The 113,077-nt window shown below is 67.6% G+C and carries 106 protein-coding genes and 1 pseudogene (1 of these 107 cut by a window edge); 46 read left to right on the top strand and 61 right to left on the bottom strand.

What is annotated here, in order from left to right:
- Nucleotides 1–297 precede the first annotated feature (297 nt).
- On the bottom strand, nt 298–678 hold the full coding sequence (locus tag KHO18_RS04550; RefSeq protein WP_144203584.1) for a hypothetical protein: 381 nt from the start codon (nt 676–678) through the stop codon (nt 298–300).
- Nucleotides 679–876: 198 nt separating this feature from the next.
- On the opposite strand from KHO18_RS04550, the gene KHO18_RS04555 reads away from it, so the two are divergent.
- Nucleotides 877–1,899 (top strand): class I fructose-bisphosphate aldolase, encoded by a 1,023-nt coding sequence (locus KHO18_RS04555; RefSeq protein ID WP_144203582.1) that lies wholly within the window; start codon nt 877–879, stop codon nt 1,897–1,899.
- A gap of 60 nt (nt 1,900–1,959) precedes the next feature.
- Here KHO18_RS04555 and KHO18_RS04560 read toward each other — a convergent pair whose 3' ends face one another.
- Entirely contained in the window at nt 1,960–3,369 is a 1,410-nt protein-coding gene (locus KHO18_RS04560) for an amidase (protein WP_211942841.1), read from the bottom strand.
- 124 nt (nt 3,370–3,493) lie between these two features.
- Here KHO18_RS04560 and KHO18_RS04565 point away from each other — a divergent pair, with 124 nt between their 5' ends.
- From KHO18_RS04565 to KHO18_RS04580, 4 genes are all read left to right on the top strand, one after another.
- Complete coding sequence (locus KHO18_RS04565) at nt 3,494–4,069, top strand: TetR/AcrR family transcriptional regulator (protein ID WP_211942842.1); 576 nt, start codon at nt 3,494–3,496, stop codon at nt 4,067–4,069.
- A 238-nt stretch (nt 4,070–4,307) separates the two neighbouring features.
- Nucleotides 4,308–4,970, top strand: a complete 663-nt coding sequence (locus KHO18_RS04570; RefSeq protein WP_211942843.1) for a response regulator transcription factor — start codon at nt 4,308–4,310, stop codon at nt 4,968–4,970.
- An 18-nt stretch (nt 4,971–4,988) separates the two neighbouring features.
- A complete protein-coding gene (locus KHO18_RS04575) occupies nt 4,989–6,797 on the top strand; it encodes an ATP-binding response regulator (protein ID WP_144203573.1) in 1,809 nt (602 codons plus the stop codon).
- A gap of 167 nt (nt 6,798–6,964) precedes the next feature.
- Nucleotides 6,965–8,419: an aldehyde dehydrogenase family protein gene (locus KHO18_RS04580; protein WP_144203571.1), complete on the top strand. Its 1,455-nt coding sequence runs from the start codon at nt 6,965–6,967 to the stop codon at nt 8,417–8,419.
- A gap of 37 nt (nt 8,420–8,456) precedes the next feature.
- Here the strand turns inward: KHO18_RS04580 and KHO18_RS04585 are convergent, their stop codons facing one another.
- The 6 genes from KHO18_RS04585 to KHO18_RS04610 form a co-directional block, all read right to left on the bottom strand.
- Nucleotides 8,457–8,624, bottom strand: coding sequence for a hypothetical protein (locus tag KHO18_RS04585; RefSeq protein ID WP_177219923.1), 168 nt, complete (start codon nt 8,622–8,624; stop codon nt 8,457–8,459).
- A gap of 181 nt (nt 8,625–8,805) precedes the next feature.
- Entirely contained in the window at nt 8,806–11,400 is a 2,595-nt protein-coding gene (locus KHO18_RS04590; protein WP_186296999.1) for a hypothetical protein, read from the bottom strand.
- Between the two features lie 161 nt (nt 11,401–11,561).
- Nucleotides 11,562–12,677: an NADH:flavin oxidoreductase/NADH oxidase gene (locus KHO18_RS04595; RefSeq protein WP_211942844.1), complete on the bottom strand. Its 1,116-nt coding sequence runs from the start codon at nt 12,675–12,677 to the stop codon at nt 11,562–11,564.
- Nucleotides 12,678–12,786: 109 nt separating this feature from the next.
- A complete protein-coding gene (locus tag KHO18_RS04600) occupies nt 12,787–14,049 on the bottom strand; it encodes a YbfB/YjiJ family MFS transporter (protein ID WP_144203567.1) in 1,263 nt (420 codons plus the stop codon).
- Nucleotides 14,050–14,159: 110 nt separating this feature from the next.
- Complete coding sequence (locus KHO18_RS04605) at nt 14,160–14,768, bottom strand: TetR/AcrR family transcriptional regulator (protein ID WP_144203565.1); 609 nt, start codon at nt 14,766–14,768, stop codon at nt 14,160–14,162.
- A 149-nt stretch (nt 14,769–14,917) separates the two neighbouring features.
- Nucleotides 14,918–17,359 carry an acylase gene (locus tag KHO18_RS04610; RefSeq protein ID WP_211942845.1) on the bottom strand — a complete coding sequence of 814 codons (2,442 nt, stop codon included), beginning with the start codon at nt 17,357–17,359 and terminating at the stop codon, nt 14,918–14,920.
- Nucleotides 17,360–17,501: 142 nt separating this feature from the next.
- Here KHO18_RS04610 and KHO18_RS04615 point away from each other — a divergent pair, with 142 nt between their 5' ends.
- The gene (locus tag KHO18_RS04615; protein WP_144203561.1) at nt 17,502–18,524 is read left to right on the top strand and encodes a helix-turn-helix domain-containing protein; all 1,023 of its coding nucleotides are present in this window, start codon (nt 17,502–17,504) and stop codon (nt 18,522–18,524) included.
- Nucleotides 18,525–18,578: 54 nt separating this feature from the next.
- Here KHO18_RS04615 and KHO18_RS04620 read toward each other — a convergent pair whose 3' ends face one another.
- The 9 genes from KHO18_RS04620 to KHO18_RS04660 all read right to left on the bottom strand — a co-directional run bounded on the left by KHO18_RS04620 (nt 18,579) and on the right by KHO18_RS04660 (nt 29,338).
- Complete coding sequence (locus tag KHO18_RS04620; RefSeq protein WP_144203559.1) at nt 18,579–19,850, bottom strand: serine hydrolase domain-containing protein; 1,272 nt, start codon at nt 19,848–19,850, stop codon at nt 18,579–18,581.
- A 148-nt stretch (nt 19,851–19,998) separates the two neighbouring features.
- Nucleotides 19,999–20,631 (bottom strand): CDP-alcohol phosphatidyltransferase family protein, encoded by a 633-nt coding sequence (locus KHO18_RS04625; RefSeq protein WP_144196615.1) that lies wholly within the window; start codon nt 20,629–20,631, stop codon nt 19,999–20,001.
- Nucleotides 20,632–20,645: 14 nt separating this feature from the next.
- A complete protein-coding gene (locus KHO18_RS04630; protein WP_144196614.1) occupies nt 20,646–20,936 on the bottom strand; it encodes an antibiotic biosynthesis monooxygenase family protein in 291 nt (96 codons plus the stop codon).
- Between the two features lie 100 nt (nt 20,937–21,036).
- Complete coding sequence (locus tag KHO18_RS04635) at nt 21,037–21,507, bottom strand: DUF2127 domain-containing protein (protein WP_144196613.1); 471 nt, start codon at nt 21,505–21,507, stop codon at nt 21,037–21,039.
- Between the two features lie 69 nt (nt 21,508–21,576).
- Nucleotides 21,577–21,984, bottom strand: coding sequence for a hypothetical protein (locus tag KHO18_RS04640; protein ID WP_244844542.1), 408 nt, complete (start codon nt 21,982–21,984; stop codon nt 21,577–21,579).
- Nucleotides 21,985–22,116: 132 nt separating this feature from the next.
- Nucleotides 22,117–23,646, bottom strand: coding sequence for an efflux transporter outer membrane subunit (locus tag KHO18_RS04645; protein WP_144196612.1), 1,530 nt, complete (start codon nt 23,644–23,646; stop codon nt 22,117–22,119).
- Nucleotides 23,647–23,683: 37 nt separating this feature from the next.
- Nucleotides 23,684–26,872, bottom strand: a complete 3,189-nt coding sequence (locus KHO18_RS04650; protein WP_144196611.1) for an efflux RND transporter permease subunit — start codon at nt 26,870–26,872, stop codon at nt 23,684–23,686.
- A 104-nt stretch (nt 26,873–26,976) separates the two neighbouring features.
- Nucleotides 26,977–28,239 (bottom strand): efflux RND transporter periplasmic adaptor subunit, encoded by a 1,263-nt coding sequence (locus tag KHO18_RS04655; protein ID WP_211942846.1) that lies wholly within the window; start codon nt 28,237–28,239, stop codon nt 26,977–26,979.
- A 181-nt stretch (nt 28,240–28,420) separates the two neighbouring features.
- Nucleotides 28,421–29,338, bottom strand: a complete 918-nt coding sequence (locus KHO18_RS04660; protein WP_144196609.1) for an alpha/beta hydrolase — start codon at nt 29,336–29,338, stop codon at nt 28,421–28,423.
- Between the two features lie 385 nt (nt 29,339–29,723).
- Here KHO18_RS04660 and KHO18_RS04665 point away from each other — a divergent pair, with 385 nt between their 5' ends.
- Both KHO18_RS04665 and KHO18_RS04670 read left to right on the top strand, forming a co-directional pair.
- Complete coding sequence (locus tag KHO18_RS04665; RefSeq protein WP_144196608.1) at nt 29,724–30,650, top strand: LysR family transcriptional regulator; 927 nt, start codon at nt 29,724–29,726, stop codon at nt 30,648–30,650.
- A gap of 169 nt (nt 30,651–30,819) precedes the next feature.
- On the top strand, nt 30,820–32,712 hold the full coding sequence (locus KHO18_RS04670; protein ID WP_144196607.1) for a lactonase family protein: 1,893 nt from the start codon (nt 30,820–30,822) through the stop codon (nt 32,710–32,712).
- Between the two features lie 93 nt (nt 32,713–32,805).
- Here the strand turns inward: KHO18_RS04670 and KHO18_RS28620 are convergent, their stop codons facing one another.
- Complete coding sequence (locus KHO18_RS28620; protein ID WP_144196606.1) at nt 32,806–33,216, bottom strand: rubredoxin; 411 nt, start codon at nt 33,214–33,216, stop codon at nt 32,806–32,808.
- Nucleotides 33,217–33,297: 81 nt separating this feature from the next.
- A complete protein-coding gene (locus KHO18_RS04680; RefSeq protein WP_144196605.1) occupies nt 33,298–34,404 on the bottom strand; it encodes an NADH:flavin oxidoreductase/NADH oxidase in 1,107 nt (368 codons plus the stop codon).
- 111 nt (nt 34,405–34,515) lie between these two features.
- Between KHO18_RS04680 and KHO18_RS04685 the strand changes: the two genes are divergently transcribed.
- The 4 genes from KHO18_RS04685 (at nt 34,516) to paoC (ending at nt 39,456) form a co-directional block, all read left to right on the top strand.
- The gene (locus KHO18_RS04685) at nt 34,516–35,427 is read left to right on the top strand and encodes a LysR family transcriptional regulator (RefSeq protein WP_144196604.1); all 912 of its coding nucleotides are present in this window, start codon (nt 34,516–34,518) and stop codon (nt 35,425–35,427) included.
- Nucleotides 35,428–35,562: 135 nt separating this feature from the next.
- On the top strand, nt 35,563–36,225 hold the full coding sequence (gene paoA / locus KHO18_RS04690; protein ID WP_144196603.1) for an aldehyde dehydrogenase iron-sulfur subunit PaoA: 663 nt from the start codon (nt 35,563–35,565) through the stop codon (nt 36,223–36,225).
- A complete protein-coding gene (locus tag KHO18_RS04695; RefSeq protein ID WP_144196602.1) occupies nt 36,222–37,172 on the top strand; it encodes an FAD binding domain-containing protein in 951 nt (316 codons plus the stop codon). Before paoA ends, KHO18_RS04695 begins: the two co-directional genes overlap by 4 nt.
- A 46-nt stretch (nt 37,173–37,218) precedes the next feature.
- On the top strand, nt 37,219–39,456 hold the full coding sequence (paoC, locus tag KHO18_RS04700; RefSeq protein WP_211942847.1) for an aldehyde oxidoreductase molybdenum-binding subunit PaoC: 2,238 nt from the start codon (nt 37,219–37,221) through the stop codon (nt 39,454–39,456).
- A gap of 12 nt (nt 39,457–39,468) precedes the next feature.
- On the opposite strand, the gene KHO18_RS04705 is transcribed toward paoC, so the two are convergent.
- Together KHO18_RS04705 and KHO18_RS04710 are read right to left on the bottom strand one after the other, a co-directional pair.
- On the bottom strand, nt 39,469–39,744 hold the full coding sequence (locus KHO18_RS04705) for a YcgL domain-containing protein (protein WP_144196600.1): 276 nt from the start codon (nt 39,742–39,744) through the stop codon (nt 39,469–39,471).
- Nucleotides 39,745–39,829: 85 nt separating this feature from the next.
- Nucleotides 39,830–41,038: an NAD(P)/FAD-dependent oxidoreductase gene (locus tag KHO18_RS04710; RefSeq protein WP_186296779.1), complete on the bottom strand. Its 1,209-nt coding sequence runs from the start codon at nt 41,036–41,038 to the stop codon at nt 39,830–39,832.
- 276 nt (nt 41,039–41,314) lie between these two features.
- On the opposite strand from KHO18_RS04710, the gene KHO18_RS04715 reads away from it, so the two are divergent.
- From KHO18_RS04715 to KHO18_RS04740, 6 genes are all read left to right on the top strand, one after another.
- On the top strand, nt 41,315–42,352 hold the full coding sequence (locus KHO18_RS04715; protein ID WP_144196598.1) for an ABC transporter substrate-binding protein: 1,038 nt from the start codon (nt 41,315–41,317) through the stop codon (nt 42,350–42,352).
- Nucleotides 42,353–42,541: 189 nt separating this feature from the next.
- Nucleotides 42,542–43,297 (top strand): GntR family transcriptional regulator, encoded by a 756-nt coding sequence (locus KHO18_RS04720; protein WP_280527752.1) that lies wholly within the window; start codon nt 42,542–42,544, stop codon nt 43,295–43,297.
- 3 nt (nt 43,298–43,300) lie between these two features.
- Nucleotides 43,301–44,125 carry a transporter substrate-binding domain-containing protein gene (locus tag KHO18_RS04725; RefSeq protein WP_144196596.1) on the top strand — a complete coding sequence of 275 codons (825 nt, stop codon included), beginning with the start codon at nt 43,301–43,303 and terminating at the stop codon, nt 44,123–44,125.
- 46 nt (nt 44,126–44,171) lie between these two features.
- Entirely contained in the window at nt 44,172–44,840 is a 669-nt protein-coding gene (locus KHO18_RS04730; RefSeq protein WP_144196595.1) for an amino acid ABC transporter permease, read from the top strand.
- Nucleotides 44,837–45,493 (top strand): amino acid ABC transporter permease, encoded by a 657-nt coding sequence (locus KHO18_RS04735; RefSeq protein WP_149137984.1) that lies wholly within the window; start codon nt 44,837–44,839, stop codon nt 45,491–45,493. Before KHO18_RS04730 ends, KHO18_RS04735 begins: the two co-directional genes overlap by 4 nt.
- On the top strand, nt 45,474–46,205 hold the full coding sequence (locus KHO18_RS04740) for an amino acid ABC transporter ATP-binding protein (protein ID WP_144196593.1): 732 nt from the start codon (nt 45,474–45,476) through the stop codon (nt 46,203–46,205). The genes KHO18_RS04735 and KHO18_RS04740 overlap by 20 nt, the downstream gene beginning before the upstream one ends.
- Here the strand turns inward: KHO18_RS04740 and KHO18_RS04745 are convergent.
- Nucleotides 46,202–47,125 (bottom strand): sterol desaturase family protein, encoded by a 924-nt coding sequence (locus tag KHO18_RS04745; protein WP_144196592.1) that lies wholly within the window; start codon nt 47,123–47,125, stop codon nt 46,202–46,204. The two genes, KHO18_RS04740 and KHO18_RS04745, sit on opposite strands and share 4 nt — an antisense overlap.
- A gap of 263 nt (nt 47,126–47,388) precedes the next feature.
- Between KHO18_RS04745 and KHO18_RS04750 the strand changes: the two genes are divergently transcribed.
- From KHO18_RS04750 to KHO18_RS04765, 4 genes are all read left to right on the top strand, one after another.
- Nucleotides 47,389–47,697, top strand: coding sequence for a hypothetical protein (locus tag KHO18_RS04750; protein ID WP_280527753.1), 309 nt, complete (start codon nt 47,389–47,391; stop codon nt 47,695–47,697).
- Between the two features lie 45 nt (nt 47,698–47,742).
- Complete coding sequence (locus KHO18_RS04755) at nt 47,743–48,456, top strand: response regulator (protein WP_211942848.1); 714 nt, start codon at nt 47,743–47,745, stop codon at nt 48,454–48,456.
- Nucleotides 48,456–49,787, top strand: a complete 1,332-nt coding sequence (locus tag KHO18_RS04760) for an ATP-binding protein (RefSeq protein ID WP_211942849.1) — start codon at nt 48,456–48,458, stop codon at nt 49,785–49,787. Before KHO18_RS04755 ends, KHO18_RS04760 begins: the two co-directional genes overlap by 1 nt.
- A 105-nt stretch (nt 49,788–49,892) precedes the next feature.
- A complete protein-coding gene (locus tag KHO18_RS04765) occupies nt 49,893–50,636 on the top strand; it encodes a DUF4410 domain-containing protein (protein ID WP_211942850.1) in 744 nt (247 codons plus the stop codon).
- Here the strand turns inward: KHO18_RS04765 and KHO18_RS04770 are convergent.
- The 6 genes from KHO18_RS04770 to KHO18_RS04795 form a co-directional block, all read right to left on the bottom strand.
- Nucleotides 50,618–51,889 carry a M20/M25/M40 family metallo-hydrolase gene (locus tag KHO18_RS04770; RefSeq protein ID WP_211942851.1) on the bottom strand — a complete coding sequence of 424 codons (1,272 nt, stop codon included), beginning with the start codon at nt 51,887–51,889 and terminating at the stop codon, nt 50,618–50,620. The two genes, KHO18_RS04765 and KHO18_RS04770, sit on opposite strands and share 19 nt — an antisense overlap.
- A 125-nt stretch (nt 51,890–52,014) precedes the next feature.
- A complete protein-coding gene (locus KHO18_RS04775) occupies nt 52,015–52,749 on the bottom strand; it encodes a BON domain-containing protein (RefSeq protein WP_211942852.1) in 735 nt (244 codons plus the stop codon).
- 171 nt (nt 52,750–52,920) lie between these two features.
- Entirely contained in the window at nt 52,921–54,615 is a 1,695-nt protein-coding gene (locus KHO18_RS04780; protein WP_244844544.1) for an FAD-dependent oxidoreductase, read from the bottom strand.
- Between the two features lie 55 nt (nt 54,616–54,670).
- Nucleotides 54,671–56,902, bottom strand: coding sequence for a xanthine dehydrogenase family protein molybdopterin-binding subunit (locus KHO18_RS04785; RefSeq protein ID WP_211942853.1), 2,232 nt, complete (start codon nt 56,900–56,902; stop codon nt 54,671–54,673).
- 60 nt (nt 56,903–56,962) lie between these two features.
- On the bottom strand, nt 56,963–57,946 hold the full coding sequence (locus KHO18_RS04790; protein ID WP_211942854.1) for an FAD binding domain-containing protein: 984 nt from the start codon (nt 57,944–57,946) through the stop codon (nt 56,963–56,965).
- A gap of 2 nt (nt 57,947–57,948) precedes the next feature.
- On the bottom strand, nt 57,949–58,620 hold the full coding sequence (locus KHO18_RS04795; protein ID WP_377731681.1) for a (2Fe-2S)-binding protein: 672 nt from the start codon (nt 58,618–58,620) through the stop codon (nt 57,949–57,951).
- 257 nt (nt 58,621–58,877) lie between these two features.
- Here KHO18_RS04795 and gcvA point away from each other — a divergent pair, with 257 nt between their 5' ends.
- Nucleotides 58,878–59,771 carry a transcriptional regulator GcvA gene (gene gcvA, locus KHO18_RS04800; RefSeq protein WP_144196583.1) on the top strand — a complete coding sequence of 298 codons (894 nt, stop codon included), beginning with the start codon at nt 58,878–58,880 and terminating at the stop codon, nt 59,769–59,771.
- Here gcvA and KHO18_RS04805 read toward each other — a convergent pair.
- The 7 genes from KHO18_RS04805 to KHO18_RS04835 are packed head-to-tail and all read right to left on the bottom strand — an operon-like array spanning nt 59,768 to nt 65,515.
- Nucleotides 59,768–60,964, bottom strand: a complete 1,197-nt coding sequence (locus KHO18_RS04805) for a CaiB/BaiF CoA transferase family protein (protein ID WP_144196582.1) — start codon at nt 60,962–60,964, stop codon at nt 59,768–59,770. The genes gcvA and KHO18_RS04805 overlap by 4 nt on opposite strands.
- A 2-nt stretch (nt 60,965–60,966) precedes the next feature.
- Nucleotides 60,967–61,377 carry a PaaI family thioesterase gene (locus KHO18_RS04810; RefSeq protein WP_144196581.1) on the bottom strand — a complete coding sequence of 137 codons (411 nt, stop codon included), beginning with the start codon at nt 61,375–61,377 and terminating at the stop codon, nt 60,967–60,969.
- Nucleotides 61,374–62,366 (bottom strand): Bug family tripartite tricarboxylate transporter substrate binding protein, encoded by a 993-nt coding sequence (locus tag KHO18_RS04815; protein ID WP_144196580.1) that lies wholly within the window; start codon nt 62,364–62,366, stop codon nt 61,374–61,376. Before KHO18_RS04815 ends, KHO18_RS04810 begins: the two co-directional genes overlap by 4 nt.
- Before the next feature lie 41 nt (nt 62,367–62,407).
- Nucleotides 62,408–63,211 (bottom strand): enoyl-CoA hydratase/isomerase family protein, encoded by an 804-nt coding sequence (locus KHO18_RS04820; RefSeq protein WP_144196579.1) that lies wholly within the window; start codon nt 63,209–63,211, stop codon nt 62,408–62,410.
- A gap of 11 nt (nt 63,212–63,222) precedes the next feature.
- A complete protein-coding gene (locus tag KHO18_RS04825; RefSeq protein WP_144196578.1) occupies nt 63,223–63,987 on the bottom strand; it encodes an SDR family NAD(P)-dependent oxidoreductase in 765 nt (254 codons plus the stop codon).
- 1 nt (nt 63,988) lies between these two features.
- Nucleotides 63,989–65,140 (bottom strand): thiolase family protein, encoded by a 1,152-nt coding sequence (locus tag KHO18_RS04830; protein ID WP_144196577.1) that lies wholly within the window; start codon nt 65,138–65,140, stop codon nt 63,989–63,991.
- A gap of 12 nt (nt 65,141–65,152) precedes the next feature.
- On the bottom strand, nt 65,153–65,515 hold the full coding sequence (locus tag KHO18_RS04835) for a Zn-ribbon domain-containing OB-fold protein (protein ID WP_144196576.1): 363 nt from the start codon (nt 65,513–65,515) through the stop codon (nt 65,153–65,155).
- A gap of 234 nt (nt 65,516–65,749) precedes the next feature.
- On the opposite strand from KHO18_RS04835, the gene KHO18_RS04840 reads away from it, so the two are divergent.
- Nucleotides 65,750–66,271, top strand: a complete 522-nt coding sequence (locus tag KHO18_RS04840; RefSeq protein WP_144196575.1) for an RrF2 family transcriptional regulator — start codon at nt 65,750–65,752, stop codon at nt 66,269–66,271.
- 47 nt (nt 66,272–66,318) lie between these two features.
- Here KHO18_RS04840 and KHO18_RS04845 read toward each other — a convergent pair whose 3' ends face one another.
- Nucleotides 66,319–67,530 (bottom strand): NAD(P)/FAD-dependent oxidoreductase, encoded by a 1,212-nt coding sequence (locus tag KHO18_RS04845; RefSeq protein ID WP_144196574.1) that lies wholly within the window; start codon nt 67,528–67,530, stop codon nt 66,319–66,321.
- A gap of 452 nt (nt 67,531–67,982) precedes the next feature.
- Between KHO18_RS04845 and KHO18_RS04850 the strand changes: the two genes are divergently transcribed.
- The gene (locus KHO18_RS04850; protein ID WP_144196572.1) at nt 67,983–68,423 is read left to right on the top strand and encodes a cupin domain-containing protein; all 441 of its coding nucleotides are present in this window, start codon (nt 67,983–67,985) and stop codon (nt 68,421–68,423) included.
- A complete protein-coding gene (locus tag KHO18_RS04855; RefSeq protein WP_211942882.1) occupies nt 68,420–68,869 on the top strand; it encodes a carboxymuconolactone decarboxylase family protein in 450 nt (149 codons plus the stop codon). Before KHO18_RS04850 ends, KHO18_RS04855 begins: the two co-directional genes overlap by 4 nt.
- A 31-nt stretch (nt 68,870–68,900) precedes the next feature.
- On the opposite strand, the gene KHO18_RS04860 is transcribed toward KHO18_RS04855, so the two are convergent.
- Nucleotides 68,901–69,320 (bottom strand): organic hydroperoxide resistance protein, encoded by a 420-nt coding sequence (locus KHO18_RS04860; RefSeq protein ID WP_144196570.1) that lies wholly within the window; start codon nt 69,318–69,320, stop codon nt 68,901–68,903.
- Between the two features lie 80 nt (nt 69,321–69,400).
- Nucleotides 69,401–70,381 carry an alpha/beta fold hydrolase gene (locus KHO18_RS04865; RefSeq protein ID WP_211942855.1) on the bottom strand — a complete coding sequence of 327 codons (981 nt, stop codon included), beginning with the start codon at nt 70,379–70,381 and terminating at the stop codon, nt 69,401–69,403.
- A gap of 219 nt (nt 70,382–70,600) precedes the next feature.
- Here KHO18_RS04865 and KHO18_RS04870 point away from each other — a divergent pair, with 219 nt between their 5' ends.
- From KHO18_RS04870 to KHO18_RS04890, 5 genes are all read left to right on the top strand, one after another.
- On the top strand, nt 70,601–71,077 hold the full coding sequence (locus tag KHO18_RS04870; protein ID WP_211942856.1) for a DUF6130 family protein: 477 nt from the start codon (nt 70,601–70,603) through the stop codon (nt 71,075–71,077).
- A 103-nt stretch (nt 71,078–71,180) separates the two neighbouring features.
- Nucleotides 71,181–71,582, top strand: a complete 402-nt coding sequence (locus tag KHO18_RS04875; protein WP_211942857.1) for a MarR family winged helix-turn-helix transcriptional regulator — start codon at nt 71,181–71,183, stop codon at nt 71,580–71,582.
- Nucleotides 71,583–71,637: 55 nt separating this feature from the next.
- The gene (locus KHO18_RS04880; protein WP_144196566.1) at nt 71,638–72,348 is read left to right on the top strand and encodes an SOS response-associated peptidase family protein; all 711 of its coding nucleotides are present in this window, start codon (nt 71,638–71,640) and stop codon (nt 72,346–72,348) included.
- Nucleotides 72,349–72,484: 136 nt separating this feature from the next.
- Complete coding sequence (locus KHO18_RS04885) at nt 72,485–72,646, top strand: hypothetical protein (RefSeq protein WP_186296778.1); 162 nt, start codon at nt 72,485–72,487, stop codon at nt 72,644–72,646.
- Nucleotides 72,647–72,763: 117 nt separating this feature from the next.
- The gene (locus KHO18_RS04890; protein WP_211942858.1) at nt 72,764–73,843 is read left to right on the top strand and encodes a calcium:cation antiporter; all 1,080 of its coding nucleotides are present in this window, start codon (nt 72,764–72,766) and stop codon (nt 73,841–73,843) included.
- 19 nt (nt 73,844–73,862) lie between these two features.
- Here the strand turns inward: KHO18_RS04890 and KHO18_RS04895 are convergent, their stop codons facing one another.
- Together KHO18_RS04895 and KHO18_RS04900 are read right to left on the bottom strand one after the other, a co-directional pair.
- A complete protein-coding gene (locus tag KHO18_RS04895) occupies nt 73,863–74,837 on the bottom strand; it encodes a tripartite tricarboxylate transporter substrate binding protein (RefSeq protein WP_144196564.1) in 975 nt (324 codons plus the stop codon).
- 43 nt (nt 74,838–74,880) lie between these two features.
- Nucleotides 74,881–76,002 (bottom strand): muconate/chloromuconate family cycloisomerase, encoded by a 1,122-nt coding sequence (locus KHO18_RS04900; protein WP_211942859.1) that lies wholly within the window; start codon nt 76,000–76,002, stop codon nt 74,881–74,883.
- Between the two features lie 122 nt (nt 76,003–76,124).
- Here KHO18_RS04900 and KHO18_RS04905 point away from each other — a divergent pair, with 122 nt between their 5' ends.
- Entirely contained in the window at nt 76,125–77,006 is an 882-nt protein-coding gene (locus KHO18_RS04905) for a LysR family transcriptional regulator (RefSeq protein ID WP_144196562.1), read from the top strand.
- Nucleotides 77,007–77,040: 34 nt separating this feature from the next.
- Here KHO18_RS04905 and KHO18_RS04910 read toward each other — a convergent pair whose 3' ends face one another.
- Nucleotides 77,041–77,607, bottom strand: coding sequence for a TetR/AcrR family transcriptional regulator (locus KHO18_RS04910; protein WP_144196561.1), 567 nt, complete (start codon nt 77,605–77,607; stop codon nt 77,041–77,043).
- 101 nt (nt 77,608–77,708) lie between these two features.
- Nucleotides 77,709–79,139: an SLC13 family permease gene (locus KHO18_RS04915; protein ID WP_144196560.1), complete on the bottom strand. Its 1,431-nt coding sequence runs from the start codon at nt 79,137–79,139 to the stop codon at nt 77,709–77,711.
- 388 nt (nt 79,140–79,527) lie between these two features.
- Between KHO18_RS04915 and KHO18_RS04920 the strand changes: the two genes are divergently transcribed.
- The gene (locus KHO18_RS04920; protein ID WP_144196559.1) at nt 79,528–79,779 is read left to right on the top strand and encodes a DUF2789 domain-containing protein; all 252 of its coding nucleotides are present in this window, start codon (nt 79,528–79,530) and stop codon (nt 79,777–79,779) included.
- Between the two features lie 71 nt (nt 79,780–79,850).
- On the top strand, nt 79,851–80,360 hold the full coding sequence (locus tag KHO18_RS04925) for a GAF domain-containing protein (protein WP_211942860.1): 510 nt from the start codon (nt 79,851–79,853) through the stop codon (nt 80,358–80,360).
- A gap of 44 nt (nt 80,361–80,404) precedes the next feature.
- Here the strand turns inward: KHO18_RS04925 and KHO18_RS04930 are convergent, their stop codons facing one another.
- Nucleotides 80,405–81,082: a type 1 glutamine amidotransferase domain-containing protein gene (locus KHO18_RS04930; RefSeq protein WP_144196800.1), complete on the bottom strand. Its 678-nt coding sequence runs from the start codon at nt 81,080–81,082 to the stop codon at nt 80,405–80,407.
- Nucleotides 81,083–81,112: 30 nt separating this feature from the next.
- On the bottom strand, nt 81,113–81,949 hold the full coding sequence (locus KHO18_RS04935) for an enoyl-CoA hydratase/isomerase family protein (protein WP_144196557.1): 837 nt from the start codon (nt 81,947–81,949) through the stop codon (nt 81,113–81,115).
- A gap of 370 nt (nt 81,950–82,319) precedes the next feature.
- Between KHO18_RS04935 and KHO18_RS04940 the strand changes: the two genes are divergently transcribed.
- Nucleotides 82,320–87,854, top strand: a complete 5,535-nt coding sequence (locus KHO18_RS04940) for a trifunctional serine/threonine-protein kinase/ATP-binding protein/sensor histidine kinase (protein ID WP_211942861.1) — start codon at nt 82,320–82,322, stop codon at nt 87,852–87,854.
- 23 nt (nt 87,855–87,877) lie between these two features.
- Here the strand turns inward: KHO18_RS04940 and KHO18_RS04945 are convergent, their stop codons facing one another.
- The gene (locus tag KHO18_RS04945) at nt 87,878–88,690 is read right to left on the bottom strand and encodes a class I SAM-dependent methyltransferase (protein ID WP_211942862.1); all 813 of its coding nucleotides are present in this window, start codon (nt 88,688–88,690) and stop codon (nt 87,878–87,880) included.
- A 226-nt stretch (nt 88,691–88,916) separates the two neighbouring features.
- Here KHO18_RS04945 and KHO18_RS28625 point away from each other — a divergent pair.
- Nucleotides 88,917–89,222, top strand: a pseudogene (locus KHO18_RS28625) (DUF4148 domain-containing protein); the annotation flags it as partial.
- Nucleotides 89,223–89,399: 177 nt separating this feature from the next.
- Here KHO18_RS28625 and KHO18_RS04955 read toward each other — a convergent pair.
- The 4 genes from KHO18_RS04955 to KHO18_RS04970 all read right to left on the bottom strand — a co-directional run bounded on the left by KHO18_RS04955 (nt 89,400) and on the right by KHO18_RS04970 (nt 93,054).
- Complete coding sequence (locus tag KHO18_RS04955; RefSeq protein WP_244844546.1) at nt 89,400–89,939, bottom strand: IclR family transcriptional regulator domain-containing protein; 540 nt, start codon at nt 89,937–89,939, stop codon at nt 89,400–89,402.
- A 197-nt stretch (nt 89,940–90,136) separates the two neighbouring features.
- Entirely contained in the window at nt 90,137–90,967 is an 831-nt protein-coding gene (locus KHO18_RS04960) for a hypothetical protein (RefSeq protein ID WP_144196555.1), read from the bottom strand.
- A gap of 48 nt (nt 90,968–91,015) precedes the next feature.
- A complete protein-coding gene (locus tag KHO18_RS04965; RefSeq protein ID WP_144196554.1) occupies nt 91,016–91,615 on the bottom strand; it encodes a tetratricopeptide repeat protein in 600 nt (199 codons plus the stop codon).
- Nucleotides 91,616–91,860: 245 nt separating this feature from the next.
- Entirely contained in the window at nt 91,861–93,054 is a 1,194-nt protein-coding gene (locus KHO18_RS04970) for a BamA/TamA family outer membrane protein (RefSeq protein ID WP_244844548.1), read from the bottom strand.
- 111 nt (nt 93,055–93,165) lie between these two features.
- Between KHO18_RS04970 and KHO18_RS04975 the strand changes: the two genes are divergently transcribed.
- Nucleotides 93,166–93,996: a MipA/OmpV family protein gene (locus KHO18_RS04975; RefSeq protein ID WP_244844550.1), complete on the top strand. Its 831-nt coding sequence runs from the start codon at nt 93,166–93,168 to the stop codon at nt 93,994–93,996.
- 65 nt (nt 93,997–94,061) lie between these two features.
- Here KHO18_RS04975 and KHO18_RS04980 read toward each other — a convergent pair whose 3' ends face one another.
- The 6 genes from KHO18_RS04980 to KHO18_RS05005 all read right to left on the bottom strand — a co-directional run bounded on the left by KHO18_RS04980 (nt 94,062) and on the right by KHO18_RS05005 (nt 98,391).
- Nucleotides 94,062–94,589: a hypothetical protein gene (locus KHO18_RS04980; protein WP_092294883.1), complete on the bottom strand. Its 528-nt coding sequence runs from the start codon at nt 94,587–94,589 to the stop codon at nt 94,062–94,064.
- Nucleotides 94,590–94,601: 12 nt separating this feature from the next.
- Entirely contained in the window at nt 94,602–95,432 is an 831-nt protein-coding gene (locus KHO18_RS04985; protein ID WP_144196553.1) for a DUF2092 domain-containing protein, read from the bottom strand.
- A gap of 238 nt (nt 95,433–95,670) precedes the next feature.
- Complete coding sequence (locus tag KHO18_RS04990; protein WP_092294880.1) at nt 95,671–96,051, bottom strand: RidA family protein; 381 nt, start codon at nt 96,049–96,051, stop codon at nt 95,671–95,673.
- On the bottom strand, nt 96,048–96,839 hold the full coding sequence (locus tag KHO18_RS04995; RefSeq protein ID WP_092294878.1) for an enoyl-CoA hydratase/isomerase family protein: 792 nt from the start codon (nt 96,837–96,839) through the stop codon (nt 96,048–96,050). Before KHO18_RS04995 ends, KHO18_RS04990 begins: the two co-directional genes overlap by 4 nt.
- Nucleotides 96,840–96,841: 2 nt before the next feature.
- Entirely contained in the window at nt 96,842–97,255 is a 414-nt protein-coding gene (locus KHO18_RS05000; protein WP_211942863.1) for an acyl-CoA thioesterase, read from the bottom strand.
- A 119-nt stretch (nt 97,256–97,374) separates the two neighbouring features.
- On the bottom strand, nt 97,375–98,391 hold the full coding sequence (locus KHO18_RS05005) for a LacI family DNA-binding transcriptional regulator (RefSeq protein ID WP_092294874.1): 1,017 nt from the start codon (nt 98,389–98,391) through the stop codon (nt 97,375–97,377).
- A gap of 178 nt (nt 98,392–98,569) precedes the next feature.
- On the opposite strand from KHO18_RS05005, the gene KHO18_RS05010 reads away from it, so the two are divergent.
- The 4 genes from KHO18_RS05010 to KHO18_RS05025 are packed head-to-tail and all read left to right on the top strand — an operon-like array spanning nt 98,570 to nt 102,459.
- Complete coding sequence (locus KHO18_RS05010; RefSeq protein ID WP_211942864.1) at nt 98,570–99,718, top strand: acyl-CoA dehydrogenase family protein; 1,149 nt, start codon at nt 98,570–98,572, stop codon at nt 99,716–99,718.
- A gap of 11 nt (nt 99,719–99,729) precedes the next feature.
- Nucleotides 99,730–101,292, top strand: a complete 1,563-nt coding sequence (locus tag KHO18_RS05015) for an AMP-binding protein (protein WP_211942865.1) — start codon at nt 99,730–99,732, stop codon at nt 101,290–101,292.
- A complete protein-coding gene (locus KHO18_RS05020) occupies nt 101,289–102,083 on the top strand; it encodes a citryl-CoA lyase (RefSeq protein ID WP_144196550.1) in 795 nt (264 codons plus the stop codon). Before KHO18_RS05015 ends, KHO18_RS05020 begins: the two co-directional genes overlap by 4 nt.
- A gap of 16 nt (nt 102,084–102,099) precedes the next feature.
- Entirely contained in the window at nt 102,100–102,459 is a 360-nt protein-coding gene (locus tag KHO18_RS05025) for a hypothetical protein (protein WP_144196549.1), read from the top strand.
- An 89-nt stretch (nt 102,460–102,548) separates the two neighbouring features.
- Here the strand turns inward: KHO18_RS05025 and KHO18_RS05030 are convergent, their stop codons facing one another.
- The 3 genes from KHO18_RS05030 to KHO18_RS05040 all read right to left on the bottom strand — a co-directional run bounded on the left by KHO18_RS05030 (nt 102,549) and on the right by KHO18_RS05040 (nt 104,906).
- A complete protein-coding gene (locus KHO18_RS05030) occupies nt 102,549–103,163 on the bottom strand; it encodes a flavin reductase family protein (RefSeq protein WP_144196548.1) in 615 nt (204 codons plus the stop codon).
- 95 nt (nt 103,164–103,258) lie between these two features.
- Nucleotides 103,259–104,233, bottom strand: coding sequence for a Bug family tripartite tricarboxylate transporter substrate binding protein (locus KHO18_RS05035; RefSeq protein WP_186296777.1), 975 nt, complete (start codon nt 104,231–104,233; stop codon nt 103,259–103,261).
- A 202-nt stretch (nt 104,234–104,435) separates the two neighbouring features.
- Nucleotides 104,436–104,906, bottom strand: a complete 471-nt coding sequence (locus tag KHO18_RS05040) for a MarR family winged helix-turn-helix transcriptional regulator (RefSeq protein ID WP_211942866.1) — start codon at nt 104,904–104,906, stop codon at nt 104,436–104,438.
- A gap of 147 nt (nt 104,907–105,053) precedes the next feature.
- Between KHO18_RS05040 and KHO18_RS05045 the strand changes: the two genes are divergently transcribed.
- The 5 genes from KHO18_RS05045 to KHO18_RS05065 are packed head-to-tail and all read left to right on the top strand — an operon-like array spanning nt 105,054 to nt 109,125.
- Nucleotides 105,054–105,995: an ABC transporter substrate-binding protein gene (locus tag KHO18_RS05045; RefSeq protein ID WP_144196545.1), complete on the top strand. Its 942-nt coding sequence runs from the start codon at nt 105,054–105,056 to the stop codon at nt 105,993–105,995.
- Nucleotides 105,996–106,005: 10 nt separating this feature from the next.
- Nucleotides 106,006–106,779 (top strand): ABC transporter ATP-binding protein, encoded by a 774-nt coding sequence (locus tag KHO18_RS05050; RefSeq protein WP_244844552.1) that lies wholly within the window; start codon nt 106,006–106,008, stop codon nt 106,777–106,779.
- The gene (locus tag KHO18_RS05055) at nt 106,776–107,534 is read left to right on the top strand and encodes an ABC transporter permease (RefSeq protein ID WP_144196544.1); all 759 of its coding nucleotides are present in this window, start codon (nt 106,776–106,778) and stop codon (nt 107,532–107,534) included. Before KHO18_RS05050 ends, KHO18_RS05055 begins: the two co-directional genes overlap by 4 nt.
- Before the next feature lie 13 nt (nt 107,535–107,547).
- Nucleotides 107,548–108,303 carry an ABC transporter permease gene (locus KHO18_RS05060; protein WP_144196543.1) on the top strand — a complete coding sequence of 252 codons (756 nt, stop codon included), beginning with the start codon at nt 107,548–107,550 and terminating at the stop codon, nt 108,301–108,303.
- Between the two features lie 36 nt (nt 108,304–108,339).
- On the top strand, nt 108,340–109,125 hold the full coding sequence (locus tag KHO18_RS05065) for an enoyl-CoA hydratase/isomerase family protein (protein ID WP_144196542.1): 786 nt from the start codon (nt 108,340–108,342) through the stop codon (nt 109,123–109,125).
- 28 nt (nt 109,126–109,153) lie between these two features.
- Here the strand turns inward: KHO18_RS05065 and KHO18_RS05070 are convergent, their stop codons facing one another.
- The 3 genes in view from KHO18_RS05070 to KHO18_RS05080 are tightly spaced (at most 11 nt apart) and all read right to left on the bottom strand, a layout consistent with a single transcriptional unit that may run on beyond the window.
- Nucleotides 109,154–110,425: a c-type cytochrome gene (locus tag KHO18_RS05070; RefSeq protein ID WP_144196541.1), complete on the bottom strand. Its 1,272-nt coding sequence runs from the start codon at nt 110,423–110,425 to the stop codon at nt 109,154–109,156.
- An 11-nt stretch (nt 110,426–110,436) separates the two neighbouring features.
- Nucleotides 110,437–112,653 carry a xanthine dehydrogenase family protein molybdopterin-binding subunit gene (locus KHO18_RS05075; RefSeq protein WP_144196540.1) on the bottom strand — a complete coding sequence of 739 codons (2,217 nt, stop codon included), beginning with the start codon at nt 112,651–112,653 and terminating at the stop codon, nt 110,437–110,439.
- A gap of 1 nt (nt 112,654) precedes the next feature.
- Nucleotides 112,655–113,077 carry the 3' portion of a (2Fe-2S)-binding protein gene (locus KHO18_RS05080; RefSeq protein ID WP_092294846.1) on the bottom strand. Its footprint extends 33 nt past the window's final position, so 423 of the gene's 456 nt are visible here — the last part of the coding sequence; its start codon lies beyond the right edge, outside the window — the gene reads right to left on this strand; it ends in the stop codon at nt 112,655–112,657.

Raw genomic sequence — 113,077 nt, forward strand, 5'->3', positions numbered from 1 at the left:
TTCTTGAGCGCGGCGACAAGGAAGATGGTTCCCCACACCTCACAAACGACTCTTCAACGAGGCAGTCTGATTGTCCGATTCGGAGAAACCCGGCAGGCCGCTATGGGTCGGTAGCGGCCCGTTACTACGGACTGGTTTCGCCGTGGGGCCGCGCTTTTCAACCGCCCCGCTGCCGAATCAATCGACCAGCCCCCGCACAAAAACTGCCGTGCCGACCTTTGAATCTTGGCTGGCAGGAGGTGTGCGCCGCAGTACGCATTCTGGCGACGCACTCTTGTGCCCCTGCCCGGTATTTCCCTACGGCAGGGTCCCGGGCGGCAGCACGCTCCATCCTGAAACACTACTGGATGTCGTCCTCCCGTGACTCCGGAGGACGCCGTTTTGGTCGAATTCGAAAAGGACCATCACCGACCGAATCTCGCCGCCTGAGAACAGAGGGCCAATGAACGGCAGAAAGCTCTCGGGATGTGGCCTGGAGCTGGCAAACGAATAGATCAGGACCGTCGAGCCGCTGCTTAGGGATGCCCGCCAGGTCGGATTTCCGAGCTGCCCGGTAATGTCGTCGAGCGTGGAGAAGCCGATCATGAAGTGCGACAACTGTTCCTGCTTCACATCGACGCCAGTAGACACGCAGGCAGCCAACCCCAAAGTCGCCAAAAGAATGTGAACACGCCTCATGGCGAACCGGGCTCGTCCATTGAAGACCAGTGTGAGGAAGGACATGGCGCTTCTGGCGACTGACCGTTGACGGCAACCACCGGCCAGATGGATTCCGTGAATCGTTCACAAACACGTGGCCGTCTCCTACATTTATAGGCGCCTGAAGAGCACAACCCCATGCCGTGGGGGCTCATGCCACGCGTCCCGGAGCACATCATGGATACAAAAAGCGAATTGCAACGCACCATGGATGCGCTGGTTCAGGCCGGCAAAGGCCTTCTGGCTGCCGACGAAAGCGGGCCAACGATCGCCAAGCGGTTCGAGCACATCGGTGTCCCATCGAGCGAGGAGACGCGCCGCGCGTGGCGCAGCCTGCTCTTGTCCACGCCGGGGCTCGGCGAGTTCATCAGTGGCGTGATCCTGTACGAGGAAACGCTGGGGCAGCGCGCCGACGATGGCACACCGTTACCGGAGATGGCGGCGCGCCAGGGCATCGTGCCCGGCATCAAGGTGGACAAGGGCAAGCTGGCGCTCGCCCACGCACCCGGGGACGAGATCACCGAGGGCCTCGATGGGCTGGCGAAGCGGCTCGCAGGCTATCGCCAGCAGGGCGCGCGCTTCGCTAAGTGGCGCGCGGTGTACAACGTCTCGGACACACTGCCCGGCCGGCTCGCCATCGCAGCGAACGCGGACGTGCTGGCGCGCTATGCCGCGATCTGCCAGGAAGCGGGCGTGGTGCCGATCGTCGAGCCCGAGGTGCTGATGGACGGCGCGCACACCATGGCGCGTTGCGCCGAGGTGTCCGAGGCCGTGCTGCACGAAGTCTTCCACGCCTTGCACCGGCACGCGGTGGTGCTCGAGCACATGCTGCTGAAACCGAGCATGGTGCTGCCCGGCAAGGCGTGCGGGCGTACTGCAGCGGCCGAAGTCGCCATGCATACCGTGCAGGTGCTCAGGCGCACGGTGCCGGCGGCGGTGCCGGGCGTTTTCTTCCTGTCCGGCGGCCAGACACCCTCCGAAGCCACCGCCAATCTCGATGCGATGAACCGACTCGCCCCGCTGCCCTGGCGGCTGTCGTTTTCGTACGGGCGCGCCTTGCAGGAACCGGCGCTGCTGGCGTGGAGAGGCGAGGCAGGCAACGCGGCACTCGCACAACGGGCCCTGTTGCAACGCTCCCGCCTGAACGGCATGGCCTGCCTGGGCCAATACCAGGCGGCGCTCGAGGATGCCACAGGCTGAGCCTGCAACACGCTCAGTGCGCCACGTGGGACGTCGGCATCCGAGCGGCGTCTCGTTCGTTCAGAGGGCTGGGCGAAGACCGTGGAATTGGCTCGCACTTTCCAGCAGGCCGGCGAGATGAAGAATCGTCGACTCGGCCTGCCAACTGGATACCAATTGAACGTTGATCGGCATGCCGTCGTGGCTTGATCCGAACCGAATTGACAATCCCGGAAGGCCGGTCAGGTTCAGGGGCACGGTTGCTCCCTGCAGATAGGTGGCGTCGACGGTTTGGCCATTGATGAGGAATGTCGAGACGCCATGCTTGTGCGCCGGAATCGGCAACACGGGCGTGAGCAACGCATCGAACCGCTGGAAATAGTCAGCGAAACCGTCGCGCAGCCGCTCCGCAGCCTGCTCGGCCTCGATGTAGTCCTTCATGGACGTGTCGGGTGTGGCGAGCATCGTCCGGGCCATCACGTAGAGTTCATCGTCGCGCCGGCCAGCGGTAGCCTCCAGGAATGCGGGCTTCATCTCCATGACGTGGAGGCGATTGAAGACGTCGAGGGCAAAGTCCCGCTCCAGCGCGGGAATGCGCACCGGCTCCACGATGCATCCGACGCCCGCAAGCGCCTCTGCGGCAGCTTGCACCGTTGCGGCCACCTCGGGATCGATTGGCCCGAAACCGGGCTCCACAAGCCAGCCCACTCGAACGGGTCGGGCGGGCGAGCGGCCCACGCCCGCATCAAACGACACGGTGCTCGAAGCGAAGGCATCCGCACCATCGGGCCCCGTCAAGAGCGAGTAAGCAAGCGCGATGTCGCGAACACTGCGCGCCATCGGCCCTACGTGCCAGAATCGACGCGGCGCTCGTGGCCAGATACCCGTCATCGGAATGCGCCCGTGGGTGGCCTTCAGCGACGTGATGCCCGTTTGTGCCGCCGGCCCGCGCACGGAGATCGCCAGATCGGTGCCCAGGCCTAGCGGAGACATGCCCGCGGCGATGGCAGCCGACTCGCCGCCGCTCGAGCCCCCTGGCGTGCGCTCAAGATTCCAAGGATTGTTCGACCGACCGGATAACAGGTTGTCGCTTTCGATCCAGTAGGAAAACTCGGGAAGATTCGTCTTCGCCAGCAGAATGCCACCGGCCGCTTTCAGGCGCGCAACGCTGGTCGCATCGACGTCTGGGGTGCGGCCCGCGAAGATGGGCGAGCCACGCTGCGTCGGAACACCCGCCGTGTCGAGCGAGTCTTTCGCCGTGAACGGCACGCCGTGGAGCGGGCCCAATTCCTTGCCCGCCATGACGGCGGCCTCGGCGGCCCGGGCGGCCTCCATTGCCCCGTCCGCGATGGTCACCACCGCATTGATCCTTGGATTGACGGCCTCGATACGGTCAAGGTGTGCTTGAACCACTTCGACAGGAGAAAATTCCCGCTGGCGGATCAGTTGGGCAAGCTTGACGGCGTCTTGATAGAAGATTTCAGAGTCCATGACGTGTGTCTCTATGTGAACAGATGAACAAGGTGGCCCCAGCCACCTACCTAACGTTTGTTAGGCTGAACTCTAGGAGTTATAATCGGCTCCGTCAACATCAAATTCTCGTCCAGGCAAACCAGTGAAGAACCCCGCAGGCACAAACTCGGCTGACAAGATCCTGGCTGCGGCCACGAGAATCGCGCAGGCACATGGCTATGGCGGGCTCAGCATCCGCGACCTGGCTGAAGACGTCGGCATCAAGGCCGCCAGCATCTATCACCACTTCCCAAGCAAGGCGGATCTCGCCGCGGCGGTGGCCAAGCGCTATTGGGAGGACTCGGCGGCGCTGCTGGAGGCCATGTGGAAGGAACTGAACGACCCGCTGGCGTGGCTGCGGCAATATCCCAATACATTCCGCAAGTCGCTGGAAAACGAGAACCGCATTTGTCTTTGCAGCTTCATGGGCGCCGAGTACGACGACCTGCCCCAGCCGGTGAAGGACGAGGTTCAGCGTTTCGCCGACGTCAATGTGGCCTGGCTCGGCAAAGCCCTGTCTGCCGCTTCCCTTGTGGATGCCGATGAGACCGAGCGCCGGGCCCGCGCCATCTTCGCCGCGATTGCCGGCGCCCAACTCATGGCGCGCAGCCGGTCGGATATCACGCTCTACGACGCGTTGCTTGAAAGCTATCGCGCGGCGGGACTGCTGCCGGCTTAAGCCCAGCCCCGCACACCGTCGACAAGCAAAAGCCCAAAAAAATACCCACTGCCGGGAGGGAGTGGGTATCCAAAGTGGTATGGACAAGTCGCGGAATTCGTCCACGTGGCGATCCTCGCACCCCAGCATGCGAGTGCCAATAATCTTTCCGGACTAGCCGGGCGTCTGCGCAACGCCCCGCATGGACAAGCTGGCCGGAATCGAGTCCAATCGTTTCCTCCCCCGCCCCCTGCCCTCCATGCCCCGTGCCCGCCTGCTGCTGATCGATGACCACACCCTGTTCCGCACCGGGCTCAAGCTGTTGCTCGCTGACAGCCCGAGCGTGGATACGATCATCGAGGCCGGTTCCGTGATGGAGGCCGTGGCGCAGCACGGTGAGAAGCCGGTGGACATCGTCCTGCTGGACATCCAGATGCCGGGGCTGAACGGGATCGAGGGCGTGAAGGTACTTAAACGTCACTTTACCGTGGCCAGGTTCCTGATCGTCTCGGGCACCTCCGGGCTGGACGCCATTCCGGCCGAGGCGCGCAAGGACATTGCCGGATTCCTGCCCAAGTCTGCCGATGCGCGCGAGATCGAGGACGCGATTGCCTGCTGCCTCGCCGGCGGCACGCACTTCGCCACGGAAGGCAACGGCGGCTGCCTCGATGGCCTGAACGGGCTGAATGGCGCCCCGCAGGCCGCGTCTTATGCGCCGAGCCAGCTCACGCCGCGCCAGCTGGAGGTGCTTGGGCAACTCAACCTGGGGCGCTCGAACAAGGTCATCGCCTATCACCTCGGGCTGTCCGAGAACACCGTGCGCGTGCATGTGGCGGCCATTCTCGACCACCTGGGCGTGGTCAGCCGCGTGGAAGCCATCCTCGAAGCCCAGCGCCGCGGGCTGGTGCAGGCGCAACGCTGACTGCCCGCCGGCATTCGCATGACATCGACTTCCTTCGGCCTGCTCCCGCGCTACGACGAGCCGCGCCTGCTGACGGCGCAGATGGAGCTGATCGACCAGAGTTTCGGCATCGCCATGCTGGGCTGCGCGCTGGCCGCGCTGATCCTGGCCAGCGGGCTGACCATCACCGGCGGGCACCCCGGCGCCCTGCCCTGGGCCACGGCCATGACCGTGGCCTGCGCGGCGGCCTATTTTGGCCGGCTGGCGGTGCCGAACCGGCTCACCGAGTCCGGCTCGGGCCGCTACGCGCGCGTCATGACCGCAATGCTGGTGCTGATCGGCAGCCTGTGGGGGCTGGTGGCCTGGCTCTACCTCGATATCCGCTCCCCGGCCGTGGTGATCTGCGTGCTGTCGCTGATTGCCGGGATGAGCGCGGCGGCGCTGGCGGTGTTCTCCGCCTGCCTGCCGGTGGCGGTGGGCTTCTTCATCCCGTCGATTGTGCCGGTCTGGATGGTCTTCCTGGCCACGGGCGATATCGCCTACCTGCCGATGTTCCTCGGCACGCCGCTCTATCTGGTGGTGCTGATGATCTTCGCGCGCAACTACGCGCGCGTGGCGCGCCATGCCATTACGCTGCGCTTCGAGAACGTCGAACTGATTTCGCAGTTGCGCGACCAGACCGCGCGCGCCGGCCACGCCCAGCGCGAGGCCGAGGAAGCCAACCGGGCGAAGTCGGTGTTCCTGGCCTCGGCCAGCCACGACCTGCGCCAGCCGCTGCACGCGCTGGGGCTGTTCCTGGTCTCGCTGGGCCGCACGCAGCTCGATGAGCACCAGCGCCAGCTGCTGGCCCATATCGAAGCCTCGTCCGGCGCGGCCCGGGAGATGCTGAACACGCTGCTCGATTTCTCCAAGCTGGAAGCGGGCGTGATCACGCCCCGGCCGCGCCCGTTCCGCCTGCAACCGCTGCTGTACAAGCTTGAGAACGAGTTCGCGCCGCAGGCCAATGCGCGCGGGCTGGTCTACCGCACGCGCGACACCACCGCCACGCTGTTCGGCGACCCCACGCTGGTGGAGCTGATCCTGCGCAACCTGATCGCCAACGCCATCCGCTACACGCGCACGGGCGGCGTGCTGGTGGCCTGCCGCACACGCCGCTTCCATGTGTCGGTGGAGGTCTGGGACACCGGCATCGGCATTCCGGCCGCGCAGCACCGGGACATCTTCCGCGAGTTCCACCAGCTCGGGAATCCTGAGCGCGACCAGCGCAAGGGGCTGGGGTTGGGGCTGGCCATCGTCGAAGGGCTGGCGCGCACGATGCAGACGCGCGTGACGCTGGCCTCCGCGCCCGGGCGCGGGTCGGTGTTCCGGCTGCGGCTACCGCTGGCCTGGACAGCGCCCGAGGAGGTGGCCCATCCGCGTGCCGCGATGCGGTTGAATGGGCTGCGCGTGCTGGTGATCGACGACGATCCGGCCATCCGTGAGGCCATGGCCGGGCTGCTGGCGGTCTGGCACTGCCACTGCCGCACCGCCGAGAGCGAGGAGGAGGCGCTGGCCACGCTGGACGCCTTCACCCCGGACCTGATCCTGGCCGATTACCGCCTGCGCGGCCATCGCACCGGGCAGGAAGCCATGGCGGCCATCCGCGAGCGCGTGGGCCGCGCGCTACCGGCCATCATCATCACCGGCGACACCGCCGCCGACCGCCTGCGGCATGCCCATGCCGGGGGCACGGCCCTGCTCCACAAACCCGTGGTGCCAGGCGAGCTCCACGCGGCCATCAGCGCGCTGCTGCGCGACACCCGCTGGGTGGAAATCGACCCGGGTGAATGGTCGCGGACGGAACAATAAGCGCCACCCCTATTCATGCATTAAAAGCATGAATGAATCAGTCCTATTAATTGGACTTAGATCAGCACCCCCACCACACTGCAAGGCAGAAGCGGGCCCGGCACCGCAGCTCGTCCGGCCAACGCGCACGTCATCCCCAACAATGACCCAGCAGCGAGGAGCCTTGCATGCCTTTGTCCCCATCCGGCGACCTGCCGACCCATGATCTGCTGATCGACGGCCAGCGTGTGCCGCCCGGAAGTGGCGAATACTCCACTGACATCAATCCCGCCACCGAGGCACCCATCGCCCGCGTGGCGCAGGGCAATGCCGCCGATGTGGACCGCGCCGTGCAGGCCGCACGCGCCGCACTGAAGGTCTGGAACGGCATGCGTGCCGCCGAGCGCGGGCGCATTCTCTACCGCTTCGCCGACCTGCTGGAGGCCCATGCCGAGGAACTGGTGCAACTGGAAAGCCAGGACGCCGGCAAGCCGCTGGCCGGTGTGCGGCGCCAGGACGTGCCGGCCGCCATCGACACCGTGCGCTACTACGCCGGCTGGTGCGACAAGATCAACGGCCAGGTGATTCCCGCCCGCAACGACGCGCTGACCTACACCGTGCGCGAGCCGGTGGGCGTGGTGGCGGCCATCGTGCCGTGGAATTTCCCGCTGATGATCGGCATGTGGAAGATTGCCCCGGCGCTGGCGTGCGGCTGCACGCTGGTGGTCAAGCCGGCCGAGATCACCCCGCTTTCCGCGCTGCGCGTGGCCGAACTGGCGCTCGAGGCCGGCGTGCCACCGGGCGTGTTCAATATCGTCACGGGCAAGGGCAGCGTGGTGGGCAACGCGCTGGTGGCGCATCCGGGCGTCGACAAGGTGACCTTCACGGGCTCGCCCGGCGTGGGGCGCGGCATCATGCAGGGCGCGGCGGCCAACTTCAAGCGCGTGACGCTGGAGCTGGGCGGCAAGTCCGCCAATGTGATTTTTGCCGATGCCGACCTGGACGCCGCCACGCGCGCGGCGGCTTCCGGCATCTTCTTCAACGCGGGGCAGGTCTGCTCGGCGGGCTCGCGCATCCTGGCGCAGCGGCAGGTCTACGACGAAGTCGTCGAACGGATGGCCGAGCGCGCCCGCGCGATCCGCGTGGGCGATCCGGCCGAACCCGGCACGACCATGGGCCCGGTAGTTTCGGCCGCGCAGATGAAGACCGTGCTGGACTACGTGGAGATCGGCAAGAAAGAAGGCGCGAGCGCGGTTACCGGCGGCGCACGCATCGGCGAACGCGGCTTCTACGTGGCGCCCACCGTGTTCGCCAACGTCGAGCACGAGATGCGGATCTCGCAGGAGGAAATCTTCGGCCCGGTGGCCAGCGTGATCCCGTTCGACGATGAGGCGGATGCGGTGCGCATCGCCAACGGCACCGCGTTCAGTCTGGCCGCCGGGGTGTGGAGCGCGGACATCGCGCGCGTGCACAAGGTGGCCGGCGAACTGCGCGCGGGCACCGTGTGGATCAACACCTATGGCTATACGGACGTGCGGCTGCCGTGGGGCGGGTCGGGCGACTCGGGCCTGGGGCGCGAGCACGGCGACGCCGCCATCGAGAACTTCACGGAGCCAAAGGCGATCTGGCTGTCGCTACGCTAGCGTCAGCCAGAACCGGAGGAAGAGGCGATGCGGAGGGTCAGCCGACCATCCGCATCGGCAGCAGCGCGTAAGCGATCGTCAGCACGCCGACGATGGCCGGAGAGCCGTACTTGAGCGCCAGGCTCTGCGACTGCACGCCCAGATACGTGTAGGCGCAGATCAGCATCATGGCGCAGGCAAAAACAAGGCCGTCATAGACTTGCATGGATGTCTCCCAGAGTTCGTTCTTCGACTACTTCTGTGATGGCGGGCTGGCTCGAATCGGGGCGCCCGCGGTACTGCCCAACGCAATCTATTGAGGCCCATGGTCGTCACTTCACCGGGTCGTGACAATCATGGAAATCCCTGCTCGTGCCGCGCCTGGCTCATCGCCTATGGCGCGTGCCTTATCTGCCGCACCGCACCAATCCGCGTCGCCGCCGCACCCGGCGCTGCGGACGGGGCGAGCCCAGCGACGCCGGGTCGTTGCCGAACGGGATCGGGTGGTCCATGTACGCGTTCAGCTTGTCGCGCACGAAGGACGTGTCATCGCCCACCGTCGAGATGATGCCCGTGGTGGCGCCGCCGCCCAGCAGCAGCGTGAAGATGCCGCGATACGGGAAGTCGCCATAGGCCGGGGCGCTGACGTCGAACGGCACCGAACGCTCGAACATGTCCTTGGCGCTCGTGCCCATCGCCCAGTGGAAGGCGTCCGGGAACTGCAGGGCGATGATCTTCGGGTTGATGTTGTGGTAATCGGTGCCGATGGCCGGATCGCCGAGGATGTAGGTGCCGCCCGTGCCCCAGTTCTGCGTGTCGAAGTCGTCGTTGACCGGGTCCGTCACCAGCGGCGCATGGCTGGCCGGCACCTGCCACGGCATGATCGGCACCTTGAGATCGCGGCTCAGCTCGGCGCAGAAGTCGAAGAAGCGCTTCCACTCGTGCACCCAGTAGCAATAGCCATTGGCATAGGCGCGGATCGTGAAATCGTCGGCCTCGTAGCGGTCCACGGCGAGGAAGTCCGGTGCGTACGCGCCCTCGTGGACCTTCAGCGCCCGCACATAGGCGGCGGTAACGCGCGCGTTGCGCTTCGGGGAGTCGTCGGACGAGTAGATCCATTCGGAGGCCCCCACCCCCCACAGGTTGACCTGCCAGCCGAAGGTGACCGCCGGCGCCACGGTGCGGATCAGCCAGTTCACGGCCGCCACGTAGCCCCGGATGTTCTCTTCGATGTTCTGCGGAATCGTGGCGACGACCTTCCAGTGGGCCAGGGCCTGCCGCAGCGGCTCGCGCACGGGCATGGCGTAGTCCGGCGCGAATCCGCCCTGCTGGCAGGCGCCGAGGAAGTCCGGGTTGACGACGAAGCCGCACGGCACCGGATGGTCGACATCCGTGTGTTCCTTCGCCAAATTCAGCGACAGGATGAGGTTGCCGAAGCTGTGGGCCAGGCCCTGCGTGTTGGCGAGTTGCGTGGGCGTGTCCCCGAGGGACAGGTTGCAGGTATAGGACACCATCACCGGCAGCACCTGGTGGCCGCCGCCAATCTGCTGCTCCACATCGCGCGCCAGCAGGATGGTGCGCGTGGTCTGCGCATCGTCGGTCAGGTACTGGCCGGGATCGCCGGCCCCGTCGAAGCCCGCGTACTTGAACACCGACGACGCGCGCGCCGCGACGAAGTCCACCGCATTGCCGGGCGTCAGGTCGGCGCAGCCGCCGAAGCTCAGGAAATCGGGGAAGCCGCGCACCTTGAGGTTGGCGCCCTGCGAGACGTCGATATGCAGCTGCGCCTTGCCCGTGGACAGCACGACGAGGTAGTCAGCCGTCTGCGTGTTGTACACCACACCGTCGTAGATGAAGTCCGACACCTCCACGGTGTACGCCTGCGGCTGCACGGGCACGGCGAGGTTGTAGCTATGCGTGCCCGCCACGAGGTGAAAGGTCTGGTGATAGCTCATGTTCGGCGCCACCAGGCGCACGTCCAGCGGCGCATTGACGGTCACGTCCGAGGTGATGACGACCGGCAGCGTGACGAAGCCGGTGGTGTTGACCACCGTGGACTGCATGTCGGCGGCCGTGAACGCGACGAACTCGAGCTTGGTATCGAGCGAACGGTGCTGGGACGGGAACGTGTGGCGAACATTGTTCACCGCGATGCTCGCCACGCTGATGTCGACCACGCCAACCAGCGGCAGCCCGCGCAGCTGCGTGAGATGCCCCGGCGGACTCGAGAATGCGGCGAGCGTGTCGATGGAGTTGCGGGCAATCACCGTGACGTCGAGCAGTTCGTCGGCCAGCACGGGAATATCGCCAATCGACACATCGAGCGCGGCGGTGTACTTCGCCGGGTCATAGACCACCATGATGACCGCATTGCTGCCGGGCGTGACCGTGACGGTCGACGGCTGCACGTGGGCCGTGGACACGACCGTGCCGGCGTGGTTCGACAGCGGGCTGGCGGTAATCGAATACGTGCCGGCCGGCAGCGCCAGCGGCGTGGTCGTGCCCGGCGCCACTGTCTCCACATGGACTTGGGTGCCCTGCGTGAAGTACAGGGTCTGGGCGGACGAATACAGGCGCTCATCGGGCGCCGAGTTGGCCTGCACGCTGACGATGCCGTTGGTATCCGGCAGGGTATCCGCGGCCAGCGCGAAAGACGACAGGTAGTCGGCCGCGCCGGGGCCGGTCAGGTCGCCATTGATGCCGATATTGATCTTGTCCTGGGCGGCAAAGGTGTGGCCCAGCTCGAAAATGAGCTTGGCGGTGACGTCCCAGGTCTGGCTGTCGATCTGGTCATTCGTGGTCTCCGCCGTGGTCGGCGTCCACATCCAGAACTGCGGATTGAAGTCGGTGGGCTGCACCGATGCCGGGGAATGGAACCCCATGCCGAGGAAGTCGTTGACCCGGACCGCGCTGCCATCGGCGTAGCGGATATTCGTGACCGAGATCACGCCATACCACTGCGACGCCCCGCTCTCCACCTTGATGTCGTAAAGCACTGCCATGATCCCTGCCTCCGCACGTTCGTCAGCGCGGCGCCCCGTGCGCCAGCGTCAGCGCAGGTTAGGCGGCAAGCGGGAATCGGAGAATGGATTGGCAATGCGCGCCGGATGCATCAGATGGATCAGGCGCGCCGGGAAAGACCGGACAAGGGGAAGTCAGGGACTCAGCGCTGGCCGAAATGCGCGTCGCGGAACAGCTTTTCAAGCCCGCGCGGCTGGGAGCGCCAGTACTGCTTCGGGGCGTCCACGCTGGCGCCGAGCTTGGCGGCGGCGTGCCACGGCCAGCGCGGATCGTAGAGCATGGCGCGCGCAATCGAGATGACATCGGCCTCGTTGTTGGCGACGATGGACTCGGCCTGCTCGGGCTCCGTGATCAGGCCCACGGCCAGCGTCGGCAGGCCCACCTCGGCCTTCACGCGCTGCGCGTAAGGCACCTGGTAGCCCGGCCCGAGCTTGATGGCCTGCTGCGGGGACACGCCGCCCGTGCTCACATGCACCGCCGCGCACCCGCGCGCCTTGAGCGCGTGGGACAGCGCCAGCGTGCCGTCGATGTCCCAGCCGTTCGGCACCCAGTCCGTGGCGGAGACGCGCATCCACACGGGCCGCTCGGCGGGAAACGCCTCGCGCACGGCATCGAACACTTCCAGCGGAAAGCGCATGCGGTTCTCCAGGCTGCCGCCGTATTCGTCGGTGCGATGATTGGCCAGCGGCGACAGGAACTGGTGCAGCAGGTAGCCGTGCGCGCCGTGCACCTCGATGCCGTCGATGCCGAGCCGCGCGGCGCGCTTGGCTGCGGCGACGAAATCGTCACGAATCTTGCGCATGCCGGCCTTGTCCAGCGCCAGGGGCGGCACTTCGTCCGCGCCATGCGGCACTGCCGACGGCGCCACGGTCTGCCAGCCGCGCGGCTGGTCCGGGCGGATCTGCGCACCGCCCTCCCAGGGCGCCTGGCTCGACGCCTTGCGGCCCGCGTGCGCAAGCTGCACGCTCACCGCAATGGGGGAATACTTGCGCACCGCGTCCAGCACGCGGCCCAGCGCGGCCTCGTTGGCATCGCTGTACAGGCCGAGGTCGTCCGGCGAGATGCGGCCCTCGGGCGACACCGCCGTGGCCTCGACGATCAGCAGCCCGGCACCCGAGAGCGCCATGTGGCCCAGGTGAATCATGTGCCAGTCGGTAGCCGAGCCCTCGTCGGCCGAGTACTGGCACATCGGCGCAATGGCGATGCGGTTGGCAAGTTCGAGATTACCGATCTTGTAGGGCGTGAAAAGTTGGGACATGAACAGGTTCCTTCGGAGGCCTTCAGGCGTAGGCGGGTGTCACGATGTTGGCGATTGTAGTGGCGAGCGGAAAACCTTGCTCGCAACGCCCGCACAACGCCGCCGACCCTTATCGCACCCGTCCCCGCAGCACCAGATCCGCCCCCAGCGCAATCATGAAGGCCACCGCGCCGCAGGCGAAGATCAGCGCGTAGTTCTCGTGGGTGTGCGCAAACAGGTACGAGTAGCCATAGCCGGCCAGCACCTGGAACAGCGCGAAGGCGCTGGTCACGCGGCTCCATGCCGCGCGTTGGGCGCTGGGGTCGTGCGGCAGCGTGTCGTGCACGCGGCCCAGCATCAGCGGCACCACGCCGGGCGTAAACGCGCCGAGCACGATGGTGGCCGCCACGATGACCACGGGGCCGTCCCACAGCGCCAGCGCCCCCACGGCCAGGGCCTGGAGCAGCAGCGCCAGCCGGTAGGCGTTGCGGAAGCCCATGCGGTCACCCAAAAAGCCGGAGACCAGCGGCCCGGCGATGGCGGCCACACCATAGAGCACCCAGTAGCCGGCGCCCACGTTGGGGCCCTGCCCCAGCCCGCGCGCCACGTAATCCACCAGCAGCACCATCGCCGGCACGAGCCCCAGCGCGTTGGCCGCGTATTGCAGGCTCAGCAGCCGCAGCGTGGGCCGCTCGGCGCGCAGCGCTGCACCAATTTCGGGATGCCCGGCGGGCGGGGTCGGCGTGCCAGCCGGCGCATCGGTGGCGGGCCAGCCGAACCAGCTCAACGCCGTCAGCACCAGCGCCAGCGCGCCAAGGCCGAGCCACGTCTCGCGCAGCCCCAGCGTCAGCAGTGCCGGCACCAGCGTGCCGGATGCCGCGATGCCCAGCCCCAGGCCGAGAAAGATCATGCCGCTGACGAAACCGCGCCGCGCCGGGGCGATATGGGGCAGGATGGCCGTCGCCACGAGCACCATGATGGCGCCGCCGGACAGCCCGGACAGGAAGCGCCAGACGAAGTACCAGCTCGTCGAGACCGGGAACGCGCAGGCGAAGAACGCCGCCGTGGCGGCCACCATCAGCCAGCGCAGCGCATGGCGGTTGGACAGCCGCGCCGCGATCGGCCGGCCAAACAGCGCGCCGGCGAAGTAGCCCGCGAAGTTGGCGGCGCTGAGCGTGACCGTATCGGCGGCCGTAAACCAGTGCGCGTCGATCAGCGGGGGAATCAGCGGCGTATAGGCAAAGCGTGCGAGGCCGATGGCGACCAGGCTCGCGCAGAGACCGGCCAGCGCGGCATAAAGGGCCCGGGCATCGAGCGCGCGGCCCGTGCCAGCGGCATTGCCCGGGGACCGGATCGCAGTGGGTGGTGGTGCCGTGGCGGCATCTTGGGACATGACGGAACTCCTTGGGGACGAACGCCGCCCCCGCGCTGCGCCGGCAGCCCGTTGGCGGATAAATCAGGGGGGGATTGCGAGGCGGGCCGGGGGCCCTCAGCGGATCAGCATCAACACGATGGCGGGGGCATGGATGGCAGGTTCAGCATGGACAACGCCTGCCGCACCATCGCCTCCAGCAGTGCGCGCTCGGGCATCACGCGCGACAGCACGCGCAAGCCCACCTGCACGGCCAGCAGGTTGGCGGCCACGTCCTCGGGGACAAAGCCGGCATCCAGCGTGCCGGCGGCCTGTGCGGCGCGCACGGAACGTTCGAAGAACGCCCGTAGATCGTCCAGTTCCTCGGCCACCACCTCGCGCAGCGCCGGGTCGTCGGACGAGGCATCCAGCGAAGCATTGATCAGCATGCAGCCGCGATGCTGGGGGTCAGCCAGCGCGCGCTCCACACTTTCGCCGAAGAACGCGGCAATGGCCTGCGCCGGCGGATGGTTTGCCTCCGCCCGCGCAATGCGGGCACGGAGCGACTTGTTCAGGTAGTCATCCAGCGCCAGCAGGAACAGCGAGCGCTTGTCGCCAAACGCGTTGTAGAGGCTGGGCTGGGTCAGGCCCATGGCCTGCGTCAGCTCACGCGTGGACGTGGCCTGGTAGCCCTTGTCCAGAAAGGTGTTCTGGGCGGCGGCCAGCGCGGCTGCCGCGTCGAATTGCCGGGGTCTTGCCATGACGGATTCCGTTTTGTATCGGTCGGTATGGAACGGATTATAGAGCGATCGATACAAAACGCAAGGTCGGATGCGGCACCGCCGCAAAAAAAGCCGCCCGGCGTGAACCGGGCGGGGTGTTGGCAGATACGGGTGATGCAGTGCCGACTTTATTGGCTCAGCTTCACCACGGTGAACTGCGGGTCCGCCGCAATCGCCTGTTCCGTGAACGGCAGGGAAATCCAGCGTTTGGCCGAGAACTCCCGCATCTGGTCCCAGGCGTGGGGCGAGTTCGGGTCGACCGACTGGCCATAGACCAGCAGCGCCTGCGCTACCGGGCCGTGGTCATCGAACCCCACGGTCTGGACGTAGCTGGTGCCGAAGTAGACGTGCAGGCCCTGCGCCGACACCGGCTGGCTGGTCAGCTTGTTCAGCACGCCCTCGTACTCCTCCCCGCCGTGGAGCGCGATGCGGCCTGCCGGCGAAATCGCGGCCTGAACCTCGCCAAGTGGCGCATCAAGCGCAAATCCAGCCGTGTGCATGGCCCCGACCGCATCCTTGAGCGCCTTGAACACCGCCGGCCCCACCGTGCCGTCCTGCATGCGCAGGCCGCGCGGCGTGTTGACCGGGTCCGCCGCATTGAACGCCACGGCATAGACGTTGGGGATGGTGTGCGCGCGCATCCAGAACTCGCGGAACAGCGGCGCCGCCCGGCTCTCCACATTGCTGCGGCGGTCCCACTTGCCCAGCGCCGCGCAGCCATCGCGCAGATCGGCATCGGCCTGGGCCGCCTTGCCGGCGCAGGCGCGCAGCAGGTCGTCCAGCACGATTTCGGCCGCCAGGTTGCGGTCCCGGAACAGCACGGCCTGCAGGCTCGGCACGTCGAAGCGGTTGCCGGGCAGGCCATCCACGCCCGAAAGCCGCTTGCCGATCTCCATCAGGCCCACCCGCGTGCGCAGCCGCTGCGGCACGCCCTGCGGCCCGAGCACTGGCGAGAAGCCCTCCAGCTTCTGCGCCGGGTTGGTCAGCCAGGAGCTGTCGTTGCTGTTGGCCACGAAGTCGTCGCGCTCCAGCACGGGCATGGCCGATGGCGGCACGAGGCCCGGCACCGGCGAGGCAGCGTCCACGGTCCAGTTGCACGCGGCGCGCGAGCCATCCAGCAACACCATGCCGGTACCCACAAGCAGCTTTTTCGCCAGCGCGGCGCCATCGCCGGCCGGCGCGCACTGGCCGAGCATCGTCGCCGAGACGTTCGGCGTGACCGACACATCGGCGAACAGCGCGCGGCCATGGCGGTCCGTGGCGATCGTATTGACCCAGGGGATGCCGAGATTGCCGATGGCCTGGCGGACGTCGCCCACATTGCCGGCGCGGGCAATGTCCAGCCATGTGTCGATGGCGCGCATGTTGTTGCGGTTGGCGTCGCGCAGCGTGTAGGCGCGCTGGGCAGTCCACGGCAGGCCGGCGGCCGGCATCGCCACCACCGGGCCGTACTCGGTCATATAGAAGGTGTGCGTGCGCGCCGCCAGCGTGCCGTCAGGCTGGCGCACGTCGTAGCGCACCGTCTTCGTGGTCATCTTGTGCGGCTTGCCGTCGATCAGGTAGGTGGTCGGGTCGCCTTCGGCCAGCTTCAGTTCGAACAGCGTGAAACGGCGCGCGGTGGACACCGTGTGGGTCCACGCCACGTCCTTGTTGAAGCCGATGCTGATGATGGGGAAGGACGCAATCGACGCGCCCATCACGTCCAGCTTGCCCGGGACGGTCAGGTGGGCTTCGAAAAAGCGGTTGGTGGTGGTCCACGGAAAGTGCGGATTGCCGAGCAGCAGGCCGCGCCCGTTGGCCGTGGCGGCCTTGCCGAAGGCCCAGCCGTTGCTGCCGATGGGCGGATCGAGCAGCTGGAGGTCGCGGTTGACGGCCTCGACATCGATCGCCGCCACGTCGAGCTTATCGGACAAGGCCGCCGCAGCCTTGCCGGCGGCGGGCGGCGCGGCGGCCAGAATGCCGGCCGCGAGCGCGCCGGCGCTGGCCTGGATGCTCTTTTCCTCGGCCAGGCGCGCCATGTCCAGCGCGGTGACGGGCCGCACCCACGCGGCATTGCGGCACGCGGCGGGGCGCTGCGCTGGCGGGGTGTCGCGCAGATAGCGGTTGTAGCCGGCGATGTAGCCGCGCAGCAGTTCGCGCGCCTCAGGCGACTGCTTGGCCATGCCGGCCTGCAGGGCCTCATCGTCCAGAATCGCGCGGAAGAAGGCGTCGGCGTCGCCGTTGCGCAGGCGCTTGAACGAGACCTCGGTGGTCTGGTCCGGCCCGAACACGGCGGCGCGTTCGCCGCTGACCGTGACGAGCTGGTCGGCCATCAGGCAGACGTTGTCCTGCGCGTAGGCGTAGGCCATGCCGAACGCCACGCCGGCGTAGTCGTTGGCACGGATGTGCGGAATGCCGTACGACGTGCGCCGGATCTCCGCGCTCAGGCCCTGCTCGCTGCCGTATCCGCTGCCGTATCCGCTGCCATATCCGCTGCCATATCCGCCGCCGGTGGCGCAGCCGGTCAGCGCGGTGGCTGCCAACGCCAGCGTGGCGAGCGTGGTCGCGCCTCGCGCAATGCGATGCTTCATCTGTCTCTCTCCATTCTTGTGATTGTTCTGGGTGCCGCGTGGGCAATGGTCGGGTAAATCGGGGCATGACAGGTAGGGGGAATCTCGCCAGAATTGGTGGCAATGCCGCCATGCGGCGCCGCCCCCGCCCCCCCCCGCCCCGATGACCGTCGTCTATCTGCTCTGCTATCCCGCCGTGGCGGTCTCCACGCTGGCCGTGGCCGCCGATACGCTGATGATCGCGAACACGCTGGCCTCCATGCAGCCACGGCGGCGCGGCCACGCCACGCCGTTCCAGTGGCGGCTCGCGGCGGCCGAGCCGGAACGCTGGCGCGCCGCCGCCGAGGTCATACGGGCCGAGGTAGTCGGGCTGGACGCCCTGGCGCAGGCCGACAGCGACAGCATGGTGGTGATCGGCCCGCCGCTGTTCGACCATATTGCCGGGCTGGAACTGCTGCTGTCCCAGATCGATGCCGAGCGCGCGGCCATTGCGGCGGCAGCGGCCAACGGCGCGCTGCTGGTGGCGCCGTTCACGGCGGTGGCGCTGCTGGTCGGCCTGACCTTGCCCAAGCCGTGGCGGCTGGCGGTGCCGTGGCTGATTGCCAACTGGATGCGTGCCGGGGAGCCGGCGCGGCGGCTGCCGGCGGATCAGGCCATTGTGGAGAGCGGCAACCTGCTCAGCGCGCGGGCGATGGAGCAGATCCACGCCCTGATGCAGCGGGCCGTGGCGCGCATGGCCGGCGACGCGCTGGCGCGCACCGTCGGCAATACCCTGCTGGACCAGCCCGAGCGCGGCGCGGCGCTGAAGATCTGGCTCCGCGCTGGCGACGCGCCCCGAGAAAGCGTGGTGCTACGCGCCCGCCGGCACCTGCAACAACATCTGGCCGAGCCCTACGACCTGACGCGGCTGGCGGCCGTGGCGGCCACCAGCGAGCGCACGCTGCTGCGGCACTTCATGAAATCCGTGGGGATGTCGCCGTTGCAGTTCCTGCACAAGCTGCGCGCGGAACGCGCCTGCCATCTGCTGGAAGTGACCACCCTGAGCCTGACCGCGATTGCCGAGCAGTGCGGCTATCAGGACATGTCGGCGTTCCGGTCCGTGGTGCGCAAGCACACCGGCCTGCCGCCCGGGGCGCACCGGCGCGCGCACTCGGTGCGGGCCGAGTTGCGCGCGGGGGTGGCTTAGGGTGGCTTAGGGCGCCTTAGGGTGGCTTAGGGCGGCTTAGGGGGCTGCGGTGGCTTAGGCGCCCCTGCCGCGAGCCGCCGGGCCGGGCTCGGTGATGGCGCTGTAGACCAGTGTACGCAACTGACGCCGCACGGGGAATGCAGACGACGGCAGCAACTGCGTCAGGAACACGCCGATCAGGTCTTCCTGGGGATCGACCCAGAAGAAGGTACTGGCGGCGCCGCCCCAGAAGAAATCGCCGGCACTGCCTGGCATCAGCGTGCTCGCGGGGGTGACCGTGGTGGCGAAGCCGAGGCCGAAGCCCACGCCATCGTAGGTGGCTTCGCTGAACATCGACCGCGACAGGCGTGGAATGTCCTGCCCGCCCGGAAGGTGGTTGGCGGTCATCAGCGCCAGCGTCTTGGGGCCGAGCAGGCGCACGCCATCGAGTTCGCCGCCTTGCAGCAGCATGCGCGAGAAGCGCAGGTAGTCGGCCGCCGTCGAGACCAGCCCGCCGCCGCCGGAGACCAGCGTGGGCGGCTTCAGGTAGGGGCTGGTGCGGGGGTCGTCCTGCAGCGTCGGGCGGTCCTGGGACACCACTTTCGAGCCCAGCACGCCCACGGCATAGCAGGCGCAGAAGCGCGAAATCTTGTCTTCCGGCACGTGGAACGCGGTGTCCACCATGCCCAGCGGATCGAGAATGCGCTGCTTGACGAAGGTCTCGAACGGCATGCCGCTGACCTTGCCAACCAGATAACCGAGCACGTCCGTGGAGACCGAGTAGTTCCACGCCTCACCGGGCGAGAACTCCAGCGGCAGCTTCGACAACTGCTCGACCATGTCGTCCAGCGTCGTGCCTTCGGTGGTGCGGTCGGCAATCTTCAGCTTGCGGTAGGCGGCATCGACATTGCTGTTCTGCTGGAAGCCGTAGGTCAGGCCGGACGTATGGCGCAGCAGGTCCACCACCAGCATCTGGCGCTTGGCCGGCCGGGTCTGGAAGCTCTCCATATAGCCGCCCGCGTAGACGCCAAGGTTCTCCCACGACGGGATGTACTTGCTGACCGGATCGTCGAGAGCGATCTTGCATTCCTCGACCAGCATCATGATCGCCACCGAGGTGATCGGCTTCGTCATAGAGTAGATGCGGAAGATCGAATCCTCGGCCAGCGGCGTCTGCCGCTCGCGGTCGGCCATGCCCAGCACCGAATTCAGCACGACTTCGCCGCGCCGCCACACCTGGACCAGCGCGCCGGGCAGCTTGCCGCTTGCCACGTAGGTGGCATCGAGAAACTGCTCGACCCGCTCCAGCCGGGCCCGGGACATGCCTTGCATCGCCTTGTCTTGCATCGCCGAATCTCCTGGTTGTTTTTATCGCGATGATGTCTGCGAGCCGCCAGACTACCCAGAGTCGGGCCCCGATTCAATCCCCGTACACGGCCGGCGTAGGTAGGCAAGTTGCCCGACGCCCAGGCGTCGGGCAACAGGTGGAGAACGACTAGAACTTCGGAATTCGCAGCGTCTTGCTGATCATCAGCGAGCCGCTGAGGACGAACAGCAGCGCCATGGGATGGAAGGTGCCGGGGCCGATCAGCCAGGCGCCGGCTGGCAGCGCGTCGCCGATGCGGCCGGCGGCGGCGCACCACGCCAGGATGCCGGTCAGCACCACGCTGGTGGGGATCGGGGTGCCTTCGAAGTACTTGACCTTGCCGGTGCCCTCGGCCAGCGTTTCGGCCGTTACGTTGAAGCGTGCCAGACGGCTGACGCCGCAGCAGACGAAGTAGATCAGCGCGGCGAGGTCCCAGCCGCCGCGCATGCCGGCGGCGAAGGCCAGCGTGGCCGGGCCCACGCCGAACGAGATGATGTCGGACAGCGAATCGAGTTCGCGGCCCAGCGCCGAATGGGCGTGGCGCCAGCGCGCGATGCGGCCGTCGAGCACATCGAAGATGAACGCCGCCGGCGCCAGCGCCGCCGCGATATAGAAATGGGTCAGCACCGGCTCGCCCACGTAGTACATGGCAAAAAATACCGATCCCATGCCGCACGCCGCGTTGGCCAGTGTAAAAAAGTCGGCCAGCTGCAGGTCGCGCAGCATCGAGAAATGCCGTGGGCGCTCCTGGGGTGTCGCCATGCGCAACCTCCGGGTCAGAGCACGGTGTTGACGTGATGCACCTGGGGCGGCGCGGCAAAGCAGTCGCCCACGAGCTTGCGCCACGTCTGGAAGTCATCGGACTCGCGGAAGTGGACCATGTGGTCTTCCACGGTTTCCCAGGCCACCACCAGCGCGTATTGCGACGGCTGCTCGATCGAGCGTTGCAGGTTCATGCCATGGCAGCCGCGCGCCCGCAGGAACAGCGGCTTGGCTTGCGCCACGGCGGCTTCGAACTGCGACTCCATGCCGGGCTTGATCGTGATCTGGGCGATTTCGTGAATCATGATGGTCTCGTATTCGGGTGGGATCGGAGCCTTCCGATCGGTGAGCAATGCGCCGCGAAGCGGCTTGCTGTCTACCTTAGCAGATTTTGGCGCGCGCTCGTCACGTCACGCGGTGCCGCGCGAGCCCGGTCACGAGATAGGCCACCACAAGCGCGTTCGCCACGGCCAGCCCCACATGGATCCAGGTGGGGTGGCGGATGGCCTCGTACACCTCCACCGGTATATAGATGCCGCCCGACCACACGCCGAGCCAGTTGCCCCACGCGCGCCCGCGCCAGAGGCCGTAGGCTTCCGTGAACCGCATCAGCGCGTACATCGCGGCCGAGCCGCCGATGGCCCAGAGGCGCCCGTCAGTGGGATGCGCCAGCAGCGACAGGAAGATGGTGGGATACCGGCTCGCCGGGTTGATGTGGAAGCGGCTGACGATCGCCTCGGCCAGCGCCTGGGCGTCGCGGTGCAGCAACGCCACGAGTCCGATGCCGGCCAGGATGACGAGCGCGCCCTTGGCGGCTTCAAACATTGCAATGCTCTTGAGGCCCAGTTGCGGGCTGGCTGCTGCCCCTTTTGCCATGGCGAGAAGCGGGAGTCGACGAAGCCGCCATTGTGCAGCATTCGCGGCGCGACGGAGCGCCCGGCGGGCTTAACGCGCCTGCCGCTCCACCATCGGCCCGCTGGCGTCGATGCCGCCGCCGGCCTCGAGCGGGCCGGTGACCGTGAGCGGCCCATCGACATGCAGGTCGCCGTGCACCACCATCGTGCCATGTACCGTCAGCGGCCCATGGAACACCTTGAGCAGGCCGCGCGGCGGCGGCGGCGGATAACCGCCCCCCGGGGTGGAGAACCACGCGGCAGTGATCGGGCCCGCCGCATAGACGCTGCCGTCCACACTCAGGGTGCCCTGCACCGTGACTGGCCCCTTGACATGCGCCGAGCCGCCCACCGCGATCGATCCCGTGGTCGAGGGCTGGGCTTCTACCCATTGCGGCCACAGCATGCCCAGCGACAACTGGGCGGCGGCCATCATGGCAACAAGCAGTCTCGATGGCATGGCGCCCTCCTCTTTCCATGGCGCCTGCAAAAAAAGAAACTGGCGCGATGCATCCAGTGTAGTGCTCCGGATACCTCGCGCCAGCGTGCCCCTGCGGGGGCTTACGACTTGTTACGCCGCTTACTGCATGGGCTACCGCATGACCTGCTGCGCGGTCTGCTGCGCCGCGGGTTGCGTGGTGCCGTTGGCCGCCACCGACTCCGGCAGCGGACCCCAGCCGCCGCCGAGGCTGCGCACCAGCGACACCGTAGCCGCCGCACGCAGGCCCGCAACCTGATTGGCCTCGCGCTGCGACTGGAGCACCGTGCGGTCCGCGTCGATCACGGTCAGGTAATCCACCGCGCCGGCATCGTAGCGGCTGCGCGAGATGCGCTGCGCACGCCGGGCGCCCGCCAGCGCGCCGTCCAGTGCCGTGCCCTGCTGGCTCAGCCAGCGCACGTCGGCCAGGCTGTCTTCCACTTCGCGGAAGGCCACCAGCACCGTCTGCCGGTACGACGCCACGCTTTCCTCATGGCCGGCGCGCGCGCCGGCCAGGTTGGAACTGTTGCGGCCACCGTCGAACACCGTCTGCGCGACCGTCGTGCCGATCAGCGGCCCAAGCATCCACGTACGCGAGGACCACTTGAACAGGTTCGACAGATCCGCCGATTCGAAGCCGAACAGCGCGGTCAGCGAGATACGCGGGAAGAACGCGGCCTTCGCCACGCCGATCCGCGCGTTGGCGGCCGCCATCTGCCGCTCGGCGGCAGCGATGTCGGGACGGCGCTCCAGCAGCTCCGACGGCAGGCCGGCCGGCACCGCCACCGGCGCCGTATCGAAGGGCCGCGCGGCCAGCGTGAACTGCGCCGGCGGCACGCCGGTCAGCACGGCCAGCGCATGCTCCTGGTTGGCGCGGCGACGCTCGATGCCGGCCAGGTCCGCGCGCGCGGTGCCCAGCTCGGCTTCGGCACGGGCCGGATCGAGGTCGGTGGTCTCGCCAGCGTCGTAGCGCTTCTTCAGCAGCGAGAGTGCGTCCTCGCGCAGCTTGATCGTCGCGTTCAGCAGTTCGCGTTCGCTATCCAGCGTGCGCAGCGCGAAGTAAGCCTGCGCGGTGTCGGCCTGCAGCGCAAGCTGCACGGAACGGTACAGGTCCTCGGCGGCCTGGGTGTCGGCCCGCGCGGCGTTCACGCTGCTGGCCACGCGGCCGAACAGGTCCAGCTCGTAGCTGGCAAAGGCGCGCGCCTTGTACACGGTCTGCGGCGACACACGGGTCCCGTCGGGCAGGCCCTGCGAGGCGGCGGACGCCTGCGTGCGCGTCGGGTCGAGCCCGACACTCAGTTGCGGATAGAGGTCGGCCTCGGTGGCGCCCATGAAGGCCCGCGCCTGCTTCAGCCGGGCGGCGGCAGCGGCGAGGTCCTGGTTGTTGCCGTTGGCGGCCGTGATCAGGCGGTCCAGGTCGGCATCGCCGAACACCTTCCACCAGTCACCGCGATGCTGGCCCTCGGCCGGCGTGGCGGTCTTCCACTGCGCGCCTTCGGCCTGCGCCGCTTCCGCTTCCTTGAACGCAGGTACGGAGGCGGTCTCGGGCACCTTGTAGGTCGGCGCCAGCGAGCAGCCCGCCAGCACCAGCGCGGCGGCCAGTGTGGCCAGGCGGGGCAGCGTGCGTGTCAATTGCGCAATCATGATGTGTTCCCTTTTTGCTTTCATGTCTCTGATTGGCTTATTCCGCCGATGCCACCGCGTGCGAGGCCGAGGCGTCCTGCGCCACCGCCCTGCGCTGGCCGCGGGTCGCCCACAGGCGCAGCGCCACGTAGAACACCGGCGTCAGGAACAGGCCGAAGAACGTCACGCCGAGCATGCCAGCGAACACCGCCACGCCCATCGCATGACGCATTTCCGAGCCGGCGCCGGTCGAGATCACCAGCGGCACCACACCCATGATGAACGCGAACGACGTCATCAGGATCGGGCGCAGACGCAGGCGGCTCGCCTCGATCGCGGCCTGCACCACCGTACGGCCGTGGTGCTCCAGTTCCCGGGCGAATTCGACGATCAGGATCGCGTTCTTCGCGGATAGCCCCACCAGCACGATGAAGCCGATCTGCGTGAAGATGTTGTTGTCTCCACGCGTCAGCCACACGCCGGTCATGGCGGCCAGCAGGCTCATCGGCACGATCAGGATCACGGCCAGCGGCAGCGTCAGGCTCTCGTACTGGGCAGCCAGCACCAGGAACACCAGCAGCACGCACAGCGGGAAGATCCACACCCCGGCGTTGCCGGCCAGGATGTCCTGGTAGGTCAGCTCGGTCCATTCGAACTTGATGCCCTTCGGCAGCGTCTCGGCAGCGATGCGTTCGGCAGCAGCCTGGGCCTGGCCCGACGAGAAGCCCGGTGCCGGACCGCCGTTCATGTCGGCAGCCGTGAAGCCGTTGTAGCGCACAACGCTGTCCGGGCCAAAGCCCTGCTTCACCTGGACCAGCGAGGACAGCGGCACCATGTCGCCATTCACGTTGCGGGTCTTCAGCTGCAGGATGTCCTCGGCACGGGCACGGAACTGCGCATCCGCCTGCACCTTCACCTGATACGTGCGGCCGAACTTGTTGAAGTCGTTCACGTAGGCCGAACCGAGGTAGGTCTGCAGCGTATCGAACACGTCCGTCACCGGCACGCCCAACTGCTTGGCCTTGGTGCGGTCGAGCTGCACGTCGAGCTGCGGCACATTCACCTGGTAGTTGCTGAAGATGCCAGCCAGCTCCGGCGTGGCGCGTGCCTTGCCCATGAACGCATTGGTTGCATCGAACAGCGCGTCATAGCCCAGCGCGGCGCGGTCCTCGATCATCAGCTTGAAACCACCGATGGTGCCCAGGCCCTGCACGGGCGGCGGCGGGAACACGGCAATAAACGCGTCCTGGATCGCACCGTACTGCTTGTTCAGATCCGCCGCGATGGCATCGCCGGACAACGCCTTGCTCTTGCGTTGATCGAACGGATCGAGCGTGACGAACACGATGCCGGCACTCGGGCTGTTGGTGAAGCCGTTGATCGACAGGCCCGGGAAGGCCACGGCCGATTCCACGCCCGGATGCTTGAGGGCGATATCCGACATGCGGCGGATCACGTCTTCTGTACGGTCCAGCGTGGCGCCGTCCGGCAGCTTGGCAAAGCTCACCAGGTACTGCTTGTCCTGCGCCGGCACGAAGCCCTTCGGCACCATCTGGAACACGCCCCACGTGGCCACCAGCATCACGGCGTAGACGCCGAACACCGCACCCTTGCGGCGGATCACACCGGTCACGCCGCGGCCATAGTTATCGGAGCTGCGGTGGAAGAACCGGTTGAAGCGCTTGAAGAAGCCGCCGAAGACCTTGTCCATGCCACGCGTGAGCCAATCCTTCGGTGCATCATGGCCGCGCAGCAGCAGGGCCGACAGCGCCGGCGAGAGCGTCAGCGAGTTGAAGGCCGAGATGATCGTCGAGATCGAGATGGTCAGCGCGAACTGCTTGTAGAACTGGCCGGTCAGGCCCGTCATGAAGGCCAGCGGCACGAACACGGCGATCAGGGTCAGCGCGATGGCGATGATCGGGCCGCTCACTTCGCGCATGGCCTTGTAGGTGGCCTCCTTCGGCGAAAGCCCTTCCTCGATGTTCCGCTCGACGTTCTCCACCACCACGATCGCATCATCCACCACGATACCGATGGCCAGCACGAGCCCGAACAGCGACAGCGCGTTGATCGAGAAGCCAAACGCATGCATCAGCCCGAACGTACCGACGATCGACACCGGCACCGCCAGCAGCGGGATGATCGACGCACGCCAGGTCTGCAGGAACAGGATCACCACCAGCACCACCAGCGCGATGGCCTCGAACAGGGTGTGAACCACGGCTTCGATACTGTGGCGCACGAACTGTGTCGGGTCATAGACGATGCTGAAGTCCACGCCCTCCGGCATGTTCTCCTTGAGCTCGGCCATGGTCTTGCGCACGTCATCCGAGATCTGGATGGCGTTGGAGCCCGGCGACTGGAAAATCGGCAGCGCCACGGCGGACTTGTTGTCCAGCAGCGAGCGCAGTGCGTACTCCGATGCGCCGAGTTCGATGCGGGCGATGTCCTTCAGGTACGTCACCGCACCGTCGGGCGAGGACTTGACGACGATGTCACCAAACTCCTCCACCGTCTGCAGACGGCCCTGCGCGTTCACCGAGAGCTGCAGGTCGGTGCCCGGCAGCGACGGCGACTGGCCGATCACACCGGCTGCCACCTGCACGTTCTGCTCGCGGATGGCCTTGACCACGTCGGACGCCGCAAGATGGCGCTCGGCGATCTTCTCCGGGTTCAGCCACACGCGCATCGAGTAGTCGCCCGAGCCGAACATCTGCACCTGGCCCACGCCCTGGATCCGCGCGAGGCGGTCCTTCACGTTGATCAGCGCGTAGTTGCGCAGGTACGTCATGTCGTAGCGGTCGTTCGGCGAAACCAGGTGAACCACCATGGTCAGGTCGGGCGAGCTCTTGACGGTTGTGATACCCAGGCGGCGTACATCCTCGGGCAGGCGCGGCTCGGCTTGCGAGACGCGGTTCTGCACCAGCTGCTGGGCCTTGTCCGGGTCCGTGCCGAGCTTGAAGGTCACCGTCAGCGTGAGGTTGCCGTCGCTGTTGGCCTGCGAGTTCATGTAGAGCATGTCCTCGACGCCATTGATCTGCTCTTCCAGCGGCGTGGCCACCGTTTCGGCGATCACCTTCGGGTTGGCGCCCGGGAACTGCGCGCGCACCACGACTGACGGCGGCACCACCTCGGGGTATTCCGAGATTGGTAGCTTGAACATCGAGATGGCGCCGATCAGGAAGATCAGCACCGACAACACGCCCGCAAAAATCGGGCGATCGATAAAGAATTTCGAGAGATTCATCTTGGTCTCGGCGAAAGCACTCCCCCTGGCCGTCCGCCGGGGCGGACGCCATATGCTGCAAGGGAGAAAAAATTAAGCTACCTGTGCGTGCTGCGGGGTAGTGCTCAGCTCACGGTCTTGGCCACGGCTTCGGCAGGCTTGTCGGCCTGGCCTGCCTTGTCGTCGGCAGCCTGCTTGCGGTCCGGCGTGGTGCCGCGCGGTTCCAGTTCGCTGCGATAGGCCATGGCCACCGGCTTGGGCGCCACCGTGTCGCCCGGGCGCACGCGCATCAGGCCGTTCACGACGATGTTCTCGCCCGGCTGCAGACCCTTGCGGATCACGCGCAGCCCTTCGAACGACGGCCCGAGGTTCACCTCGCGGTAGACCAGCTTGTTGGCCTTGTCCACCACCAGCACGAACTTCTTGCCCTGGTCCGTGCCGATGGCGCGGTCGTTGATCAGCACCGCCGGGTGCGGCGTGCCGCCGCCGAGCTTGACCTTGGCGTAGAGACCCGGCAGCAGGCGGCCATCGGCGTTGTCGAACACCGCGCGCACGCGGATGGTGCCGCTGCGCGTATCCAGCCGGTTGTCCACCGAGTGGATCTTGCCCTTGTGCGGGTAGTCGTCCTCGTTGGCCAGGCCGACGAACACCGGCAGGTCGTTCTTGCCGCCGCCGGCGCCCGGCGCCGTGTAGCGCAGGTAGCTCTGCTCGTCCACGTCGAAGCTCGCGTACACCGGCGAGACCGACACCACCGTGGTCAGCGGCGGCGAAGCCGCGCCCGCGGCCACCAGGTTGCCTACCGTGATTTCCGCACGCGACACCTTGCCCGAGACCGGTGCAACGATGCGCGTGTAGCTCAGGTTCAGGCGCGCCACTTCGAGCGCCGCCTGCGCGCCCCGCACGTCGGCGGTGGTCTCGCTGGCGGTGTTGATGCGCTCGTCGAACTCGCGCCTGGAGATGGCGTTGTCATCCAGCAGACGCTGGGCGCGTACCTTCTCGCTCTGCGCGTGGCTGGCACGCACCTGGGCCGCGTTCAGGGCAGCTTCGGCACGGGCCACTTCGGCCGCATACGGGCGCGGGTCGATCGTGAACAGCGGATCGCCCTTCTTCACGATGGAGCCTTCGCGGAAATGCACCGTGTCGATGGTGCCGGAGACACGCGGACGGATCTCCACGCGGTCCACGGCCTCGATGCGGCCCGAGAATTCATCCCATTCGGTGATGGTCTGCCCCACTGCCGCCGCCATTTCCACCGCAGGCGCGGACGGCGCCGGGTTGGCCTGTGCTTCCCCGCCGTGCCAGGGACGCAGAACCGAGGTAGCCACGCCGGCGCCCAGGATTGCCACGATGGCAATGGCGATCAGCGTGCGTCGAGACTGATGATTCATTTTTCTTCACTCCGTGTTCGTCGGGTTTTCTTCAACTGGAAAAGCAAAAGGCCGAACGCCGCCCGCCGGGCTGGACGGCCCGGAAAAATGGGAAACAAGGGTTCGTCCCCGCCTGGATGGACGGGGCTATGCCACTACCGCTGCCAGCCTCAAAGGGCGCTGGCTAACTTGCTCCGGACGCTCAGGCTCCTTGAGCGCCGGGCCGGCGTTCGGCCGGTGATGAGGTATCGTCGGTTTGCGCAAAACACTCGCGCAGGAACCGCGCTCCTTCGTTGACCCATGCCTGGCACTGCTCATGGGATTCTTCCACCCCGTCGCCACAGGCGCCGGGCATGATCAGGGTGCGGGCCGGAATGCCCGCCTTGACGAGTTTTGCCGCGAAGGCTTCGCCCTCGGCACGCAATGCATCCTTCTCGGCCACCTGCACCAGCGTGGAGGGCAGCCCCACCAGGCGCGATGCCATGGCCGGTGCCGCATACGGGTGCACGCTGGCGGCCGGCGTGGGCAGGTATTCGCGATAATTGCAGGCCAGGCGGCGCAGCATCTCCATCGGCACCTGCCCGGTCGTGCACATCGACGCATGCTGGAGGCACGGGTCTGTCACGGGGCGGATCAGCCATTGCCCGGCCGGCTGCGGCAAGCCGCGGTCACGCAACATCTGCGCCAGCGCAATCGCCAGATTGCCGCCGGCTTCCTCGCCCACCAGCGCGAAGCGCAGCTTGTCCACCTTCAGCTTCCTGGCGTGCTTGAGCACCCAGACTGCCGTATTCACCGCATCCTCGGGGGCGGCCGGGAACGGATGGTCGGGCGCCAGCGAGTAGGCCGGCGTCACCACCACGGCCGGAACCGACTTCGCCAGATCCCGCGCCAATGCCTGTGCCGCTTCCACCCCACCTTCGACGAAACCGCCCGCGTGCAGGTACACCAGCCACGGCAGCAGCTCGGTGCTGCCCGCCGCCGGTGCATACCCGGCGGGATAGGCCACGCAGACCTTGATCTCGCGGTCGCCGCTCGCCACCATATATTGCTCAGCGCGCGCTTCTCCCTTGCCTGCAGCCGGTTTCACGGCGGGGGTGATGGGATTCACGGTCTTTGACATGGTGGTTACGACGCCGGCACGGGCCGTCGATACTGTGTTGCGATGCAACGAATTATGGTGATTGACCCGATTGGGATAAAGCTGGAGATTGCCAACGCACTGTTTCTGGAGTGGAATAATCGCCAGAGTGTTGCGAGAAGTGAAACCACACGCTTGGCAAGGACACCGGAAATGTGATTCACTCCGGTCCTTCGGTGCACGCACGGTTGGGGAACCGCGCCCGCCACCGAGCCCCCAGACCTCCACCCATCCCCGCTCCGGCCGCCACTGGCGGACCGCCGGCAGCAAACCCAGGGCACGCACTTGACATGCGCGATCCCAACTCCCGCCAGACACCATCCTTCGGAACGTAGCCCCCGGTCTCACCCCTTTCGGAAGCAACATCATGGATCGTCTTGTCTCTATGCAGGCATTCACTCGGGTGGTGGATGTCGGCAGTTTTGCGCGCGCGGCGGAGTCCCTTGACCTGCCCAAAGCCACGCTCACCCGCCTGATCCAGAACCTGGAGACCCATCTCGGCGTCAAGCTGCTGCACCGGACCACACGGCGCATCAGCGTGACCACGGACGGCGCCGCCTATTACGAACGCTGCGTGCGCATTCTCGCGGACGTGGAGGAAGCCGAGCAGTCGCTCACGCGCCACAACAACTCGCCGCGCGGCACGCTGTGCGTGGACACCACGGCCGGCCTCGCCCGGATGGTGCTGATTCCCAGCCTGCACGATTTCTACAATGCCTACCCGGAACTGAAGCTCGAGCTGACCATTAACGGCAAGCCGATCGACCTGCTGCAGGAAGGCGTGGACGTGGTGCTGCGCGTGGGCGCGCTGGACGAGGCGATGGTGGCGCGGCGCCTGGGCCAGGTCAAACTGGCGTTCTTTGCCTCGCCGATCTACCTGCGGCGTTTTGGCACACCCGCCGACCTGACCGAGCTGGCGCAGCACAAGGCCATCAACTACCTGTCCAACCGGCACGGCCGCGAGATGCCGTGGGTGCTGTCACGCAACGGCGAGAGCAGCGAGATCCTGCTGCCCTCGGCCATCTCCACCAATGACGCCGACGTCTACATCGGCTGCGCGCTGGAAGGCCACGGCATCGCCCAGATCTCCCGGGCGATGGCGGAGCCCTACGTCCAGAGCGGCCGGCTGGTGGAGGTCATGAGTGACTGGCAGACCGAGGAATTGCCGATTTCGGCGATGTACCCGCAGAACCGCCACCTGTCGGCGAAAGTGCGGGTCTTCGTGAACTGGGCGGCTGACCTGTTCTCCCGGCATCCGCACTTCGGCGTGGCGCCGCAGCAACTGGCGGCGTAGACCCCGCCAGCCCGGCCGGCAAACCCCTTGCACTGCTGTGCAAGGGGTTTTTTCATTTCGGCGTCCAGCACCAAGCGTCGACTGAATTGCGCCGTCTTGATTCATGCCGGTTTTCTTGCTACGTTTCTGCGGCTTGACTTATCAACAATAATCACAAACGGGTCCGATCATGAGCCATCTCCTGCGCAGGCGCCACGCCGCGCGGCCTTCGCGCGTACAAGCCGCCTTTCTGCCATGCCTCGCGCTGTTCACCGCCCTGCTGTTGGGCGGATGCGCGGCGGACGAATCCAGCGAGGCACCGGCAGTGCCCCCGGCGCCCACGGTGCCGGCAACCCCCGGCCCGTACGCCATCGGCGGCACCCTCGCCGGCCTCACCGCCGGCAGCCAACTGGTGCTGCAAAACAACGGGCTGGATGCGCTGACGCTGACCGCCGACGGCAGCTTTACCTTCGCCACGCCCGTGGCCCACAACGGCGGCTACGCGGTCACCATCGCCCAGCAGCCGGCCGGACAGGTCTGCTCGGTAGCAGGCGGCGCCGGGGCCGGTGTGACCGCAGCGGTCACGAATATCGCCGTGGTCTGCGCCACCACCCGCTTCACCGTCAGTGGCAAGGTCAGCGGACTGGCCGCCGGGCAATCGGTCGTCCTGCACAACAATGGCGCGGATGCCCTGACCCTCAGCGCGAATGGCACGTTCAGCTTTCCGACACCCGTGCCGTACAACGGCAGCTACCTCGTGACGGTGTCCGCTCAGCCGGCCGACCAGACCTGCACCGTGAATGGCCACCAAGGCAGCGCGGTCATCGCGGACATTGCCTCGGTGGACGTGGTTTGCGCCACGACCACATACAGTGTGGGCGGCACCGTGTCGGGTCTGTCGAGCCAGGTCACCCTGGCCAACAACGGCACGGACTTCCTCACGATTTCTGCGAACGGCGGATTCACCATGCCGACCGCCCTTCCGACGGGCGGCACCTTCAATGTCACCATCAACACCCTGCCACTCGGGCAGACCTGTACCGTGGTGAACAGCTCCGGCACGGTGGCCGCCGCCAACGTCACGAATATCGCAGTGATCTGCACCTCGCAGCCGATTGGCACCCTCTACATGCCGGCCGCCTCCGCCACGCGGACGGACGTCTACAGCGTGATGTCGGACGGCCAGCTGGTCATTTCCGGCAATGCCTATGGCTACAGCGGGGATCCGATCGCCATGGCCTATGACGACAGCTTGAGAACGCTGTACTTTTCGACGACGAGCGGATGGACGTACAAGTTCGACGTGGCCGCGGACGGCACGTGGATCAGCAGCGCGGGGAACTGGGCCTACGGCGGCACGCCCACCAGCCTGTTGCGCGACCCCCTCGGACGGTTCCTCTTCGTGGGAAGTGATGTATTCAACATCCGCACCGCCACTCTCGATGTCCTCGGCAACATGACGACCCCGACGACCCCGATCGGCACGACCTTCCGGCCCGATACGATGGTCGCCACACCCGACGGCCAGTACCTGATTGCCAGCTCGTCCGCCACACCGGGGTTCGACGTCTTTGCGATCGCCCCGGATGGCTCGCTGACCTCCAGCAGCCATCTAGCCCTGGCTGTGGCGCCGTCTGCGCTGGCGATGCATCCCTCCAATAGCTATCTATATGTGGCGGACCCCATCAATAACCGAATCATGGAGTATCGCGTCGATGGTGCAGGCAATGTGACGCCCCTGCCGGCCACGCTCATTGCCACCGACGGGCCGCCCCAGCACCTCAGCATCGACCCTTCGGGCCGCTACCTGTACGCCACGAGCCCGGCAACCGGCAAGATCTCGCAGTACACGATCGCCGCCGATGGCACGCTGGTGGCAATGCCTCAGCCCACCGTTGCCGCGGGCGCCCTCCCCGGCGCGCCGACGATCGATCCGAGCGGGCGCTTCCTTTATGTGCCGAACGCCGCCAGCCTCGAAATCCGCCAGTACGTTATCGGCGTGACCGGGGCCTTGACGCCGCTGACGCCCGCAACCGTGTCGATCCTGGCCGCGCCGACGCTGCTGTACAGCGTGCCGAGGTAGGCGCCGCCGCCCCAGGGCGAAAGGCCAAAAAAACAGGGCGGGGATGCACTCCCGCCCTGTTTTTCATTTCAGGTACCGATCAGCTCGGACCGCTCAGAACTCCACCATCGCGAAGTCTTCCTTGCCCACGTCGCACTCGGGGCAGCGCCAGTCGTCCGGAATGTCTTCCCAGCGCGTGCCGGGCGCGATGCCGTCCTCCGGCAAGCCGGCCGCTTCGTCGTAGACCCAGCCGCAGATGATGCACACCCATTGCTTGAATTCCGCTTCGGGGGCCGCCGGCTTCTCGGCGCTGACGGGGGCGTCCTGGCTGGCTTCGGGGTCATCGAGGCTGAAGACCAGCGGCGCGGCCGTGCCGCTGGCCAGATCGGCCAGATGACCCTGGAGCCGCGCCATCAGCGCCTGGGTCTCCTCCAGCGTGAAGTCGATCCAGAACGGATCACCAGCGCCATCGTTCAGGCGTTGCGGGGAAAACTGAAGTTCGAGGACGGAGCCTTTCTTGTACATGCGTCGATGGGGTTGAGGGCGGCAAAGGCGCGTAGATGGGGACGATCGGCGGCGCTTCAAGCGGCGCCGCCGAGATCCGCCTTACTGCTGCACCTTGTAGCGCTCGAGCCAGTGTGCGTACGGCGCCGGCAGCACCCACGACGGGCGCTCCACGTTCAGCGCCATGGCCGCCTGGTACGGCCAGTGCGGGTTGGACAGCAGCGCGCGGCCCACCATGACGAGGTCGATCTGGCCATCGGCCACGGCCTGGTTGGCAATGGCCGGATTGTCGATGCCCCACGAAGCCGCCACCGGCAGGCCGGCCTCGCGACGCACGCGCTCGGCCACCGGGGCCAGGAAGGCCGGGCCCCACGGAATCTGCACGTCCGGGATGGTGAAGCCAACGCTGACGTTGAGCATATCGAGCCCGCCCTCGCGCATCGCGCGGGTCAACTGGATCGATTCCTCAAGCGTGCGAGCGTCGTCGCCGTCATATTCGATCACGCCAAAGCGCGCCGTCAGCGGCAGGTTCTTCGGCCAGACTTCGCGCACGGCGGCCAGTGTTTCCAGCAGGAAGCGGCTGCGGCCAGCCACGTCGCCGCCATAGCCGTCGGTACGCTGGTTGGTGTGGCGCGAGAAGAAGCTCTGGGCGAGATACCCGTGGGCGAAGTGCAGCTCCAGCCACTGGAAGCCGGCTTCCAGCGCGCGCTTGGCGGCGGCCACGAAGTCAGCCTGCACACGGGCGATGTCGTCCAACGTCATCGCCTTCGGCACCTTGGGCAGATGGGCGCCGAACGGCACGGCGGACGGGGCGATGGTCGGCCAGCCGCGCGCATCGTCCTCGGCGATATGGTCGTCGCCTTCCCAGGGCCGGTTGGCGCTGGCCTTGCGGCCGGCGTGGGCGATCTGGATGCCGGCCACGGCACCGCCGGCCTTGATGGCGGCGGCGATGCGCGCCATGCCGGCCATCTGCTCATCGTTCCAGAGACCGGTGCAGCCCGGGGAGATACGGCCTTCCGGCGACACCGCCGTGGCCTCGACGATCACCAGGCCCGCACCGCCGCGCGCCAGCCCGGTGTAGTGCGCCAGATGCCAGTCGTTGGTGACACCGTCGACGGCGCTGTACTGGCACATCGGCGGAATGGCGATGCGGTTGCGCAGCGTGACGTCTTTCAGCGTAAAAGGGGTGAACAAAGCGGCGTCGCTCATCGGATGGCTCCGGGGGTGTTATCGAGGGTGCCAATCGTATGCGGGCGTGGCTATAATGAAAACTATCTGGCGATTATTGCCTCAATAAGAGTTTGTTATGGTGATTCGGTGATGGTGAACCCCCAATGGCTGAAATCCTTCGCAACGCTGGCGGAACTGGGCAACTTCACGCGTACGGCTGACCGCCTGGGGCTGACCCAGGCCGCCGTCAGCCAACATGTGCGGCATCTGGAAGATCTGTATGGATCACTGTTGATCCGCCGGCCCCGCGCCTTGGAACTGACCCCGGCGGGTGCAGCGTTGCTGGAATACTGCGCCGAGGTGAACCAGGCGCATGAGCGGCTGGCCTCGCGGCTCTCCGACGCCGATGCCACGCAGGGCGAGGTGGCGCTGATCACGCCCGGCAGCATCGGGCTATTTATCTACCCGATGCTGCTGGACCTCCAGCAGGAACACCCCGGGCTCGCCGTGAGGCACCGCTTCGCGCCCGATACCGAGGTGCTGGAGGCGGTGCTGCACAACCGCTACGAACTTGGCATCGTCACGCTCAAGCCGGACGACACGCGCCTGACCGCCACGCCGTTCATCGAAGAACCGCTGGAGCTGGTGATCCCGCCGGACGAGGAAGTCCATAGCTGGGACGACCTCGTGCGCATCGGCTTCATCGACCATGCCGAAGGCCAGGCGATGGCCAACCGGCTGCTGAGCCGGCGCTTTCCCGGCAATCCGGGCGCCTTCCACCTGCCCCGGCGCGGCTTCAGCAACCAGATCGGCATGCTGCACGAGCCGGTGGCGCGGGGGCTGGGCTTCACCGTGGTGCCGCGCTTCGCCCGCGAGGCGTGGGAGCGCACCCGGCCGGTCAAGGTGGCCGAATGCGGCCCGCCGGTGGTGGACACGCTCTGGTGGATCCATCGCGCCGAATGGCCCCTTTCCGCACGGGCCACGGGCGTGATCCGCTACCTCCGGCAACGCATCGAGGCCGCTTGCGGCAGCATGGTCTGCCTGCTGCCGCCGGAGCTGTGACAGGCGCCAAGACCCCTGGATTCATGAGCACAGCTAACAAGCGTATGCAGATTCTTGCGGCTACCCTTTGTGCGCCACGCCTCCTATCATTCCGGTTTGCCTTGCCCGAAAGTCCACATAACAAGGATGCCCCCCATGGAAGATTTCGGCGACATCAGAATGTCACGGCGCGACCTGCTCAAGGCGGGCGCGGCTTCGGCCACGGCGGTCGCCGTGCCCGCCGCCCAGGCGCAAGACAGCCCCGCTAATGTAAACACCCCCTCCCCCGGCGCCAGCCGCCCGCCCGTGGTGGCCAGCGTCACGCTCGACGTCAATGGCCGCCGCCATACGCTCAAGCTGGACACCCGCACCACGCTGCTGGACGCCCTGCGCGAACACCTGCACCTCACCGGCACCAAGAAGGGCTGCGACCACGGCCAGTGCGGCGCCTGCACGGTGATGGCCGATGGGCGGCGCATCAACGCCTGTCTGTCGCTGGCCGTGATGCACGATGGGGGCAAGGTCACCACTATCGAGGGCCTGGGCACGCCCAGCAGCCTGCATCCGATGCAGGCCGCCTTCGTCAAGCATGACGGATACCAGTGCGGTTATTGCACGCCGGGCCAGATCTGCTCCGCCGTGGCCGTGCTCGACGAGATCCGCCAGGGCATTCCCAGCCATGTCAGCGCCGACCTCAACGCGCGGCCGCAGATGAACGTGGTGGAGTTCCGCGAGCGCATGAGCGGCAATATCTGCCGCTGCGGCGCCTACGCCAACATCGCCGATGCCATGAGCGAAGTGGCCGGGAGGCAGGCATGAATCCCTTCAGCTACGAACGCGCCAAGACCCCGGCGGAGGCCGCCGCAGCCGCCGCGCGCACGCCGGGCAGCCGCTTTATCGCGGGCGGCACCAACCTGCTCGACCTGATGAAGCTCGGCATCGAGTCCCCCACGCACCTGATCGACGTGAACGGCCTGCGGCTCGACAAGATCGAGCCCACCGCCGAAGGCGGCCTGCGCGTGGGCGCGCTGGTGCGCAATACCGACCTGGCCGCCGATACCCGCGTGCGGCGCGACTACGGCGTGCTGTCCCGCGCGCTGCTGGCCGGCGCCTCGGGCCAGTTGCGCAACAAGGCCACCACGGCCGGCAACCTGCTGCAACGCACGCGCTGCCCCTACTTCTACGATACCAACCTGCCGTGCAACAAGCGCGCGCCGGGCAGCGGCTGCTCCGCCATCGGCGGCGTGACCCGCCAGCACGCGGTGATTGGCGTCAGCGAGGCGTGCATCGCCACCCATCCGAGCGACATGGCCGTGGCCATGCGCCTGCTCGACGCCACCGTGGAGACCGTCCAGCCCAACGGCACCGCGCGCACCATTCCGATTGCCGATTTCCATCGCCTGCCGGGCAACACGCCGCATATCGAGACCGCGCTGCTGCCGGGCGAGCTGATTACGGCTGTCACGCTGCCGCGCCCGCTCGGCGGCGTACACGCCTACCGCAAGGTGCGTGACCGGGCCTCGTACGCGTTCGCGCTGGTCTCGGTGGCGGCCATCCTCCAGCGCGACGGCACCGGCCGGGTGGCGCTGGGCGGCGTGGCGCACAAGCCGTGGCGCGTGGAAGCCGCCGAGGCAGAGCTGCCGCGCGGCGCGCGTGCCGTTACCCAGCGTCTGCTGGAAGGCGCCACGCCCACCCCCGAGAACACCTTCAAGGTGGCGCTGGCCGAGCGCACGCTCGGCGCCGTGCTGCTGCAGGCCAAGGCCTGAGGTCCAAGGGCTTAGGCACGGGACAAAACAGGAAAAGGACGCTCCGATGAAATTCGACACGCCCGCCACCACCAATCCGATCGACCAGCTCAAGGTGGTCGGCCAGCCGCTCAACCGCATCGACGGCCCGCTCAAGACCACCGGCACGGCGCGCTATGCCTATGAATGGCACGACGCCGCCCGCAACGCCGCCTATGGCTACGTGGTGGGCGCCGGCATCGCCAAGGGCCGCATCGCCGCCATCGACACCGACGCCGCCCACCGCGCGCCGGGCGTGCTGGCCATCGTCACCGCCGCCAACGCCGGCACGCTCGGCAAGGGCCGCTTCAACAACGCCCGGCTGCTGGGCGGCCCGGAGGTACAGCACTACCACCAGGCCATCGCGCTGGTCGTGGCGGAGACCTTCGAGCAGGCACGCGCGGCAGCGCAGCTGGTGCGGGTGCGCTATGAACGCGAGCGCGGCAGCTTCGACCTCGCCGCCTCACGCGATGGGGCCACACGCCCGAAGTCCGGCGTGCCCGAATCGGCCCGGGGGGACTTCCCCGGCGCGTTCGCGGCGGCCCCGGTGCAGCTGGACGCCACCTACTCCACCCCCGACCAGGCCCACGCGATGATGGAGCCCCATGCGTCGATGGCCAGCTGGAACGGCGACCAGCTCACGGTGTGGACGTCCAACCAGATGATCGACTGGAGCCGGGGCGACCTCGCCCAGACGCTCGGCGTGCCGAAGGAAAACGTGCGCCTGATCTCGCCCTTTATCGGCGGTGGCTTCGGCGGCAAGCTGTTCGTGCGCGCCGATGCGGTGCTCGCCGCCCTCGGCGCGCGGGCGGTGCGCCGGCCCGTGAAAGTGGCCCTGACGCGCCCGCTGATCTTCAACAACACGCCGCACCGGCCCGCCACGATCCAGCGCATCCGGCTGGGCGCCGGGCGTGACGGCCGGCTGACCGCCATCGGCCATGAAAGCTGGTCCGGCGACATCGACGGCGTGAAGCCCGAGAACGCGGTGCAGCAGACCCGCCTGCTCTACGCCGGCGCCCATCGCATGACCGCGCTGCGCCTGTCCGCGCTGGACCTGCCGGAAGGCAACGCCATGCGCGCGCCCGGCGAGGCGCCCGGCATGATGGCGCTGGAAATCGCCATGGACGAGATGGCCGGCAAGCTCGGCCTCGATCCGGTGGAATTCCGCGTCCGCAACGACACCCAGGTGGACCCGGAGAAGCCCGAGCGCCCGTTCTCGCAGCGGCGTCTGGTCGATTGCCTGCGCATTGGCGCCGAGCGCTTCGGCTGGCAGGGCCGCGCCACGCGCCCCGGCGCGGTGCGCGACGGGCAGTGGCTGGTGGGCATGGGCGTGGCGGCGGCGTTCCGCAACAACCAGGTGGCCAAGTCGGGCGCGCGCGTGCGGCTGGACAAGCGCGGCATGGTCACCGTGGAAACCGACATGACCGACATCGGCACGGGCAGCTACACCATCATCGCCCAGACCGCCGCCGAAATGCTGGGCCTGCCGATCGACAAGGTCATCGTGCGGCTGGGCGATTCGGCCTTCCCGGTGTCGTCAGGCTCGGGCGGCCAGTGGGGTGGCAACAGCTCCACCGCCGGCGTCTACGCCGCGTGCGTGAAGCTGCGCGAGGCGATTGCCACGCAGGCCGGCCTCGATGCCGCCACGGCGGTGTTCGAGAACGGCCGGGTCCGCGCCGGGGGCAGCACCGGAAGTAGCACCGGAGGTAGCACCGGCGGGCGCGCCGTGCCGCTGGCCAGCGTGGCCGCGCGCGGCGACATCGTGGCCGAAGACACCATCGAGTTCGGCGACCTCACGCGCCGCTACCAGCAATCCACCTTCGGCGCCCATTTCGTGGAAGTGGGCGTGGATGCGGACACCTGCGAGATCCGCGTGCGCCGCATGCTGGCGGTTTGCGCCGCCGGGCGCATCCTCAACCCGAAGTCCGCCCGCAGCCAGGTGATTGGCGCCATGACGATGGGCGTGGGCGCGGCGCTGATGGAGGAGCTGGCCGTGGACAAGCGGCTCGGCTGCTTCATCAACCACGATCTGGCCGGCTACGAGGTGCCCGTGCATGCGGACATCGGTCCGCAGGAGGTGGTGTTCCTCGACGAAACCGACCCGATGTCGTCGCCGATGAAGGCCAAGGGCGTGGGCGAACTGGGCATCTGCGGCGTGGGGGCGGCCATCGCCAACGCGGTGTTCAACGCCACCGGCGTGCGCGTGCGCGACTATCCGGTCACGCTCGACAAGCTGCTCGGGCGCATGCCGGACCTGTCAGCCTGAGCGCCTGAACCCTTAGTCCCATGGCCGGGGCGCCGACGCCGGGGGCCGGTGTCGCGCCTCGGCCAGGATGCGACATTCGTCCACCGCGCAGTAGCCGTCACGCAGCAGCGCGCCCCAGACCTCGGTGGCGCTGAGGCCGGTGAGCGGCGTGTGGGGATCGAAATCGCATGACTCCACCCGCTCGGGCGGGCCGAGCCAGGCGAGCATGGCGGGCGGGATGTTTTCCAGCGGGTGTGTGTGCGCGACGAAAAGAGCGCGTACACCACGGCGATGTATCGAGATCTTCACGACGGAACCCTTCGAGAGGAACGGAACTGTCTAATTTTTAGGACGCCGGTCGGCCGGAGGTCAAGGGCGTCCCTGTATCAAGGTATTAATGCATCAATGCATCGGCGATCCGGTCGGCCGTATTGACCGAGTCGGTCAGCCCGAGGTGGCCGTGGCCTACCGCCAGCCAGAGGCCGGGCTGGCCGTCGGCCGGCCCCACCACGGGCACGGAGTCCGGCATGCAGGGCCGGTGGCCCATCCAGGTGGTGACGTGGGCGCCTTCGAGCCCCTTGAATGTCTCCCGCGCAATACGTTCGAGGATGGCCGCGCGCTTCGGATCGGGCGGCGCCGCCAGTCCGGCGATCTCCACCGTGCCGCCCACGCGCAGGCCGCCCTCCATCGGCGTGACGAAGATCTTGCGGTCGGTCAGCACCACGGTGCGCGACACGGCGTCGTGCCGGTTGGTGAACTGCACGTGATAGCCGCGCTGGCTCTCCAGCAGCAGCCGCACGCCCAGCGGGTCCAGCAGCCGGCGCGACCATGCCCCCGCCGCCACCACCACGTGGTCTGCCGTGTGGCGGCCTTCCGCGCCGCTCAGCAGCCATTCCCCGCCCTGCCGGCGCAGCCCGCGAATATCGTCGCGCACGATCCGGCCGCCCCCCGCTGCGAAGGCCGCGGCAATCGCCTCCGTGTAGCGTGCCGGGTTGCGGATGGTGGCGTGGTCGGCCAGATAGACGCCCGCCTGGTAGCGCGGCGCCACGCCGGGCTCCAGGGCCTCGATGCCGGCGCGGTCGAGCCGCTCGAAGCGGAAACCGAAGCGCTCGCGCAGTTGCCACGCCGCCGCATCGGCCTCCAGCGCGGCGGCATCGGGGTACAGGTGCAGATGGCCGCGCCGCATGAACAGCTCGGGCACGCCGACTTCGCGCGCCAGCGCCTCGTGGCGATCCCCCGCATTGGCATGGAGCGCGGCCAGCGCCGCTGCCGACTGCGCCACCCGCCCCGGCGCGGCCGAGAGCACGAAGCGCGTCAGCCACGCCGCCGCCGTGGGCAGGTAGCCGAGCCGCAGATGGAGCGGGCTTTCCGGATCGAACAGCATCTTGGGGAGTGAGGCCAGCACGCCCGGCATGGCCAGTGGCGCCACCGAACTCACGCTGATGGCGCCCGAATTGCCGTAGCTGCACCCCTGCGCGGGGCCGTCCCGGTCGATCAGCATCACATCGGCGCCACGCTTGCGCAGCGCCAGCGCGATACAGCAGCCGACAATGCCGGCGCCTACCACGGCAACCCGTGGCGTCCTGTCAGTCGTCTTCGTCATGGGCCGAAACGGTAAACGGATCGGGCGGCGCCTGCAAGCCATCGCGCCGATGTTCGCCCAGCCGGGGCACCAATTTGCCGTCAATGTGCCGCCATGGCGCATGGGGTGACGCATTGCGGTGCGCCACACCGCCCGCCCGGCGCCGGGGCCGTGGCACGGAACCTGCTGAACCGGGGGCAGGAGAGTAGAAGCGTTCAGCGGCCCGCCACGCCATGTCGGGCCGCCCGGAAATTGCTCGCCGCGTGTTCCCACACCCATTTTCCGGAGAGCTTTCCCATGCGCCGCCGTTCCTTTCTCCACGCCACCGCCGCCACCGCTGTGTCGTCGCTGATTGCCGCCCCCGCCTTCGTGCGCGCCGCCGGCAGCCTGCAGAAGTTCAAGTTCAACCTCGGCTGGAAGGTCGAGGCGTCCGGCGCCGGCTTCCTGCTGGCCCAGCAGCGCGGCTATTACAAGGACGCCGGGCTCGACGTGGTGATCGACACCGGCAACGGCTCGGCGTCGGCCATCAGCCTCGTGGCGGGCGGCGCCTACGACTGCGCCTCGGCGGATCTGGCGGCCATGCTCGAATTCAACGCCGCCAACCCGGCCGCCGCGCTCAAGGCGGTGGCCATCCAGTACGACCTGAACCCCAACGCGGTGATCGTGCGCAAGGATGGCCCGATCCGCAAGCCGGGCGATCTGGCGGCCAAGACCATCCTCGGCCAGCCGTTCAACGCCTCGCGCAAGCTGTTCCCGGTGTTCGCCAAGGCGCAGGGCTTCGACCCGTCCTCGGTCAAATGGGAGAGCGCCACGCCGGACATCGGCGACACCCGCTTCGTCAAGGGCGATTTCGACGCCGTGGCCTACTTCTACTTCACCGGCCTGCTGAACCTCAAGGCGCGCGGCATGGGCCCGGAGAAGCTCAGCGTGTTCCGCTTCTCCGACTACGGCATGAAGTCGTACGGCAACGGGCTGGTCGCCAACCCGAAGAGCATGGCCGAGCACCCGGACGCCATGAGAGCCTTCGTCAAGGCCTCCACGCGCGGCTGGATCGAGGCGATGGCGGACCCGCAGGCCGGCGCCGCCGCCGTCAAGGCGCGCGAGCCCCTGGCCGACCAGACGCTGGAATTCGAACGGCTGAAGCTGATTGTCGACGGCTCGATGCGCACGCCCGATACGCTGCGCGACGGTTGGGGCGCCGCCACCCAGGCGCGCCTGCAGGCCACCATCGACGAGACCGTCGGCGCGTTCGGGATGAAGCCCGGCCTGACCGTGGCCGACATCTGGACCGGCCAGTTCTTGCCAGCCCCGGCGGACCGCAAGCTCAAGGCGTAAGCCCGGGCGGCCACCCGCCCTCCCCCAACGATCAAAGATCGCCCGGCCGCGTGCACCACGCGCGGCCGGGTATGCACCCCAATGGGGCCCGGCCCGGCCTTCGGCAGGGGCCAGCCGGCCGCTTGCGCCCCAATTTTGCCCACAAGTCTTGCATACAAGGCTGGCATACCACTTGCAATAGTGGTCCCCGTGAGCGAACTCCAAGACAAACCCTCCGCCGACATTGCCCAGCGCATCACCGAGGCCATGCTCGCGCAAAAGCTGCTGCCGGGCTCGCGCCTGGGCGAGCAGGAACTGGCCGCGCTGTTCGGCGTCAGCCGCACGCTGGTGCGCGAGGCGCTGATGCGGCTGGCCGCGCGCGGCATGGTGACCGTAAGCGCCCGGCGCGGCTGGTACCTGATCGAACCCGGCGCCGACGATATCCGCGCCGCGTTTGCCGCCCGCCGCATCATCGAGACCGGCCTGCTGCGCGAGATCAGCGCGGCCCAGCCGCCCAGCGCGCCGGCCATCCACACGCTGAAGGTGCATATCGCCCGCGAAAAGGCGGCGCTGGACGGCAACGACGCCGGCGAGCGCAGCTTCCTGCTCGGCGACTTCCATGTCTGCCTGTGCGCCACGCTGGGCCACGGCCTGCTCGTGGATACCCTGCGCGACCTGACCGCGCGCACCACGCTCGTGGCCAGCCGCCAGCAGTCCGCCGCCGACGCGGGCCGCTCCTGCGCGCAGCACGAGGAAATCGTCAACGCGCTGGCCGCCGGCGACGGCGAACGCGCCGCCCAGTTGATGACCGACCACCTCGGCGAAGTCCACGCCAGCCTGGACGCCGTGCCGGCGGACCCGCTGGCCGGCCTGCGCCATGCCCTGGCGCCGGTTTCCGGCCGCGCGCCGGCGCCCCCGATCTCCGCTTCCTCCCGCTCCAACCCACCCGCTTTGAAAAAGGACTGACCGATGACCCCGACTCCATCGACCCCGCTGTTCTCCAAGGCGCGCCGCGCGCTGCTGCTGGGCCTGTTCGCCAGCGCCAGCGTCTGCGTGGCCGCCCTGCCCCGTCCGGCGCAGGCCGACACGCTCGCGGACATCACCAAGGCCGGCGTGCTGCGCGTGGCGGTGCCGCAGGACTTCCCGCCGTTCGGCTCGATTGGCGCCGACATGGCACCGCAGGGCCTGGACATCGACGTGGCCGCGCTGATGGCCAAGAAGATGGGCGTGAAGCTGCAACTGGTGCCGGTATCCAGCACCAACCGCGTGCCCTACCTGCAGACCCGCAAGGTGGACCTGATCATCTCCAGCCTGGGCAAGAACCCCGAGCGCGAGAAGGTGCTGGACTTCTCCGAAGCCTATGCCCCGTTCTATAACGGCGTGTTCGGCCCGGCCGACATGGCCGTGAAGAGCGCCGCCGACCTGGCCGGCAAGACCGTTGGCGTCACGCGCGGCGCGGTGGAAGACCTGGAGCTGTCGAAGATCGCCCCGGCCAACGCCACCATCAAGCGCTACGAGGACAACAACGCGACGATCTCCGCATTCCTCTCCGGCCAGGTGCAGCTGATTGCCACCGGCAACGTGGTGGCCTCGGCGCTGATCGCCAAGCATGCGCCCAAGGCGCCCGAGACCAAGTTCCTGATCAAGAACTCGCCGTGCTTTATCGGCATGAACAAGGACGAGCCGGCGCTGCAGGCCAAGGTGAACGCCATCCTGGCCGAAGCCAAGAAAGACGGCGCGCTGAACTCGCTGTCGATCAAGTGGCTGCTGCGTCCGCTGCCGGCGCAGCTCTGATCGCCGCCTGATCCCCGCTCCGCTCCCGCTGCAACCGGTCCCGTCCATGGCCTATCAGTTCGATTTCCTGTCGGTGCTCGATTACACCGACGTCCTGCTCAAGGGCATCGCCGTCACGGCACAGCTCACGCTCACGGGCGGCGTGCTGGGCGTGGCGGTGGCCATCTTTGGCGCCTGGGCCCGGACGCAGGGGCCGGCATGGCTGCGCGCCATCGTCAGCGCCTATGTGGAGGTGATCCGGAACACGCCGTTCCTGATCCAGCTCTTCTTCATCTTCTTCGGCCTGCCCAGCCTGGGCGTGCAACTGCCCGAGATGGTGGCCGCCTCGCTGGCGATGGTGATCAACCTGGGCGCCTACGGCACCGAGATCATCCGGGCCGGGCTGGCCGCCACGCCGCGCGGCCAGTTCGAGGCTGGCGCCAGCCTGGCGATGTCGCCGCTGCAGGTGTTCCGCCACGTGGTGCTGCGCCCGGCGCTGCAGAAGATCTGGCCGGCGCTGTCGAGCCAGATCGTGATCGTCATGCTCGGCTCGGCGGTCTGCTCGCAGATCGCCGCGCAGGACCTGACCTACGCCGCCAACTTCATCCAGGGCCGCAACTTCCGCGCCTTCGAGGTCTATCTGGTGAGCACCGTGATCTACCTGTTGCTGGCGCTGCTGCTGCGCCAGCTGCTGCGCGGCGTGGGCCGGCAGCTGTTTGCGCGGAGGGCGCGATGATCGACTTCACGCTGTGGGACATCGTGCGCAACCTGCTGCTGGCGGCGCGCTGGACCGTCCTGCTGTCGCTGGTGGCCTTTGTCGGCGGCGGCGTGGTGGGCCTGCTGGTGCTGCTGATGCGCACCAGCAAGCGACCCTTCCTGCGCCGCGCCACCTGGGCCTATATCGAGATCTTCCAGGGCACGCCGCTGCTGATGCAGCTGTTCCTGGCCTTCTTCGGCCTGGCGCTGTTCGGCGTGGATGTGCCCGCGTGGCTCGCCGCCGGCGTGGCGCTGACGCTCTGGACCGCCGCCTTCCTGGCCGAGATCTGGCGCGGCTGCGTGGAGGCGATTCCGCGCGGCCAGTGGGAGGCATCCGGCAGCCTGGCCATGAGCTACGTGCAGCAGATGCGCCACGTGATCCTGCCGCAGGCCATGCGGATTGCCGTGGCGCCTACCGTCGGCTTTGGCGTGCAGGTCATCAAGGGCACCGCGCTGGCCTCGATCATCGGTTTCACCGAGCTGTCCAAGGCCGGCACGATGATCGTCAACGCCAGCTTCCAGCCATTCACCGTGTATGCCGCCGTGGCGCTGATGTACTTCGCGCTGTGCTGGCCACTTTCGCAAGCCAGCAAAATGCTGGAGAGGAAATTCCATGCCGCTCATCGCCATTGACCAGGTTCGCAAATCGTTCGGCAGCAACGAGGTCCTGAAGGGGGTTTCGCTGTCGGTGGAGCCGGGCGAGGTCATCGCCATCATCGGCAAGAGCGGCTCGGGCAAGAGCACGCTGCTCCGCTGCATCAACGGGCTGGAGTCCATCGACGCCGGCGCCATCACCGTGGCCGGCGCCCATCTGGCCGACACCGAGCTGCAACTGCGCGCGCTGCGGCTCAAGGTGGGCATGATCTTCCAGCAGTTCAACCTGTTTCCGCACCTGAGCGCGGGGCGCAACGTGATGTTGTCGCCGATGATCGTCAAGGGTGTGCCGGAAGCCCGGGCGCGTGAGCTGGCAGAGCTGAACCTGGCCCGCGTGGGCCTCTCGGCCAAGTTCGACGCCTATCCGGATCAACTTTCCGGCGGGCAGCAGCAGCGCGTGGCGATTGCCCGGGCGCTGGCGATGCAGCCAGCCGCGCTGCTGTGCGACGAGATCACCTCGGCGCTGGACCCGGAACTTGTCAACGAGGTGCTCCAGGTCATGCGCGGGCTGGCTGCTGACGGGATGACGCTGCTGATGGTCACGCATGAGATGCGCTTCGCCCGCGAGGTGTGCGACCGCGTGGTCTTCATGCACCAGGGCAAGGTCCACGAGATCGGGCCGCCGGACGAGGTCTTCGCCCGTCCCAAGACCCCGGAGCTGCAGCAGTTCCTTGGCATGGTGGAAGCCTAGGCGCGGGCCTGACCCTGAGACTGCGCACGCAGGTTCTCGGTGGTCTCGCCCTTGCCGTCGGGCTGCCAGCCGGGGGGCATGGTGAGGTAGCCGAGGGCCGCGCCGAGGCTGGGCGCCGCCGCCATGTCGCGGAACAGGCCAATCCAGTGCTCGAACTGGTTCATCAGCGGGTTCACCGTGCGGGACGGCTTGACCAGCCCGTAGCGGCACGGCTCTTCGGCACGCTCGGCCACGTAGGTGCCGAACAGGCGGTCGAACACGATCAGCACGCCACCGTAGTTGGCATCGAGGTAATCGACATTCGAAGCATGGTGCACGCGGTGCGCAGACGGCGTGTTGAACACGTATTCGAGCCAGCCCAGGCGCGGCACCCACGTGTTGTGCAGCCAGAACTGATAGAGCAGGTTGAACATCAGCGTGGCCAGCACCACTTCCGGGCGCACGCCGAGCCAGACCAGCGGCGCAAAGAAGATCGCCGTGCCGGTGAGCTTGCCCGTCCAGCCGAGCCGGTAGGCCGAGGCCAGCGTGAGCTGGTTCGGCGAGTGGTGGACCGCGTGCGTCGCCCAGAAGAAGCGCACGCGGTGCGAGGCGCGGTGATACCAGTAGTAGCAGAACTCCTGCCCTACGAAGAGCAGCAGCACCATCAGCGCGCTGTTGAGCGTGACCGTGAACAGGCGGTGATCCCAGGCGAAGGCGAACACGGGCGTGGCCAGCGAGAGCGGCAGCAACACCGAGAGCTTGCGGCCGGCCAGGTCGGCCAGCGACAGCCAGACCTCCCGCCAGTCGAACGGGGCCTTCGAATTCCGGCGCTTGCGCCAGAGCACCACGGCTTCGACGAGCGAGACGGCGACGATAAACGCCGTGGCGTAGAGGGCGATCCGCTGGACGGATAGTTCGGGGTTGGCGGTGGGAGTCAGCATGGCGTGCCTCATGGGGTAGTCGGTTGGGCATCGGGAACGCACTGTCAGGAACAGGATGGTGCGTCGCGGTGAGCCAAATGTAGGTGCCGCCCGCCAGCCGCGCCATGCGGGAAATATGTCGCCGGATGTCATGCCCGGACCGGTGCCGCGCCGTGTAACACCGCGACATGGTTTGCGCCTCGCGGACTGCCCCACCCCCTCCTATAGTTCGTCCCGTTGCCGCCGCACACCGGTCGGCTCACCTCACCAGGAAGGGACTCACCATGAAACGCCTCGGCTTCGCTACCGCTACCGCCGCCCTCATCGTCGCCACCGTGACCGCCGCCACGCCCGCCTTCGCCGGCTGGTATGGCGCTGGGGCCGTCGTCGTCATGCCGCCGCCGCACGTTGTCTATGTCGCCCCGGCGCCGCGCCCCGTCTATGTCGCCCCGCCGCTGCCGCCGGTCTATGTCACGCCCCAGGCCGAATATGTCGCGCCGCGTGCGGTCTATGTGGCGCCGCCGCCCCACCCGGCTGTGTGGGTGCCGGGACATTGGGTGGGACGTGTCTGGGTGCCCGCACACTACGCATGACTTCGGGTATCGTTCCCGCATGACGGATGGTCACGGAGACATGCCATGGAGGTAGTCAACCGCATCCTCGTGCTGGACGACGAGGCCGAGTTGCGCAACATGCTGCAGCGCTTCCTGACCAGCCAGGGCTTCCGCGTGCGCGCCGTAGCCGATGGCAAGCAACTCGACCGCTACCTCCAGCGCGAACCCTACGACCTGCTCGTGCTCGACCTGATGATGGCACCCGAGGACGGCCTGACCATCTGCCGGCGGCTGCGTGCAGACGGCATCACGCTGCCCGTGCTGATGCTGACCGCCAAGGGCGATCCCATGGACCGCGTGCTGGGGCTGGAAACCGGCGCGGACGACTACCTCGCCAAGCCATTCGTGCCGGACGAACTGGTGGCCAGAATCCGCGCGCTGCTGCGCCGCCAGCGCATTGCGGCGGGCGACCCCACCGTCACCGCGCAGACGCTGCGCTTCGGCGAATTCGAGTTCGATGTCGGCCAGCAGACGCTGCGGCTGCGTGGCGATCCCGTGGAGGTGCATTCAGCCCAGATGCTGTTGCTGCACGCGCTGGGCTCCTCGCCTAACCGGCCCGTGAGCCGGGAGAACCTGCTCGCCCGCGCCCGGGGGCGGGACCATGACGCGCTGGACCGCAGCATCGACGTACAGGTGCTGCGCCTGCGCCAGATCATCGAGGAAGACCCATCCAAGCCCCGCTTCATCAAGACGGTGTGGGGCGTGGGCTACATGCTGGTGGCCGGCGTGGCGTCGTGATGCGGCTGCCCCGGTCGCTGCTGGCGCGCAATATCGCCCTGCTGGTGGCGCTGGTGGCTGTCACGCAGGCCTGCTCCCTCACGGTGCTGCTCCACTACATGCAGCGCCCGCGCATCGAGCGGGCGGCCATCATCTTTGCGGACTATGTGAAGACGCTCGATAGCGTACTGGCCGCGCTGCCGCCCGCCGAAGCACAGGCGGTCACCGCGCGGCTCGGCGCCCAGACGGCAGACCCGGTTCCGGCGCCCCCCGCAGACGGTGCCGCCAGCCCGCTGCGCCTGTTCCGCACCTACCAGCGCGACGTCTTCTTGCACGCCCTGCGCCGTGACCTGCCGCCCGACATGCCGGTGCGCTGGCAGATCGGCGCCCCCGATGCCGAGGAGCGCCTGTGGATCCGCGTGCACGTGGCCGGTACCCCGGCGTGGATTTCCCTGCCGATGACCGCCGATGCCCGCGCCAGCGGCATCCTGGCCGCGCTGGCGCTCTCCACCGCACTGGCGATGCTGGCCGCGCTGACCGGCTACCTGATCCAGCGCCACCTGAACCGGCCGTTGCAGGACCTCGCCCGCGCCGCACGCGACGTGTGCGGCGGCGAGATGCCGGCACCGCTGCCCACGGACGGCCCCACGGAAATCGCGCAGGTCAGCGCCGCCTTCAACCAGATGACCGACACCCTGCGCCAGGCCGAAGCCTCCCGCGCGCTGATGCTGGCGGGCATCTCGCACGACATCCGCACGCCGCTGACCAAGCTGCGCCTGGCCATGGCAATGGCGATGCCACGCGGCAGCGACGACGCTTTCGTCGCTGCCACCGAAAGCTATCTCGACCAGATCGACACCATCCTCCAGCAGTTCATGGACTACGCCGGCAGCGGCGAGCGCGAGCCGCCCCAGCCGGGTGACCTCAACGCGCTGGTGCGGCAGTTGTCATCCGATTTCGCCGGGCTGGGGCACAGCTTCGAGCTGTCGATCGGCAACCTGCCGCCGCTCGACTACCGCCCGGTGAGCCTGATGCGGCTGCTGATGAACCTGATGCAGAACGCCGTGGTCTACGGCCGCACCGGGCTGGCTGTGCGCACCTGGGCCGATGCGGAAACCGCCTACGTGGCAGTGTGCGACCGGGGCGACGGCATCGGCGCCCAGCAGTTGGAACAACTCAAGGCACCTTTCGCTCGCGGCGACAACGCGCGGGGCCATTCAGGCGGCACCGGGCTGGGGCTGGCGATTGTCGAGCGCATCGCGCGGCTGCACGGCGGCTCGCTGCAATTCCGCCCACGTGACGGCGGCGGCCTGGAAGCCGTGGTGGCGCTGCCGCTGCGGCCAGCGGCCTGACATTTCTCGACATACTTGCTGCATGGCATCTGTAGGCGGTTTTTCCCATACTGGGTTCCAGCGATGCACCGACACGCTCCAACCCAACCGATACAGGATTTCGCCATGCAAACCACCCAACTCTCCCTCGTTGCCCGCCGCTTCACACTCGCCACGCTGACCGCCGCCACGCTGCTTGCCGCCGGCTGCGCCAGCGCCGCTACGACCATGACGCAAGACGTTGCCGCCCTCCCCGGCAACGCGGACATCATCTACGTGCAGACCTTCAATGCCAATCCCGATCAGGTCAAGGTGGACAGCCGCCTGATGCAAAAGGTCATGACGATGGCCGGCACCGACAGCCAGGCCGGTAAGGCCGTGCGCGATGCGCGCGAGGCCCGTGACCAGGTGAGCGATGAAATCGTGCGGCAGCTGCGCGCCAAGGGGCTCAACGTGGTGCGCCTGGATGGCCCGGTCCCGGCGGGCGCGAATGCGCTGGTCGTTACCGGCCAGTTCGACAAGATCGATGAAGGCAACCAGCGCCGCCGCATGCTGGTGGGCCTGGGCGCGGGCAAGAGCAATGTGGGCGCGTCGGTCGAACTGGTCTACCAGCCCGCCAGGGGCCCGGCGATGCCCTTGCAGGACTTCCACGCCAGCGCGGATAGCGGCCACATGCCCGGCGTGGCGGAAACCGCCGGCGTGGGCGCGGTGGCCGGCCATGTGGCCATGTCAGCCGCCGCCGGTGGCGCGGCGCATGGCGTCAGTGAACTGCAGCACGACAGCGTCTACAACGACGCCACGCGCCTTGCCGACGCCATCGCCAAGCAGGTGGCCCAATCCGCTCAATCTGCTCAGCGCCCGCTCTCCTGAAGCATGCGCGTCATCAGGTAGAGGCGCGGGACGATGGAATCGAGTTCGATGTACTCGTCACGCGCGTGATAGCCAAAGCCGGACAGGCCAAAGCTCTCCACCACGGCGGCCTTGCCCGACTGGCCCGCGAAGCCGGCATCGGTGGCCCCGCCCGTGCCGGGAAACAGCGCCAGTTGCCGGCCGTCCAGTTCCGCATAGATCTTCTGGGCCTGCGCCGCCAGCTCCCGGCCGCGCGCATTGACCACGAAGGGCGGGCGGCCCTCCTCCATCGTGATGGTGGTCTGCGTATCGGGCACCAGATGGCCCGCGTTGACCTTCTCCTGCAGCGCCGCCTGCAGCTTCTGGGCGGCACCGGCAGCCGTCACGCGCACGTCGCCGAAGGCGCTGGCCGATGCGGGAATCTGGTTGCGCGCATCGCCGGCCTTGGCATTGGTCCAGTTCAGTTGCGAGCCCGGCACGGACTTCGCCACATCGCGCGTCTGCTGCAACTGGTAGGCCAGTTCCATCAGGGCATTGCGGCCCAGCTCCGGCGCCGCGCCGGCGTGCGCGGCGCGGCCCTGGACAGCCATCGTCGCGGAGGCCGTGCCGGCGGCGCCAAGCAGCAGCGACTCCGTCTTGGCCACGGCCTTGGCCGGATTGGGCTCGCAGGACAGCACCACATCGTGCTGCGCCCCCAACGCGGCAATGGCGGCGCCGGAGCCGAGCGAACCGATTTCCTCGTCGGCGTTGAACAGCACGGTCACCCGTGCGAAGTCCTTCCAGCCCTGCGCCTTCATGATCTCCAGCGAATGCAGGATGACCGCGATGCCGCCCTTGTCGTCCGCGATACCCGGCCCGTAGAGCTTGTTGCCCTCCTCGCGGATCGGCTGCGAGGCCAGCGTGTTATGCGGATAGACCGTGTCCATGTGGGCGATCAGCAGGATGCGGCCCCGCCCCGTGCCCTCCAGCGTGCCCTTGACGATCGGGCCGTGGCCCTGCGCCGCCGGCACGCGCTCCACGCTGGCACCCAGCGCCTTGAGGCGCTTCTCGGTGTAGGCGGCCATGCGGTTCAGCCCGTCGATGTCATGGCTGCCCGACTCGATCGACACCATCTCCTTGAGCGACTGCACCACGCCCGGCTGCGCGGCCTGTGCCGCCTGCAGCAGGACCGCGTCCGACCCGGCGGCCAGCGCGGTGCCGCCCCAGGCCAATGACAATGCGATGGAGAGCGCAGCGGGCAGCGCTGCGCGACGATGACGAACGGAACGGGGCATGAGGATTCCTGTGTGGACGGTTGGCGACAAAAACCGATCCTAGCGCCTGCGCGCGCGGCCGGGGAGAGTCAATCCCGCCAATCCACGCGCCATTCCCGCCAACGCCATGCCCCTCAGGAGGTGATTTAACTGCTCAGCGAGATACGGTTGACGACGTCCTCTACGCCGTACACATACCAGGCATCCCGCTCTACCTGCTTGCGCGCGCCTTCGCTCGTGGCATAGCCGTCGAGCGTTACCACACGCTGCGCGGTGCGCACCGCGATGCGGCCCGCATCGACGAACGGATCGGTTTCCAGCACCAGTTGCAGCGCCTCGGTGATTTCCTCATCGCTATCCGCCTCGGCCGGCGCCACCACCAGTTCGTTCACCACGCAGCGGCAGCCGCGCGACCACCATGCCAGCACGCCAGCCAGCCGCATGTGGGAGAGGCTGATCACATTGCCGGTCAGCGTGACCACGCCATTGACGGCGGCCACCTCGATCCAGCCGCTGCGCTCGCCCACGGCCTCGCGGCGTGCCTCGTCCTGGCCCTTTACCTTCGCGCAGATTTTGCAGTTGCGGAAATCGATCGCGGTAAGCAGTCGCTGGCACACGGCATCGCGCAGTTCGCCGTCACCCACCGGCGCGCCGCCATCGGCAATGCGCAGGTGGTCAATGACCATGGTCACGCCGTCCACGCGCCGCAGATGTGCGGCGGCGCGCGTCTTGTCGACGATGTCCGCCACCTCGCCCTCGAGGATCAGCGCGCCGTCGGAAAGCCGCAGGTGAATGGTGGGATGAAGGTGATGGCCCTGATACGGCACATGCGCCAACGCGGCTCGCGCCTGCGTCAGCACCGCTTCGCTACTCTGCTGCATGATGTTTCTCCATGTTTCGTGGAGATGAGTGGCGCGTGCCCCTGCCTGCGAGCACGCGTGGCAGCGACTGGCCGCGCATCAGCCCGCGCGGCCTGTCCGTCCAGCTATTGTAGGCATTCCGATGGGAGCGCGTTGGCGGAGTGATGCCGGCGCCTCTGGGGCGGAAAGGGCTCAGCCCGCGCCGGGCTGGCAGGTGCCGCGCATGCCGGCCAGCACGGCGTGAATCTGCGCGACCACGGCGGCGCCCTCGCCCACGGCGGACGCCACACGCTTGATCGACCCCGAGCGCACGTCGCCGATGGCGAACACCCCTTCCAGGCTGGTTTGCAGGGACGGCACGTGCGGCGCGGCATCGGGCACATCGGCCCCGGTCAGCACAAAGCCTTTCTCGTCGCGCACCACCCCGCAGGTGGCCAGCCACGCGGTATTCGGCGCCGCGCCGATGAAGACGAACAGGTGATGCGTGGTCATGCAGCCCTCCACGCCGCCCGCGCCCCGGTAATACACCCGTTCGAGACGGGCCCCGCCCTCCAGCGCGCGCAGGTCCACGCGGGTGTGCACGGTCACGTTGGGCAGCACGGCAATCCGCTCGGTCAGGTAGCGCGACATGCTGTGCTCAAGGCTGGTGCCCCGGATAAACAGGTGGACATGCTCGGCATGCGCGGCCAGGAACACCGCCGCCTGCCCGGCGGAATTGCCGCCGCCCACCAGCAGCACAGGCTCCTTGCGGCACAGGCGCGCCTCGATCGGCGTGGCCCAGTAGTAGATGCCGGACGACTCGAAGCGTTCGAGGCCGGTCACGTCCGGCCGCCGGTATTCGGCGCCGCTGGCAATCACCACGGTGCGCGCGGCAATGCGGCGCCCATCGGCCAGCTCCACGAACAGCGGACGCCGGTCGCAATACAGGGCCCTCACTTCACATGGAATGCCGATATGGGCGCCGAACTTCTGCGCCTGGGCGAAGGCGCGGCTGGCCAGAGACTGCCCGGTGATGCCCGTGGGAAAGCCGAGGTAGTTCTCGATGCGCGCGCTGGTGCCGGCCTGCCCGCCCGGCCCCCGGCAGTCGAGCACGGCCACGGACAGCCCTTCGGACGCGGCGTAAACTGCTGTGGCCAGCCCGGCCGGGCCAGCGCCGACCACTGCCACGTCGTAGACGTGGGTCGGATCGAACTCGGGAATCAGGCCCAGGCACGAGGCCAGGTGGCCTTCGTCCGGATTACGCAGCACGGTGCCGTCCGGGCAGACCACGAGCGGGAAATCGTCCGGCAGCGGCGTCAGGCGTTCGAGCAGCGCGACGGCCTCGGGGTCCATCGCCGCGTCGAGCGTGGTGTTGGGGAAGCCGTTGCGCCGCAGGAAGTTCTGCAGCGCGAGCAGCCGCCCGTTGTCCGGCGCGCCGACCAGCACCACGCCGTGGCCGCGCTCGATCACCAGCATGCGGCGCAGGATCAGCGCGCGCATGATGGTCTCGCCGACGTCGGCCTCGCTGATCATCATCGCGCTGAGTTCGTCGGGGCGCACCAGCACGGCCTCCACGTCATCGATCACGCGCGCATCCACCACGGCCGGCTTGTTCGACAGCTGCGTCACGTCCGAGGTGAACTCGCCGCGCTGGGTGTAGGTGTGGAGGACGCGCTCATGGCCCAGCCCGTCGCGCCCGACGATCCGCACCTTGCCGGACAGCAGCAGGAACATGCCCGGGCACAGGCTACCGGCCCGATAGAGGTACTCACCGGTGGCAAAGTGCGACAAGCGCCCGAAGCGGCGCACGCGCTGGATGTCCTCCTCGGTCAGCACGGGGAACATCTGCGCGTAGCGCGGATGTTCGCGCACGCCGGGATCATCCTCCGGAACCGGATTGTCGACCATCCCCCCCTCCCGCTCCCGCGCTCGGCCAGCCATCGCTATATATATAGGCCACCGGCTAGGCGGCGGCCCGGCCGGGCGCGTCCATCAGCTTCTCCATGGTGATGGGCAGGTCACGGATACGCTTGCCCGTGGCGTGGTAGACCGCGTTGGCCACGGCCGCCGCAAAGCCGGTAATGCCGATCTCCCCGATGCCGCGCGCGCCGAACTCATTGAAGGCCAGGTCGGGGTAGTCGAGCAGGATGACGTCGATGTCGGGCTGGTCTGCGTGCACCGGCATCACGTACTCGGCGTAGTTGTTGTTGCCCGGAATGCCGTTGCGCTCGTCGTACTCGGTGGCCTCGAAGAGCGCCATGCCCACGCCCATGACGATGGCGCCTTCCACCTGGTTGCGCGCCGTGAGGGGATTGATGACGCGGCCTACGTCGATGGCGCTGACCACGCGCGCCACGCGCAGGCGCGAGATGCCGGGGTCCCAGCGCACCTCTACGAAATGCGCGCCGAACGACATGAACGACATCTTGTCCGTGGGCGTGCCGCCGGTGCGGGCATGGCCCTCGGCGCTGGCAAAGCGCTGCGCGGTCAGCACGGCCGGGTAGTCTACGGTGCGCTTCCCATCAGTCAGGCGGCCATTCTCGAAGCGAAGCGATTCGGGCTTCGCCCCGGCGAACGGCGCGCCCTCCTGCGTGGCGAACGTGCGCAACTGGCCGATGGCGTTGCGCGTGGCCTCCGCAATAGCCGGCAGGACGCTGGCAGTGGCCCACGAGCCGCCCGAGACGGGAGCCGCCGGGAACGAGGAATCGCCGAGCTTGACCTCGATCTTCTCGAACGGCAGGCCGGTCAGCTCGCTCACCGTCTGCGCCGCAATCGTGTAGGTGCCGGTGCCAATGTCCTGGATCGAGCAGATCACCGATGCCATGCCGTCGCTGCGCAACTGCACCCGCGCTTCGGCTGGCGTGCGCCAGGCATCCCAGTTGCAGACGGCCACGCCATAGCCGGCAATCTCGTCGCCCACGCGCATCGCGCCAATGCGCGGGTCGCGCCTGGCCCAGCCAAACTTGCGGGCGCCCTGCTCGATGGCCTCGCGCAGGTGATTGCTGGACCACGGCAGGTTGGTGCTTTCATCGCGCGTGGAGATGTTATCGAGGCGGAACTGCACCGGGTCCTTCTGGCACGCCAGCGCCAGTTCGTCGATGGCGGATTCCAGCGCGAACAGGCCCGGCGCGGCGCCGGGCGCGCGCATGGAGGTGGGCGCGCCCCGGTGCACGTCGATGGTGTGGTGCGTGACCAGCACGCTCGGGCACGTGTACAGGCTCGACGTCATGCCGCCGCAGTTTTCCACGTACTGCTCGATGAACGACGTGGTGTTGATCGACTCATGCCGGATCGACGTGATCTTGCCGTCGGCGCCCGCCGACAGCCGGATGTGCTGCTTCGTCTCCGGCCGCTGCCCCGTGGTCGTGAACATCTGCGCGCGAGGCACCACCAGCTTCACCGGGCGCCCGGTCATCTTCGCCGCCGCGCAGGCGGCCACCGAGTGCGGCCACAGGAACAGCTTGGCGCCAAAGCCCGAGCCGATGAACGGGGCGTCCACGCTCACGCTCTCCGGCGTAAGTCCGAAGATCTGCGCCAGCGTGTTGCGGTGAACCAGCACGCCCTGCGAGGCCTCGTAGAGGTGCAGGTCACCGCCCTCCCACCAAGCCACCGTGGCGTGCATCTCCATCGGGTTGTGGGTCTCCACCGGCGTGTGGTACATGGCATCTACGCGGACCGGCGCGGCGTCGAAGTCCCGCGCCGGCTCGCCACGCGAATGACCGCGCCCGCCGTCCTGCAGCTTGCCGGCCGCCATGCCCTGCTCCAGATTGGCAAGTGCCTTGGCCGGGGCATACGTCACCTTGACCAACTGGGCTGCCTCGCGCGCATGTTCGTAGGTATCCGCCACGACCAGCGCGACGAACTGCCCGGCGTAGTGCACCTTCGCGTCCTCGAACGGCAGGCGGTGCTCGTCCGTGATGCCGGCGGTCAGGATCGTGGCTGGCGAGATCGGCGCCTTGGGCGCGCGGTAGAGCCGCAGGAAATTGTCATGGTGCAGGACGTTGACGACGCCCGGCACGCGCCGCGCGGCCGCGGTGTCGATGGCCGTGACGCGGCCGCTCGCAATCGTGCTGAATACGCCATAGGCATGCAGCATGCCGGGGAGGTTGCGGTCCGCCGTGTACAGCGCGGCGCCGGTGACCTTGAGACGTCCGTCGATACGGCGCGGCGACGCGCCGATGGCATTCTTGTTCACGCTGGACTCCCGTTGTCGAGTGAAGGTCCGCTGGACCGGGGGCTGGATCGGGGCAGCCGCTCAGGCGACGAGCCGCGACAGGTTGCGCGACACCGCCTGCTGGCCGAGCAGCAGCTTGAAGCCGTTCTGGCCGTACGACTGCGCGCCCGCCATGGCGGCGGCGGCGGTCTCGCGGATCAGCGCGTCCGTTACCGGCTTGCCGCGCAGTACCGCCTCCGCGTTGGCAGCCCGCCACGGCTTGGTGGTGACCCCGCCGAGCGCGATGCGCACGTCCCGCACGGTGCGGCCGTCCAGCACCACCACCACCGCGCTCGACGCCAGCGCGAACTGGTAGGAGCCCCGGTCGCGCAGCTTCAGGTAGGCGGACCGGCTGTTCGGCAGCGGCGCATCAAGCGTGATGTGCGTGATCATCTCGTCGGCTTCCAGCGCGTGCTCCTTCCACGGCGTTTCACCGGGCAGCAGGTGGAAATCCGCGAACGGGATGTCACGCCGGCCCTTGGGCCCCTGCACGTGAATGGTGGCGCCGATGGCAACCATCGCCACGCACATGTCTGACGGATGCGCGGCGATGCACTGGTTGCTGCCGCCCAGCACTGCGTGCACGTTGCGGTTCAGCCCGTCGATGGCCGGGCAGCCCGATCCCGGCACCCGCTTGTTGCACGGCGATACACCATCGCGGAAGTAGCCGCAGCGCACCCGCTGCATCACATTGCCGGCCGTGGTGGCCTTGTTGCGCAGCTGGGTGCTGGCGCCGGAAAGCAGCGCCTGCGACAGCGCCGGGTGGTGCTTGACGATGTGCGGATGGCGCGCCAGTTCGGTGTTGCTGACCATCGCGCCAATCCGCACCCGGCCGTCGCCGGCCACCTCGACCTGGTTGAGGCCAAGCTTGTGGATGTCCACCACGCGCGGCGGGTGCATCACGTCCAGCTTCATCAGGTCCAGCAGGGTGGTGCCGCCGGCCAGGTAGGCGGTCTCGGGCGTGCGCGCGTGCAGTGCGATGGCCTGCTCCACGTCCGCCGCCCGGGCATATTCGAAGGTTCGCATGGCTAGGCCCCCTTGATCTTGCCGCGCGCGTCCTGGATGGCCGCGACGATGTTCCGGTAGGCCCCGCAGCGGCAGATGTTGCCGCTCATCGCCTCGCGCACGGCCGCGTCATCGGCCGGGATGCGCTTGTCGCCAAGCACACCCACGGCGCTCATCATCTGGCCGGCGGTGCAGTAGCCGCACTGGTAGGCGTCGTGGTCCCAGAAAGCCTGCTGCACCGGGTGCAGTGTTCCGTCGCGGGCCAACCCTTCGATGGTGGTGATCTCGTCACCGTCATGCATCACCGCGAGCGACAGGCAGGCGTTGACCGCCACGCCATTCACGTGCAGCGTGCACGCCCCGCATTGGCCATGGTCGCACCCCTTTTTGGTGCCGGTGAGGTGCAGTTGATCGCGCAATACGTCCAGCAGCACGGCATTGGACGCCACCGTAAGCGACTGGAGCGTGCCGTTGACCTTGAATTTCACCGCGTGGCCGGCGCTGGCCTGCGGCGCGGCGGACGCCGCAGGCACGGTGGCTTCGCCCGCGGCATACACACTTCCTGCCACTCCGACCCCCGATGCGCTGACGCCGACCGATTGCAGGAAGCGTCGTCGCGAGATGTCCGGCATGTTCGGGGGTTGCACGCCGCTGGTGCCGGCACGGCCACCATTCTGCTGACAAGAGTCTTCCATTTCCCGTTCTCCTTGAACGCGAGCGGCGCAAGTTCACGACGAACATTGCAGGATAGTCATCTGGAGAAATTGTCCAGACATTAGCAAGCAGCAGGCCTGGGAAACCAGACGAGACAGTGTGGGTGTTTGCAGCCTTTACAGTATTCGAACAAGCGCTTCCGTTTTTCAAGATCTGGCGTGCGCCTCTTTTACAAGCAGCACGAGTAGCCACGACGTATGATTGAGAAATTCTCAAACGTGTCGCCGTTCCCCCTGACATGGACCGCCTGCCCCCGCTCAACGCCGTGCGCGCCTTCGAAGCCGTCGCGCGCCGGCTCAGTATCACCATCGCCGCCACGGAACTGCACGTCACGCCCGGCGCGGTCAGCCGGCAGATCCGCACGCTCGAAGATGCGCTTGGCATCCAGCTACTGGTGCGCGGCCATCGGCAGATCACGCTCACGCGTGCCGGCGAGGACTACTACCGCGCGGTCACCAAGGCGATGGACGGCCTGCGCGAAGCCACTGTCCGCCTGACCCGGCGCACCCGCCGCACGCAACTGAAGGTGCGCGCCTACACGACGTTCGCGATGCGCTGGCTGATTCCACGGCTGTCCAGCTTCCACGCGGCCAATGCCGGCATCGAGGTGCTGCTCACCGCCTCGCTCGACGAGGTGGACTTCCGGCGCGAGGACATCGACGGCGCCATCCGCCTCGGCGACGGCAAGTGGAGCGGCGCCAACGCCTATCGGCTGGTGCCGAACATCCTCCTGCCCGTGTGCAGCCCCGCGCTGGCGAAGCAGGTGCGCAAGCCCGCCGACCTGCAACGCCAGGTGCTGCTGCATTCGATCGCCCGGCCCGAGGACTGGGGCTTCTGGCTCGCCTCCACCGGCGCGGACAAGCTCGTCGATGCGCGCAGCGGCATGACCTACCAGAGTTCGGCGATGGCCTACATGGCGGCGCTCGAAGGACAAGGCTTCGCCATCGCACAGCGCTTCCTGGTGGAAGACGACCTGACCAGCGGCAAGCTCGTGGCACCGTTCCGGCAGGCCGTCGACATGGGCGACTTCACCTACTACCTGCTCACGCCGGCGGACCGCGCCGAAAGCACCAGCATGGCCACCTTCCGCGCGTGGCTGCTGGCGCAGTTCCAGGGCACGGCAGCGGGCTAGGCGCAGTGGATGGCCCGGCTTGCGTCCAACGCCGCGATATCGCTATCCGCATAGCCGAGGTCGCGCAGCACGGCGCGCGTATGCTCGCCGCAGGCTGGCGCGGGCTGCATCGGCGCGGCATTGCTGACGGCACTGTCGATCGGGAACCCCGGCATGCGGATCGTGCCGAGCGCGGCGTGGGAGATATCGGCGAACATCTGGTTGGCCGCCACCTGCGGATGCTGTGCCACATTCTCATAGGTGGCCACGCGGGCGCAGAGAATGTCGACGGCCTGCAGCGCCGCCAGCCACGCATCGGTGCCGCGCGTGACGAAAACCGCCGTCAGCGCCTCCACCATCGCCGCGCGGTTGGCCACGCGCAGCGGCGAGGTGGCGAAGCGCGGGTCGTCGGCCAGCGCGGCGAGTCCGAGCGTCTCGCACAGCCGGCGCCAGCGGTCGGGCATATAGGCCGCCACCATGATCCAGCCGTCCGCCGTGCGGAAGGCCTGGTTCGGCGCCGAGTAAGGCGCGGCACTGCCCGCCCGCACCGGCAGGTCGCCATCGGCCAGATAGCTCGCCAGCGATGACTGCTGCAAGGCCAGCGCGGCGTTGAACAGGCTCACGTCGAGATGCCCGCCGCGCCCGTCGCGCGCCCGCTGCGCCAGCCGGGCGAGGATGCCGACCACGGCGACGTAGCCCGTCATCACGTCCACCACCGGCGCCTGCACCTTGCACGGCTCGCCGCCCTCCACACCGATCAGGCTCATCAGGCCCGAGTCCGCCTGGATGATGCCGTCCACGCCGGCACGGTCCGCGTAGGGGCCTTCCTGCCCGTAGGCCGAGATCGAGCAGTAGATCAGCGCGGGGTGCTCCTGTGCGAGATCGGCGTGGCCCAGCCCCAGCCGCGCCATCACGCCGGGCCGCATGCTCTCCACCACGATATCGGCGGTAGCCACCAGCCGGCGCGCCACGTCGAAACCCTCGGGCCGCTTGAGATCGATCGACACGCCGAGCTTGTTGCGGTTGAACCCGTGGAACAGCGCGCTGTCCGCGCCGATCCAGCCCGGGCCAAGCCCGCGCCCCATTTCGCCGCCCGGAGGCTCCACCTTGATCACGCGGGCCCCCATGTCGGCCATCAGCATGGTGGCCGTCGGGCCGGCGCCGATCTGCGTGAAATCGACGACGGTCAGTCCTTCCAGAGCTTGACGGAGCATGGTCATGCCTCCCGGTTCGCGCGGGACCGCTTGAAGGTGCCCTGCGCGGTGGCGATGCGCTCGCCGGCAGCGGTGAGCAGCTCGGCCGACGAAAAGTAGATGCTGCGGCCCGCATGAGTGACGGTAGCCACGGCACGCACGCGGCCCGTGCTGACCTTGCCGAGGTAGCTGATCGTCAGCATCAGCGTCACGGCGTTGCCGAGCGCGCTGCCGTGGGTGCCTTCTTCCTGATGCAGCCCGGCGTAGCCGCAGGCGGCGTCCAGCAGCGTGGCGCTGACGCCGCCCTGCAGCGAGCCCTGCCGGTTCAGGTGGCGCGGCTCGATATCGAGCGCGAAGGTGCAGGCGCCGGGGCCGACGCGCTCGAGCTGCACGCCGAGGAATTCGAGCAGCGGGTTGTCCAGATCCGGGTTCACATCGCCACCTTGATGTCGTTGTCGCGGATCACGCGTTGCCAGCGCGCCAGCTCGCGGACGATATAGGCCCGGAGTTCGTCGGGCGTGGAGCCCTTGGCCTCGAAGCCCTGCTTGTGGAACTGCTCCACCACCTCGGGCGCCTTCAACGCGGTCAGCAGTGCGGCGTTCAGCTTGTCCACCACCGGACGCGGCGTCTTGGCCGGGGCGAGCAGGCTGTACCAGAGTTCGGCGTCGTAGCCCTTCAGGCCCGCCTCGTCGAACGATGGCAGGTCCGGCATCAGCGGCGTGCGGCGCTTGCCCGCAATGCCGAGCGCGCGCAGCTTGCCGGTCCGCACGTACTGGATGGCCGATGCGAACGTGGCGAACGAGACCTGCACCTGCCCGCCCATCAGGTCCGTGATGGACGGCCCGGTGCCGCGATACGGCACGTGGAGCAGCTCGGTCTTGTTCATGCGCGCGAAGACCTCGCCGGCCAGATGCTGCGGCGTGCCGGGCCCGGGGCTGCTGTAGCTGATCTTGCCGGGATGGGCCTTGCTGTAGGCCATGAACTCGGCGAGCGTCCTGTAGGGCTGGTCGGGATTGGCCACCAGCATCAGCGGCACCGAGCCGATCAGCCCCACAGGTTCGAAATCGCGCTCGATCTGGAACGGCACCTTCATGCCCAGGTAGGGGTTCATCGTGATCTGGCTGGAGGCGATGACCAGCGTGTAGCCATCGGCCGGGGCATGGGCGACCAGATCGGCACCGAGGTTGCCGCCTGCGCCGGGCCGGTTCTCGATCACCACCGGCTGGCCGAGCTGCTTGCTCATCTGCGGCGCAATCAGCCGCGCCAGGATGTCGTTGCCGCCGCCGGGCGCGAACGGCACGATCAGCGTGACGGGCTTGGTGGGGAACGCCGGCTGGGCGCTGGCCGGGGCGGTGGCGCCGAGCGCGCAGGCCAGCCCCAGCAGCATCCGGGCGATGCGGAAGATGCGGAATCGTGTGGTCATGGTTGTCTCCTGAGTGTCATTATGGATGGGGTGGGCCGCCCTCAGCGGCCCGTGAAACTTGGCGGCCGCTTCTCGGCGAATGCCTGCCGCCCTTCGGTGCGGTCCGCCGTGTCGCGCAGCACGCCCCAGTAGAGTTCGGTCAGCGCCTGCGCGTCGGCTTCGCCAAGGTGCGCGGTCTGGCGCGACAGCTTCTTGGCGGCCTGCACCGCCAGCGGGGCGTTGCGGGCCACGCGGTGCGCCAGCGTGAGCGCCCGCTCGGCCAGCATTGCAGCCGGCACGGTCTCGCTCACGAGGCCGATGCGGTGCGCCTCGGCGGCATCGATGCGCTCGCCGGTCAGCACCATCTGCATCGCATGGGCGGCGGGCACCGCCTTGAGCAGCCGGTGGAGGCCGGAGACCGCCGGAATCGATCCGACCGCCGCCTCGGGCAGGCCGAAGGTGGCGTTTTCCGATGCAATCCGCATATCGCACTGCAAGGCCATTTCCAGCCCCGCGCCGAGGCAGTGCCCGTTGACCGCCGCGATCAGCGGCTTCCACAGCGCCAGTCCGGACAGGTCCATCAGGCGGATATAGAGGCCGAGGTCGGCGGCGGGGTCCGGCGCCTGGAACAGCGCTTCCGCGTAGCTGGCCGGCGAGGTGCGCGTGCCCTTGAGGTCTGCGCCCGCGCAGAAGGCGCGCGTGCCGGCGCCGGTGAGCACGGCTACGCGGATATCGTCGCGGTCCCGGATCTCGGTCAGGTGGGCGCGCAGGGTGCGCAGCGCGGTCACGTCGAGCGCGTTGAGCGCCTCGGGGCGGTCGAGGGTCAGCACGGCCACGGCGCCGTCAAGGGTGAGGTGGACAGTCATGACGCCCCCTCCTACACGCTGGGCGACGACAGGCTGCGCCCGCCGCACACGTAGAGCGTCTGGCCGGTAACGTAGGACGCCTCCGGGGCCAGGAAGAAGTGCACGGCATTGGCGATATCGGCCGCCGTGCCAATCCGCTGCACCGGCACCGACTTCTGGAGCTTCGCCTGCACGTCCGGCGCGAAGTTGCGGAACAGCGGCGTGTCGACGATGCCCGGCGCCACCGCGTTCACCGTCACGCCCTTGCCGGCGAACTCGATGGCCAGCGAGCGCGTCAGGCTGACCACGCCGCCCTTCGCCGCCGAGTAATTGGCCTGCCCGAAGCCGCCAAGCCACGCCCGCGACGAAATATTGACGATGCGGCCGTAGCCCCGCTCGACCATGCCGGGCAGCGCGGCCCGGCAGCACAGGAACTGGGAGCGCAGGTTGGTGTTGATGACGAGGTCCCAGTCGTCGTCCGTCATCTTGAGGAAGCGCATGTCGCGTACGGCGCCGGCGTTGTTGACCAGGCCATCGACGGGGCCCATGGTGGCCGAGACATGGGCGAAGGCCGCGTTGACGGCGTCGCCATCGGTCAGGTCCACGGTCACGCCCATGGCGCGGTGGCCGGCGTGGACCAGCCCGCCCACCGCGTCGGCCAGCGCCGTGGCATCGCGGTCGAACAGCGCCACGGTCATGCCCGATTCGGCCAGCCGCGTGGCGATGCCGAGGCCAATGCCGCGTGCGGCGCCGGTGACGACGGTGACCCGCCCGGTTTCGGAAGTGTTCGCATTCATCTCAAACTCCCAGCACATGCACCGACGAGGCGGCGTGATCCACGCCGGCGATGCCGCCGCCGGTGCATTGGGTCAGGCCGATCCGGGCCCCTTCCACCTGCCGGCTGCCGGCACGCCCCTGCAGGTGCCACATCACTTCCACCATTTGCGCGATGCCGGTGGCGCCGAGCGGATGGCCCTTGGCGAGCAGGCCGCCACTGGGGTTCACCGGCACCCGTCCGCCCAGCCGCGTGGCGCCCGAGCGCAGCAGCGGCACGGCCTCGCCAGGGGGCGCGAGGCCCAGCGCCTCGTAGTAGAGCAGCTCGGCGATGGTGAAGGCGTCGTGCAGTTCCACCACGTTGACGTCCGCCGGGCCGAGTCCGGCCTGGTCGTACGCCTGCCGTGCGGCGCGGGCGGTGATTTCGGCGTCGAGGATGTCGTCGTCGGCCTGCTCGCGCATGCCGGAGACCACCACCGACGACAGCACCCGCACTGCCCTGGCCTTGGCCTGCGCCGGACGGCGCGTGCTCAGCACCACCGCCGCGGCGCCGTCGACCTGCGAGGGGCAGCACTGCAGCAGCGTGAGCGGGTCCGCGATCATGCGCGAGGCCAGCACTTCCTCGGCCGTGACCGCCGTACGCTGCTGGGCGAACTCGTTCAGCGTGCCGTGGTAGCGGTTCTTCACGGCGACGGCGGCCAGGTCTTCAGGCGTGGCATCGCGCTCGTGCAGGAAACGCGTGCCGCGCATCGCGTAGACCGCAGGCAGCACCATGCCGGCGTTCGCGTAGCACTCTGTCTTGTAATCATTGCGTTGCAGCGGGATGGTACCGCCGCCGAGCGCGGTGAGTTGCTCGATGCCGAAGACCAGCACCGTCTCATACTGCTGGGCCAGCAGCGCGTGGCGCGCCAGATGCACGCCGGTGGCGCCGCTCGCGCAGGCGTTCTCGACGTTGTAGACGGGAATGCCGCGCAGGCCGAGATCGCGCACGATCAACTGGCCCAGGATCATGCCGCCGAGCACGTTGGCGCAGTAGACAGCTTCGATGTCCTGCAGCGAGACGCCTGCGTCGTCCACGGCCTTGAGGATGGCCTGTTGGGCCAGTTCGGGGGCCAGCACGCCCGGGTGTCGGCCGAACGGCGTCATCGCGCCGCCGGCAATATAGATGTCTTGCATGAATCGCTCCGCTCAGTCCTGGGTGGCGTGGAATACGTAGCCGTAGGTGTCGTCCGGCTCGGGCCGGTAACGGTCGCCAATGGCGGGCCGGTCCTTGCCGAGCAGGCGGCCGAAGATGCGCACCGGGCCGGCGAAGTCCACATAGCCCAGCGCGTACGGCGGCTGGCCGGTCTTCGGCGCGGGATGGATCACGGTAAAGCTGTAGACGGTGCCGGGGCCGGTCACCGCCACGGGTGCATGGTGCGGTGCGAGCGGCGAATGGTCGGCCACGGCCGGGAACACCCACTCGCCGGTACGCGTGTCGCGGGACGCCATCAGCGTCGGCGCTGTCTGGGGGCTGCCGGGGCGCCAGAGGGGGAAGGATTGCGTCGTCATGCTGGTCTCCTTGTCGTTGGTCGTTGGCTGGATAGTGGTACGCCGGTGAAGCCACGACAAACGAGAAATCCGGACGCGTCGATTGACTTTTTCTCAAGCGAAGGGGCCGAGGAGCGCCGGGCTGGTACTGTATTCGAACAGGCACTTCGGGTTTTCAAGGTCTCTGCCTAGCCTTGCTGTCGCGCCGGCGCTGGTGTAGGCTTGCAACTACGATCTATTGAGTCCTAGTTAAAAATGTCCCATATCAGCACGGGTGTCGAGTACGGGCTGCACTGCCTGCTCTATCTGTCGCGCTCCAACATGGCCGTGGAAGAAGCCAGTGTGCGCGATCTGGCCGAACTGCAGGGCGTCCCCACCGAGTTCCTGGCCAAGCTGTTCACCAAGCTCGCGAAGGCCGAAATCGTGGTGGCCACCGAGGGCATCAAGGGCGGTTTCCGGCTGGCGCGTCCGCCTTCGCGCATCTCGGTCTATGACGTGATTGTCGCCATCGACGGCGACAAGCCGCTGTTCGAGTGCCGGGAGATCCGCGAGCGCAGTGCCGTATTCGAGGGCTGCCCGCCGGCCTGGGCAACGCGCGGCGTGTGCACCATCCACGCGGTCATGCAGTCCGCCGAGAAGGCAATGCGCGCCGAGCTCAAGAATCACACGCTGGCCGACATTGCCGAGCGCACCGTGGAGAAACTGCCCGCCGCGTACGGCGGTCAGGTTGTGGAGTGGCTGACCGACCGCGCGGCCAACCGGCGCAGCGCCAGATAGAGAAAGGGCGATCCTGGCGGATCGCCCTTCTTCTTTCCCGAGCCCGATCAGGCCACGACGATGCGGCGCGGATCGGCCGACGCCAGCGCCTCGGCCCGGTTCGCGCTCGGCGGGTAAATCCATTCGGTGTTGATCTTTGTCTTCAGCGCCTTGGCCTCGGCGCCCGACAGCTTCACCTGGCGGTCCCAGCCCTCGGTGTAGACCGCCCCCCACGGCCCCAGATCCAGACAGGTCACGTACTTCGGCTGGCTGTACGGGATCGGCGGCTGGCCCAGCAGGTCGGCGGCCACGTTGTGCCCGGCAGACCGCCCCAGGTTCATCGCGTGCTGGCACGACATCATCGTGACGTTACCCTCGTCATCGGTCGCGGCACGGGCCACATCGCCGGTGGCGTAGACATGCTCCACACCATCGACCTTCAGGTTGCGGTCCACATGCAGCCGGCCGAAGTTGTCGCGCTGCGCGGGGATCTGGTCAGTCAGCGCGCTCGCACGGGCGCCTGCGGTCCAGATCACGGTCTGGGCGTCGATGCGCTCGCCGCTTTCCAGGGTGACGCCTTCGGCGTCCACCGACGCCACACCGGAGCCCAGCTTCCACGTCACGCCGAGTTGGGTCAGCGCCTCGGTAATCACCGGGCGCGGCCCCTGGCCCAGGTCCGGACCGATCTCGCCATTGCGCTCCACCAGGATGACGCGCACTGCGGTATCGGCACCGAGCACCTCGCGCAGCCGCGCCGGCATCTCGGCCGCGGTCTCGATGCCGGTGAACCCAGCGCCAGCTATCACCACGGTATTGCGCGCCACGCTGTCGGGGCGGCCGGCCAGCCCGTGCAAATGCGCCTCCAGCCGCGAGGCATCGGCCACCTGGTCGACGTTGAAGGCATGCGCTTCGAGTCCGTCGATCGCCGGACGGAACAGCCGGCTGCCGGCGGCCAGCACCAGGCGGTCATAGCCGAGCGTCTGGCGCGAGGTATCGGCGCCCACGCCCTTCACCGCCACTTCACGGGCTGCCACGTCAATGCGTTCGACGATGCCCTGCACGAACCGCACACCGGTGGCGGCGAAGATCTCCAACAGCGGCGCCTTCATCTTCAGCGGGTTCTGCTCGTAGAGCCGGGGGCGCACGTGCAGCGCCGGCTCCGGCGCGACCAGCACGATTTCCACATCGGTGCGCGCGGCCTCGTCGAGCAGACGGGCCGAAGCAAGGGCGCTCCACATGCCGGCAAAGCCGGCGCCAATGACAAGAATGCGTTGGGACATCTCTACTGCTCCTGAATTGATCTGTACTGCCCTGACCAGCGGCGGCGCCGCCTCGATTTACAGGCCGCGTCTCTCGACACAGCTTAACTACGATTGTATGAGTCGTAGTTAAAGCGTGCAAGAAATTTCATGGATGGGGTTTACGCCAATCCATCCGCTGCTTGCAGGGAGACCGCGAATCGACTATCGTTATCTCCGACTATATTAGTCGTAGTAATGAATTGGAGTCGATCATGAGGCAGTTTGGTTGGGTGGGCGCCCTTGGCGCCATTGCAGTATTGGCGACCGGCATCACCACATGGGCGGCAGCCGATGGTGGCCTGGCACCCCCCTGTGCGCGGGGTGTGCTGCTGGGTGCGCAACACGCCGATGGCACGAACGCCGCCAGCCAGGCATCTGGCCCACCCTACCCGGTGGCCTGACCGGCTCCGGCCCTGAACATGGAGGTTGAGATGAAAGTTGTTTTCCCCCGGATGCTGGCACCGCTCCTGGCGGCGGCCGGCATGATGCTTGCCGGCGGCGCGATGGCGCACGGCACTGGCGAGACCGTCACACCGAACTTTTCGCGCGCCATTCCGAACCTGCCGGGCAAGTCGCTGGTCGCCGTGGAGGTGAACTACGCGCCGGGCGGCGCTTCGCACCCGCACCGGCATGCCGGGTCTGCGTTCATCTATGCCTATGTGGTCTCGGGCAGCATCGTCAGCAAGGTTAACGACGGCCCCGAGCGCGTCTACAAGGCGGGCGAGAGCTTCCACGAAGACCCTGGCTCGACCCATCCGGTCAGCCGGAATGCCAGCAAGACCAAGCCCGCCAAACTGCTGGCGGTCTTCGTGGCGGATGCCACGGACACCGAACTCACCACCAACCTTGGTACCCACGACAAGAAGGACTGAGCATGCGCATCGACTACACGAAAACTTCCCCAGCCGGCGTCAAGGCGCTCGGCGGTGTCTACGGCTACATCACGCAGTCCGGGCTCGAACCCGCGCTGGTGGAGCTGACCTACCTGCGCATCAGCCAGATCAACGGCTGCGCCTACTGCCTGGACATGCATACACGCGAACTGACGCGCAAGGGCGTGGACGTGCAGAAGCTTGCGCTGGTCCAGGTCTGGCACGAGGCGGGCAACCTGTTCTCCGACCGCGAAAAGGCCGCCCTGGCCTGGGCCGAATCGGTGACGCGCGTCGCCGACACCCATGTGCCCGACGACGCCTTCGAGGCTGCCGCCGCGGTCTTTGAGGAAAAGGAACTCGCCGACCTGACCATCGCGATCGGCCTCATGAATGCCTTCAACCGGCTGGCCATCAGCTTCCGGCGGGGGCCCGAGGGTGCGGTGTAACGGCGCTCGGGCCCCCGCCTGGCCGTGCGCGTCAGACGACCGCGATCGTCACGTCGATGTTGCCGCGCGTGGCCTTTGAATACGGACAGATCTGATGCGCCCGTGCGGCAAGCGAGCGGGCGAGGTCGGGATCGATCCCGGGCAGGGACACGTTGAGCCGGGCAGCCAGCAGGAACGCCTCGCCAGCGCGACAAAGGTCGATTTCCGCTTCAACCGCGGCGTCTGCAGGCAGCGTGACGTCCGCGGCCTGTGCCGCCTTGCCGATCGCGCCGAGGAAGCAGGCGGACCAGCCGGCGCCAAGCAACTGCTCAGGATTCGTGCCGGGACCGTTGCTGCCGGGGCCAGAAAGGTCAATGGCGAGACGGTTGTCCGAACTGCGGGAACTGCCGTTCCGGCCGCCCGTCGTGCGGGTCTTGCCGGTGTAGATCACGGTATCGATGGCTTGCGTCATGAATGTCTGGGATGGTAGGAGTGTTCGCCACGTATGGAAGGCGGCGGCCCGTGGTGGCGACACGGGCCGCGCCGGGTAACTCAACGGAACGCCGCACGAACCTCGTCGACCGTCTCGTGCGGACGCTGCAGGTGCGGGTAATGGCCCGTGGCGGGCAGCAGGCGCAACGGCGCTCCGGTCCTGCGCGCGAACTCGGCGCCCATTTCCTTGCTGATGTAGATGTCCTGTTCGCCCCACACAACACGTACCGGGGTCTTCAGGCTCGGCAGCAGCGCCTCGAACGCATTCTGGTCCCGCGTGAAGTGCGCGTAGTAGTGCGCGAACGCGTCGGCCGACGTCAACGCCCCGTTCTGCCAGCCGCGTGCAAGATCGGTCCGGTACTCCGCATCCAGCGCATAGCGCGCGCCCTCCGGCAATCCACGTGTGAACGCGTTCTGCAGAATCTCGTCGCGCGAGGCATTGAAGGCACCACGCACGGCTTCGGCCGATGCGGGTTCCTTTAACGCCTGCAGGCGTTCCTGCATGTATTGCGGCCGGTTGAACGGTGCGAAGTCTCCGACGATGATGGTCCGGGCGATACCTGGCCGGTCGATGGCCGCCAGCAACGCCGGCAAGGCCGCGATGTCGGTGGCATAGATCACCAGGTTGCTGCTGTCGAGGCCTGCTGTGTCGATGTAGCGCGTCAGTACCGTGGCGTAGTCGCGCGGCGCATAGGCAAAGCGCTCGACAGGCGGACGTGAAGAACCGCCATAGCCCGGCCAGTCGAACGCATGGACTTCGTATTCCTGGCCGAGCGTCCTGGAAATCTCTTTCCAGGCGAGCATGGTTTCGGGAAAGCCATGCAGGAACAGCACGGTACCTCGCGGCGCCGCCGGCCGGACCACCATCCGCCGCAAATGCAACCCGGCATCGACATCCACATGACTCACTTCTGCAATGGGCTCGCCGGTCGCTGCGCCTGCGGCGCCTGCGGCTCCTGCGCCGCCCAAGAGCGCCGTGGAGACACTGACGGCAGTGGCCACCGACAGCGCCGAACGACGGGTTGCTGATTTCGCTTTCATCTCGTTTCCTCCTGCGCCGGCCGGGCCGCGCAATCTGTTGCATATGCAGCATTAGAGTGATGGGATGTATCGAGTCTGTTGTCGTGAGACGGTCAGACGGTATGGCTGTGTATCCCTCTGCCCTGCAGATACATGCGCGTACAAAAAGGCCGCCCGCCTACTATTCCGTCAAGGCATCATCGGCGCCCTCGGGTTGTTCCCAAATCTTAGGAGTCACACATGAGAGCTCTTACCCACGTATTCGCCGCCGCAGCGCTCGCGGCAGTGCAGATGACGGCCGCCGCACAAACGGCTCCGGACACGAGCCGTCCACCGGCCGTCCTGCCGCTCGAAGCGGAGCCGGCGCCCCGGGTTGTGGCCTACCCGGCATTGCCGGAGCCGCTCGCGCGGGGCGTCGTGATCGTCCAGTTCCGCACCGAGAACTTCCGGGTGATCCCGGTGTTCGGCAAAGCGGCCACCCAGGTTTCGCCACGGGTCGGCCATCTGCATGTGACCGTTGACGATGGCCCGGCCACCTGGGCGCACACCAGCGAGGACCCCATCATCGTGGTGGGGCTGCCGCCGGGGCCGCACAGGGTGCGGCTCGAACTGGCGGATCCCACGCACAGGATCCTGGCGACGGAAGTGGTGACCGTGACGGTCCCCGATACGCGGTCTTCGGCCGCCACGGCCGCGCCGCCAGCACATCGGCACTGAGTGCGGTACGCTGGCGGACCTTCATCGCTTCCCGTGAGACATTCGACCCGCTAAGCGTTCCGCGGCCGGTAACCCGGGCGCCGAAATTTTCCAGCACTGCGTGATGACCCGTGCCCGGCAGATCTCGCGCGTCCTGACCGCTGCCTACGATCAGGCGTTGCGCCCGTTCGGCATCAACGCCACGCAGTTCACGCTGCTGGTGCTCGTGCATGAACTCGGCCCGATCAGCCGCGCCGATCTCGGACGGCGCAATCATCACGACCGTTCCACACTGACGCGCAACCTGCAGCCGCTACTCGCGGAAGGGTGGATTGCGGAGGACGTGGCGGAGGCCGCCGATGGCCGATCGCGGCCGCTCTCCGTGACCCGCGCCGGCAAATCGATGCTGAAGGAGGCCGCGCCCGCGTGGGCGCAGGCGCAAGCGGCCGCCACGGCCATGATGGGAGACGACGGCGTGGCGGCCATCATGGGCATTGCGGCGAAGCTGCCGAAGCGGGGGGCGTAGGACTGCGGCGGCTGCCAGCATGTCCGCACGCCTCTCCCCCTCCCAGGAGCGATCGATGTGCGTCAACTACGCCCCCATCCAGCGGCAAGTCCTGCGTGACATCTTCGGTGTCGAGCCGCCGGCCCGGCTGTGGGCGGACGAGGCGTGGCCGGACACCCTCGCACCCATCGTCACCGGCTCCGATGCCGGGCGCGCCTGTGCGCTGGCCTCGTTCAGCATGGTGCCGAAGCGCCGGATTCCGGCCGGCACCCGCTATTTCCCGACTGCGAATGCGCGTACGGAGACCGTGGGCACGCTCAAGTCCTTCGCCAGATTCTGGAAGGCCGGCCAGCTGGCCCTGATTCCGGCCAGCGCGTTCTACGAATACGCCTATCCCGAGGCCGGCACGCCCGAGCGGCCCGGCAAGCCCGTGCGCTGGAAGCTCTGGCTGCCGGATGCACCGGGCTTCGGCATCGCCGGCCTCTGGCGCGCGTGGCCGGACGACACGCTGTCTTTCACCATGCTCACCGTCAATGCCGATGCCCATCCGCTGCTGTCGCGCATGCACCGGCCCGGCACCGAGAAGCGTTCGGTGGTGATCGTGCCCGAAGCCGATTGGGATGACTGGCTGCGCTGCCGCGATCCGGAAGTCGCCCGGACGTTCCTGCGGCTCTATCCGGCCGAGCGCATGGCCGGAGCGCCGGCGCCGATGCCACCAGCGGCTGGGAAAGCGGCACCCGAATCGGCTCCCGAACCGCCCGCGCCCGAGTCCGGATCGTTGTTCTGACTCAGGCGCCCGGGCGCGGCGCAGCCCCCAATTGGGTGACCGGAACGCCCCTCCGACAGAGGGTGTCGGGCGCAGCCCTTGTTCCCCATACTGCCCTGCACCGGCCACAAGAGCCGTTCCTATAAGGGGTCAGACCATGTATGTCGCCGTCTCTTTCGTCGGGTACGTTCTCGCTTTCCTCATCGCCCTCATCGTCGCCGCGCGCTGGATCTCGCGTCATCATCCCGGCCTGCGCGATGCCGACGCCGACCGCCTCGCCCGCGCGGAGCCGCCCACCCGGCCGCTCATGCCAGACTGAATCCGCCGCCCTCCGGAACTTCCCCGCGCCGCCGAGAACCTATCGCCGGGCGGCCTTCTGCTGCACAATGCCCCGTTAGTCGCCACTTGCGCGGCAGCAGAAGAAAAAGGAACCAGGATGGCTACATCGAACAAACTGCCCGCATGGACCATCTGGTCGCCGCTGGCCGCGTGGGCCGCGTTTGGCCTCGGGCTGATGCTGCCGGGCCAGGGCTGGCTTGTTGCGATCATGGCTGCCGCGCTGGCCGGCGCGGTGTTTTCCGCGGTGCACCATGCCGAGGTGGTGGCCCACAAGGTGGGCGAGCCGTTCGGCACGCTGGTGCTGGCGATTGCGGTGACGGTGATCGAGGTGGCGCTGATCGTCTCGGTCATGCTGTCCGCCGGGCCGGAGAAGGCCGGACTGGCCCGAGACACCGTGTTCGCCGCCGTGATGATCATCTGCAACGGCATCGTCGGCATGTGCCTGTTCGTGGGCGGCCTGCACCACCGGGAGCAGGAATTCCAGGCGCCCGGCGCCAAGGCCGCGATGGCCGTGCTGGTGGCGCTGCTGGTGCGGACCATGGTGCTGCCCAATTTCACGAGCTCCACGCCGGGGCCGATGTTGACCTCGTCGCAACTGGCGTTCTCGGGGCTGATGTCGCTCGTGCTGTACGGCAGCTTCGTGTTCGTGCAGACGGTGCGGCATCGCGACTACTTCCTGGTGGAGAGCAGCGACGAAAACGTGCACGCGGAACCGCCGCCGGGGCGCGTGGCCGCGGCCAGTGGCGTGCTGCTGGTGGTGTGCCTGGTGGCCGTGGTGGGGCTGGCGAAGATGCTGTCGCCGTCCGTGGAGGCGGCGGTGGCCGCCGCGGGCCTGCCGCCCGCCGTGGTGGGCGTGGTGATCGCGGCGCTGGTGCTGCTGCCCGAGGGGCTCGCCGCGCTGCGCGCCGCGCGGCTGGACCGCCTCCAGACCAGCATGAACCTGGCGCTGGGTTCGGCGCTGGCCAGTATCGGCCTGACCATTCCCACCGTGGCGGTGGTCTTCATCGGCCTGGGCCGCCCGCTCGAACTGGGGCTGGGCCCCAAGGAGATGGTGCTGCTGTTCCTGACGATGATCGTCGCATCGCTGACGCTCGGCTCGGGCCGCACCACGATCCTGCAGGGCGTGGTGCACCTTGTGATCTTCGCCGCCTACCTGTTCCTCACCATCGTGCCCTGACGGGCGCGCGCCGCAGCCCTCAATCGGCGCGAATGCCCTTTTCCTTGATCAGGGCACCCCACTTGGTGGTTTCCTTCGCCAGGTGGTCGCGCAGCGCCGCCGGCGTGCTGCCGATGGGCTCCGCGCCGATGCCCGCCAGCCGCTGCTGCACGGCGGGCTTCTTCAGTGCCTCCAGCATGGCCTTGTTCAGCGCGTCGATGACCGGCTGGGGCGTCCTGGCCGGCACGAAGGCAGCGAACCACGGCGACAGCTCGTAGCCCGGCAGCCCCGCCTCGGCCAGCGTCGGCACGTTGGGCAGCGCCGAGGAACGCCTGGCGGTGGTCACGGCGATGGGCGTCAGCTTGCCGCTGTCGATCTGAGGCTTGGCCGAAGTGATGCTGTCGAACATGTAATCCACCTGCCCGCCGAGCAGGTCGGTCATGGCCGGGCCCGATCCCTTGTACGGGATATGGAGCAGGTCCACCTGCGCCATCGACGTGAACAGTTCCCCCGCCAGATGGATCGATGTGCCATTGCCAGCCGACGCGTAGGTGTACTTGCCCGGCCGCGCCTTGGCGCTGGCGATCACCTCCGCCACGGTCCTGGCCGGCGTCTTCGCCTTGTTGGCAACCAGCACGTTCGGCACCACGGCCAGCAGCGAGACCGGCGCGAAATCCTTGATCGGGTCGTAGCCAAGCTTGCCGTACAGCGCCGGATTGACCGCCATGCCGTTGGCCACGATCAACAGCGTGTAGCCGTCGGCCGGCGCACGTGCCACCAGTTCCGCGCCGATATTGCCGCCCGCGCCGGGGCGGTTTTCCACCACCACGGCCTGGCCGAGCGTCTTCGACATATCCTCGCCCAGCGTGCGGGCGATGTTGTCCATCGCGCCGCCGGCCGGGAACGGCACGATCCAGCGGATGGGATGGTCGGGATAGGCGGCGTGGGCGGTGCCCGCCGCCAGGGCGGCGGCGGCCAGCAGGGCCGACAGCAATGACCGGTTCAGGGATTTCATAGTCTCCATTCCTTCTTGTATATGTCGATGATGCGGGCGCCGCTCAGGCAACCCGGCGATAGTGCGCGAGCTTGTCCTCATCCAGCGCCAGCCCCAGGCCCGGGCCGGTGGGCAGGTGCAGCGCGAAGTCGCGGTAGGTGGGCCGCTCGGCCACGATGTCGTCCTTGAGCAGCAGCGGGCCGAACAGCTCGGTGCCCCAGGCCAGCTGCGGCAGCGTGCAGAAGCCATGCGCGGCGGCGATGGTGCCGACGCTGCCTTCCAGCATCGTGCCGCCATAGAGCGCGATGCCGGCCGCGTCGCCCACGGCCGCCGTGCGCAGCATGCCGAAGATGCCGCCGGACTTGGCGATCTTGAGCGCGAACACGTCGGCGGCGCCCAGCCGTGCCAGTTCCATCGCGTCTTCCGGGCCGGTCACGGCTTCGTCGGCCATGATCGGCACCACGAAGCGGGCCGCCAGCCGCGCCAGCGCCGTGCGGTGCTCGCGCGGGGTGGGCTGCTCGATCAGGTCGATGCCGGCCGCCTCCAGCATGGCGATGCCGGTGGCCGCGTCGGCCTCGTTCCACGCCTGATTCACGTCGACGGTCACGCGGGCGCGGTCGCCCAGCGCGCGCTTGATGGCGGAGACGTGCGCCACGTCGTCACGCACCGCGCGGCGGCCGATCTTGAGCTTGAACGTGTTGTGGCGGCGCTCGGCCAGCAGGCGCTCGGCTTCCTCGATGTCGCGGGCGGTGTCGCCGCTGGCCAGGGTCCAGAGCACCGGCAGCGTGTCGCGCACGGCACCCCCGAGCAGCGTGGCCAGCGGCACGTTCAGGCGCTTGCCCTGCCCGTCGAGCAGCGCGGTTTCCAGCGCGCTCTTGGCGAAGCGGTTGCCGCGCGCCACCTTGTTCAGCCGCGCCATCGCGCCGTGGACGTTGGTGGCGTCCTGGCCGATCAGCGCCGGGCCCAGGTAGGTGTCGATGGTCAGCTTGATGCCTTCGGGGCTTTCTTCCCCATAGGACAGCCCGCCAATGGTAGTGGCCTCGCCGATGCCCTCCACGCCGTCGCTGCAGCGCAGCCGCACGATCACCAGCGTCTGCTGCTGCATGGTCGCCATGGCCAGTTGGTGGGCCCGGATGGTCGGGAGATCGACCAGGATGGCCTCGATGCCGGTAATCGTCGTAGTCATACTTTCTCGATGCTTGGTATCAGTTGCAATCGAGCATACGCCTTGACTTTACTGGCGTCCAAGACCGATGATGTCTCGATTGATACCCTGTGGGTATGCATCGACCCTACCAAGGAGGCGCCATGGAACTCCGGCACCTGCGCTATTTCCAGACCGTCGCGCAGGAACTCAATGTGACGCGGGCGGCATCCCTGCTGCACATGGCCCAGCCGCCGCTGTCGCGCCAGATCCGCCAGTTCGAGGAGGAGGTGGGCGTGGCGCTGTTCGATCGCGTGGGCCGTGGCCTGAAGCTGACCGAGGCCGGCCGCTTCCTGCTCGAACAGTCGCTCCAGCTGACCCAGCGGCTGGAAGAAACACTGGAGGGTACGCGGCGCATCGGCCGTAACGAGAAGCGCTGGTTCGGCATCGGCTTCGTGCCTTCTGTGCTCTACGGCGTGCTGCCCGAGCTGATCCGCGTGCTGCGCGACGACGCCAGCCAGATCGAGGTGGGCCTGACCGAGATGATCACGGTGCAGCAGCTGGAGGCGCTCAAGTCTGGCCGCATCGACCTCGGCTTCGGCCGGCTGGCACTCAACGATCCGGCCATCGCGCAGCGCGTGGTCAGGGCGGAGGCGCTTGTGGCGGCGCTGCCCGCCAGCACCGCCGTGCCGGCCACGCCGCTGACGGCGGACGCGCTGGCCCGCCATCCGCTGATCCTCTACCCCGCCCGCCCCCGCCCCAGCTACGCGGACCACGTGCTGTCGCTGTTCCGCGCGCAGGGGCTGCAACCCCACGTCGTGCAGGAAGCCAACGAGTTGCAGACGGCGCTGGGGCTGGTGGCGGCGGGCATCGGCATCACGCTGGTGCCGTCGTCCGTGCAGCGGCTGCATCGGGACGATGTGCGCTACGTGCCGGTGGACGCCGCCGGCTTCGTCTCGCCCGTGATCATGAGCTACCGCGCCGGCGACGTGTCGCCGTACCTGCTGCGGGCGGTGGAATGGGTGATGCGGCAGCGCGGGGAATGACCGGCGTTGCGCACGAGGCGCCGGGCTAGCTGCCCTACCCGGCGGCGTGCAGCCGCGCCAGCAGGCGGCGGCCGGCGTCGATCGATGCCACGTCCGGCACCATCTGGTAGCGCACGATCATCCCCTCGATGCAGACCATGGCTTCCTCCGCCACGGCCTCGGGGTCACGCAGCCTCAGCTCGCGGGCCACGTTCGCCACGAATTCGGCGAGCGATTTCTTGTGTTCCACCGCGTGCCCGGCCAGCCGGGGGTCATCCCCGGCGCCACCACCCGCCTCGGCCACCACGTTGATGAAGGCGCAGCCCCGGTAGTCGTCCGACTGGAACCACTCCGCCAGGGCATCGGCCAGCACATCGAGGTTCGGCCGTTCCTTCAGCCGGCGCCGCACGGCGGCCTCGAACCACGCCATCCAGTTGTCATGCCGGCGGGCCAGGAAGGCCGAGATCAGGTCGTTCTTCGAAGCAAAGTGCCGGTATAGCGACATTTTCGCCACGCCGGACTCGGCAATGATCTTGTCGATGCCGGTGGCGCGATAGCCGTCGCGGTAGAACAGCCGTGCGGCGGTGTCGAGAATGCGGTCGCGGGCGGAGGGAGTGGCCATGGCGGTGCGGAGGTCAGGTGCGGAAGTCAGGTGCGGATGGCCACCATTATAGAAGACAGACCTGTCTACAACCTGCCGATTACCCAAACCCCTGCCACCCCTCACAGCACCACGAAGGCGAACCACAGCACCACCGGCGCGATGATCGTGATCAGCGCGCCATAGACCATCAGCTTGCGGAAGAAGGCCTGCCGGTCCACGCCCTGCGCGTTGGCCAGCACGAGCGCGCCGTTGGTCGAGAACGGGCTCACATCGACGATGGTCGACGACACGGCCATCGCGGCGATAAAGCCGATCGCGCTGACATCCGAGCCCTGCTGCAGGAACGGCACCGCGAGCGGGATCAGCGACCCCAGCACGGCCGTGGACGACGCGAACGCCGATACCACCGCGCCCACAAAGCACAGCAGCAGCGCAGCCATCAGCGGCGAGGTCAGGTTCGCCACGCTGTGGCCGACGAAGTCGATCGTGCCCATCTTGTCCATCACGCCAACGAAGGTGCTGACGCCGACGATCAGCATGATCTCGGGCCAGGAGACCTGGCCCAGCGCCCGCTTCTGCAGCTCCGGGGCGATCAGCGTGAGCGCCAGCGCGATGGTCAGGGAGACGAAACCGATATCGAGCTTGAAATAGAGCGTCAGCACGGCCAGCGCCACCAGACCAGCCACCGTCAGGTACTGGTAGAGGCCGGCCGGGGTCTCGGGGCTGCTGGCCGCGCTGCCGGCGGCATCGCTGCCCCCCTCCAGCATCGATCCCCGGTCGCGCGTCATGGTCTTGTGCTCCTCCGTGCCCGCCTCGGCCTCGGCATCGCCATAGATCTGCGCGCCCTGTGCCGCCACCGTGCAGGCGCCGAAGGGATGCGGCATGGCCAGCGCGCCGCCGGCCGCCTGGGGTGCTGCCGCGGGCTGGGTCGATGTTGCCGACTGGCGCATCAGCCGCAGGCCGCCAAAGGCCACGAACAGCCCCGCCGCCACGGCGAGGTTCACGCCGAAGCTGGCGAAGGCCGTCGCCATCTCGCTCAGCGGCAGCCCGGCCTTCTGCACGATCTTGTTGGTGATGCCGCCGTAGATGCTGATCGGCGAGAAGCCGCCGCCCTGCGCGCCATGGATCACCATCAGCCCCATCAGCAGCGGGTTGATGCCATAGCGCGCGGCAAAGCCCAGCGCAATCGGCGCGATGATCGCCACGGCTGCGGGACTGACCGCGCCAACCGAGGTCAGCAACGCCGCGATCAGGAACATGATCCACGGAATCGCCGCGATCCGGCCGCCCACGGCACGCACCGCCAGCCGCACCAGCCAGTCGATGGTGCCGTTGTTCTGCGCCACGGCGAACAGGTAGGTAATGCCAACCAGCGTCAGGAACAGGTCGGCCGGAAAGCCGGCGAGGATGGTCTTGGCCGGCATGGCGGCCACCCAGGTGCCCACCAGGAACGCGCCGACGAAGGCGAGCGCCCCCATGTTGACCGGCAGGACCGTGGCGACGACGAACATCAGTCCCAGGACTGAGATGGCAATCAAATGTTGCGACATAGCGGCTCCATCGCGGCAGGCATGCATCGGCGCACCCCGCTTGGTAGGGAAGGCATGGGAATGGCATCGGCAGGACTGCCGGGGGGATTCGCCGCTAAGGCAAACGCTGGCGGGGGCTGGCGGTCACGAGTTGTCTCCGGGTGGATGGGGTCGCGTCCGGAACACTTCCGCCCGGCGCGCCGCTGATCTGGTTGTGATCCCACAATACGGCGGCGGGCGGCAGGCATCAATTAAGGTACTGGTCCAATCCTTACGGTAACCGGAACAGCGCTCGGGGAGACCGCCGCATCACAAAGCGCGTGTAGGCGCCGGGAGGATTGCGGCCCCCCCGCTGGCGAGAGAGAATCAATCGGCCATTCCCCTGCCGGCCAACCTTCAGGAGCACGCGATGGACCTGTCCTTCCACCATTTCTCCGACCTGTTCGCACAGCTCGGCCTGCCCGCCGAAGAGGCCGATATCCGCGCCTTCATCACCACGCATTCCCCGCTCGCCGACGACCTCGAACTCTGGGAGGCACCGTTCTGGACACCCGCGCAGGCAACGCTGCTGCGCGACGAGTACATGGAGGACGCCGACTGGGCGGAGATGGTGGACCAGTTGAATCTGGCGTTGCGGGGGGCGCCGGTCCCGGGGGCTTGAGTCGAGCGCCTGAAGGCGGCAGCCGGCCGGTATATCATCGGCCCTTCCGCAACACCTCCGGCCCCTTCACGATGTTCCAGCTTTCCGACGATCTCTGCGCCGCCCCGAAGTCTGACCAGTACGCCACGCTGGTGGACATGGCGCGCGGGCTTCTTGCCGATGAGCGCGACCTGATCGCCAATGCCGCGAATTTCTCGGCGCTGGTCTACCACTCGCTGGCCGACCTGAACTGGGCCGGTTTCTATTTCTACGATGGCACCGAACTGGTGGTGGGCCCCTTCCAGGGCAAGCCGGCCTGCGTACGCATCGCCATCGGGCGCGGTGTCTGCGGCACGGCGGCGCAGACGCGCGCCACGCAACTGGTGCGCGATGTCCACGCCTTCCCCGGTCATATAGCCTGCGATGCGGCCTCGCGCTCGGAAATCGTGGTGCCGCTGTTTGCACCCGATGGCACGCTGATTGGCGTGTGGGACGTCGACAGCCCCCGCGAAGCCCGCTTCGACGAAGCGGACCAGGCGGGCATGGAAGCGCTGTGCGCGGTGTTCGTCGAACTCGCCTGGGCGCGCCGCATCGAGGGCTGAACACCCGATCACGTCATCGGCGCGCCCTGGCGGCGGGCGTTACCTCATGCCAGCCGCTTCAACAAGGCCGCTGCCCCTGCCGCCGAGGACGCCGGGTTCTGGCCCGTGATGAGCAGGCCATCCTCGACCACGTAGGGTGCCCAGTCATCCCCCTTGGAATAGAGGCCGCCCTTGGCTTTCAGTTCGTCCTCCACCAGGAACGGCACCACCTGCGTCAGCCCCACGGCGGCTTCCTCGGTGTTGGTGAAGCCCGTGACCTTCTTGCCCTGCACCAGCGGCTTGCCGTCGGACGTCACCACATGCCGCAGCACGCCCGGCGCATGGCAGACCAGTGCCACGGGCTTGCCGGCGGCAATGAACGACTCGATCAGCGCGATCGAGTGCTTGTCTTCGGCCAGATCCCACATCGGGCCATGGCCGCCCGGATAGAACACCGTGTCGAAATCCGCCTGCGAGACGGAATCCAGCCGCACGGTGGCGGCAAGCTGCGCCTTGGCGGCCGCGTCGGCCTCGAACCGATGCGTGAGTTCCGTCTGGAAATCCGGCTCGTTGCTCTTGGGGTCCAGTGGCGGCTGGCCACCCTTGGGCGAGGCCAGGACGATGTCAGCGCCCGCATCCTTGAAGGCGTAATACGGTGCGGCCAGCTCTTCAAGCCAGAAACCCGTCTTGCGGCCGGTATTGCCGAGTTGGTCATGCGAGGTCAGGACCATCAGGATCTTCATCATGTTTCTCCGTTGAGCGAAAGTGGGGGTCTACCTGTCGGCCGGCTGGTTCACCTGGCCGGTGTATCTGGCGAGATGAATTTCGACATCGGGCGCTTCCTGTAGCCCCAGCTCCATGAGCCGGCCGATATTCCGCTGGGCGGCGGGCCGCTGGACGGAGGCGATGAATCGATCCCACTCCGCTGCGATGTCCTCATCCGGCGGCAGGCTGGCCACATCGACCAGATGCTTGATTTCGGAGATGGAGGTCTTGTCGAACGACGCTATGCGCCGCGCCAGTCCATCGACGAAGGCATCCAGTTCGGCATCTGGCAGCGCGCGATTCACGTAGCCGTATTGCTCGGCCAGCGCGCCGTCGATATCGGCGCCACTGAGCAGCACCTCCAGCGCCCGCCCCCGCCCCATCAGCCGTGGCAGGCGCGCCATGGGCCCGCCTCCGGGCACAAAACCCGCGCCAATCTCGAACTGCGAGAGCACCGCCTTCTCCCGGCTGGCAAACCGCATGTCGCAGGCCAGCGCCAGTTCGCTGCCCACGCCCGTGGCACGGCCGCGGATCGACGCGATGGACACCACCGGGGCCCGGCTCAGGCGGACCAGCATGTCGGGCAACGGTGGCATGCCGGTCGGCCCGGGCGCCATGCGGGTGGTGACCTCGAGCGGCGGCACGAAATCGTAGTGGGTCAGGAAGAAGCCCGGCACGGCACTATCGAACACCACCACCTTCAGGTCCGCAGCGCTTTCGAGCTCGGTCATGACCTGGTTCAGCTGCGGCATGGATTCCGGACCATAGATATTGAATGGCGGATGGTCGACCGTGACACGCCAGTAGGCTGGTGTCACGCGCGTGATGTGGAATTGCTGCGTCATCGTTGCACCCTGAGTCGATGCCTGATCCTCGAAGCCATTCCCGGTACGGGCCAGGCAGGATGCCGGGTGGCGCTCGCACCTGTCGTGGCGCCACCCCTTGGCGGCTCTCGCGCGTGAAGAGCCAGATGATTATAGGAAGCGATTTTCGGTATGCCAGGCGATCAGCGAGCGCACCCTTCAGGTGCAAAGCCAGTGCGCTGGGTCGGGCAGGTATGCCACAGGCTGAAGGACCAGGGCATGGATGTCGCATCGCAAATATGGACTAATAGTCACATAATCATACTATTCCCCAATGGTGCCGCAGCGGCGTCGGCGTATCTTCACGCGATACCTGCGTCCGCAGGAATGCGCTACATGATGCTTCGGGGTAATGGGTAACGGACTGCAGATCTTGTGGGACGACGGCGAGCGTGTCTTCTATCGAGGACGGCGCCCGGACGAGGCCGGCGGCGATTTCCTGCTGGCACGGCCCGCTGCGGAACAGCCATCGCCGGCCAGCCTGGACCGCCTTGGCCACGAATATCGCCTGAAGGACGAACTGGACAGCGCCTGGGCAATCCGGCCGCTGGAACTGGTGCGAGAGGCCGGCCAGACTGTGCTGGTGCTCGAGGATCCGGGTGGCGAGCCGCTCTCGCGCCTGCTTGGCGCGCCGATGGAGATCGGGGCATTCCTGCGCCACGCAGTGCACATCGCCAGCGCGCTATGCGGGCTCCACCAGCGCGGGCTGCTTCACAAGGACCTGAAGCCGACCCATATCGTCGTGAACTGCGCCGACGGGCAGGCACGGCTCACCGGCTTCGGCCTGGCCTCGCGCCTGCCGCGCGAGCGCCAGGCGCCCAAGCCGCCCGAGACCATCGCCGGCACGCTGGCCTACATGGCACCCGAGCAGACCGGGCGGATGAACCGGTCGATCGATTCGCGCAGCGACCTCTACGCGTTCGGCGTCACGCTCTACCAGATGCTGACCGGCGCGCTGCCGTTCACCGCCACGGACCCGATGGAGTGGATACACTGCCACATCGCCAAGATGCCGGTGTCGCCGCGCGCGCGGCAGGAAACCGTACCGGCGACGATTTCGCGCATCGTCATGAAGCTGCTCGCCAAGACGGCCGAGGAGCGCTACCAGACCGCCGTCGGGCTGGAGCACGACCTGCGCCGCTGCCTGGAAGACTGGGAGCGCCAGCGCCGCATCGAGGACTTCCCGCTCGACGCGCACGGCACGCACGACCGCCTGCTGATTCCCGAGAAGCTGTACGGGCGCGAGCACGAAGTGCGCACCCTGATCGACGCGTTCAACCGGGTAGTCGGCACCGGCACGCCGGAACTGGTGCTGGTGTCCGGCTACTCCGGCATCGGCAAATCCTCCGTCGTCAACGAGTTGCACCGGGCGCTGGTGCCGCCGCGCGCGCTGTTTGCATCTGGCAAGTTCGACCAGTACAAGCGCGATATTCCGTACGCCACGCTGGTGCAGGCCTTCCAGGGCCTGGTGCGGATGCTGCTCGGCAAGTCCGATGCGGAGCTGGAGCGCTGGCGCAGCGCCCTGCTGGCAGCGCTGGGGCCGAATGCGGGGCTGATGACCGATCTCATTCCCGAGCTGAAGCTCATCATCGGCGAGCCGCCTCCGGTACCCGAGCTTGAGCCGCAGCAGGCGCAACGCCGCTTCCTGCTGGTATTCCGCGCGTTTCTCGGCGCATTCGCCCGCCCGGAACACCCGCTCGCGTTGTTTCTGGACGATCTGCAATGGCTGGACGCCGCCACACTGGACCTGATCGAAGACCTGCTGACGCACGCGGACCTGCGCTACCTGCTGCTGGTGGGTGCGTACCGCGACAACGAGGTCGGTGCCGCCCATCCGCTGACGGGCAAGCTGCAGGCCATCCGCAACGCGGGCGCGCGCGTCGATGACATCCAGCTGGCGCCGCTTGCCAGCGCGCATATCAGTCAGCTGCTCGCGGAGGCGCTGCATGGGGAGCCGGCACGGATCGAGCCCCTGGCACAACTGGTGCATGAAAAGACCGCCGGCAATCCGTTCTTCGTGATCCGGTTCCTGCACGCGCTGGTCGACGAAGACCTGCTCACCCCGGACCACGCCACGCGGCAATGGCGCTGGGACCCGGCGCGCATCCACGCCAAGGGCTACACCGACAACGTCGTGGCCCTGTTGGTCGGCAAGCTGGCCAAGCTGCCGGCGCCGACGCAGCAGGCGCTGCAGCAGCTATCCTGCCTCGGCAACGCTGCCGAGATCACGACGCTGGCGGCGGTGCTCGGCATGCCCGAGGTGCAGATCCACACAGTACTGTGGGAGGCGATTCGCCAGGAACTGGTGATCCGGCAGGAAACCACCTATGCGTTCGTGCACGACCGCGTGCATGAAGCCGCCTACACGCTGATTCCCGAGGCCCTGCGCAGCGAGGCGCATTTGCGGATCGGCCGGCTGTTGGCCGCCCGCACGCCGCCGGCGCAACGCGACGAGGCAATCTTCGAAATCGTCGGCCACCTCAATCGCGGCGCCGCACTGATCACGGCGTGCGCCGAACGCGAGCAGCTGGCCGAATTCAACCTGCTCGCAGGCCAGCGCGCCAAGGCGTCCACCGCCTATGCCTCCGCGGTGGCGTATCTCGGCGCCGGCGCCAGCCTGCTGCAGGACGGCGGTTGGCAACACCACTATGACCTGATGTTTGCGCTGGAATCGAACCGGGCCCAGTGTGAATTCCTGATCGGCCAGCTGACCGCCGCCGAAACGCGCTTCATGACGTTGGCCGAGCGCGCCGTGAACGTGGTCGAACGTCTGGAGATCGCCTGCTGGCAGATGGATCTGTACCTGATTCTCGGCCAGGGCGACCGCGCGGTCGCGGATTGCCTCGCCCTGCTCCGTCAGGTGGGCATCGAATGGTCGCCCCAGCCGGACGAGATCGCGGTACGTCACGAATACGCGCGCATCTGGTCGCTGCTCGGTGACCGGCCAATCGAGACCCTGATCGATCTTCCACCAATGGAAGACCCGGTCGCCCTCGCCACGATCCAGGCGCTGGCCAAGCTTTCCTCGCCCGCCCTGCATACGGCCCGCGAGGATGGCAACCTGGCCTGGCTGACGATCTGCAAGGCGATCAGCCTCAGCCTCGAGCACGGCAATACCGATGCGTCGTGCGTGGCCTATACCAACTTCGCCAGGGTGACCGGGCGGATTTTCGGAGACTATCAGGCGGGATTCCGGTTCGGGGAACTCGGCTGCCAGCTCGTCGAGCGACGCGGCCTCAAGCGCTATGAAGCGCGCACCTACCTGTCGTTCTCCGTGTTTGTTGCACGCTGGTCGCAACCGGTGCGCACGTGCGGCGAGCAACTGCAGCGTGCGTTCGACGCGGCGAACCGCGTCGGCGATATTCCGTCCGGCGCATTCACGCGCAACAACCTGCTGTCGGACCTGCTTTTTGCCGGTGAGCCCCTGCCCGCGCTACAGAGCGAAGCCGAACGCGGCCTGGCGTATGCCCGACAGGTGCGCTTCGGCATTGCCATCGGCTTCAGCGAGACCCAGCTGGCGCTGATCCACATGCTGCGCGGCATCACCCCGACCTTCGGCTGCCTCGATGGCGAACACTTCAACGAAAGCCGCATCGAACAGCGCTTATCGACAGCGTCTCCGGTCTTCGCCTGCTGGTACTGGATCCGGAAACTCCAGGCGCGCTATCTTGCCGGCGACTGCGCAGCGGCGATGGAGGCCGCTGCCCATGCCAAGGCGCGGCTCTGGAGCTCGCACGCGTTCCTCGAGGAAGCCGAGTACTACCTCTACGGCGCGCTGGCCCGGGCTGACCTCTGCGGCACGCTCCCGGCCGGCGACCGACCGCCGCATCTGCACATCCTGGCCGACCATCATCGTGAACTGCGGGTCTGGGCGGATCTCTGCCCCCAGAACTTCGCCTGCCACGCCGCGCTCGTGGCCGCCGAGATCGCCCGCGTCGAAGGCCGCGACATCGATGCGGAACACCGCTACGAGGAGGCCATCCGCGTGGCGCGCGACGACGGCTTCCTCAACATCGAAGCCCTGGCGAACGAACTCGCGGCCCGTTTCTACGCGGCGCGCGGCTTTGAGAAGATCGCGCGGGCGTATCTGCGGGACGCCCACTACGGCTACCTGCGTTGGGGGGCGGATGGGAAGGCCCGCCAGCTCGAGGCACAGCATCCGTACCTGCGCGCGGAGGCCGCCACGCCCGGCGCGACGAACACGATGGCCACACCGGTCGACCAGCTGGACCTCGCCACCGTGATCAAGGTGACGCAGGCCGCCTCGGGCGAGATCGTGCTGGAAAAGCTGATCGACATGATCCTGCGCACCGCCATCGAACAGGCCGGGGCGGAACGCGGCCTGTTGATCCTGTCAGACGGCGGCGCACAGCGGATTGCCGCGGAAGCCACCAGCGACGCGACCCGCCTGCATCCGCACGATGTGCCGGTCAGCGCGGCGATCCTGCCGGCGTCCGTGCTCAACCACGTGATGCGCACGCGGGAGCCCCTCTTTCTGGACGACGCTGCGGCCGAACCGCCCTATGCCGCCGACCCGTACATCCGCCAGCATCGCGCCCGCTCCATCCTCTGCGTGCCGCTGATGACCCAGGCCAAGCTCACGGGCGCGCTCTACCTCGAGAACAATCTGGCGGCACGGGTATTCAGTCCGTCACGCATTGCGGTATTGCGGCTGGTGGCCTCACAGGCCGCGATCTCGCTGGAGAACGCGCGCCTGTATCGCGACGTTGCCGAGCGCGAGGCCAGGATCCGGCGGCTTGTGGAGGCCAATATCATCGGCATCGCCGTCTGGCGCGACGATGGAGAGATCCTGGAAGCCAACGACGCGTTTCTTCACATGGTGGGATACGCGCGGACGGATCTGGTCTCGGGCCACTTCCGCTGGCGGGACCTGACGCCGCCGGACATGCAACAGGACACCGATCGAGCCGCGGCAGCGCTGATCCTGACGGGGCGCGTGCCGCCGCTGGAGACGGAGTACCTCTGCAAGGACGGCAGCCGGGTACCGGTCATCGTCGGCCTGGCGACGTTCGAACCCGGCGGGCGGGATGGCGTCGCCTTCGTGCTGGACCTGACCGAGCAGAAGCAGGCCGAAGACAGGGTGCGCGAGAGCGAACGGCGCTATCGCGAGGTGCAGACGGAACTGGCGCACGCCAACCGCGTGGCCACCATGGGGCAGCTCGCAGCCTCCATCGCGCATGAAGTGAATCAACCGATTGCCGCGACCGTGACCAACGCCCAGGCCGCGACGCGCTGGCTCAACCTGCCGCGCCCCGACCTCGACGAAGTCCGGCTCGCGCTGGAGCGCATCGTCAAGGATGCCAATCGCGCGGCGGATGTGCTCGGCCGGATTCGGCAAATGATCAGGAAGGCGCCGCCCGGCAAGGAACGGGTGGACATCAACGCCGCCATCCGCGAGGTGGTCGCGCTCACCGGCGGCGAAGCGAGGCAGAGCCACGCCCGGGTGGAGATGCAGCTTGCGCGCGACCTGCCCGCCATCGAGGGCGAGCGCGTGGCGTTGCAGCAGGTGCTGCTCAACCTGATCGTCAATGCGATCGAGGCCATGCTTGGCGTCAGCGAGGCCGAACGGCATCTGCTGATTGCCACGGGCTATACGGCCGAAGGCTGCGTCCTCGTTACCGTGCGGGATTCCGGCCCGGGCTTCGGCAGCCTGAACCCTGCCGGCATATTTGCGCCCTTCTATACCACCAAGCCCTCTGGCCTGGGCATGGGGTTGTCCATCTGCCAGTCGATCATCGACGCGCACGGCGGCCGGCTATGGGCCAGCGAGCACGCACCGCGCGGCGCCCTCATCCAGTTCACGGTGCCCGTGCAGTCCGGAGCGTCGCGAATGCCTTGCCTTCAGGACCCGCCGAACCAGTTGTAGCCCTGATCCTTGCCGGGCGACAGCTAGCCTGCCGCCACGATTACATGGGCCTGGATCTTCCCGGCCACGGGACCGTCGCCATGGCGGCTGGCAATCGCCTCGGCCGCCCGGTCCGTAGCGTGTTGCAGCAGGCTGGCGTCCCGCACCTCTATCTCGTTCCGTAGCGGCGTGCCCAGGCAATAGGCGGCGGCGACGTCGCGCGCCGAGTTCGCGCGGCTCAGCTTCTCGCGGGTCTCGATCTGGACGCCGGCGAACCCGGCGCGGGCCAACTCCTCCCGGATCAGCGCGACATCGTGATAGCCATGCGGCGTACGCGCGAGGAATCTCGGCGGGTCGTGCGGGAACACCGTGGCAACGGCTTCGGTAACGTCATTGGCAAAGACATTCTCTTCGATGCGATCCCAGACATTGAAGATGAAACGCCCGCCCGGCCTCAGCACGCGACGCGCCTCGGCATAGCCGGCGACCCGATCGGGAAAGAACATCGCGCCGAACTGGCAACAGACAGCGTCGAATGACGCCGCCTCGAACGGAAGGTTGAGCGCGTCCGCCTGCTTCCATTCGATGCGGCTGTCGGGCCCTTGCCGGCTGGCGGCATAGTCGAGCATGGGCTGGTTGAGGTCGGTCACCACATAGCGCGCGCCGGCGCCCAGCTTGGGCGCAAGCGCGCGCGTGACCACGCCGCTGCCGGCTGCCGTCTCCAGCACCGCGCCGGGCGGGGCGGCCGCAACCAGCGCGGCCAGATCGGCGGCATAGGTCTCGAAGATCAACGGAACCATGAACGTGTCGTAGAACCTCGGGATCGTGCCCGCAAACACTTGATCGCAATCCGTCATGATTCCCCCTTGAAAGCGCTTGATCGTGCGCTTGCCGATGCCTCCGCGCGCCTAAAGTGGATCGCGCTGCGCTGCAACCGCCCACCAGTCTCCTGCATCGTGATCGCGCAAGAAATCCATGCGAACCCGAAAATCGCGCCGGCCGTACACGCGCATGCTGGCATCAGACGCTGAGAAGCGTCGTGGATCCATCCGGATCCACCCGTTAGTTCGCAAGGAGCACATCATGAAAACACTTGTACGACTCACCGGCCTGGCCCTTGTCGCCCTGCCCGCGCTGGCCTTTGCACAAAGCACTCCGGGCCCGGTTACCCGCGCGGAAGTGCGCGCGGACCTCATCCGTGTAGAGAAAGCCGGTTACAACCCGTTCGGCAACACCAACAACTATCCCGCCGATATCCAGGCGGCGGAGGCCAAGGTGGCTGCGCAGCAAGGCACGCCGGCCATCCAGCCGGAAACCCGCGCTGAAGTCCGGCAGGATCTGGTGCAGGTGGAAAAGGCCGGATACGATCCGTTCCGCGTCGGCAGCACGTATCCGGCCAAACTCCAGGCCGCCGAGGCACGCGTAGCAGCCGGCACAACCACCGCCTCGCCCACGCCGGCACAGAAGCCGATGGCAACGATGGCCGCTGCATCGGCAATCCCGCGCATTGACCGGCCCCGCAATGCGTTCTTCGACGGCGCTTGACGATGCAGGCATGTCCAGGCCCTAGCGCAGCCCGCCCCAGTGGTTGGTCACGCGCAGCAGCGAGGCATGCGGGCCGAATTCGCCGAGCCCTGTGGATAGCTGCTCGGCTGCCTCGCACACGGCTGCGGCCAAATCGCGCAAACGCGTGGGCCGCAGCCGTGTGTCCGGTCCGGAAATACCAACCGCCGCAATGACCGCGCCCGTTCCATCGAAAATGGGCGCGGCCAGTCCGTTCACGCCCGGGCGCCATTCGCCCCGATTGATGGCGTACCCCAGGCGACGGACCTGCTGCATCGATGCCGTGATGCCGTGATGCCGGCCCCCTTCGGCCTGCGCGAGAATCGCCGGCCACAGCGGCACGGACGGATGCACGCGGGACTGCAAGTGTGCATCGTCGAAATCCAGCATATGTGACGCCGTGCCGTTCACCAACGCGGCCTCCCGGGCGCCATCCTGCCGCACTACGCGCTGCAGATCGGCATTGCGCAGCCCTTCCGACACAGCCTTGGACGGGCGCTGCACGATCGCGTCCGGCGTACCGCCCGGCGGGAATCCCACCACGAGCTTGATCGGGCGATCCGGATACTGGCACGGGAACGGACGGGAGGAGGGATTCGTGTCGCCTTGCGCGAAAGGCGGCGAAGGCGGCGAAGGCGGCGAAGGCGGCACAGGCGGCGGGAGATTGACGGACTAGTGTGCCCGTCTCCCGCCTGATCAGCCACCGCGTTGCGCGGTGGCCGGGGGCACTGCCAAGACGATTAAGAGCCGACCTTCAGGCGGCCGCCGCGTCCCAGTCCGCCCTTCACTTCCTGCGCCTTGTAGTTGCGCAGCGAGACCACCATGTTGTTGTAGGCGTCCATGAACGCTGCAACCGTGGCCTTGCCTTCCGGCGTGCGGGAGAAGCCGCCAAGCCCGCCAGCCGCACCGCCGCCAAAGGCGCCCATGGCGGCACCAAAGTTGGTGGCCGTGGCGTTGCCTTCGGAGATGGACAGCTGCACGCCCGAGCGGATGTCGAACATCGTCAGCGTCACGACCGATGCCTTGCTTTGCATGGCACCGCCAACCAGTGCGCCGGCGGCGCCAAACAGGCTGCCCACACCGGCAGCCAGCTGGCCCGTGGCGTCGTTGTCGATGATGATGGCCGGCTCCATGTAGAAGTCGGCGGCCACGCGCTGGCCCTTCTGCTGCTTCGAACCAGCCCGGAACTCGCCCGAATTGCGCTGCTTGTCGGTGATCGACGACAGCTTGCTCTCGGTGCGATTGTTGCCGACAGACGTAATCACGAAGCAGTTCGACTGCTGCACGGCCAGGCGGATCAGCGGCTCGATAGTCGTGATCTTGGTCGTGGCGCCGAAGCTTGCGTACCACTCCTTGCCACGGCCATCATCCACGGCGAGCGTGCCCAGGGGCGCGTCGCAGCGCTCCAGCGACGGATTGGCATTCACGCTGCTTGCGCCGCCCGCGGCGCCGGTGGCGGCCGTCGGTGCCGTGCCAGTGGAGATGCTACCGCCGGCGCCCGGCATGGCACAGCCAGCCAGAACCAGGGACGCGGCCAGTGCGGCCAAGCGCAAAGAAGTCTTCTTGGGCATGAAATCGCCTGTTGTTGGAAGTGATGGAAAGAGGAGGAGGGGGCGGGCTTAGCGCAGATACCAGCCGGAAGGGCCCCAGACCCAGTAATACGGGTAGCTGCTGTACCACGCGTACCAAGACTTGCGATACGCCTCGCGTACCTGGTACAGACTCTGTTCGTCCTTCTTGGCGGCCTGAGCTTGCGGGATCAGGTCGCGGGCTTCCTTGCTGCCCTTGGAGGCGGCACGGGTCAGCCAGGCCTCGGCTTCCGCCGGGTCCGCGCCCATTTCCTCAAAGCCCATCAGATAAATTCGCCCAAGCGCCAGCTGGGCCTGCACGTGGCCGTTGTCGCCGGCCTTGCGCATCCACTCGAGGGCTTGATAGCTGTTGCGCTCCACGCCGTCGCCGCGCAGCAGGCGCAGGCCCAAGTCATAGGCCGCGTTGGGATTGCGTTCCGCCACTTCGGTCAGGGCCTGCATGCGGCGCTCGGCCTCGATATCGACGGGCGCGCCCTGGAATGTGGTCAGGCGTCGGTCCTGCTCGGCGCAGGCATTGCCGTTGCACACGCGCACCGTTGGCGAGCGGGACAACTGCCCTTCCGCCGTCTGCCCGGCGCATCCCGCCAGGCTCAAAACTGTCACGAACACCAAAGAAACGGAAACACGCATGGCAACCCCACCCCGAACATATTTATTTTTTTTGCAATGCCTCGAATACTTAGCTTTGTAAGTAAACGTGTAGATTGTAACGGCATTGTATGTGGGGATTGCAACACACCGTAATACGAATCAGTAATTTTGTTGCGTCACGGACACGTTCTTACTGGGGTAAACCCTATAAGAAAGGCAGGAAGCAGGGCCTCCCGCCGCCCGATCAGTCGTGTACGGGATGTGAGCGATGAACGTGCCCGATGTCAGAACGCCTCGTTGATCTGGAAATACACGCCTTTCGTATTGCGCCCCACCCCGGCATCGAAGCGAACGTTGACCCGGGGCTTGAACTCGAAGCGGTAGCCGATACCGCCGTTCGGCAGCCAGTGCCCCCGGAACAGCGCCCCCACATTGGGACTGACCGCCCCGGTGCCGAGCCAGAAGACCATGCCCTGCCGCCCGGCGATGTGCCAGCGGTACTCGGCCTGCACCCCGGCCATGACCTTGTCCCGGAACTGACCCGAGAAGTAGCCGCGCATCCGCTTGTTGTTGCCGAGGGTCGCCATCATGTCCCACGGCACATCGCCCCAGTTCATGTTGGCGTAGGCGTCGAAGGCCAGCACATCGCGCTCGCGCATGCGGAAGTACTTGTTGAACGTGAGTTCCACGTTCTCCATATTGGTATCGCTGCCAAGTCCGCGGCGGTAGACGGTGACGTTGGCCAGCAGCGATTCGCCCCGGTAAGGATTGGGGATGAAGTCGCGCGTGTCGTACGAGAAATGCGCGCTGACCCCGGAGCTGAGCACGCGTGGGCCGTGGGGATCGGTTGCCAGCTTGCTGTCGGCACCGCGCTCCAGCTTCACCGCATCGTCGTACTGCAAGCTCCACCCCGCCCCTACGTAGACGTTGGGGCGTACCCGCATCATGATCTTCGGCTGGAGCACCACCTCCTTGCGCGTGTACGCCTCCTTGTTGGCACTGTCGATGGCGCTGCCGTAGCCGATGCCCCAGTAGGCAGTGGGCATGTTGATGAGATCCGCCTCGATGAGAAAGCGGTAGCTGTCGTCGGCAAAGAACGTGTTGTTCTCGATCGAGATGCCGTAGGCGCCCTTGACGGTGCCGAAGCCGCGAATCGACAGTGTGGACAGTTGCGTCTCCTGCGCGGCGTTGGCCGGCTTGTAGAGGCCGATTGCCGCCGCGCCGATGCCGAAGCCCGTTTCCGGGTTATAGAACGGTCCCGGCAGCACGCCCCAGTCGATGCCCTGGCTCACGTCCACGGCGTCCGATGCGCCGAGCTTGGTGAGTATCCTGTCGATCCAGCCCTGCTTTTCCTCCGCGCTCGCCGCGCCCTCCACGGCTTCCACCGGCTCGTCCGCCTGCCCGGGCGGGGCCGCACCTGCCAGGCCAATCGACACACACATCGACACAAACCAGCGGCGGGAAGGCGTCGATTTCATTTAACGGGCCGCCCGAAAAGACTGACTTCTCTTGCCGGCCGGGCGCTTGCACAATCCGCAGATGGCCAGTCCCGCGTGCCTGCGCGGGTTCGCCGCAAGGAGACTCTTACGATGAGCGCGCGACCGCCCTACCGCCGGAAGCCTGCGCCGAGCCGGTTCCTTGGCGTGCTGCTGGCCGGCGCCGCCTCCACGGCGATGGCCTCTCCCTTCGACCTGCCCAGCACGATCCCGAACATGTTTGGCGTTGGCGTGGGCTCCACCACCCAGTACGCGGGCGGCAACGAACGCATGATCGGCGTGCTGCCGGGCCTGCGCTACACCTCGGAAAGCGGCCGGCTGCTGGAATGGTATGGCCCCTACGCCCAGTTCAACTTCGGCAGCCTGACCGGCTTCCAGTACGGCCCGGCCGTCTCGCTCCGCCTGGGGCGGAACAATGTCGACGACGCCGTCGTCGCCAGGATCCACGAGATCGACACCACCGTGGAAGCCGGCGGCTTTATCAGCTACGAGTACATCCATAGCGGCGGCATTCCGTACCGCCTGCGCGGCGGGATCAATGTGCTGACCAACGCGGGCATCGTGTATGGCGGGGCCCGTGTGTCGGCCACGGGTACCTTCTGGGTGCCCGTGCACACCCGAATGATGCTCGGGCTCGGCATGGGCCTGACGTGGGTAAGCGGCAGCTTCAACCGGACCTACTTCGGCGTCACTGCCGAAGACAGCGCCGCCAGCGGCCTGCCCGTCTACACGCCCGGCAGCGGCCTGCAACAGGGCACGGGCTGGCTCGGGGCGATCTATCGGATCGACAAGCACTGGCATGCGGGCGCCATGGTCTATTACCAGCGCATCACCGGCAGCGCCGCCGACAGCCCCATCGTCACGCAGCGCGGCACGCGCAACCAGGTGACCTACGGCGCCGGCATCGCCTACGCCTGGCGCTAGGCGCACTGCCCTCCCGACTTGGGAAACAGGAAGGCCACCCCTCGCTGGCCCTCGTACCATGCCCGTCAGTAAGGTGGATTCACCACCACGTATTGCGAGCCCTGCGGTTGATACCAGGTGGTGCCGCACTGCTGGTACACCATGCCGCCGTAATTGACCGGCGCACACCCGGGCGGCACAGTGCGGACCATGGAGCCGATCACAGCGGAGGTCACCGCAACGGTGGCGGTCACCGCCGCAGCCGTCGCCACGGGGTGATAGTCATTGTCCCAACCGTTGTGGCAGCACCCGCCGCCGCCCTCCACGTTCACGTTCACGTTGCGGTTCGAATTGACGTTCACGTTGCGGTTGGTATTGACGCTGTTGACACTGTTGCTGCGCACGTTGTTGGCGCGCGCATCCACATGCTGGTTGTTGACGTGCTGCGCGCCACCGCCGCCGCCCCGCGCCGGCGCCGCCGCGGCACGATTGCCGCCCGCGTGCCCGCCTCCGCCAGCGGGACGCGCGTCCGCCACAGGGGCCCACGCCGTGGCTGCGGCGAGGAAGATCACGGCCATCGACAGCAAGAAGCCCTTCCCAATAGCGTGGTGCATGATGCAGCTCCTTTACTGAGACTTCAGCGGAACGAACTTCGCCTCGGTGGCATTCTTGGGCGGCGTGAACGTGAAGCGGGATGCATTGAAGCCCGGATTGACGCGCCACCGGATCAGCGAGACCGATTGCGGGCGTGCCTCATCGGCACGATTGGTGATGACCAGCTTGCGCGGCAGGGGCCGCGCGCCGGTGGCGATCCAGATCTGCCAGTCGACATTGTCCTGGCGGAAGGCATAGTGGTCGCAGACCTCGCCATCCACGACGTCCTGGCCGGCATTCATCGCGGAGGTCATATTCCCGAGCGGTGCCTGGGGCGTGCCCCAGAGGAACAGGTCCGCCACCGGCAGTTCGATGCCGTACCGCTCCTGCAGCCGGTTCCCCAGCTCATCCAGGTTGTCGGTGAACGGCGCCTTCGAGTAGTACTTCTGCTCGGGCAGGTAGAGCACCACCGTCTTGCCGTCGTAGATCAGGTCGCGCGCAGACCGTGCGCTGCGCATTTCGGCGCGCAGCATGTTCGGGCGTTGCACGTCCACCTTGGCCGTAGCCATGTGGAGCAGCTTCTGGCCATCCTGGAGCACGCGTTCGCCGGAAAGGTCGACCTGCGCCTCGAACGTGCGCAGCGTCTGGAGGTACTTGCCCATGTTCTGCAGCGCCTGCACCACAGCCGGGTCCACGGCATTGGCCGCTGGGGGCGCGGACGAAGACGCAGCCGGGGCCGGGGGCGGCGCCGCGTTCGATTTGGAAGCGCTGGGGGGCGCAGGAGCCGCCGGAGGCGTCGATGGCGCGTGGCTACAGCCCCAGAGCGAAACGGCAAGCAGGCTCGATACCGCAATGCGTCTCATGGCAGGCTCCCTGAAATCTGGTTTCGTGCCTGATCCTTCTCCACTTCGCGGTCTTACGGAAGTCAATTTTTCTTTCATCGAATTAACAACTATCGATAATCGGCATGAAAAGTGTTGCGCTGTGACGCATGCCGCCCACCAGCGGGAAAAATGCAAAAAAAAGCCATCCCGGAAAACAGGATGGCCAGAAAAGCTCCTAAGCGGAGCACCATTTGCTGATGGGGCGCTGCGGCGCCGTCTAGGCCACGGCTATCGCATTGACTTCCAGTTCCGCGCCATAGTGGATGGTCGGGCACGGGACCACCGTGCGCGCCGGCGCCGGGCCGTCACCGAGGATCTGGGCATAGAGTTCATTCACCCGGGGCCAGTTGGCGATATCGGCGATGAATATCTGCACGTTGACCAGGTTCTGCATCGAACTGCCCGAGGCCAGCAGGATGGCTTTCAGGTTGTCGAACACCTGCCTGACCTGGGCGTCGAGGCCGGCCGGGATTTTCAGGTCATCGCCCAACATAATCGGGAGCTGGCCCGACACGAATATCAAGCCATTCGCCTTGACCGCCTGGGAATAATGGCCGCGCGGCAACGGCGCGCTGGCATGGTTGATGTACTCGATCATGCCTGTTGCCCCCTTTGGCTGGCCTGCCAGAGGCGGTCGAAATCCGTCGCGCGTTTCTCGGTGAAGGCATCCAGCCCTTCCTGCCATTCGGCACGCGGCACGTCGGACACAGAGCGGACCACCCGGCCCCAGTCATAGCCGGCATGGGCGTGGAGGTGGCCCTTTGCCGCCGCCAGCGCGCCCGGCGGGGCGTTGGCGACGATGGATTTCGCCAGCTCGAAGGCCCGGCCCAGCGACGCGCCCTTCTCCGCCACTTCATTTACCAGCCCACGTTGCAGCGCCTCGGGCGCCGGCAATCGCTTCCCGGTGAGTACAAGTTCGAGTGCCTGCCGGGTACCGACGATGTGCTGGAGCAGCGCCAGCCCGGTATTGGGGATGACGCCCCGGGTCACCTCGGGCAGCGCGAACCACGCCCCCTCTTCCGCGATGACCAGATCGCAGGCCAGCGTCAGCTCGAAGCCGCCGCCCACGGCCGGCCCCTGCACCGCCGCCACGACGATCCGCTTCTCTTCCGCCAGCCGGCGGAACAGCAAGGCGGGGTCGGTCCGGGGGTCGGCCTGCTCCATCCAGCCATCGCGCAGGTCATCGATATTGGCGCCGGCGCAGAACGTCGGCCCATTGGCGGCAATCACCAGCGCCCGGGCGCCCTGCGCCTGGCTGGACTCGATGGCGTCGAACATGTCGCCGACCATCCGCCGGGACAGCGCATTGCGCCGCTGCACGTCATTCAGCGTGATGACGGCGATGTCATCCCGGACGTCGAGAATCAAGGTAGTGAAGGTTTTCATGGTCACGCGCAAGGTCTGAGGGTTAAGCGGTCGCGGAAGGCATCAGGGAGCGGCGTGGGCCGGGCTTGCGCGGCATCCATCAGCACGCAGATCGCCTTGGCCCGTGCGCAGAGGGTGTCGCCCATATAAAGCCCCTGCATCAGTTCGAACGAGGTATTCCGGGCCGCCACGGGCGTGGTTCTGACTTCGATTTCACCCGGGTAGAACACCTCGCTGAGGAAATCGATGGCCAGGTGCGCCACCACGACGGTCTTGCCTGCCATGCAGGGCGCCAGATCGGCCTGCTGGAAGATCGCCATCCGCGCTTCCTCGAAACAGGTGGCGATCGCCGCGTTATTGACGTGCCGGAACTGGTCCGTGTCGCCGTTGCGCAGCCTTAAACGCGTCGAAAAACTGGCGCTTTCCGCACTTTCCAACCTCGTCATCCTGTCCCTCCATACGGTTCCGGTTTGTTCGAAAACGTTTTCGTAAAAGATAGCATGCAGAGCGGCACGGCACAAGGCAAAGCTTGCGCCGGGTCGATCATCGAAGGGGATTAGCGGGGTCTGGGCGGGCCGTCAGACGAACGGAGGATCAGCTCGGGCCGCCAGACTTCCTGCAAGGTCCTGGGGTCCGCGCCGTCTAGCCGGGCGAGCAGCATTTCCACCAGGCGCTTGCCGACGCGATTGGTTTCGGCGGTGAAGGTCGTGAGGGGCGGCGTCACGAGCCGCGCCACGGGATGGTCGTCGCCGCCGATCACGCCAACGTCCTGGCCCACGACCTTGCCGGCCTCGGCAATCGCCCGCATCACGCCCACTGCCACCATGTCCTGCCCGCAGACAAAAGCCGTGGGCGGATTGGGCAGCGCCAGCAGCGCACGTGCAGCGCGCAGCCCGCCCTCCTCTGTCATGGCTTCCTCCACGCACAGTGCCGGGTCGAGCGGAATGCCGGCCGCGCGCAGCGCCTCTTCATAGCCAAGCCGCTGGCAGTAGCTGAACATCAGGTACTCGGGCGGGTGCACCAGCGCAATCCGGCGGTGACCCAACGCGATAAAGCGCCCGCAGCCATCCCGGCCCACCACGGTTGCGTCGATATCGACAAACGGAAAGTCCTGCGAGCTCTCGCTGCGGCCAAAGGCCACGAACGGGATGTCCCGTTCCAGCAGATATTCGATCCGTTCATCGTGCCGGCGCGTACGGCCGAACAGCAGCGCATCCACGCGCTGCTTCTCCACCAGCCGCTTGAAAACGTCGATTTCCGTTTCCACGGTGCGGCCGGACGCGATGATCACCTGGTAGTTGGTGCCATCCAGCGCTTCGTCGATCCCCGACAGCATGTTCAGGAAGAACGGATGCGCGAACTGCGTCTGCGGCGCCGAGATCACAAAGCCAATCGTGTCCGACGACTGGCGGCGCAGGCGCCGGCCAGCCGGGTCCGGGCTGAATCCGAGTTCCGCCGCGGCCTTCAGCACGCGTTCGCGCGTGTCACGGCTGACGTCCGCCCGGCCGTTCATCGCCTTGGAGACCGTGCTGACCGACAGCTTCAGATGGGCGGCAAATTCCTTGATGTCCACTTGGGATTCCTGAGGTGCTTTGGACAACATTATCCCTCACCGCGCCGGGCTGCGCCTATCTGGACCGAAACCGTTTTCCGCAGGACCTTGCCCCACCTGCTTGACTTCCCCTGGTTCAAACACTACTCTTTCGAAAACGTTTTCGATGGCCCGATAAAACCCCGGCGAGGAGCACACCATGCACGACACTTCCCAAGACACCGAGCTTTCCATGATCCGCGAGACCGCCAGGCGCTTTGTCCGCCAGCGTCTGGTACCGCTCGAACAGCAGATCGAGACCGACGACGACGTCGAACTGGACCTGCTGGCGCAGCTGCGCGCCGAGGTGGCGGGGCTGGGCCTATACGGCTTCAACCTGCCCGAATCCATCGGCGGCCCCGGCCTCTCCGCCGCCGCCAAGGTCGTGGTGCTGGAGGAGCTGACCTATACATCGGTGCCGCTGAGCGAAGTCTTCGGCCACCTGCCGCTGCAGCTCACGCAGGCCAACGCCGCGCAGCGCGCCGGCTTCCTGCCCGATGTCCTGTCCGGCAAGAAAACCATCACCTACGCCCTGACCGAGCCGAACGCAGGCTCCGACCTGGGCGGCCTGAAGACCCGCGCGGTCAAGGTGCCGGGCGGCTGGACGCTCACCGGCAGCAAGCACTTCATTTCCCATGCCGAAACCGCGGACTACATCATCGTCCTGGCGGTGACCAACCCGGCCGCCTCGCTGAAGGACCGCTTCGGCACCTTTATCGTCCGGCAGGGCAACCCCGGCGTGGTCGGCATGACGCGCTACAAGAAGATGGGCTGGCGCGGCTACCACCTCAACGGCTTCACGCTCGAGGACTGCTTCGTCCCGGACGAGGACGTGCTCGGCGCGCCCAACGCCGGCTTCCTCGGCATGATGCAGTCGATCAACCAGGACCGCCTGCTCTCCGCCAGCCGCTCGCTCGGCCTGGCCGCGCGGGGCCAGGCCATGGCTTGCGAATACGCCAACGAGCGCAAGGCGTTCGGCAACGCCATCGGCCAGCACCAGGGCATCCAGTTCATGCTCGCCGACAACGATGTCGATATCGAAGCGGCGCGCCTGCTGATTGGCCGCGCGGCGGAACTGATCGAAGCCGGCGACCCGGCGGCGCGCATTGCCGCTTCCCGCGCCAAGCTGTTCGCCAGCGAAATGGGCTGCCGGGTGTCCGACCGTGTGCTCCAGATCTTCGGCGGCATGGGCTATATGTGCGAGCTGCCGGTCGAGCGCTTCTACCGCGACGCGCGGGCATTCCGCATTGGCGAAGGCACCTCCGAGATGCAGCGCCTGCAGATTGCTCGCGCCGCGCTGGCGCAGTGAGGGACGGATTCATGTATCAGCAAATCCTGACCGCCCATGATCCGCACCTGCCCGCCTTCTATCAGGCAGGCCAACCCGTTACCCGGGGCGAACTCCAGCAGGCGTCCCAGCGCGCTGCCAGCTTCCTGTGGGAGCGGGGCCTGCGCCGGGGCGACAGGCTTGCCGTCTGGATTCCCGATGGCGCCGTCTGGCTGCAGTTGTTGTTTGGCGCGGCACAGCTGGGCGTGCTGGTGGTGCCCGTCAGCACCCGGCTGAAAACGGCCGAAGCGCTCCATGTGGTGAATACGGCACAGGCACGGATGTTGGTGGTGCCCACCCGCTTCCTGGATTTCGACTATATGGAAGCCGCCTCGGCCATCCAGCACGCCGTCGGCGCGCTGGAGCATGTGGTCAACGTGCCGGTGACCGGCGAGTTCATGTGGGACGCCTATCCCGCGCGCGCGGCAAGCCTCGGCGAGGGGCTGGACCCGTGGTGCACCTTCAGCACCTCGGGCACCACCGGCAAACCCAAGCTGGCCGTGCACACGCAGGCCGGCATCGTCACGCACGTGCTGAACGTGGCGGCGGCCACGGACATGCGGCCCGGCGACGCCACCCTCTGCGCCCTGCCCCTCTACGGCGTGATGGGCTTCGTCCTGGCGATCTCCTCGCTGGCAGCAGGCGCGGCCTGCGTGTTCCTGCCCGTGTTCAAGGCACAGGCCGCGGCCGAGGCCATGGAACGCCATGCAGTGACCCACTTCTACGGCTCCGACGCCATGCTCGACATGGTCCTCGGCGTGCCCGGCCACAGCTTCCGAAACTGGCGCCGGGGCGGCTTCGCCGAGTTCGCGGGACTGGGCAGCCGCATCACCGACAAGGCGTGGGCCGACTGGCAGGTGCCGCTCACCGCCATCTACGGGATGTCCGAATGTTTCGCGCTGGCCGCGCTGCGCGATACCAACGCGACTGGCGACGAACGCCGGCTGGCCGGGGGCCACCCGGTTGCGCCCGTGATTTCGTTCCGCATCGTCGATCCCGCGACCGGCGAAGTCGTCCCCGAAGGCGAACAGGGCGAATTGCAGCTGCGCGGCTACAACGTAACGGCCGGCTACCTCAACAACCCGACCGCCACGGCGGACGCCTTTACCTCCGATGGCTGGCTGCGCACAGGTGACCTCGCCCGGGCGCAGGGCCGCGCGTTCCAGTACCTGTCGCGCCTCAAGGACACGCTGCGCCTGCGCGGCTACCTCGTGGACCCGGCCGAGATCGAGGAATTCCTCGTCACGCACCCGGCAGTGGCGGCGGCGCAGGTGGTGGGCGTTCACCAGGAGGGGGAAGGCGACGTCGCGGTGGCGTTCATCCGCGCCCATCAGGCCGCCTATCAGGCAGACGTGAGCGAAGCGGCACTGCTGGAGTTCTGCAAGCGCGGCATCGCGGGGTTCAAGCTGCCCCGGCGCATCGTGGCGCTGGACGCCTTCCCGCAGGTGGACGGCCCCAACGGCGTCAAGATTCTCAAGCACGTCCTGCGCGATCTCGCCCGGCAACATCTTCAAACCGCACCGAACCCCCAAGACCACACAAGGAAGACGCCATGAAACTCAAGGAAATCAAATCGGACATCGCCTGGGCCACGCCGAAACGCGTGGTAATCCATGGCCTCGACCTGTGCGACGAGATCGTCGGCAAGCTGGACTTCGGCCAGATGGCCTTCCTGCAGATCTTCGGCCGGCTGCCGGCGGACGACAACGAGCTGCGCATGTTCAACGCGATGATGGTGATCCTGGTGGAGCACGGCATCACGCCGTCCTCGCTGGCCACCCGCATGACCTACTGCGGCGCGCCGGAGGCGGTGCAGGCCGCCGTGGCCGCCGGCCTGCTGGGGCTGGGCTCGGTGTTCGTCGGCTCGCTGGACAACGCCGCGCGCCTGCTGCAGGAGTCGCTCCCAGGCCAGGAAGTGGGCGATGACGTCGACATGAACGCGCTGGCCGCCGACATCGTGGCGGGGTACCGCAGCCGCAAGGAGATCCTCCCGGGCATCGGCCACCCCTTCCACAAGCCCATTGACCCGCGCGCGCCGGCGCTGTTCAAGGTCGCCCAGGAAACCGGCTTCGATGGCCCGTACATCAGGCTGATGGTGGCGCTGGGCGAGCAGGCGACGCAGCAGGCCAAGCGGCCCCTCCCGGTCAACGTCACCGGCGCGATGGCCGCGGTGGCCTCGGAGATGGGCATTTCTTGGAAGATCTGCCGGGGCCTCGCCGTGGCCGCGCGCTCGGTCGGACTGGTCGGCCACATCCTCGAGGAAATGCGCCAGCCGATGGCGGAAACGCTCTACCTGCGCATCGAGCACGAGGCCAGCGCGCATCTGCGTCCCGCTGACGAAGCCTGACCACAGGGACAGGCGCGTGACCCGGGCCCCAGCCGTGCATGCCGGCGATTCGCTCTCCACCAGCGAACTGCTGCATCGCATCCGCGCCTGCGTGAAGGACGTCCGGCACGGCGCCCGGGGCGCGGACGACCGCGATCATGCGGTACAGCAGCGGCTGGAAAACCTGCTGCGCAACGCCATTGCCGCCCGGTCGATCTCGGAGATGGCCGTGGCGCTGGGCAGCGCGGCGGAGCTGCGCGTCTTTCCGGCCGAAGCCGACCTGGAGCGCTGCACCGAGGCCGTCAAGGCTTCCGGCGCCACCGTGCTGCGCGCGCTGATCTGGACGGTGCGCCATCGCCACGCCCGGCATCTTGAGCAACTCAGGCGGCGCCGCTAGCCCTGTCCGCGCATCCAAAGTCAAAGCCCCCGCCACTCCAGGAGTTGCGGGGGCTTTTCTCTGCCGGGGCCGGCATCGGCCACGATCGTTCAATAAGGCCGATACAATTCCAGCCGCTTGCCGCTGTGCATGTAGTCCGCCCGGTAGCCGGCGCGCAGCACCGGGTCGGCCAGGAAGGTGTCGAACAGGCCATCGCGCAGATACGCGCGGCGGATATGCACGCCGGCCACCTGGCCCAGCACCAGCCAGTGGTCGGTGCCGTCGCCGTTCAGGTCCTTGATCTCGCGCACATCCAGCAGCTTGCATTCCAGCACGGCCGGAGACGCCGCCACGTGCGGCGCGCGGATGGCACGCCCGGGCGCCGGCGCCACGCCACAGAGGCGGAATTCGTCGACGTGGGGGTCCACCGGCTCGGACGTGGCGTTCATCTTCTCGGCCAGTTCGCGGCTGACGAAGTTCCACGCGAACTCGCGCGTCGCCTCGATATTGCGCACGCTGTCCTTGTAGCCCTCGCTGGAGAACGCAATGATGTACGGATCGGAACACATTGCCGCGCAGAAGCTGTACGGCGCGAGGTTGGGGGTGCCGGCGGCGGTGAGGCTCGAAATCCAGCCGATGATGCGCGGCGCGACAATCGCCTTGAACGGGTCATGGGGCAGGCCGTGGCCGGCATCCGGGCGATAGAAATAGACGTCGTCTTCCATGGGGCAGTGGTGTGATTGAAGCAGAAATGCATCCGGCGGCGGACGCCCCTGACAGGGAAGCATCCGCCGCCGTCCTGGCAGGCAGGGCGCGTAGCTTAGTCCAGCTGGGCGCCCGAGGCCTTGACCTTCTCCACGGCCAGCGCCCGATCCTTGACCAGCGCCTTGGCGTATTCCTGGGGCGAGTCCAGCACGGGGTCCAGCGCGTACTTCTCGAGATTGTCACTGCGGAATTGCGGGTTCATGACCACCTTCTTCACGTCGGTATAGATCTTCTGGCGCAACGCCTCCGGTGTGCCACCCGGGGCCAGCAGGCTGAACGGGAAGCTGGCGTCGAGCTTCGGATACCCGGCCTCGGCAAACGTCGGCACACTCGGCAGGATCGAAGCCCGCTTGGCCCCGTTGATGCCCAACGCCTTGACCTTGCCGCCCAGCGCGAACGGGCCGACCACGGAGCCCGCGCCAATCGTCACCTGGATGGTGCCGCCCATCACGTCCTGCAAGGCCGGCGCGAGCCCCTTGTATGGCACGTGGACCATTTCCAGCCCGTTCTCCTTGGCGAACCACGCCAGCGCGAGGTGAGTGGTATTGCCGATGCCCGCCGAGCCGTAGCTCACCTGGCCGGGATGGGCCTTCACATAGGTCACGAAGCTGCGCAGGTCGGTTACCGGCAGCGACGGCGACACGGCGATCGCCATATTGGCCATGGCCACCCGCGTAATCGGCGACAGTTCCTTGATCGGGTCGTACGGGAGCTTCTTGAACACATACAGGTTCAGGGTAGCGGCGGCATCGGTGGCCAGCAGCAGCGTGTAGCCATCGCCCGGCGACTTGGCCACCGCCGTGGCGCCGATGACCTCGTTGCCGCCCGGCCGGTTGTCTACCACCACCGGCTGGCCCCAGATGGTGGCCAGCTGCACTGACAATGCACGCGCCAGATTGTCGACCGGCCCGCCTGCCGCGTAAGGCACCACCAGCCTGACCGGCTTGTGCGGCCAATCGGCCGTCTGTGCACCGGCACTGCCCGCGCAGCACACGGTCAGGATCGAAAAGAAGAGCTTCAAGCGTTTCATGGTCATCCCCAGGGTGCTGGATCGAACCCGCAAGCCTAAACATATCCCGCTAGCCCGGTCCCGCTGTTTCGAAAACGTTTTCGGTACAGTAGGCCCAGCACCCTGGGGAGTCAATATCGATCTATGCGTTATCAGGGAAAATACGGGGGAATAGAATCGATAACGTTTTCGATGTGATGTTTTCCTGCCGCACTGGCTAGCCCTAGTTGCCGGGCGCGTTGCCGGCAGGGTCTTCCAGTTGCAGCAGGATCTTGCGCAGGCTCCTGGCCACCGAAGAGCGCTCCGTAGGGGACAGGCAATCCAGCAACTGGTTGGCTTCCTTGAAATGCGCGGTGAGCACGGCGTCTGCCAGTTCCAGCCCCTGCTCGGTCAGCACCACCAGCGTGCCGCGCCGGTCGCTGGGATCGGGCTCCCGCCTCACCAGCCCGCGCTTTTCCACCCGGTCGATCCGCAGGGTCATGGCGCCGGATGACAGCAGCAGCGCCCGGGACAGCGCGCTGGGGTTCAGCGCATAGGGCGGCCCGGTGCGCCGCAGCGTGGCAATCATGTCGAACATGTCCCAGGTGATGCCGTGAGGCGCCAGCCACCGCTCGGACGCCCTCATCGCCAGATCGCGAATCCGCAGGATGCGGCCCAGCACCAGCACGTGGTCCGTGACGAGATCAGGCCGCACGCGCGCCCACTCTTCATCGAATGTGTCTATCAAATCGTGTTTATCCATATAAGAAATTGTCTCGGGCGCTTGCTATCTTTGCGTAAAGTATCTTTATACAAAGATACTAATGTTTGACTAACCCTACAAGGATACAAGGAGACTTCGATGACGACACGCTTCCGGCTGCTGGTTTTCCTGCTGACCTGGCTGGCATTCGCCCAACCGCCCACCGCGATGGCGCAAACCCCGGCCAGAACCAAGGTGCGCGTGGCGTCCGTGGTCTCGGCGGCATGGCTGCCGCTGTGGATTGCCAAGGACAAGGGCATGTTCGAGGCGCACGGGCTGGACGTGGACATCACCACCGTCCAGAACGTCTCCACCGTGGTCGGCGCGCTGGGCCGGCAGTTCGAGGTCTCCGGGTGCACGCCCATCGACATCATCAAGGCGCGGCTGCGGAAGCTCGATGTCGTGGGCATCGCGGGCAATACGCAGGAGCTGACGGCCAACCAGCAGATGCGGCTGGTGACCCGCGCCGACAGCCCGATCCGGGACCTGGCCGACCTCAAGGGGCAGGTCGTGGCCACGCCCTCGCTCAACGGGGTGATCCACATCGCCACGCTCAATGCGCTGCGGCAGCGCGGCGTGGACCCCAAGGCCGTCCGCTTCCAGGAGATGGCTTTCGCCAATATGGGCGACCAGCTGGCGGCGGGGCGCGTGGCGGCGGCGGAGATCGTCGAACCCTACGCCTCGGCGTCGATGAAGGTGGGCGTGCGTACCCTCGGCAACCCCATGCTCGGCGTGGCCGACCCGGTGATCCTGACCTGCTGGATGGCGAGCGGCCAGTGGGCCCGTGACAACCGGGGCGCCGTGGCGGCCTGGCGCGCCGCGCTCAACGACGCCATCCAGTACATCCAGAAGAACGACCAGGCGTCACGCGCGGTGCTGGCCAAGTGGACCCGCCTGCCCGATGCGGTGGCAGCCTCGGTCCATCTGCCGGCCTACACCACCCGCCTCGGCGATGCCGAGATCGACACCTGGATCCAGACCGCCGTCGCCGTCGGCGCCATCAACGAGAAAGCAAGCGCCATCGGCGCCAGCCTCAACTAGTTCACGACCTATGAACGCATCGGTATTTTGCTGTGAGCAGGCGGAAGTCAGACTGACGTCGGCAAGTGGGGAGAAGACGATTCTCCAGGGCATCGACCTGAATATCGGCCGGGGCGAGTTCCTCTGCATGGTGGGCGGCTCCGGCACGGGCAAGACCACCCTGCTGCGCGCGCTCGGCGGGTTCTGTGCGCCGACCGGCGGCGCCGTCTTCTATGAAGGTGCCGCCTTCAGCGGCCCGCCGGCGGGTGTGGTGACGGTGTTCCAGGACTACGGCAACGCGCTGCTGCCGTGGCGGACGGTGCGTGGCAACGTGGCGCTAGGCATCGAGGAGCAGGTCTCCGGCGCGGCACTGGACGACCGTATCGACGCCGCGCTGGCCATGGTCGGCCTGCAGCAGGCGGCCCGGGAGTATCCTGCCAAGCTGTCCGGCGGCATGCAGCAGCGACTGCAAATCGCCCGCGCACTGGCGCTGCAGCCCAAGGTGCTGCTGATGGACGAGCCGTTCGGGGCGCTGGACGCCATGACCAAGGCCAAGCTGCAGGACCAGCTCCGGCACATTCAGGCCAGCACTGGCGCCACCATCGTCTTCATCACACACGATGTGGACGAGGCGGTGTATCTGGGGGATCGCGTCATCCTGCTCGCCGGCTCGCCGGGGCGGATTGCCTCGGAGCTGCGCCCTGCCCTGCCCGCCACGCGCGACCAGATTTCGACCAAGGAGATGCCCGAGTACCTCCACGCGCGTCATGAGCTGCTGGAGCGCCTGCACGGAGCGGCCCGATGACGCCCCGCCTCCCGCAAACGCGCCAATGGCTGCTCCCGGCGGCCCTCCTCGTGGCCTGGCAACTCGCGGCCACGGCCCAGGAGGGGCCCAGCATCCTGCCCTCGCCCGTGGAGATCGGCCAGACCCTGCTAGAGACGCTGGTCAGTGGCCGGCTGCCGGCCGATGCGCTGCATACCTTTGCCGCGGCCATCGCCAGCTGGGTGATCTGCCTGCTGATCGGCATCCCGCTCGGCATGGCGCTCGGCAGCGCCGAGCGGCTGCGCGTCGCCCTGTCGCTCTTTATCGAGCTATTGCGGCCCCTGCCGGCCGTGGCGCTGATTCCGCTCGCCATCCTCGTGTTCGGCTTCTCCTGGCAGACCGAGATCACCGTCACGGTGTTCGCCAGCGTGTGGCCGCTGATCCTGGCCAGCCGGTCCGGCATCGAACGGCTGCATCCGCGCATCCTCGAGGTGGTCAGCACGCTTCACCTGCGCCGCTGGCATGCGCTGCGCTGCGTGATCACGCCCGCTGCGTTCCGCCAGATCCTCGTGGGCGCCAAGCTCAGCTTCAGCCTATGCCTGGTGGTCAGCGTGGTCGCCGAGATGGTTGGCAACCCAGCTGGACTGGGATGGGGGCTGGTCAGCGCCCAGGAGGCCATGCGCGCCAGCGAGACATTTGCCTATCTCTTCGCCATTGGCATCCTCGGCGTCTGCGCGAACTGCGCGCTGGACTTCGCCGTCAAGCATCTGTTTCCTGGACTGGCCCAGGGCAACTGAAAGGACTGTGCTCATGAACAAGATGTCCCGTGGGCTGCTCAGCCTTGCCACGCCCATCGCCCTGCTCGGCGTCTGGGGGGCGCTGGGCGACCCTGCCTCGCCGGTGGCGCCGCCCCCGCAGACGTGGCTCACGCAGGCGGCCGTCATGCTGGCGGCGGGCGACCTGCAACTGGCGGTCCTCGCCACGCTGAAAACCGTGCTGCTTTCCACGCTGGTCGCCGGCATGGCCGGCACGGTGATGGGCGCCACGCTGGGCGCGCGCCGTGCCGTCTCCGACACCGTGGCGCCCACGCTCGAATTCCTGCGCTCGATCCCGCCGCCGACCATCGTCCCGGTGGCCATGCTGCTGATCGGCGCCGGCACCGGGCTGGATATCACGGTAGTCGCGTTGGCCACGGTCTGGCCGGTGATGCTCAACGTGCTGCAGGCGACGCGATCGATCCATCCCACACTGATCAGCACGGGCCACACGCTCAGGCTCTCGCCCTGGAGCCGGGTGCGGAACATCTACGTGCCGTGCATCCTGCCCGGCGTGATTGCCGGACTGCGCGTGGCGGCGCCGCTGGCGATCATCGTCGCCCTGCTGGTCGAGATGCTGGCCACGCGACCGGGCATCGGCCGCCTGCTGCTCACCGCCCAGCGGGACTTCGATGCCCCCGGCGTCTTTGCCCTGCTGCTCACCGTCGGCCTGATCGGCGTGGCGGTGAACGGGGCGTTCGAATGGCTGGAGCGATCTGCCGCGAGACGCCTGCCCAACGCCATGCGCTGAGCCCCCCCAACAACCGGAACGGAACCCTTTGAATCCATGTCCATCGACTTTCAGATCATCGACCACGCCATCGCCCACATCGTCATCGACCGCCCGGAACGCCACAACGCGCTCGACGTCGAGCACGACCGCGCACTGGCCGGCGCCTGGCAGCGTTTCAACGACGACCCGCAGCTAAAGGTCGCCGTGCTCTCCGCCCGGGGCGGCCGCGCCTTCTGCACCGGGGCCGATATTGGCGACTATCTCGCCTATCGGCGCGATCTCGCCGAGAGCGACGCGCCCACGTCGATCATCAGCTTTGGCGGCCTGACCGGCGCCGGCGACGTGTCCAAGCCGACCATCGCCGCTATCGACGGCATCTGTGTGGCCGGCGGGCTGGAACTGGCGCTGGCCTGCGACATCCGCCTCGCCACGCCCGAATCGACTTTCGCTTTGCCGGAGGTCCGGCTGGGGATTCTTCCCGGCGGTGGTGGCACCCAGCGGCTGGCAAAGGTGGCGGGGATGGGTGTAGCCATGCGGATGATCCTGACCGGCGACACCTTCGATGCCAGCTTCGCCCTGAACCACGGGCTGGTGACCGAACTGGTGCCGAAGGCGGGACTGGAGGCAGCCGCGCTCAAGATCGCGCGCCAGATTGCCGGAAATGGTCCGCTGGCCGTCATCGCCGCGCGGCGCGCCGTGCTCGCCAGCCATGACCTCACGCTGGAGGCCGGGCTGTTCGAGGAATCGGCCTTGCAGCGGCTGCTGCTGCGCAGCCGCGACGCCCGCGAGGGCGCCACGGCATTCGTCGAGCGGCGACCGGCCGCCTATATCGGAAGCTGACGCCGGCCGGTGAAGCACCGGCGCAGGGTCACTCGCGCCGGAGCTTCTCCACGGCGTCCGGGCTGACGGCCGGGGCGCTGTTGTTCCAGCTGGCGCGGATGAAGGTCAGCACCTCGGCGACGTCGCGGTCGCTCAGGATGGCGGCGTACTTCGGCATCGGATACGGCGCCGGAATGCCGCGGATCACGAGGTCCGGCGTGCCGTGCAGCGTCACGTTGATCAGCGACGACGCATCGCGCTCCAGCACGTTCGGATTGCCAGCCAGCGGCGCGAGCAGGGGCGCAACGCCGCGCCCGTCCGCGCCGTGGCACTGCATGCAGTACGTGGCGTATAGCCGCGCGCCGGCGTTGCCAGCCGGGCGCTGCAAGGCCACCGTGGTCGTCCGGGCGTCGTACGCGTAAGGCGGAGCGCCGTTGCCACCCTGTGCCGGGAGCGACTTCAGGTAGGCGGCCATCGCCGCGAGATCGCCATCGGTCATCGCCTGCGTGCTGTTGTGGATGACCTCGGACATCGGCCCAAACGCCGTCGCGTGCCGGTTTGCCCCATCCTTCAGGAACCCCGCGATATCGGCTGCGCTCCAGCGCCCCAGCCCCACGTTGTGCTCGCCGGTCAGGTTCGAGGCGTACCAGCCATCGAGCAGCGCGCCGGCAAGGAACGCCTTGCCGCCCTCGTCCAGCGCCTTCTCCTGGAAGCCGACGCCACGCGGCGTGTGGCAGGAGCCGCAATGCCCCAGCCCCTGCACCAGATAGGCGCCGCGGTTCCACGCGGCGCCCTGGCCGGGCTTTTCCTTATAGACGGCCTTTTCGAGGAAGACGAGGTTCCAGAGCTTGAGCGGCCAGCGCATATTCATCGGCCAGCGGATGTCGGACGCCCGGTTGGCCTGCCGCACCGCCGGCACACCATGCATGAAATACGCGTAGAGCGCGGTCAGGTCGGCATCGTTGACCTTGGCGTAGGACGGATACGGCATGGCCGGATACAGGTTGTGGCCGTCCTTCGCCACGCCTTCGCGCATGGCACGGTTGAACGCCGCCTGCGTATAGCCGCCGATGCCGGTGGCCGGATCGGGCGTGATATTGGTGGTGTAGATGCGGCCCAGCGGCGTCGTCATCGGCAGCCCGCCCGCGAAGGGCTTGCCGCCCGGCGCCGAGTGGCAGGCCACGCAGTCGCCGAGCCTGGCCAGATACTCGCCGCGCGCGACCAGCGCCTGGTCCACCGCCGTGGCGGCCTGTGCGGGCGCCGCCCCGAACGCCAGCAGCGCGGTGCCGAGCAGCGCACCCGTGGATTTCAGCTTGTTCATCGTTTCTGTGCTCACGTGCGCGCCTTCAGTTGATCGCCCACCGGCAGGGTGTGCAGCCGCCGGCCCGTGGCCGCGTGGATGGCGTTGGCCAGCGCGGGCTGGAGCGCGGACGTTCCCGGCTCGCCGATGCCGCCCGGCGCCTCGCTGCTCTTGACGATATGGACGTCGATCTCCGGTGTCTCGTTGATGCGCAGCATCCGGTAGTCGTTGAAGTTGCTCTGCTCGACGCGGCCCGCCCGGATCGTGATCTGGCTGTAGAGCGCCGCCGTCAGGCCAAAGATGATGCCGCCCTGCATCTGCGCCTCGATCGTGTCCGGGTTGACCGCCATGCCGCAGTCGACCACGCAGGTGACGCGGTTCACGCGCACCTCGCCGTTCTGCACGGTCACATCGACGACCATCGCGAAAAAGCTGTCGAACGCATGCATCACGGAGACGCCGCTGCCCCGGCCATTGCCCTGGGACACGCCCGGCTTCCATCCGGAGGCCCGCACCGCCTCGTTCAGCACATACAACGCGCGCGGGGACTTGCGCAGCAGATCCCGCCGGTACGCCACCGGGTCCACCTTGGCGGCTTGCGCCAGCATGTCGATAAAGCTCTCGACCACAAAGGCGCCGCGCGTGGGCCCGACGCCGCGCCAGAAGGCCGTTGGCACGTCCCGCGGCTCCTGGCGCACGTAGTCAACCAGCTGGTTGGGCAGGTCGTAGGGCAATTCCGCCGCCACCGCCACGGCATCGGGATCGACGCCATTCGGCATCATCGCGGCCGGCGCGTAGCGGGCCATGATCGAGGAGCCGACAATGCGGTGCTGCCAGGCCAGCGGCTTGCCGCTATCGTCCAGCCCGGCGGAAATCCGGTCGTAGTAGTACGGGCGGTACATGTCGTGCTGGATATCCTCCTCGCGCGTCCACACCACCTTCACCGGCACGCGCAGTTGCCGGGCGATCTTCACGGCCTGCGTGACCATGTCGATTTCCAGCCGCCGGCCGAAGCCGCCGCCGAGCAGGTAGTTGTGCACGGTGATCTTGCCGGGCGGCAGTCCGGTGACCCTGGCGGCCGCATCGACCACGCGCCCGGGCACCTGCGTGCCGGTCCAGACTTCGCAGCCATCCGGGCGCACATGCACGGTGCAGTTCACCGGCTCCATGGTCGCGTGCGCGAGGAACGGCTGCTGGAAGACCGCATCGATGCGCGTGCGGGCCTTGGCGAATGCCTTGTCGACATCGCCTTCCCGGCGCGCCACGGCGCCGCTGCGGCGCGAGGCCTTGACGAGGTCGGCGACGATCGTCTCCGTCGATACCTTGGCGCCCGGCCCTTCGTTCCAGCGAATCACCAGCGCCTGCAGCCCGCGCTTTGCCGCCCAGGTGTGGGCGCCGATCACGGCCACACCGTTGTCGAAGCGGACCACCTGCTGCACCCCGGGCATCTTGCGGGCGTGCGTGTCATCGACGCTGGCCAGCGTGCCGCCGAACACCGGGCACGTGGCAATCGCCGCATAGACCATGCCCGGCAGCCGCACGTCCAGGCCGAACATGGCGGTGCCGTCGACCTTCTCCGGGGAGTCGAGCCGCTTCACCCGCGTGCCGATCAGCCGGAAATCCTTCGGCGCCTTGAGCCGGACGTCCTGCGGCGGCGGCAGCTTCGCCGCGTCGTCTACCAGCTCGCCATAGCCGATGCTGCGGCGGCTGGGCGGATGCGTTACCCGGCCCGCCTGCGCGATACAGGTCGATGGATCGACCTTCCAGCGCCGCGCGGCAGCCGTGACGAGTAGCGTCCGCGCGCTGGCGCCGGCCTTGCGCATCGGCTCCCACGCGTAGCGGATCGAGGTCGAGGCGCCGGTCAGTTGCTCGCCCAGCAGCGGGTCGTTGAACAGCTTGCCATCGGGCGGCGCATGGACGAGCGTGATGCGCTCCAGCGGCACTTCCAGCTCCTCCGCCAACAGCATGGGAATCGACGTATAGACGCCCTGCCCCATCTCCACCTTCGGCATGATCAGCGTGACCTGCCCGCTGCGCGCGATCTGGATGAACGCGTTGGGCGCGAACACGCCCGGCTGCGGCGTCTCCACGCCATCCCCGCCGATGACCGACCGGCGCCCTTCGCCCTGGCTGCGCGCCGGCACGCTGAAGCCGAACAGCAGGCCACCGCCGCCGGCAGCGCCGACCATCGCGGCGAACTTGAGGAAGCCTCGGCGCGAGACGTCCGTCTCCTGTGCATCGCCATGCATGTCAGGCTTCCTTCGCGGCCTGCCTGACGGCGGCGCGGATGCGGTTGTACGTGCCGCAGCGGCAGATATTGCCTGCCATCGCGGCATCGATATCGGCGTCGCTCGGCTTCGGATTGCTGGCGATCAGCGCCGCCGCCGACATCACCTGGCCCGACTGGCAGTAGCCGCACTGCACGACATCGAGCGCGCGCCACGCGGCCTGCACGCGCTGGCCGGCCGGCGTCGCGCTAACGCCCTCGATCGTGGTGATCTTGCGCTCGCCAACGGCCGAGACCGGCATCACGCAGGCCCGCACCGCCACGCCATCGAGGTGGACGGTGCACGCGCCGCACTGGGCGATGCCGCAGCCGAACTTGGTGCCCGTCAGGCCGACGAGGTCACGAATCGCCCACAGCAGGGGCATGTCGGGCGGCGCATCGATCGT

This window comes from Cupriavidus campinensis (genome assembly GCF_905397395.1).
GTDB lineage: Bacteria > Pseudomonadota > Gammaproteobacteria > Burkholderiales > Burkholderiaceae > Cupriavidus > Cupriavidus campinensis.

Coding starts and splice junctions, on each gene's coding strand:
- KHO18_RS04550 (WP_144203584.1), bottom strand. CDS start 678: ATGAGGCGTGTTCACATTCTTTTGGCGACTTTGGGGTTGGCTGCCTGC.
- KHO18_RS04555 (WP_144203582.1), top strand. CDS start 877: ATGGATACAAAAAGCGAATTGCAACGCACCATGGATGCGCTGGTTCAG.
- KHO18_RS04560 (WP_211942841.1), bottom strand. CDS start 3,369: ATGGACTCTGAAATCTTCTATCAAGACGCCGTCAAGCTTGCCCAACTG.
- KHO18_RS04570 (WP_211942843.1), top strand. CDS start 4,308: ATGCCCCGTGCCCGCCTGCTGCTGATCGATGACCACACCCTGTTCCGC.
- KHO18_RS04575 (WP_144203573.1), top strand. CDS start 4,989: ATGACATCGACTTCCTTCGGCCTGCTCCCGCGCTACGACGAGCCGCGC.
- KHO18_RS04580 (WP_144203571.1), top strand. CDS start 6,965: ATGCCTTTGTCCCCATCCGGCGACCTGCCGACCCATGATCTGCTGATC.
- KHO18_RS04585 (WP_177219923.1), bottom strand. CDS start 8,624: ATGCAAGTCTATGACGGCCTTGTTTTTGCCTGCGCCATGATGCTGATC.
- KHO18_RS04590 (WP_186296999.1), bottom strand. CDS start 11,400: ATGGCAGTGCTTTACGACATCAAGGTGGAGAGCGGGGCGTCGCAGTGG.
- KHO18_RS04595 (WP_211942844.1), bottom strand. CDS start 12,677: ATGTCCCAACTTTTCACGCCCTACAAGATCGGTAATCTCGAACTTGCC.
- KHO18_RS04600 (WP_144203567.1), bottom strand. CDS start 14,049: ATGTCCCAAGATGCCGCCACGGCACCACCACCCACTGCGATCCGGTCC.
- KHO18_RS04605 (WP_144203565.1), bottom strand. CDS start 14,768: ATGGCAAGACCCCGGCAATTCGACGCGGCAGCCGCGCTGGCCGCCGCC.
- KHO18_RS04610 (WP_211942845.1), bottom strand. CDS start 17,359: ATGAAGCATCGCATTGCGCGAGGCGCGACCACGCTCGCCACGCTGGCG.
- KHO18_RS04615 (WP_144203561.1), top strand. CDS start 17,502: ATGACCGTCGTCTATCTGCTCTGCTATCCCGCCGTGGCGGTCTCCACG.
- KHO18_RS04620 (WP_144203559.1), bottom strand. CDS start 19,850: ATGCAAGACAAGGCGATGCAAGGCATGTCCCGGGCCCGGCTGGAGCGG.
- KHO18_RS04625 (WP_144196615.1), bottom strand. CDS start 20,631: ATGGCGACACCCCAGGAGCGCCCACGGCATTTCTCGATGCTGCGCGAC.
- KHO18_RS04630 (WP_144196614.1), bottom strand. CDS start 20,936: ATGATTCACGAAATCGCCCAGATCACGATCAAGCCCGGCATGGAGTCG.
- KHO18_RS04635 (WP_144196613.1), bottom strand. CDS start 21,507: ATGGCAAAAGGGGCAGCAGCCAGCCCGCAACTGGGCCTCAAGAGCATT.
- KHO18_RS04640 (WP_244844542.1), bottom strand. CDS start 21,984: ATGCCATCGAGACTGCTTGTTGCCATGATGGCCGCCGCCCAGTTGTCG.
- KHO18_RS04645 (WP_144196612.1), bottom strand. CDS start 23,646: ATGATTGCGCAATTGACACGCACGCTGCCCCGCCTGGCCACACTGGCC.
- KHO18_RS04650 (WP_144196611.1), bottom strand. CDS start 26,872: ATGAATCTCTCGAAATTCTTTATCGATCGCCCGATTTTTGCGGGCGTG.
- KHO18_RS04655 (WP_211942846.1), bottom strand. CDS start 28,239: ATGAATCATCAGTCTCGACGCACGCTGATCGCCATTGCCATCGTGGCA.
- KHO18_RS04660 (WP_144196609.1), bottom strand. CDS start 29,338: ATGTCAAAGACCGTGAATCCCATCACCCCCGCCGTGAAACCGGCTGCA.
- KHO18_RS04665 (WP_144196608.1), top strand. CDS start 29,724: ATGGATCGTCTTGTCTCTATGCAGGCATTCACTCGGGTGGTGGATGTC.
- KHO18_RS04670 (WP_144196607.1), top strand. CDS start 30,820: ATGAGCCATCTCCTGCGCAGGCGCCACGCCGCGCGGCCTTCGCGCGTA.
- KHO18_RS28620 (WP_144196606.1), bottom strand. CDS start 33,216: ATGTACAAGAAAGGCTCCGTCCTCGAACTTCAGTTTTCCCCGCAACGC.
- KHO18_RS04680 (WP_144196605.1), bottom strand. CDS start 34,404: ATGAGCGACGCCGCTTTGTTCACCCCTTTTACGCTGAAAGACGTCACG.
- KHO18_RS04685 (WP_144196604.1), top strand. CDS start 34,516: ATGGTGAACCCCCAATGGCTGAAATCCTTCGCAACGCTGGCGGAACTG.
- paoA (WP_144196603.1), top strand. CDS start 35,563: ATGGAAGATTTCGGCGACATCAGAATGTCACGGCGCGACCTGCTCAAG.
- KHO18_RS04695 (WP_144196602.1), top strand. CDS start 36,222: ATGAATCCCTTCAGCTACGAACGCGCCAAGACCCCGGCGGAGGCCGCC.
- paoC (WP_211942847.1), top strand. CDS start 37,219: ATGAAATTCGACACGCCCGCCACCACCAATCCGATCGACCAGCTCAAG.
- KHO18_RS04710 (WP_186296779.1), bottom strand. CDS start 41,038: ATGACGAAGACGACTGACAGGACGCCACGGGTTGCCGTGGTAGGCGCC.
- KHO18_RS04715 (WP_144196598.1), top strand. CDS start 41,315: ATGCGCCGCCGTTCCTTTCTCCACGCCACCGCCGCCACCGCTGTGTCG.
- KHO18_RS04725 (WP_144196596.1), top strand. CDS start 43,301: ATGACCCCGACTCCATCGACCCCGCTGTTCTCCAAGGCGCGCCGCGCG.
- KHO18_RS04730 (WP_144196595.1), top strand. CDS start 44,172: ATGGCCTATCAGTTCGATTTCCTGTCGGTGCTCGATTACACCGACGTC.
- KHO18_RS04735 (WP_149137984.1), top strand. CDS start 44,837: ATGATCGACTTCACGCTGTGGGACATCGTGCGCAACCTGCTGCTGGCG.
- KHO18_RS04740 (WP_144196593.1), top strand. CDS start 45,474: ATGCCGCTCATCGCCATTGACCAGGTTCGCAAATCGTTCGGCAGCAAC.
- KHO18_RS04745 (WP_144196592.1), bottom strand. CDS start 47,125: ATGCTGACTCCCACCGCCAACCCCGAACTATCCGTCCAGCGGATCGCC.
- KHO18_RS04750 (WP_280527753.1), top strand. CDS start 47,389: ATGAAACGCCTCGGCTTCGCTACCGCTACCGCCGCCCTCATCGTCGCC.
- KHO18_RS04755 (WP_211942848.1), top strand. CDS start 47,743: ATGGAGGTAGTCAACCGCATCCTCGTGCTGGACGACGAGGCCGAGTTG.
- KHO18_RS04760 (WP_211942849.1), top strand. CDS start 48,456: ATGCGGCTGCCCCGGTCGCTGCTGGCGCGCAATATCGCCCTGCTGGTG.
- KHO18_RS04765 (WP_211942850.1), top strand. CDS start 49,893: ATGCAAACCACCCAACTCTCCCTCGTTGCCCGCCGCTTCACACTCGCC.
- KHO18_RS04770 (WP_211942851.1), bottom strand. CDS start 51,889: ATGCCCCGTTCCGTTCGTCATCGTCGCGCAGCGCTGCCCGCTGCGCTC.
- KHO18_RS04775 (WP_211942852.1), bottom strand. CDS start 52,749: ATGCAGCAGAGTAGCGAAGCGGTGCTGACGCAGGCGCGAGCCGCGTTG.
- KHO18_RS04780 (WP_244844544.1), bottom strand. CDS start 54,615: ATGGTCGACAATCCGGTTCCGGAGGATGATCCCGGCGTGCGCGAACAT.
- KHO18_RS04790 (WP_211942854.1), bottom strand. CDS start 57,946: ATGCGAACCTTCGAATATGCCCGGGCGGCGGACGTGGAGCAGGCCATC.
- KHO18_RS04795 (WP_377731681.1), bottom strand. CDS start 58,620: ATGGAAGACTCTTGTCAGCAGAATGGTGGCCGTGCCGGCACCAGCGGC.
- gcvA (WP_144196583.1), top strand. CDS start 58,878: ATGGACCGCCTGCCCCCGCTCAACGCCGTGCGCGCCTTCGAAGCCGTC.
- KHO18_RS04805 (WP_144196582.1), bottom strand. CDS start 60,964: ATGCTCCGTCAAGCTCTGGAAGGACTGACCGTCGTCGATTTCACGCAG.
- KHO18_RS04815 (WP_144196580.1), bottom strand. CDS start 62,366: ATGACCACACGATTCCGCATCTTCCGCATCGCCCGGATGCTGCTGGGG.
- KHO18_RS04820 (WP_144196579.1), bottom strand. CDS start 63,211: ATGACTGTCCACCTCACCCTTGACGGCGCCGTGGCCGTGCTGACCCTC.
- KHO18_RS04825 (WP_144196578.1), bottom strand. CDS start 63,987: ATGAATGCGAACACTTCCGAAACCGGGCGGGTCACCGTCGTCACCGGC.
- KHO18_RS04830 (WP_144196577.1), bottom strand. CDS start 65,140: ATGCAAGACATCTATATTGCCGGCGGCGCGATGACGCCGTTCGGCCGA.
- KHO18_RS04835 (WP_144196576.1), bottom strand. CDS start 65,515: ATGACGACGCAATCCTTCCCCCTCTGGCGCCCCGGCAGCCCCCAGACA.
- KHO18_RS04840 (WP_144196575.1), top strand. CDS start 65,750: ATGTCCCATATCAGCACGGGTGTCGAGTACGGGCTGCACTGCCTGCTC.
- KHO18_RS04845 (WP_144196574.1), bottom strand. CDS start 67,530: ATGTCCCAACGCATTCTTGTCATTGGCGCCGGCTTTGCCGGCATGTGG.
- KHO18_RS04850 (WP_144196572.1), top strand. CDS start 67,983: ATGAAAGTTGTTTTCCCCCGGATGCTGGCACCGCTCCTGGCGGCGGCC.
- KHO18_RS04860 (WP_144196570.1), bottom strand. CDS start 69,320: ATGACGCAAGCCATCGATACCGTGATCTACACCGGCAAGACCCGCACG.
- KHO18_RS04865 (WP_211942855.1), bottom strand. CDS start 70,381: ATGAAAGCGAAATCAGCAACCCGTCGTTCGGCGCTGTCGGTGGCCACT.
- KHO18_RS04870 (WP_211942856.1), top strand. CDS start 70,601: ATGAGAGCTCTTACCCACGTATTCGCCGCCGCAGCGCTCGCGGCAGTG.
- KHO18_RS04875 (WP_211942857.1), top strand. CDS start 71,181: ATGACCCGTGCCCGGCAGATCTCGCGCGTCCTGACCGCTGCCTACGAT.
- KHO18_RS04880 (WP_144196566.1), top strand. CDS start 71,638: ATGTGCGTCAACTACGCCCCCATCCAGCGGCAAGTCCTGCGTGACATC.
- KHO18_RS04885 (WP_186296778.1), top strand. CDS start 72,485: ATGTATGTCGCCGTCTCTTTCGTCGGGTACGTTCTCGCTTTCCTCATC.
- KHO18_RS04890 (WP_211942858.1), top strand. CDS start 72,764: ATGGCTACATCGAACAAACTGCCCGCATGGACCATCTGGTCGCCGCTG.
- KHO18_RS04895 (WP_144196564.1), bottom strand. CDS start 74,837: ATGAAATCCCTGAACCGGTCATTGCTGTCGGCCCTGCTGGCCGCCGCC.
- KHO18_RS04900 (WP_211942859.1), bottom strand. CDS start 76,002: ATGACTACGACGATTACCGGCATCGAGGCCATCCTGGTCGATCTCCCG.
- KHO18_RS04905 (WP_144196562.1), top strand. CDS start 76,125: ATGGAACTCCGGCACCTGCGCTATTTCCAGACCGTCGCGCAGGAACTC.
- KHO18_RS04910 (WP_144196561.1), bottom strand. CDS start 77,607: ATGGCCACTCCCTCCGCCCGCGACCGCATTCTCGACACCGCCGCACGG.
- KHO18_RS04915 (WP_144196560.1), bottom strand. CDS start 79,139: ATGTCGCAACATTTGATTGCCATCTCAGTCCTGGGACTGATGTTCGTC.
- KHO18_RS04920 (WP_144196559.1), top strand. CDS start 79,528: ATGGACCTGTCCTTCCACCATTTCTCCGACCTGTTCGCACAGCTCGGC.
- KHO18_RS04925 (WP_211942860.1), top strand. CDS start 79,851: ATGTTCCAGCTTTCCGACGATCTCTGCGCCGCCCCGAAGTCTGACCAG.
- KHO18_RS04930 (WP_144196800.1), bottom strand. CDS start 81,082: ATGAAGATCCTGATGGTCCTGACCTCGCATGACCAACTCGGCAATACC.
- KHO18_RS04935 (WP_144196557.1), bottom strand. CDS start 81,949: ATGACGCAGCAATTCCACATCACGCGCGTGACACCAGCCTACTGGCGT.
- KHO18_RS04940 (WP_211942861.1), top strand. CDS start 82,320: ATGGGTAACGGACTGCAGATCTTGTGGGACGACGGCGAGCGTGTCTTC.
- KHO18_RS04945 (WP_211942862.1), bottom strand. CDS start 88,690: ATGACGGATTGCGATCAAGTGTTTGCGGGCACGATCCCGAGGTTCTAC.
- KHO18_RS04960 (WP_144196555.1), bottom strand. CDS start 90,967: ATGCCCAAGAAGACTTCTTTGCGCTTGGCCGCACTGGCCGCGTCCCTG.
- KHO18_RS04965 (WP_144196554.1), bottom strand. CDS start 91,615: ATGCGTGTTTCCGTTTCTTTGGTGTTCGTGACAGTTTTGAGCCTGGCG.
- KHO18_RS04970 (WP_244844548.1), bottom strand. CDS start 93,054: ATGAAATCGACGCCTTCCCGCCGCTGGTTTGTGTCGATGTGTGTGTCG.
- KHO18_RS04975 (WP_244844550.1), top strand. CDS start 93,166: ATGAGCGCGCGACCGCCCTACCGCCGGAAGCCTGCGCCGAGCCGGTTC.
- KHO18_RS04980 (WP_092294883.1), bottom strand. CDS start 94,589: ATGCACCACGCTATTGGGAAGGGCTTCTTGCTGTCGATGGCCGTGATC.
- KHO18_RS04985 (WP_144196553.1), bottom strand. CDS start 95,432: ATGAGACGCATTGCGGTATCGAGCCTGCTTGCCGTTTCGCTCTGGGGC.
- KHO18_RS04990 (WP_092294880.1), bottom strand. CDS start 96,051: ATGATCGAGTACATCAACCATGCCAGCGCGCCGTTGCCGCGCGGCCAT.
- KHO18_RS04995 (WP_092294878.1), bottom strand. CDS start 96,839: ATGAAAACCTTCACTACCTTGATTCTCGACGTCCGGGATGACATCGCC.
- KHO18_RS05010 (WP_211942864.1), top strand. CDS start 98,570: ATGCACGACACTTCCCAAGACACCGAGCTTTCCATGATCCGCGAGACC.
- KHO18_RS05015 (WP_211942865.1), top strand. CDS start 99,730: ATGTATCAGCAAATCCTGACCGCCCATGATCCGCACCTGCCCGCCTTC.
- KHO18_RS05020 (WP_144196550.1), top strand. CDS start 101,289: ATGAAACTCAAGGAAATCAAATCGGACATCGCCTGGGCCACGCCGAAA.
- KHO18_RS05030 (WP_144196548.1), bottom strand. CDS start 103,163: ATGGAAGACGACGTCTATTTCTATCGCCCGGATGCCGGCCACGGCCTG.
- KHO18_RS05035 (WP_186296777.1), bottom strand. CDS start 104,233: ATGAAACGCTTGAAGCTCTTCTTTTCGATCCTGACCGTGTGCTGCGCG.
- KHO18_RS05045 (WP_144196545.1), top strand. CDS start 105,054: ATGACGACACGCTTCCGGCTGCTGGTTTTCCTGCTGACCTGGCTGGCA.
- KHO18_RS05050 (WP_244844552.1), top strand. CDS start 106,006: ATGAACGCATCGGTATTTTGCTGTGAGCAGGCGGAAGTCAGACTGACG.
- KHO18_RS05055 (WP_144196544.1), top strand. CDS start 106,776: ATGACGCCCCGCCTCCCGCAAACGCGCCAATGGCTGCTCCCGGCGGCC.
- KHO18_RS05060 (WP_144196543.1), top strand. CDS start 107,548: ATGAACAAGATGTCCCGTGGGCTGCTCAGCCTTGCCACGCCCATCGCC.
- KHO18_RS05065 (WP_144196542.1), top strand. CDS start 108,340: ATGTCCATCGACTTTCAGATCATCGACCACGCCATCGCCCACATCGTC.
- KHO18_RS05070 (WP_144196541.1), bottom strand. CDS start 110,425: ATGAACAAGCTGAAATCCACGGGTGCGCTGCTCGGCACCGCGCTGCTG.
- KHO18_RS05075 (WP_144196540.1), bottom strand. CDS start 112,653: ATGCATGGCGATGCACAGGAGACGGACGTCTCGCGCCGAGGCTTCCTC.